The following is a 104220-nucleotide window of genomic DNA, read 5'->3' on the forward strand; positions in this document are numbered from 1 at the left end:
GGTCCTGCCCTCGTCCTGCCCTGCCCTCGCCGATCGCCGTCGCGGGCAGGCGGGGCAGGATGGCGCCGTGACCTACACCGGGGACGTACGCGTCGGCGGGCCCGCCGACGTGCTCGAGCTGCCCTCGCTGACGCTGATCAAGCTGGCGGTCGGGCCGATGGACAACAACGCCTACCTGCTGCGCTGCCGCGCCACCGGCGGGACAGTCCTGGTCGACGCCGCCGCCGAGCCCGAGCGGCTGCTCGCCCTCATCGACGAGCACGCGGCGGGTCGGCTCGACCGTGTCGTCACCACCCATCGGCACCAGGACCACTGGGGAGCGCTGTCCGCGGTCGTCGCGGCGACCGGGGCGCGGACGGCGGCAGGCCGTCCGGACGCGCCCGGCATACCCGTGCCGACCGACGACCTGCTCGAGGACGGGGACACGGTCCGCGTCGGCGAGGAGGGCTCGGGCGCGGCCCGGCTGCGCGTCGTCGCGCTCGTCGGGCACACGCCGGGGTCGGTGGCACTGGTCCTCGAGGAGTCCGAGCCGGAGCCGCACGTCCTCACCGGCGACTCGCTGTTCCCCGGCGGCGTCGGCAGGACCGGCTCCCCCGCGGACTTCATCTCACTGCTCGACGACGTGGAGCGCGAGCTCTTCGGCACGCTGCCCGACGCGGCCGTCGTGCATCCCGGCCACGGCCGCGACACCACGCTCGGGGCCGAGCGCCCGGCTCTCGGCGCCTGGCGCGCGCGCGGCTGGTGAGCGTCCCCGTGGGCAGCGCGGCTGCCTCGCACCGGCTCGGCCCGTACCTCGCGCTGGACGCCGTGGTGGAGGTCGACGTCGCCGACGCCCGGGCCGCCGCGTACCTGCGCCGCGCGCTCAGCGGGCTGCCGCCGGCGCCGGACGGCGCGCGGGCGGTCGCGTACCGCCTGATCAGCGACGACCGGGGGCACGTGCTGGAGCGCAACGGTGAGCCCGTGCTCGTGGAGCCGGACCGGCCGTGGCTGCCGGCCGCCTACCTGCTCTGGCACCTGAACCGCGACGCGGTGGCCGCGACCCTGCCCCGGGCGACGGTGCTGCACGCTGCGGCCGCCTCCTGGGCGGGCGCGACGGTGCTGCTGCCCGCGCCCATGGAGACCGGGAAGTCCACGCTCGTCACCGGGCTGGTACGGGCGGGCTTCGCGTACGTCAGCGACGAGGCCGTCGCCGTCGACCCGGCCACGCTGACGCTGACGAGGTACCCCAAGCCGATCGGCCTCGACCCCGGCTCCTGGCCCGTGCTCCCCGCAGCACGGCCGGCCGACGCGGACGTGCTGCCGGAGCAGTGGCTGGTCGACGCTCCCGGCCTGCCCGGCTCAGGCGGCATCGCCCCGGACCCGGTGCCGCCGGCCCGGCTCGTCGTTCTCGCGTCGTACGCGCCCGGCACGCAGACGCGGCTGGAGCCGATGACGCCTGGCTCGGCGGTGCTGCAGATGGCCCGTAGCTGCTTCGGCTGGCCGGGGACCGCCCGCCGTGACCTGCCCGTCCTGGCCCGGCTGGCCGAGACCGTCCGGGCGGTACGGCTGCACCGCGGGGAGCTGGACGAGGCGGTGGCGGCCGTGCGCGCCGCGCTCGAGGAGGAGGCGGCATGACCGGGTCCCCACGGCTGCGCGCCGGCGTCCTGTGGGTGGACGTGGCCGACGAGCGGGTCGGCTACGACGAGGAGGCCGGTCGGCTGCACCTGCTCAGCCCGGTGGGGGCGGCGGTGGCCGCCCTGCTGGAGCAGGGACGCTCGACCGACGAGGTCGTCGACGAGCTGGTCGTGGCGTCCGGCCGGTCCCACGCCGACGTCGGCGCAGCGGTGTCGCAGGTCCTGCGCTCGCTGGCCGACGAAGGCCTGCTCGCCGACCCCGCCGAGGACCGATAGCTCCCGGCGAGGCCGGGCCGTCCTCAGCCGTGCAGGCCGGCGCCCTCGACCCGTTCGCGCTCCTGCGCGGACAGGTCGACCGCGGGCTCGGTGCGGGACTCGCCGGGCCGACCCGTACCGGCCGCGGCGGAGGAGCCGTCCTTGCCGAGCGATACCGGGCCGCCGAGGCCGTTGAGCCCCGGGGGCAGGGCCGGAAGGGCCGCGACCGCCTGCGGCTGGGCGCGGCCCCACTCGAGCTCGACGTCGCGCAGCAGCGCCTCGAGGTACGCCCGCAGCTGCACCCGGGTCACCTGCCCGAACGCCCGCAGGTAGGCGACCTGCTCCTCGAGCTCCTGTCGCGTGCGGGCGGTGTCCGAGGCGGCGCCGGGCCCGTCCTCGCCCGTCGCGGCCACGCTGGCCCCCGCGGGCAGAGCCGGAGCCCCGTTGGCCTGCTGCTGGGCCGCCGCACTGGCCTCCAGCGCGACCCGCTCGGCGTTGTCGAGGATCGCCTTGGCCCGGGTGCGGGCCTCCTCGACCAGCTCCTCGGCGTGCTGGCGGGCGTCGCTCGTGACACGCCGGCTGTACTGCTCGGCGTCGGCGACGTACTGGTCCGCGGTCTGCTGCGCCGCAGAGAGCACGCGGACGGCCTGCAGGGACGCGGCGTCGCGCCGCTCGCCCCCACCCTCCGCGCCGTCGGAGCTCGACACCTGCTCCTTGAGCCGGATCACCTCGTCCCGCAGCTCGCCCTTCTCGCGGATGAGCCGGGTGAGCTCCACCTGGACGCGCTCGAGGAAGACGTCGACCTCCGTCACGTCGTAACCGCGGCGCCCGAGGCCGGAGCGGCCGAACAGGACGCTGTGCACGTCGGCCGGGCTCAGCCGGCGCGCCCACTCCTGGCTGTCGGCGACAGAGTTCGTCGGGGTCGTCATGACGTCAAGCTCCCTTCGGCACTGGGCCCCGGCCGGCTCGGGGCGAACCTCTCCGCTCGGATGCGGTGCTCCGGCACGCCCGCCTTGACGAGCTCCTTGACGGTCTCGTCCACCATCGACGGCGACCCGCACACGTACACGTCCCGGCTCGCCCACGGCCCGTCGCGGACCACGATGTCGCTGACCAGGCCCTTCTCCCCGGCGAAGCCGTCCTCGTCGGACACGACGGGGACCAGCGTCACCCACGGGTGAGCGCGGGCGAGCTCCTGCAGGCTCTCCAGGTCGTACAGCTCCTCGACCGTGCGGGCGCCGACGTAGAAGTCCACCCGCCGGGCCACGTCGTCCTGCGTGACCTGGTCGAGGATGGCCTTCAGGGCGGAGACGCCGGTCCCGCCCGCGACGAGCAGCAGGTCGCGGTCGGAGCCACCGTCGAGCACCAGGTCGCCCTGCGCCGGGCCCAGGCGCACGGGGTCGCCCACCGAGAGGTGGCGGACCAGCGCCGAGCTGACGGGGCCGCCGTCCTGGGCGCGGACGTGCAGCTCGATGAGGTTGTCCTCGCGGGGGGCGTTGGCCACGGCGTAGTAACGCCAGAGCCGCGGGCGCAGCTCGGTCTCGATCGCGACCGCCTGGCCCGGGGAGAAGTCGAGCCGCTGTCGCGGCTCCAGGCGGATCACCGCGATGTCGAGCGTGCGCCGCTCGTGGGAGACGACGCGCGCGTCCCACCAGGCGGGCTCGTCGGACTCCGCGGCCGCCTCCGTCATCACCGTGGCGATGACGCCGTACGCCTCCGCCCAGTCAGCGGCGAGCTCGGGCGTCCACGCGTCCCCGGCGAAGTGCTCGAGGGTCGCCAGCAGGCTGGCCCCCACGGCCGGGTAGTGCTCCGCCAGCGTCCCGAACTTGCGGTGGTCGCGTCCGAGGTCCTGCAGGAACGGGACAAGAACGTCCACATCGTCCACATTCGTCACGATGTGCCCGAGCGCCGCGAAGAGCCGGTCGCGCTGGGTCATCATCGAGACGGGGAACAGCGAGCGCGTCTCGGGATAGTTCAGGAACAGGTGCGAGTAGAAGAAGAGCGGAACCTCGTCGCCGTTGGCGCCGACGATCTCGAAGCTACGCCGCATTCGCTGGATGTCCACCAGATGCTCCCCTTCCCCACGGCCGTGCGTGCTGTCCGGTACAGGCCCCGACGATGGTCAGGCCTCCGAGCGCGCGGGAGCCGGCTCGGACACGATGTCGTCACGGGTCGCGCCGAGCGCGGCCGCGACCTGGCCCTTGGTCTCCTCGTCCACACCGAGGGCGGTCAGCGTGTCCGCGAGGTGGCCGACCACCCGGTCGAAGTCCTCGGACGTGATGCAGAGCGGCCGGTGGGCCGTGGCCAGCTCCCGCCCGTCGTACGCCTTCGGGCCTCCGGTGACCTGGACCAGGAGCGCAGTCTGGTGCTGGCGCAGGCGCCCCATGTCGACCCCGGCGAAGTAGTGGGCCAGCGCAGGGTCACCCGTGACGCGCACGTAGAAGTCGTCCACCGCCGTACGGATGCCGTGCTCCCGGCCGAGGACCTCGTAGATCGACACGTGCGCGCCCACTCCCAAACGTTCACCGACCGCCGGACGGCCGTCCGGCGGTCCGACTGTAGGGCGTGTCGGGGATGTCCGTAACGCAATCTGCAACTTCGGGGTCTTGCCCCGCAAGCTCTCGTCGCACCAGGGCGGCGAATTGCCGAGGCCCCCGCTTTCCGTAGCCATTCCGCGACAGCGCGTCGCAGACGACGGGCCGCACCGTCACGTCGAGCACTCGCGAGTCCTTCCGGGCGTATGTACCGGTATCGGCCCTTCTGTGAGCTGGCCAGGCTCCCCGCACGGTTGACTTCCGACGAATGTGCGTCCCTGTTTCGGCCGGAGTTGCTAGCGTCCGCACCGCGTCACCAATCCGCACAACACACGTACAGGAGACACCGATGGACGACAGCGCTTCGACGCTGCCGAGGGGGAACGGGGTCGACCGGCGGACGGTGCTCAAGCGCGCAGGTGCGCTGGGCGTCGCCACCGTGTGGGCGGTACCGGTCCTGCAGAGCACGGGCGTGGCCCACGCGGTCGGCAGCCCGCTCCCCGGCGGCGGGCCGACGCCTCCGGGCGGCATCGACCAGCTCCCGCTGCGCGGTGTGCTGGTGGTCAACATCGACGGCGGCACGGACAAGGTCGCGCTCAGCATCTACAACGGCGGCAACACCCTCGACCGCACGATCAACAACGAGGACAGCACCTTCATCACGTCCAAGGTCGGGACGTGGCGCGACGCGACCAGCGCCGAGCGCAACCGCTTCTCGACCTTCGGCGCCACGACCTACGCCGGCTCCGCAGCGCTGTTCGTCACCCTGCCGGCGGGCGTCACCTTCGTCGACGGCATCACCTACACCTTCGACGGCAGCTTCTTCAGCTGCGGCGACGGCGACAAGTACACCGGTGCCTACCGCAGCGGCACCACGGTCTACTTCGTCCGCACCTGCAACGAGCCCAGCAGCGGCGAGTAGTACCCAGCTGCAGCAGCAGGAAGGGGCGGCCCCCACGGGGCCGCCCCTTCGCGCGTTCGCGGGTCAGCCGACGCCGGCCGTCCGCATCCCGCGCAGCTCCTTCTTGAGCTCCTGGACCTCGTCACGAAGCCTGGCAGCGAGCTCGAACTGCAGCTCCGCCGCTGCGGTGCGCATCTGGTCGGTCAGCGTCTGGATGAGCTCGGCCAGGTCGTTGGCCGGCATGCCCGAGGCCAACTGCTTGGCGTGCGCGCCGACGTCCGCCTTCGAGGACAGCCCCGGGACCGGGGACTTGCCGCGCGACTGCTGGCGCCCCGACCCGCCGAGCAGCTCCGCCGTGTCGGCCTCCTCCCGCGCGAGCAGGTCGGTGATGTCGGCGATCCGCTTGCGCAGCGGCTGCGGGTCGATCCCCCGCTCCTTGTTGTACGCGACCTGCTTCTCGCGACGGCGGCTCGTCTCCTCGATCGCCTGCGCCATCGACGGCGTGATCTTGTCCGCGTACATGTGCACCTGACCGGACACGTTGCGGGCGGCGCGCCCGATCGTCTGGATCAGGGAGGTCGCCGAGCGGAGGAAGCCCTCCTTGTCCGCGTCGAGGATCGCCACCAACGACACCTCGGGCAGGTCGAGGCCCTCGCGGAGCAGGTTGATGCCGACGAGCACGTCGTACTCGCCCATCCGCAGCTCGCGCAGCAGCTCGACCCGGCGCAGGGTGTCCACCTCCGAGTGCAGGTAGCGCACCCGGATCCCCAGCTCGAGCAGGTAGTCGGTCAGGTCCTCGGACATCTTCTTGGTCAGCGTGGTGACCAGGACGCGCTCGTCGCGCTCGGTGCGCTGCCGGATCTCGTGGACCAGGTCGTCGATCTGCCCCTTCGTGGGCTTCACGATCACCTCGGGGTCGACCAGGCCGGTCGGGCGGATGACCTGCTCGACGAACTCGCCGCCGGTGCGGGTGAGCTCGTACGCCCCCGGCGTGGCCGACAGGTAGACCGTCTGCCCGATGCGCTCGAGGAACTCCTCCCACTTGAGCGGCCGGTTGTCCATAGCGCTCGGCAGTCGGAAGCCGTGCTCGACCAGCGTCCGCTTGCGCGACATGTCCCCCTCGTACATCGCGCCGATCTGCGGCACCGCGACGTGCGACTCGTCGATGACGAGCAGGAAGTCCTCGGGGAAGAAGTCGAGCAGGGTGTTGGCGGCCGAGCCCGGCTCGCGGCCGTCGATGTGCAGCGAGTAGTTCTCGATGCCGGAGCAGAAGCCGACCTGGCGCATCATCTCGATGTCGTAGGTCGTGCGCATGCGCAGCCGCTGGGCCTCGAGCAGCTTGCCCTGCTTCTCCATCTTGGCCAGCTGGTCGGCGAGCTCGCGCTCGATGCCGGCGATCGCCCGCTCCATGCGCTCCGGGCCGGCCACGTAGTGGGTCGCGGGGAAGATACGCACCTGCTCCTGCTCGGCGATGACCTCGCCGGTCAGGGGGTGGAGCATCATGATGCGCTCGATCTCGTCGCCGAACATCTCGATGCGGACGGCGAGCTCCTCGTAGACCGGGATGATCTCGATGGTGTCGCCGCGCACCCGGAACGTCCCGCGGGTGAAGGCCAGGTCGTTGCGGGTGTACTGCACCTCGACGAAGCGGCGCAGCAGCGAGTCCCGGTCGATCTCCATCCCGACGTGCAGCTCGACCATGCGGTCGACGTACTCCTGCGGGGTGCCCAGGCCGTAGATGCACGAGACGGTCGCCACCACGACCGCGTCCCGGCGGGTGAGCAGCGAGCTCGTCGCCGAGTGGCGCAGCCGCTCGACCTCCTCGTTGACCGAGGAGTCCTTCTCGATGTAGGTGTCCGTCTGCGGGACGTAGGCCTCGGGCTGGTAGTAGTCGTAGTACGAGACGAAGTACTCGACCGCGTTGTTCGGGAGCATCTCGCGCAGCTCGTTGGCCATCTGCGCGGCGAGGGTCTTGTTCGGCTCGAGGACCAGGGTGGGGCGCTGCAGCCGCTCGATGAGCCACGCGGTCGTCGCGCTCTTGCCGGTGCCGGTGGCACCGAGCAGCACGACGTCCTTCTCCCCCGCCCGCACCCGCCGCTCGAGCTCGGCGATGGCGGTGGGCTGGTCACCGCTCGGCTCGAACTCCGAGACGACGCGGAACGGCGTGGCGGCGCTGCGCTGGAGGTCGGTGACGGGTCGCACCCATCGAAGGTACGTCGCACCACCGACAGTCGGCCGGGCGAGCGGCCCGGCGGGCAGCGGCTCAGCCGTGGGCGGACGCCGCCGCCCCGTCCAGGCGCTCCCAGAGCCGGTCGACCTGAGCGCGCAGCGCGTCGGCCGGCCCGCTCCCGTCGAGCACGACGTCGGCCGCTGCCAGCCGCTCGGGCCGCGAGGCCTGCGCCGCCACCCGGGCGCGCGCCTCCTCCGGCGAGAGCCCTCGGCCGTCCACCAGCCGCCGGACGCGCAGGTCGTCCGGCGCGTCGACCACGACGACGAGGTCGAGGCCCGCGGTCAGCCCCTTCTCCACCAGGAGCGGCACGTCGTGCACCACGACGGCGCCGGGAGCGGCGGCGGCGGCCAGCTCGGCCCGGCGCCGCCCGACCTCCGGATGGACGATCGCCTCGAGCCGTGCCCGCGCCTCGGGGTCGGCGAAGACGAGCCGTCCGAGCGCGGCCCGGTCGAGCGCACCCTGCTCGCTGAGCACCCCGCGGCCGAAGGCCTCTACCACGGCAGCCAGCCCCGGCGTACCGGGCGCCACGGCCTCCCGCGCGAGCACGTCGGCGTCGATGACGACGGCGCCGAGCTCGGCCAGGCGGGCGGCGGCCGTCGACTTGCCGGCCGCGATCCCGCCGGTCAGCCCGATCTGCAGCATCCGGACATCCTGCCTGCCGTCCATGCCGGGAACGCCGAACGCCCCCCACCCGGAACGGGCAGGGGGCGTTCGGCCAGCGGTGCGGTCAGGCCCCGCCGGTGAGCTTCTCGCGCAGCGCAGCGAGCGCCTCGTCGCTGGCGAGCGTGCCGCCGGCGTCCGCGACGGGCGCGTCCGAGGAGTAGGTCGACGGCGTCTCGGCCGACGCCTCGACCTCGGCCTGAGCGGCCGACGCGATCTGCTTGCGGTGCGCCTCGAAGCGCGCCTGCGCCTCGGCGTACTGACGCTCCCACTCGGCCTGCTGGGCCTCGTGGCCGGGCAGCCACTCGTTGGTCTCCGGGTCGAAGCCCTCGGGGTAGATGTAGTTGCCCTGCTCGTCGTACGTCGCGGCCATGCCGTAGAGGGTGGGGTCGAACGTGTCGCCCTGCGCCTCGCCGGTCTCGTTGGCCTGCTTGAGCGACAGCGAGATGCGCCGGCGCTCGAGGTCGATGTCGATGACCTTGACGAAGATCTCCGTGCCGACCTGGACGACCTGCTCAGGCAGCTCGATGTGGCGCTCGGCCAGCTCGGAGATGTGGACCAGGCCCTCGATGCCCTCGTCCACGCGGACGAACGCGCCGAACGGCACCAGCTTGGTGACCTTGCCGGGGACGACCTGGCCGATCTGGTGCGTGCGGGCGAACTGCTGCCACGGGTCCTCCTGCGTCGCCTTCAGCGACAGGGAGACCCGCTCGCGGTCCATGTCGACGTCGAGGACCTCGACGGTGACCTCCTGGCCGACCTCGACGACCTCGCTCGGGTGGTCGATGTGCTTCCACGAGAGCTCGGACACGTGGACGAGGCCGTCCACGCCGCCCAGGTCGACGAAGGCGCCGAAGTTGACGATCGAGGAGACGACACCGGAGCGCACCTGGCCCTTCTGCAGCGTCTGCAGGAAGGTGGAGCGGACCTCGGACTGGGTCTGCTCGAGCCACGCGCGGCGGGACAGGACCACGTTGTTGCGGTTCTTGTCCAGCTCGATGATCTTCGCCTCGAGCTCGCGGCCGACGTACGGCTGCAGGTCACGGACGCGGCGCATCTCGACCAGCGAGGCCGGGAGGAAGCCGCGGAGGCCGATGTCGAGGATGAGGCCGCCCTTGACGACCTCGATGACGGTGCCGGTGACGACGCCGTCCTCCTCCTTGATCTTCTCGATCGTGCCCCAGGCCCGCTCGTACTGCGCGCGCTTCTTCGACAGGATCAGCCGACCCTCCTTGTCCTCCTTCTGGAGGACGAGGGCCTCGACGTTGTCGCCGACGCTGACGACCTCGGAGGGGTCGACGTCGTGCTTGATCGAGAGCTCGCGCGAGGGGATGACGCCCTCGGTCTTGTAACCGATGTCGAGCAGGACCTCGTCCCGGTCGACCTTGACGATGACACCGTCGACGATGTCGCCGTCGTTGAAGTACTTGATCGTGGAGTCGATTGCGGCGAGGAAGTCTTCCGCGGACCCGATGTCGTTGATCGCGACCTGGCGCGTGGCAGGGGCCTCGACTGGGGTGGACGTCATGTAGGAGGGGCTCCGTAGCGGGCAATGAGTGTGTCGGCGTGCGCCCGGGACCCGTCGTCGGCTGTGTCGAACTGCACCAGAGGCTGTCCACCAGAGGCACGACGCCGAGCGGGGAGTCCCGCGTCGACACCGCAGTTGCTCACACTGCTGAGCGCGGCCCACTCGGTCCGAGGTCGCGCAGGCCCACGTACGCGTTGTACAGGATAGGGCCCGGCAGCATAGCGGTCAACGCGACGGAAGGGACATCTGTGAGCTCCTCGCCCGGCGACGCCACTTCTCCTCCCCAGAAGGCGGCCCGAAGCGGCACGGGCACCGGCACGAGCACCGGGCTCGACGCCGTCACCCGACGTCCGGCGGGGCCGCTCGAGAGCGCGCGGGCGAACCGGCACTGGTGGGACGCGGCGGCCGACGGCTACCAGGACGAGCACGGCCGGTTCCTCGGTGACGCCGACTTCGTGTGGGGCCCGGAGGGGCTGCGCGAGGCCGACGCCCGGCTGCTCGGTCCCGTGGCGGGTCGCAGCGTGCTCGAGATCGGCTGCGGCGCCGCCCAGTGCGCCCGCTGGCTGATGGGCGAGGGGGCCGAGCGGGTGGTCGCGCTGGACGTGTCGTTCGGCCAGCTGCAGGCCTCCCGGCGCATCGACGCCAGGCTCGGCACCTCCGTGCCGGTCGTCCAGGCCGACGCCCAGCGCCTGCCCTTCGCCACCGGCTCGTTCGACATCGTCTGCTCGGCCTACGGCGGCGTGCCCTTCGTCGCAGACTCCCTGGAGGTGATGCGGGAGGTGGCCCGCGTGCTGCGGCCGGGCGGCCGCTGGGCCTTCTCGGTCACCCACCCGATCCGCTGGGCCTTCCCCGACGACCCCGGCCCCGCGGGGCTCACCGCGCGGGACTCGTACTTCGACCGCCGCCCCTACGTGGAGCAGGACGAGTCGGGCAGGGCGACCTACGTGGAGCACCACCGCACCCTCGGGGACCGGGTGCGGGAGCTGACCGCAGCCGGGCTGCGGCTGCTGGACCTGGTGGAGCCGGAGTGGCCCGCCGGCCACGACCGCAGCTGGGGCGGATGGAGCCCGCTGCGCGGGCGGCTGCTGCCCGGCACCGCCGTCTTCGTGTGCGAGGGGCCGGCGGGCCGGGAGGCGTAGGCGGCCGGCCAGGTTAGGCTTGCCTGACCTGTTGGACAGCACGTCAGGAGCCTCCATGCCGTACGCCCTCCCCCTGGCCCGTCTCCGCCGGCGCGCCGCCGTCGTCCTGAGCGTCGTGGCGGTCGGGCTGGTGTCCGCGTGCGGAGGGTCCGACGACGGGGGCGCGACGGGCTCCGGCGGCGGGGCCGAGGCGCAGCCGTCGGGCTCGGCGGCCGCCGGCGCGTTCCCGGTCTCGATCCCGCACGCCCTCGGCACCACGACGATCGAGGAGCAGCCCGAGCGCGTGGTGACCCTCGGCTGGGGCAGCCAGGACGTGGCGCTCGCGCTCGGGGTGGTCCCCGTGGGCATGCCGAAGTTCACCTACGGCGGCAACGCCCAGGGCATCCTGCCCTGGAACGAGGACAAGCTCGCCGGCCAGGCGCCGACGCTGCTCGACGAGAGCGACGGGGTGCCGTTCGAGGCCGTCGCGGCGCTGCAGCCGGACGTCATCCTCGCGACCTACAGCGGCATCCAGCAGGCCGACTACGACCGGCTCGCGCAGATCGCCCCGACGGTGGCGTATCCCGAGACCCCGTGGCTGACCAGCTGGCAGGAGCAGACGACGCTGGTCGGCGCCGCCCTCGGCAAGTCCACGGAGGCCCAGCAGCTGGTGGCCGAGACCGAGCAGGCCATCGCGAAGGCGGGGACCGACAACCCGGTCCTGGCCGGCAAGAGCTTCACCTACGGCAACGCGGCGGGGCCGGGCGCCATCTCGGCCTACGTCACCGGCGACCCGCGGGTCACCCTGCTGACCGGCATGGGGATGGAGCCGGCTCCCGGCATCGAGACGCTGAAGCCCGGGTCCGGCCAGTTCTACGCGGACGTCAGCATCGAGCAGGCCGACACGCTCGACTCCGACGTGCTCGTCATGTGGTACGGCTCGGAGGACGTCCAGAAGCAGGTCGAGGCGCAGAAGCTGTTCCAGGAGCTCCCCGCCGTGCAGCGCGGCTCGTACGTCGCGCTCACCGACCAGAGCTTCGTGTTCGCCACGTCCGCGGTGAGCGTGCTCAGCATCCCGTGGTCGCTGGACACGTTCGTCCCGCAGCTCGTCGAGGCGGCCGAGAAGGCGTGACGGCCGGGCCGTTCCAGCCGCTCCGGCCGGCGCCCGTCCCCACCGGCAGGACCGCGTCCGTGAGCGGACGCCCCCGGGGTGACGGGCGCCGCCGGCGGTGCGCCAAGGCTGCCCGCCCGCGCTTCCACTCCTCCGGCGCCCGGCCGACGCACGCCGGTGGTGGTGGACGGTCAGCCGAACGAGTGGCGCAGCTCTCAGCTAACCCGGGGCCCGCTGGGTATACCCGGCGCCGTGCTACCCCCACGCTCTCGTCGGATCCTCACGCGCTGGCTGCTGGTGCTGGCCGTCGCGGAGGTCCTCGTCGCCGGTCTGGGCGCCTGGAAGGCCGGCTGGCCGTTCGTCGCCCAGTTCCTCGCCGTCACCGTCGCCCTGACCGTCGCCGCCGCCCTGATGGCCCCCTCCGAGGCGCAGGCCGCGGACGGCTGAGCGCCTCAGGGCAGCTCTACCGTCTCCGCCCGCCAGATCTCGCCGAAGGCCTGCTCGAGGTAGTGCCGCAGCGGCCGCCGCACCCGGTCCAGGAGCTCGGCCGCCAGGAGCGGGGCGTGCGCGGCGAGCTCGCCCGGGCGTACTTGCCGGGGGCGCTCGGCCCCCTCCGGCGTGTCGACCTCGTGGATGCCGAGTGCCCCGGCCACCACCGACACGAGCACGTCCGCGTCCACCGGCGCCCACGCCGCGGCCGCCCGCACGGTGCCGTCGAGCGCGTCGAGCACTTCGTCCGCCGCCAGGCCGTCGGGGTAGGACTCCTCGAGCAGCTGGCGGACGACCGAGCCGAGCACCAGCCCTACGCGCTCGGGCTCCTGCATGGCCAGCCGGGCCACCGCCTCGTCGTACGCGGCGGCGTCACCGGCCCCCGCCGCGCCGACGGCGTCGGTGACGGCGTCGGCGAGCTGGCGGGCCGGAGGCGGCAGCTCACCGAGCCGGATCAGGACCACCCCGCCCCCCGCGGCCGCCGTCGTGCGGTCAGTGCCCCGCGTCCTGCCACGTGCGCCCCACGCCCACGCTGACGTCGAGCGGGACCGACAGGCTGGCCGCGGCGCCCATCTCGCGGCGCAGCAGCGCCTCCAGCTCGTCGCGCTCGCCCGCGGCGACCTCGAGCACCAGCTCGTCGTGCACCTGCAGCAGCATGCGCGACCTGAGCTTCGCCGCCGCCATCGCGGCGTCGACCTTGAGCATGGCGACCTTCACGATGTCGGCGGCCGAGCCCTGGATGGGGGCGTTGAGCGCCATCCGCTCGGCCATCTCCCGGCGCTGGCGGTTGTCGCTGGTGAGGTCCGGCAGGTAGCGGCGGCGCCCCAGGACCGTCTCGGTGTAGCCGGACAGCCGAGCCTTCGCGACGATGTCGCGCAGGTAGTTGCGCACGCCGCCGAACCGCTCGAAGTACTCGTCCATCAGGCCCTGGGCCTCGTCGTAGCCGATGGTGAGCTGCTTGCCCAGGCCGTAGGCGGACAGCCCGTAGGCCAGGCCGTACGACATCGCCTTGATCTTCGCCCGCTGCTCGAGGGAGACCTCGGCCGGCGCGACGCCGAAGACCCGCGAGGCGGTGAAGGCGTGGAGGTCCTCCCCCGACTGGAACGCCTCGATCAGCCCCTCGTCCTCGGACAGGTGAGCCATGATCCGCATCTCGATCTGGCTGTAGTCGGCGGTCATGAGCGACTCGAAGCCCGGGCCGACGACGAAGCCCTCCCGGATGCGGCGCCCCTCCTCCGTGCGGATGGGGATGTTCTGCAGGTTCGGGTCGGTCGAGGAGAGCCGCCCGGTCGCTGCGATCGTCTGGTTGAACGTGGTGTGGATGCGGGCGTCGTCGCGCACCTCCGCGAGCAGCCCGGTGACCGTCTGCTTGAGCCGGGACGCGTCGCGGTGACGGAGCAGGTGGGCCAGGAACGGGTGCTCGGTCTGCACGAACAGCGACTGCAGCGCGTCCGCGTCGGTGGTGTAGCCGGTCTTGGTGCGCTTGGTCTTCGGCATCTTCAGCTCGTCGAACAGCACGACCTGCAGCTGCTTCGGTGAGCCGAGGTTGATCTCCTTGCCGATGACCGCGTACGCCTCGTCCGCCGCCTGCTTCACGTGGTCGGCGAAGTACGCCTCGAGCCCGCCGAGGTGGTCCAGGTCGACCGCGACGCCGTCCCGCTCGAGGCGGGCGAGCAGCGGCACGAGCGGGAGCTCGACCTCCTGCAGGAGCGGCCCCTGTCCCTTCTCCTCGAGCTCGACGTCGAGCGCGTCGGCCAGGTCGACCACCGCCCGAGCACGCAACATCGCGTTCTGCGCCCGCGCGTCCTCGTCCACGCCGTCGAGCGACAGCTGCCCGTCGTCGCCCCCCTCGGCCCGCAGCTCGCGCTGCAGATAGCGGATGACGAGGTCGGACAGGTCGAACGTCCGGGTGTCCGGCCGGGCGAGGTACGCCGAGAGCTGGGTGTCGCTCGTGACCCCCGCCAGCTGCCAGCCGCGCTCGCGCAGCGCGTGCAGCGGGCCCTTCGCGTCGTGCAGCGCCTTGGGCCGGCGGGGGTCGGCGAGCCACTCGGCCAGCGCGTCGTCGTCGTCGGGCAGCAGCTGGGCCGGGTCGACGTACATCGCCGTGCCGTCCCCGGCCGCCAGCGCGAGGCCGTGCACCTCCCCGCTGCCGCTCCGCCACGTGCCGAGCACGTGCACACCGGTCCGGGCGGCCCCGGAGGCGTGCGCCTCGAGCCACGCCCGCAGGGCGCCGGGGGCGAGCACCTGGCCCGCCATCTCGAAGCCCTCCTCGGCGCTCGGCGCCTCCGGCGCGAACGCCTCGTAGAGCCGCTCGCGGAGCACGCGGAACTGCAGGGTGTCGAACACCTGGTGGACCGCGTCGCGGTCGAACGACTGCCAGACGAGGTCGTCCGGCTGGACGTCGATCGGCACGTCGCGGCGCAGCTCGGTGAGCTCGCGGTTGCGGATGACCTGCGCGAGGTGGTCGCGCAGCGCCTGCCCGGCCTTGCCCTTCACCTCGTCGACGCGGTCGATGATGGCGTCGAGCGAGCCGAACTCGACGACCCACTTCGCCGCGGTCTTCTCCCCCACCGACGGGATGTTGGGCAGGTTGTCGCTCGGGTCGCCGCGCAGGGCGGCGAAGTCGGGGTACTGCGCCGGGGAGAGGCCGTAGCGCTCCTGCACGGCGTCCGGCGTCATGCGGGAGATCTCGCTGACGCCGCGCTTGGGGTAGAGCACGGTCACGTTGTCACTGACGAGCTGGAACGAGTCCCGGTCGCCGCTGCTGATGAGGATCTCGTAGCCCTCGGGCTCGGCCCGGTCGACGAGGGTCGCGATGACGTCGTCGGCCTCGAAGCCCTCCGCGGTCACGACGGGGATGCGCAGCGCCTCGAGCACCTCGCGGATCAGCGGGACCTGGGTCCCGAACTCGCTCGGGGACTTGGTGCGGTTCGCCTTGTACTCCGGGAACGCGGTCGTGCGGAACGTCGCGCGCCCCACGTCGAAGGTGCAGGCCACGTGGGTCGGCTGCTCGTCGCGGAGCATGTTGATCAACATCGACGTGAAGCCGTAGACCGCGTTGGTCGGCTGCCCGGTCGAGGTGTTGAAGTTCTCCACCGGCAGCGCGTAGAAGGCTCGGTAGGCCAGCGAGTGCCCGTCGAGCAGGAGCAGCCGCCCGCCCGTCCGCGAAGTGGCGCCCGCCTGCGCATCCCCCCTGGCGGTCCCACCTGCCGGCACCCCTGCCGTCACCGTGCCGCCGTCCGCCACCGTCGTCCCGCTGGTTCCCGCCACGCCCTGAATCGTAGGCGCGACCGGGGACAGCCCGGCCCCGCCTCGTCCGTCACCGCACCGCTCTAGGCTCCCCGGGTGGACTTTCCCGGACCGGCCGACCTGGGCTTCGCGCCGAGCCCGCTGACCGAGCGCATGGGCATCGTCGTGACGGAGGCGACGCCCGCGCGCGTGGCCGGGACGATGCCGGTGGAGGGCAACACCCAGCCGTTCGGGGTCCTGCACGGGGGGGCCTCGGCGGTCCTCGCCGAGACGCTCGCCTCGATCGGGGCCACCCTGCACGCCGGGCCGGGCCGGGCCGGGGCTGGCGTCGAGATCAACGCCAGCCACCACCGGCCGGGCACCGGCGCGACCATCACCGGCGTCGCCACCGCCGTCCACCTGGGCCGCACGCTGGCGACGTACGACGTGGTGCTCACCGACGACGCGTCCCGGCGCATCTGCTCGGCCCGGGTCACCTGCGCCCTGCGCGACCTGCGCTGAGCTCGGGACGCGCGGCCCAGGCGGCCGGCCCGGGCGGCCGGCACGGGCGAGGGCGGGCCCGCCGCAGCAGCCCCGCCCTCGCCGTTCCGCAGGAGCGCGTCACCCCTTGAGCCCGGAGCGCGACACCCCCTCGATCACGAAACGCTGGGCGAAGACGAACAGCGCGAGCACCGGCGCGCTGGCGATGACGGCGCCGGCCATGATCAGGTCGTAGCGGACGTTGTTGGCCGACTGCAGGGTCGACAGGCCCGGTGGCAGCGTCTGCGTCTCCGGGCTGAACAGCACGTAGACCGGCCACAGGAAGTCGTTCCAGTTGGTGAGGAACGCCAGCAGCGCCAGCGTGACCAGCGCGGGGCGCGACAGCGGCAGGATCACCCGGGAGAAGATCTGCCATTTGTTGGCCCCGTCGAGCAGCGCGGCCTCCTCCAGCTCGTTGGGAAGCGAGAGGAAGAACTGGCGCAGGAAGAAGACCCCGAACGCCGAGGCTGCCGTCGGCACGATCACCGCCCACAGGGTGTCGAGCCACTGCAGCTCGCCCACGATGAGGTAGTTCGGGATGATCAGGATGACCGGCGGCACGAACAGCGTGCCGATGATGAGCGCGAACACCACCCGCTTGAACCGGAAGTCCATCCGCGCCAGCGGGTACGCCGCCATCGCCGCGGTCGCGACCACCAGCGCCGCGTTGGCCGCGGCCGCGATCATGCTGTTGGCGAACCAGCGCAGGACCGGTGTCCCCTCCGCGTCCAGGATCGCGCGGTACGCCCCCAGCGTCGGGTCGTCGGGGATCCAGCTGGGCGGGACGGCCGTCGCCTCCTGCCGCGTCTTGAACGACGTGACGAACATGAAGATCAGCGGGCTGATGAAGATCAGCGCGAGGATCGTGAGCACGACGTAGCGCGCGGCAAGCCGCCCGCCGCGCCCGCGCCCGCGCCGCTCCCCGGTGGCCTCGGGAGCCGCGGGCCTCTCGAGCACGGTCGCCATCTCAGGACTTCCTCTCGCGGAACAGCCAGAAGACGGCCAGGCTGAGCAGCATGAGGACGAGAGTCAGCACGTAGCTCATGGCCGCCGCGTCCCCCATCCGGAAGTTGCGCAGCCCGGTCTCGGTGATCGCGTAGATCGCGGTCCGGGTGTCCGTCCCCGGCTGCCCCAGGGTCATCAGGTAGGACTGGCCGAACATGTTGACCGAGGCGATGATGGTCACCATCGTGACGAAGGAGGTGACCGGCCGCAGGCCGGGCAGCGTCACGTTGCGGAAGCGCTGCCAGGCGTTGGCCCCGTCGACCTTCGCGGCCTCGTAGAGCTCGTTCGGGATGTCCTGCAGCCCCGCCAGGTAGATCACGGCGTTGAAGCCGAGCGTCCACCAGACCGTGACGCCGACGAGCGCGACCCAGGCCTCCGGCACGGACGTGAGCCAGGGGATGTCGTCGGGCAGGCCGACGACGCCCAGATAGTGGTTGACGATCCCGATGTTGCGGTCGAGCAGGAACCGCCACAGCACCCCGATCACCGCGACCCCGAGGACGTACGGGGCGAAGTACACGGCGCGGAACAGGTTGCGCCCGCGGAACCTCTGGTTCATCACGACCGCGACGGCGAGCGGGACGACGAGGAGCAGCGGGACGCTGAACACGGTGAAGATCGCCGTGGCCTTCATGCCGTCCCAGAACGGCCCCGCCGTCACCGACTCGGAGTCGAAGAGGTTGGTGTAGTTCCGCAGCCCCACCCAGGGCTTGCCGGGCAGCGTGTAGTCGTAGTCGTGGAGGCTGATCCAGACGCCGTAGACGATCGGCGCGAGGACGAAGGTGCCGAACAGCACCAGGTACGGCAGCAGGAACAGCCAAGGGGTCGCCCAGGACGTCCGCCGCCCCGACCTCGAGCGCCGCGCGGTCGAGGCCTGCAGGCGGTCGGCCGCCGGGGCAGGTGCGGCGACCTCGCGCTCGGTGGGGCGTGTCGGGGTGCTCATGCCGACCTCACCCGAACTTCTTCTTGTTCTCCTCCATCAGCTTGGAGGCTCTGGCCGCCTGCGACGACAGGGCGTCCGCCGGGGACTCCTTGCCCAGGGTCGCGTTGGCGACGGCGATCTCGAGGGTCTGGGCCTGGACGTCACCGAGGCCGGGCACCGGGGGCAGGAACTTGAGCGTGTCGATCTTCGCGGCGATCGGGCCCTGCGGCGAGTCCTGCACCTGGGCGGAGTCACGCACGGACTTGCGCGCGGGGATCATGCCGGCGCCCGCCCACTCGGCCGACTTCCTGCTGATCCAGTCGATGAAGACCTTCGCCGCCTGGAGCTTGTTGTCGTCACCCGTCGTCTGCCGGGTGATGTAGAAGTTGTGCGAGTTGGCCCAGACGTGGTCCGTCTCGCCGATCTTCGGGATCGGCGACAGCGTGTTCTCCACGCCGGCGGTCTTGAGGTCGTTGATCTGCCAGATCCCGTCCCAGGTGATCGGCACCTCGCCGTTCTTGAACGCGACGTACTGCGAGTCCTGGGCCACGTTCTTCGGGCTGTAGCCCTTGTTGATCACGTCGACCATCCACTGCAGCGCAGCCACGCCCTCCTCGGAGTCGAACGTCGCCTTCGTGCCGTCCTCGGCGTACGGCTCTCCGCCGTTCTGCCACAGCAACGACAGGAACATGAGGTGGGCGGGCCAGCGGGTCGGCATCCAGAAGGGGTTCGCCGTGCCGGAGGACTTGAGCTGGTCCAGGGTGGCCATGAACGAGTCGTTGTCGGTCGGCATCTCGGTCACCCCGGCCTTCTGCAGGGGGTCGTTGAGCGAGTACATCGCCAGGGAGTGCACGTCCAGCGGGATGCCGTAGCGGGCGTCCTGGTAGATCCCCGCGTTCCAGACCTCGGTGGTGAAGTCGTCCTCCGTCAGCCCGAGCGAGGCGGCCAGGTCGTCCACCGGGACGATGACCTTGCGGGCCGCGTTGGTGGCCAGCTGGTCCAGGTGCATCGCCCCGACGTCGGGCCCCTTGCCCGCGGTGACGGCAGCAGGCATCCGCTGGTAGTACTCGTTCCACTGGACCGTGTTCTCGGCGATCTTGATGTTCTGGTGCTCGGCGGTGAAGTCCTTGACCAGCTGCTTCATGAAGGGGCCGTCGCCGCCGGTGAAGCCGTTCCAGTACGAGAGCGTGACCTCCGGGCCGTCGTACGTCCCGCTGAACGTCTGCGCCGGCTGCGCACCGCCGCCACCGGCGGCCTCGCTCGCGCTCTTGCCACCGCCGCAGCCGGCGATCATCGCGCCGGCGGCCGCGCCCACCCCCAGTCCGAGGAAGTGGCGGCGCGAGATGGACTGCTCGTTCCGTGCTGCTCTCGACATCGTTGTCGACTCCTAGGGCTCCCGCTGCTTCGCAGCGGCCGAAGTGGTGGGACCGGCCCGAGCCCGCTGGAGCGGGGCCCGGGGAAGGGGACGGTCAGCCTCCAGCCCGGCACGCGGCCGAGCGACCGGCGTGCGCCCGGTGCTCCGGTACGCGCGCGGGCGGGAGGTCGGCCCTGGTCTGGACCGGCGGCCGGAGCCGCGGCGCCGTGCGACGCCGCCGGCTCCGGGAAGTCGGACGCCCCTTCCCGGTTCCGCCGCCGGAATGGAGCTTCAGCTGTGGTGTCGGCAAATTACACCTTTGACAGCTGTTGCAACAGTTGCCACGCAAGTTGTGATACTTCCGTCATGCCCACGCCCTACCGCAACCCGGTGTTCGACGGCTACTTCGCCGACCCCTTCGTGCTGCGCACCGCCGACGGGTACGTCGCGTACGGAACGGGAGCGGTCGTCGACGGGCGGGCGTTCGAGGTGCTGACCTCGCCCGACCTCGTCTCGTGGGCCTCGGCGGGCGGCGCGCTGGAGCTGCTGGCCGACCCGTCCCTCGGCGCGGACTACTGGGCGCCGGAGGTGGCCGAGCACGACGGGCGGTGGTGGATGTACTACTCGGTGGGGCACGGGGACAAGGGCCACCACCTGCGCGTCGCCGTGGCCGACACCCCTACCGGGCCCTTCGTCGACACGGGGGCCAACCTCACGCCCGACGAGCGGTTCGCCATCGACGCCAGTCCCTTCCGCGACGCCGACGGCACCTGGTACCTCTTCTACGCCCGGGACGTCCTCGAGGGCGACCGCGTGGGCACGATGGTCGCGGTCGACGTGCTCGAGGACATGACGAGGCTGCGCGGCGAGCCACGCACCCTGCTCCGGCCCTCCGGCGACTGGCAGATCTTCCTGCGCGAGCGCGAGATGTACGGCCAGGTCTACGACTGGCACACCCTGGAGGGCCCGTTCGTGCGCGCGCACGCCGGCCGCTACTACCTCTTCTACTCCGGGGGGAACTGGGGCGAGGAGAGCTACGGGGTGGCGTACGCCGTCGCCGACAGCCCGCTCGGGCCGTGGGCCGAGCCGGCGGGCGTGCCGCCCTTGCTGCGCACCGTGCCCGGCGCGGTGCTCGGGCCGGGGCACAACTGCGTGGTCCAGGGCCCGGAAGGGCAGGACGTCGTGGTCTACCACGCGTGGGACACCGGGCGTACTGCCCGGCGGATGTGCCTCGACCCGGTCGTGTGGGACGACTCGGGCCCGCGGGTCCTCGGGCCGACGTACGGCCCGACCGTCCTGCCGCGCGAGCGGTGACGCGGCGCCGGCGTCGGGGCTAGTCGGCCAGCCGGGCCACGCGCAGCCGGCTGCGCGACCGCAGCGAGCGCCGCCGGGCCACGACTCCCTCGACCGCCTCGGGCACGCCCGCGTCGGCCGCCAGTCGGCGTCGCACGGTCGCGACCGGCGCCGACCGGCGGACGACCATCGGGGCGAACCCGAGGCGGGCGTAGAACCGGTTGGCGTCGCGGGCCGTGGGCAGCGTGCTGGTCATGACGTGGTCGGCGCCCATGTCCTCGGCGTAGGCCGCCGCCGCCGCCACGAGCGCGTGGCCCACGCCCTTGCGCCGAAAACCGTCACGGACGTGCATGAAGTGCAGATGCACCGAATGCACGTCGAAAAGCGCGGCATAGGGCTGGTGCGTGAGGACCGCCATTCCCGCGACGGCACCGTCCAGGGTCGCCACCACGATGCGCAGCCCCGGGTCGGCGTCCGCCCGGTCGAGCCGGTCCAGCACCCCGCGCTCGGTGGGCACCGGCGCGGCTCGGTCACGCGAGAGCTCGCGCAGCTCCGCCCACATGTCGAGCAGCGCAGGCACATCTTCCCGCGTGGCAGCGCGGACGGAGACCGCTGGACGTGGCACCGCTCCTCCTGTCGGACGGGCGCGCTCGTGAACGCTTCGTGGACAGCAGCCCACGAGCGCTCGTACGGCGTGCGAAGACCGGCCCCCCGTGCACCGTAGGCTTTCCGCTGCGATCAAGCCCGGGCGGAGCCTACGACGAGATCAACGCTTCGGCTAGCCCGGCCCCTGGAATTCCCGGCAAGGAGTGTTCATCCCGTGTTCGTCGGTGCCGGAACGGTTCTGAACGTCGCAACGATCCTGATCGGGACGGCGGTCGGCGCCCGGCTCGGCGAGCGGCTTCCGCAGCGCACCCGCGACGTGGTCACCGACGGGCTCGGCCTCACCACCCTGCTGCTCGGGGGGCTGAACGCCGTCGCGGTGGGCGACGCCGCGCTGTCGGACGAGGTGGGCGACGCGGCCCCGGTCCTGATCGTGCTCGGCTCGCTGCTGCTCGGCGGCGTCGTCGGCTCGCTCGTCAGGGTGGAGGACCGGCTCGAGTCGCTCGGCGGGCGGATCCGCAGGGCGTTGAGCCGGGGGCCCGTCACGCAGCACGGCCAGCCCGCGGACGACCCCATCGCGGCCGCGAGCCGCGACCGGTTCATCGCCGGGTTCGTGACCGCGAGCCTCGTCTACTGCGTCGGGCCGCTGGCGATCCTCGGGCCGCTCTCGGACGGCCTCGGGCTCGGCATCGAGGAGCTCTCGGTGAAGGCCGCGCTGGACGGCTTCGCGTCCCTGGCGTTCGCCGCCTCGCTGGGCTGGGGCGTGGGAGCCGCCGCGCTTCCCGTGGCCCTGGTGCAAGGGACGTTCACGCTCGTGGGCGCGCTGCTCGGGGAGGTCGTCCCCGACGCCCACATCTCGGCGATGACCGCCGTCGGCGGACTGCTGCTGGTCGGCGTCGGCCTGCGGCTGCTGCGGGTGCGGCCCGTGCCGGTCGCGGACCTGCTGCCCGCGCTGCTGGCCGCCCCGCTCCTCGTGGCGCTGGTGTCAGCGCTGCGGTGAGCGGGGCGGCCGAGCCGGGCCGGCGTCAGTGCGAGACGTCGCCGCCGAGGTACGCGGCGCGCACGGACGGGTCGTTCAGCAGCTCGCGGCCGGTGGCGCTGCGCACCACCCGCCCGGTCTCCAGGACGTACGCCCGGTCCGCGAGAGCGAGCGCCTGAGCCGCGTTCTGCTCCACGAGCAGGACGGTGACGCCCTGCTCGTTGATCTCCTGGATGATCTCGAAGATCTGCTGGATGATCTTCGGTGCGAGCCCCATCGAGGGCTCGTCCAGCAGCAGCACCTTCGGCTGGGCCATCAGCGCGCGGCCGATGGCGAGCATCTGCTGCTCGCCGCCGGACAGCGTCCCTCCGGCCTGCTTCTGCCGTTCCTTCAGCCGCGGGAAGAGCGTGAAGACGCGCTCGACGTCCGCGGAGACGTCACCCTTGCGGATGTAGGACCCCATGTGGAGGTTCTCCAGAACCGTGAGCCCGGGGAAGATCCCCCGGCCCTCCGGCGCCTGGCAGAGCCCCAGCGCCACCCGCTCGTGCCCGGGGACGTTGGTGATGTCCTTGCCCGCGAGCCGGACCGCGCCCTTGGCGACCGACCGGAGCCCGGAGATCGTCTTGAGCGTGGTGGTCTTGCCCGCACCGTTGGCACCGATCAGCGCGACGATCTCGCCCTCGTCCACCGCGACCGTCACGCCCTTGAGCGCGGCGATCTTGCCGTAGTAGACCGAGATGTCGTCGATCTCAAGAAGCATCTGCGGGCGCTCCCAGGTAGGCCTCGATGACGCGGGGGTCGTTCTGCACCTCGGCAGGCAGCCCCTCGGCGATCTTCTGGCCGAAGTCGAGGACCGCGACGCGGTCGCTGATGGTCATGACGAGGCTCATGTCGTGCTCGATGAGCAGGACGGAGACCCCCGTGTCGCGGATCCGCCGGATGAGCGCCTGCAGCTCGACCTTCTCGGCGGGGTTCATGCCGGCCGCCGGCTCGTCGAGGAGCAGCAGCTTGGGCTCGGTGGCCAGGGCGCGGGCGATCTCGAGCCGCCGCTGGTCACCGTAGGAGAGGTTCTTCGACGTCTCCTCCGCGACCCGCCGGATCCCGACCAGCTCGAGCAGCTCCAGGGCGCGCGCCTTGCCCGCCCGCTCCTCCTTGCGGTGCAGCGGGAGCCCGAAGATGGCGTTGATCGGGCCGGTCTTGTGCCGGGCGTCGGCGCCGACCATGACGTTCTCGAGCGCCGTCATGTTGGCGAACAGCCGGATGTTCTGGAACGTGCGGGCGATGCCGTGACGGGTCACCTTGTGCGGCCCGCCACCGCTCTTCAGCTGCTTGCCGTCGAACGTGATCGTGCCCTCGGTCGCCTGGTAGACGCCTGTCGTCACGTTGAAGACCGTCGTCTTGCCGGCTCCGTTCGGCCCGATCAGGGCGAAGATCTCGCCCTCGTCGACGTGCAGGTCCAGGTTGTTCACGGCGGTCAGCCCGCCGAACCGCATGGTCAGCCCGGAGAGCTGGAGCAGGGTGCTCACTTCTTGTCCACCTCGACCGTCTGAGTCGCCGCCGCGCCGACCTCGGCCCCGAGCGTGCCCATGCCGCCGGTGCCTTCTTGCAGCTCCGCTTTCCGTCTCGCATTGGGCAGCAGGCCCTGCGGGCGGAACAGCATGATGAGCACGAGAGCCGCACCGAAGAACAGCTGACGGAACTCCTGGAACTCGCGGAACCGCTCCGGCAGCCAGGCGACCAGGAACGCGCCGAGGATCACGCCGGCGATGTTGCCCGAGCCGCCGAGGACCACAGCGGCGAGGATCAGCGCCGAGAGCACGAACGGGAAGTTGTCCGGCAGGATCGCCGTCGTCCGGCTCGCGTAGACGGCCCCTCCGGCCCCGGCGATGCCCGCGCCGATCGCGAACGACGCCAGCTTGAACTTCAGCGTCGGCACGCCCATCAGCTCGGCGGCGTCCTCGTCCTCGCGGATCGCGGCCCAGGCCCGGCCGACCCGGCTGCGCTCGAGCCGCTTGCCGATGATGATGACCAGGACGATGAGCGCGAGCACGAGGTACCAGTAGGGCTTGGTGCTCAGCGCGCCGAACTCCAGGTCACCGATCGCCGGCGGCCGCGGGACGTTGGTGACGCCCCGGGGCCCGCCGAGCCAGTCGGTGTTGTTCGCCGTGACGCGGATGATCTCGCCGAACCCGAGGGTGACGATGGCGAGGTAGTCGCCGCGCAGCCGCAGCGTCGGGGTGCCGAGCAGCAGGCCCGCGATCATCGACAGCAGGATGCCGACCGGCAGCGCCTCCCAGAAGCCCCAGCCGTACTCGGAGCCCAGGATGGCGTTCGTGTAGGCGCCGATCGCGAAGAACGCGACGTAGCCGAGGTCGAGCAGGCCGGCGTAGCCGACGACGACGTTCAGGCCGAGGGCCATGAGGATGTAGAGCCCGATCGGGAAGACCAGGACGGACGCCCAGTCGTTCTGCGGGCTCATGATGTCGGCGACGCCGGGGATCGACGGCAGGGCCGCGGCCAGCGCGACGAGCGCGATGTAGACCGCCCAGCGCACGGGGGTCGGAAGACCGCCGAAGCTCGGGATGGGCGTACGCGGCCGGCCGCCGCCCTTGATCCGCTCCTTGAACAGTGCCGTGCTCATGCCTTCGACCTCCCGAGCGCCTCACCGAGGATGCCGTTCGGACGGAACAGCAGGACCAGCACCAGGATCGAGAACGTGATGACGTCCTTCCACTCGGCGCCCCAGATGCTCGCGCCGTAGTTCTCGACGAGCCCGATCGTCAACCCGCCCAGCAGCGCGCCGCGCAGGTTGCCGATCCCGCCGAGGACGGCGGCGGTGAACGCCTTGATGCCGAGCACGAAGCCGATGATGTAGCGCGTCTGGTCGAAGTAGACGACGTAGAGCGCGCCGGCCAGGCCGGCCATGGCACCACCGATGAGGAACGTCAGGACCACGACGCGGTTGATGTTGACGCCCATGAGGACCGCGCTCTCGCTGTCCTGCGCGGTGGCCCGGATGCCGCGGCCGAGGCGGGTGCGGTTCACGAAGCGGTCGAGGACGATCATCATCGCGATCGCGGCGACGAAGACCAGCAGCTTGTCGTTGCGGACGATGCCGTCGCCGATGCTGAAGAGCTCGGTCTTCTCGAGCACGCGCTCGCTGTTGACGTAGTCGCGCCCGCTGGCGTGCAGCTCGCCGTTGCTCCAGCGCAGCGCGAAGACCTCCTGCAGGAAGAGGCTCGCGCCGATCGCGGAGATCAGCGCCGCGAGCCGGCTGCTGCCGCGGGTCCGCAGGCGGCGGTACGCCACCCGCTCCAGGACGACCGCGCTCGCGCCGGAGGCGGCCATGCCGGCCGCCGCGGTGCAGAACAGGACGAGCACGAGCGTGAGCCCGCTGGCCGGGCCGGTCAGCCCGAAGAGGGAGATCGTGCCGACCGACGCGAAAGTGCCGATCATGAAGATCTCGGAATGTGCGAAGTTGATCAGGCGGAGCACGCCGTAGACGAGCGTGTAGCCCAGCGCCACCAGGGCGTAGATGGACCCGATCGTCAAGCCGTCGATCGTCGACGACCAGAACAGGTCAACGAAATTACTCACGATGCCTTTCCCAGGACTGGGGCCCGCCTACGCAAGGCGATGGGCAGTAGTGGGCACAGACAGGACGCGGGGCCCGGCACGCCGGATGGACGTGCCGGGCCCGCAAAGTGGTGGCACGCGGGCTAGCCGCGTGCCGTCGTCACTGCACCTTGGCGGTGGTGTACTCGCCGAGGGAGATGATCTTGCCGTCCTTGACCTGGTGGATGTAGGTCGTGCCGGTCTCGAGCTCACCGACCTCGTTGAACTTGATCGGCTTCGAGACACCCTGGAAGTCGACCGTGCTCAGCGACTCGTTGATGGCCTCACCGGTGGTGGCGCCGCCCTCGAGGGCCTTGATGATCGCCGTCGCGGCGTCGAACGCCTCGGCCGAGTAGGTGGCCGGGGCCGTGCCGTACTCCGCGGTGTAGTCGTCGATGAACTTCTGGACGGCCTCGTCCTCGGACGCCGTGGCCAGCACGCAGGTGCAGGACAGGATCGAGCCCTCGGCCGCCTCGCCGGCACCGTCGATGAACTTCTGGTCCAGCGTGCCGTCACCGGACACGAAGGTCGCGGTCACGCCGCCGTCGCGCAGCTGCTTCACGAACTTCGCGGCGGAGGAGTAGTAGCCGCCGTAGAAGATCGCCTGCGGGTTGGCGGACTTGATCTGGTTGACCGTGGAGGAGTAGTCGTCGGCCTCGGGGTCGATCGAGTCGCGGGTCGCGACCGTGCCGCCCTGCTCCTCGACGGTCGTGTTGACCACGTCCGCGAGGCCCTTGCCGTACTCGCTCTGGTCGTCGATGACCGCGACCGAGGTCGCCGGCAGCGACTTGACGATGAACTCGCCGGCACCCGGGCCCTGCACGTCGTCGTTGGCCAGCACGCGGTGCCAGAACTTCCACCCGTTGGTGGAGAGAGCGGCGTTGGTGGCCGAGGCGGAGATGTTGGCGATCTTCGCCTCCTCCAGCACCGGGACGGCCGTCTTGGACTCGCCGGAGAAGGCGGGGCCGACGACGGCGACGACGCCGTCCTGGGCCACCTTCGGCGCCAGCGCGGTCGCCTGGTCGGGGGCGCCGGTCGTGTCGTACTGGATGAAGTCGACCTTGGTCGCCGGGTTCGTGGCGTTGTACTGGTCGAACGCGAGCTTGGCGCCGTTGTACTCGTTGATGCCGAGCTGCGCGTCGGGGCCGGTGAGCGCGCCCATGAAGCCGACCTTGACGGTGGCGCCGCCGCCACCGGAGTTGCTGGACTCAGCGGGGCTGGCGCCGCTGTCGCCGTCGTCGTCGCTGCCGCAGGCCGTGACGCCCAGGGCAAGCGCCGCGACAGCAGCGAGGACGGAGGCCCGTCGCCGGACGTTGCGCACTGCGTTCTCCTCTCTGCGGCCGGCGCGATTCGCAGGCCGTCGGGTCGCCGGGAGGGTGGGCAGGCTGCACTCCACCCCGCACCAGCGGCTTGTGATCAGTAGTGATACCAGCCCGGTCCGCGGATTGGGGGTTTACGGCGCGCAATGCAACCGCGCCGTAACGAACGGGCTTGCCGGAGGAACTCGACGCATGCCCGAGGCCACCGTCCACCCGGTGTGAAAGCCCGCGACATCGGGCCTTCACCTCCGACGGGCGGTCACTGCCCCTCCGGCACTCCCCCGGCGTCGATCACGGCGCGGGCAACCTCGCGCATGGGCACCCGACGGTCCATGGCGGTCTTCTGCAGCCAGCGGAACGCCTCGGGCTCGGTGATGGACAGCTGGGCCTGGAGCAGCCCCTTGGCGCGGTCGACGATCTTGCGCGTCTCCAGGCGCTCGGTGAGGTCGGAGACCTCGCTCTCGAGCGCGACGGTCTCGGCGTAGCGGGCGACGGCCATCTCGATGGCGGGCAGCAGGTCGGCGCGGCCGAAGGGCTTGACGACGTACGCCATGGCGCCGGCGTCCCGCGCACGCTCCACGAGCTCGCGCTGGCTGAACGCGGTCAGGACGACGACGGGGGCGAGCCGCTGCTCACCGATGCGGGATGCGGCGCTGATGCCGTCGAGCCGGGGCATCTTGACGTCGAGCACGACGAGGTCCGGGCGCAGGCTCTCGGCGAGCCGGACGGCCTCCTCGCCGTCACCGGCCTCGCCGACGACGTCCCAACCCTCCTCCTCCAGCATCTCTCGGAGGTCGAGACGGATCAGCGCCTCGTCCTCGGCAATGACGACGCGGCGCGGGTCGGGCGGGGCCACGGGGCTCCCTTCGGACGACGGTGCTGTGCAGCGCAAAGGCTAGCGGTGCCCCGGGCGGGCGCCGGACCCGGTCGGCACGGAGTCACGCTCGGGGGGAGCGGCTTCCACCCGTCAGGACGCACGAGGGCAGGGAGCGGCGGCATCGCGTGCGGCGCCGACTAGGCTGCTGCCCGCTGCCCGCCCCGGTAGCCCAATCGGCAGAGGCGATGGTCTCAAACACCATTCAGTGTGGGTTCGAGTCCCACCCGGGGCACCGTCACGTCCTCGCCGGAGGCACGGTCACGTCCCCACGTCCTCGCCGGGGGCACGGTCACGTCCGGCCCGCCCTGGCCGGATCACCCTCGCTCCCGGCTGACCCCTCGCGCTCCGACGCTGATCATGGGCAGGTCAGCGACGGCACGCCGCTAGGCGCGCTGAGTTGCCCATGATCACCGCGGTGGGGGGCGGCGGGCAGTAGGCCGCGGGCAGCTCGCCGTGGCCACTGCAGGCGGCGAGGCAGCGCAGGCCGCGACCCCCGCGAACGCAGACGGGCCGGCGACGTCGGTGACGTCGCCGGCCCGAAGCCTGCCTGGCGCGCTCAGGCGCCCTGCGCGCCCTCCTCGAGCGGGTCGCCGTAGGCCGGGGCGGCCTTCTGCACGGCATCACCGATACGGTGCACCCGGAGGGCGTTGATCGAGCCGGGGATGCCGGGCGGGGCGCCGGCGACGACGACGACCAGGTCGCCCTGCTGGCACATGCCGGTCTCCAGCAGCGTCCGGTCCACCTGCAGCACCATCTGGTCGGTGTGCTGCACCATCGGCGACAGGAACGTCTCCACGCCCCAGGACAGCGCCAGCTGGCGCTGGGTCTCCGGCACCGGCGTGAACGCGAGCAGCGGCACCGAGTGGCGCAGCCGGGAGACCCGGCGGGCCGAGTCGCCGCTGGTGGTGAACGTGACGAGGTACTTGGCCCCGAGCTGCTCGGCGACCTCCGCCGCGGCGCGCGTGATCGCACCGCTCTTGGTGTGGGGGCGGGTGCCGAGCGGGCGGATCTCCGAGAGCGCGTCCCGCTCGACCGTGGCCACGATGCGGGCCATCGTCGAGACCGTCTCGAGCGGGTACTTGCCGACGCTGGTCTCGCCGCTGAGCATGACCGCGTCCGCGCCGTCGAGGACGGCGTTCGCGACGTCGCTCGTCTCGGCGCGGGTGGGGCGCGAGGCCGAGATCATCGACTCGAGCATCTGGGTGGCGACGATCACGGGCTTGGCGGAGCGGCGGGCCAGGTCCACCGCGCGCTTCTGCACGAGCGGCACCTGCTCCAACGGCAGCTCCACGCCGAGGTCGCCGCGGGCGACCATGATGCCGTCGAATGCGTCCACGATGCCCTCGAGCGCATCGACCGCCTGCGGCTTCTCGACCTTGGCGACGACGGGGAGGCGGACGCCCTCCTCGTCCATGATCCGGTGGACGTCGACGATGTCGTTGGCGTCGCGCACGAAGGAGAGCGCGATGAGGTCGGCCCGCAGGTGCAGCGCCCAGCGCAGGTCCTGGATGTCCTTCTCGGACAGCGCCGGCACGCTGACGCCGACGCCGGGCAGGTTGATGCCCTTGTTGTTCGAGACGACGCCACCCTCGACGACCCGGGTGACGACCCGCGGCCCGTCGACCCGGACGACCTCGAGCGCCACGCGGCCGTCGTCGACGAGCAGCGGGTCACCGGGCGCGACGTCGCCGGCGAGGCCCTTGTAGGTCGTCGAGACGATTTCCTGGGTGCCGGGGATGTCCTCGGTGGTGATCGTGAACTCGTCGCCCGCCGTCAGCACGACCGGCCCCTCGGCGAACGTGCCGGTCCTGATCTTCGGCCCCTGGAGGTCGACGAGGACGGCGATCGGCCGGCCCGTCTCCTCCGCGACCTGGCGGACCCAGCGGTAGCGAGCTTCGTGCTCGGCGTAGTCGGCGTGGCTGAGATTGAAGCGGGCCACGTTCATGCCGGCCTCGACGAGCGCCTTGATGCGCTCGTATCCGTCGACGGATGGGCCCAGCGTACAAACGATCTTTGCGCGGCGCATGGTGCCGAGCCTAGTGAAGGGGCCGGGGGCGCTGTCGGGTGCCCCCGGCAATGGGAGACGTGCCCTTCGCCACTCGCTCGTGCACAGGCCCTCGTCCCTGTGCCCCCCGCCGCTTCGGAGCAACCGCGGACGCGTCAGAAGCGGGCCGCGATCTCGCGGCAGAACGCCTCGAGGTCGTCGGGCTTGCGGCTGGAGATGAGCGGCCCGGCACCGGACTCGTCGACGTGCACCTCGGCGTCGACCCAGGTGCCCCCGGCGTTGCGGACGTCGGTCTGCAAGCTGGGCCAGGAGGTCAGCGTGCGCCCGCGCACGGCGCCGCTCTCGATGAGCGTCCACGGCCCGTGGCAGATGACCGCGACCGGCTTGCCGGCGTCCAGGAACGCCTTGGCGAACGCCACCGCGGCGGGGATGGTGCGCAGGTTGTCGGGGTTGGCCACGCCGCCCGGCAGCACGAGCCCGTCGAAGTCGGCCACGTCCGCGGAGTCCAGCGGCACGTCGACGTCGAACGTGTCCGCCTTGTCCAGGTGGTCGAAGGCCTGCACGGTGCCCGCTTCGGGGGCCACCAGGGCGGGCGTGCCACCCGCGTCGCGCACGGCCTTCCACGGCTCGGTGAGCTCGACCTGCTCGATGCCCTCGGTGGCCACGAGAAAAGCGATCTTCTTGCCCTGCAACGCCATGAGCGCGTCCTCCTCGGGAAAACAGCTTTCCGGTACAACCGGCAAGCCTCCCCGGGGAGGACGCGCTCTAGTCGGCGCCCGGCCTGCGGCCGGGTGTGACGAGGCCTACGCTTCGACGGCGATGTCAGGCCAGCAGCGGGCGAGCGGTCGGCGGGATCGGCACCGGGAGCTCGGACTCGCAGCCCTTGAGGTACGCGTCGACCCCGGCGGCGCAGGAACGGCCCTCCGCGATGGCCCACACGATGAGCGACTGGCCGCGGCCGGCGTCGCCGGCCACGAAGACGCCCTCCACGGTGGAGGCGTAGGACGCGTCGCGCACCACGTTGCCGCGAGCGTCCAGCTCGACGCCGAGCTGCTCGACGAGGCCGCCCTTCTCCGGGCCCACGAAGCCCATCGCGAGCAGCACGAGCTGCGCCGGGATCTCCTGCTCGGAGCCCTCGACCGGCTGGAAGCGGCCGTCGACCATCTGCACCTCGACCGTGCGCAGGGCCTTGACGTTGCCCTGCTCGTCGCCGACGAACTCGGTGGTGTTGATGGCGTAGAGCCGCTCGCCGCCCTCCTCGTGGGCGCTGGAGACGCGGTAGACCATCGGGTAGGTCGGCCACGGCTGGCTGCTCGGCCGCTCCTCGGTCGGGCGCGGCATGATCTCGAACTGCTTGATCGAGCGCGCGCCCTGCCGGATGGACGTGCCGAGGCAGTCGGCGCCGGTGTCGCCGCCCCCGATGATGACGACGTCCTTGTCCTCGGCCGTGATCGGCACCTGGTACGTCGCGTCCCGCGCGTAGCGGTTGGCGTGCGGCAGGAACTCCATCGCCTGGTGGATGCCACCGAGCTCGCGCCCGGGGATCGGCAGGTCACGGGCGGCGGTGGCGCCGATCGCGAGCACGACCGCGTCGTAGCGGGCGCGCAGCTGCTGGCCGGTCACCTCGTGCCCGACGTCGACGCCCGGGCGGAACCGGGTGCCCTCGGCCTTCATCTGGGCGATGCGCCGGTCGACCTGGCGCTTCTCCATCTTGAACTCGGGGATGCCGTAGCGCAGCAGGCCGCCGATCTCGTCCGCCCGCTCGTACACCGCGACGGTGTGCCCGGCGCGGGTGAGCTGCTGGGCGGCCGCGAGCCCGGCCGGGCCCGAGCCGACGACCGCGACCGTCTTGCCGGTGAGCCGCTCGGGTGGCTGCGGCTGGACCCAGCCCTCCGCCCAGGCGCGGTCGATGATCGACACCTCGACCTGCTTGATCGTCACCGGGTCGTCGCCGATGCCGAGGACGCACGCCGCCTCACAAGGCGCCGGGCACAGCCGCCCGGTGAACTCCGGGAAGTTGTTCGTGGCGTGCAGGCGCTCGATGGCCTCCTGCCAGTCGTCGCGCCAGGACAGGTCGTTCCACTCGGGGATGAGGTTCCCGAGCGGGCAGCCGTTGTGGCAGAACGGGATGCCGCAGTCCATGCAGCGCCCGGCCTGCGCACGCAGGCCGTCGACGCTCATCTCCTCGTAGACCTCGTGCCAGTCACGGATACGCACCTCGACGGGGCGCCGCTTCGGAAGCTCGCGGCCCGCCTTGAGAAAACCCCTCGGGTCAGCCACGGGAAGCCTCCATCACCACGGTGTCGACGTCGAGGCCCTCGGCGAGGGCCTTGGCGCGCGCCTCGAGGACGCGCTTGTAGTCCCGCGGCATGATCTTGGAGAAGCGCGCCGCGGCCGCGTCCCACTCGGTCAGCAGGCGCAGGGCCACCGCCGAGCCGGTCTCCTCCCGGTGCTTGGTCACGAGCAGCCGGAGCAGCTCGAGGTCCTCGGCGTCGAGCTGCTCGACGTCGACCATCTCGCGGTTCACCCGGTCCGCACGCAGGTCGAGGATGTACGCGACACCGCCCGACATGCCCGCGGCCACGTTGCGGCCGGTCGGGCCCAGGATGACCACGGTGCCACCGGTCATGTACTCGAGCGCGTGGTCGCCCACGCCCTCGACGACCGCGGTGGCGCCGGAGTTGCGGACCGCGAACCGCTCCCCCACCAGGCCGCTGACGAGCACCTCGCCGGAGGTCGCGCCGTAGAGCGAGACGTTGCCGGCGATGGTGTTCTGCTCGGCGGCGAACGGCGCGGACGCGTCCGGGCGGACGATGAGCCGGCCGCCCGACAGCCCCTTGCCGAGGTAGTCGTTGGTGTCACCGTGGAGCCGGATGGTGACCCCGCGCGGCACGAAGGCTCCGAGCGAGTTGCCGCCCGACCCGTTGAGCGTGATCGAGATCGTGTCGTCCGGCAGCCCGGCGCCCCCGTAGCGGCGGGTGACCTCGGCGCCGAGCATGGTGCCGACCGTCCGGTTGACGTTGCGCACCGGCAGCGTGACCTGCACGGGGCGGGCGTCCTCGAGCGCGTCGTGGGCCAGCGCGATGAGCTGGTGGTCCAGGGCCTTCTCCAGCCCGTGGTCCTGGGTCGTGACCTGGCGCCGGGCCGTGCCCTCGGGCAGGTCCGGCACGTGCAGCAGCGGCGTGAGGTCGAGGCCCTGGGCCTTCCAGTGCTGGACGGCGGCCGCCGTGTCGAGGAACTCGGCGTGGCCGATCGCCTCCTCCAGCGAGCGGAAGCCGAGCTTGGCCAGCCACTCGCGGACCTCTTCGGCGATGTACTCGAAGAAGGTCACCACGAAGTCCGCCGAGCCGGAGAAGCGCTCGCGCAGGGCCGGGTTCTGCGTGGCGATGCCGACGGGACAGGTGTCCAGGTGGCAGACGCGCATCATGATGCAGCCCGACACGACGAGCGGCGCGGTCGCGAAGCCGTACTCCTCGGCCCCGAGCAGCGCGGCGACGATGACGTCGCGGCCGGTCTTCAGCTGGCCGTCGGCCTGCACCACGATCCGGTCGCGCAGCCCGTTGAGCAGCAGCGTCTGCTGCGTCTCGGCGAGGCCGAGCTCCCACGGCGTGCCGGCGTGCTTGAGGCTCGTCAGCGGGGACGCGCCCGTGCCGCCGTCGTGGCCGGAGATCAGCACGACGTCCGCGTGGGCCTTGCTCACGCCGGCCGCGACCGTGCCGACCCCGACCTCCGCGACCAGCTTCACGTGAATTCGAGCATTCGAATTGGCGTTCTTGAGGTCGTGGATCAGCTGGGCGAGGTCCTCGATGGAGTAGATGTCGTGGTGCGGCGGCGGCGAGATGAGGCCCACGCCCGGCGTGGAGTGCCGGGTGCGCGCGACCCACGGGTAGACCTTGTGGCCGGGCAGCTGACCGCCCTCGCCGGGCTTCGCGCCCTGCGCCATCTTGATCTGGATGTCGTCCGCGTTCACGAGGTACTCGCTCGTGACGCCGAACCGGCCGCTGGCGACCTGCTTGACGGCGCTGCGCCGCTCCGGGTCGTACAGCCGCTCCGGGTCCTCGCCGCCCTCGCCCGTGTTGGACCGGCCACCCAGCCGGTTCATCGCGATGGCCAGGGTCTCGTGCGCCTCCTGGCTGATGGAGCCGTAGCTCATCGCGCCGGTGTTGAAGCGCTTGACGATCTCGGAGACCGGCTCGACCTCGTCGATCGGGACGGCCGGCCGGACGCCCTCGCGCAGGGAGAACAGGCCGCGCAGCGTCATCAGCCGCTCGGACTGCTCGTCCACCCGGGAGGTGTACTGCTTGAACACGTCGTAGCGGCGCGCCCGGGTCGAGTGCTGCAGCCGGAAGACGGTCTCCGGGTCGAACAGGTGCGGCTCGCCCTCGCGGCGCCACTGGTACTCGCCGCCGACCTCGAGCTTGCGGTGCAGCGGCAGCGCGCCGGACGCCGGGTACGCCGAGCGGTGCCGGCGGGCCACCTCCTCGGAGATGACCTCCAGGCCCACGCCGCCGAGCTTGGACTGCGTGCCGGTGAAGTAGCGGTCGACGAGCTCCTGGGAGAGGCCGAGCGCCTCGAACACCTGCGCGCCGCGGTAGGACGCGACGGTCGAGATGCCCATCTTGCTCATGACCTTGAGGACGCCCTTGCCGAGCGCCTTCACCAGGTTGCGAACGGCCTTCTCCGGCTCGACCCCGGTGACGATGCCCTCCGCGACGAGCTCCTCGACCGACTCCATGGCGAGGTACGGGTTCACCGCAGCCGCGCCGTAGCCGATGAGCAGCGCGACGTGGTGAACCTCGCGGACGTCGCCCGCCTCCACGATGAGCCCGACCTGCAGGCGGGTCTTCTCGCGGATGAGGTGGTGGTGGATCGCCGAGGTGAGCAGCAGCGACGGGATCGGGGCGAGGTTAGCGTCGGAGTCGCGGTCGGACAGCACGATGAAGCGCGCGCCCTGCGCGATCGCGGCGGAGGCCTCCGCGCACAGCTCGTCGAGCCGGGCGGCGAGCGCCTGGCCGTCGCCGTGCGGGTCGTAGAGGCCGCGCAGCACGACGGTGCCCCACCCGGGCAGGTCGCCGTCGTTGTTGATGTGCACGATCTTGGCGAGCTCGTCGTTGTCGATCACCGGGAACGGCAGCACGACCTGGCGGCAGTGCGCCGGCGTCGCGTCGAGCGCGTTGAGCTCCGGGCCGACCGTGGACGACAGCGAGGTGACGAGCTCCTCGCGGATGGCGTCCAGCGGCGGGTTGGTGACCTGCGCGAACAGCTGGGTGAAGTAGTCGAAGAGCAGCCGCGGGCGCTCCGACAGCACCGCGATCGGCGTGTCGGTGCCCATCGAGCCGATCGGCTCGGCACCCGCGCGCGCCATCGGGGCGAGCAGGACGCGCAGCTCCTCCTGCGTGTAGCCGAAGGTGCGCTGGCGGCGGCTCACCGAGGCGGCGGTGTGGCTCACGTGCTCGCGGTCCGGCAGGTCCGCGAGGCTGACCAGGCCGGCGTGCAGCCACTCGTCGTACGGCGCGGCGGCCGCGAGCTCGCCCTTGACCTCGTCGTCCTCGATGATCCGGCCACGCTCGGTGTCGACCAGGAACATGCGGCCCGGCTGGAGCCGGCCCTTGCGGACGACCGTCGCCGGGTCCAGCTCGAGCACGCCGGCCTCGCTGCCGAGCACGACCAGGCCGTCCTCGGTCACCCAGTAGCGCCCCGGGCGCAGGCCGTTGCGGTCGAGCACGGCGCCGACGAGCGTGCCGTCGGTGAAGCAGACCGCGGCCGGCCCGTCCCACGGCTCCATGATCGAGCCGTGGTACTCGTAGAACGCCCGCCGGGCGGCGTCCATCGTGCCGTCGCCCTCCCACGCCTCGGGGATCATCATCAGCACGGCGTGGGGCAGCGAGCGCCCGCCCAGGTGGAGCAGCTCGAGGACCTCGTCGAAGCTGGCCGAGTCGCTGGCCCCGGGGGTGCAGATCGGCGAGAGCCGGGACAGGTCGCCCGGGATCTTGTCCGACTGCAGCAGGCTCTCCCGGGCCGCCATCCAGTTGCGGTTGCCGCGCACCGTGTTGATCTCGCCGTTGTGGGCGATCAAGCGGTACGGGTGCGCCAACGGCCACGACGGGAAGGTGTTCGTGGAGAAGCGGGAGTGGACCAGCGCCAGCTCCGTGGCGTAGCGCTCGTCGGACAGGTCCGGGTAGAACGGCTCGAGCTGGGCCGTCGTGAGCATGCCCTTGTAGACCAGCGTCCGCGCCGACAGCGACGGGAAGTAGACCTCGTGCTCGCGCTCGGAGCGCTTGCGCAGGCAGAAGGCGAGCCGGTCGAGCTCGACGCCCTCGGCGGTCGTGCCCTCGGCGGCCACCACGAAGACCTGCCGGAAGGACGGCATGACCATCCGCGCGGTGTGGCCCAGCAGGTCGGGCGTGACCGGGACATCGCGCCAGCCGAGGACGCGCAGGCCCTCCTCGGCGGCGATGGCCTCGACGGCCGCAGCGGTCGCGTCGGCGGCCTCCGGGTCGGCAGGAAGGAACGCGGTGCCCACGGCGTACGCGCCGGCCGGCGGCAGCTCGAAGGGAACCACCGCGCGCAGGAACGCGTCAGGAACCTGCGTGAGGATTCCCGCGCCGTCACCGCTGTCCGGCTCGGCGCCGGAGGCCCCGCGGTGGTCGAGGTTGCGCAGAGCGGTGATGGCGGCCTGCACGATGTCGTGGCCGGCGGCTCCGCGCAGCGTCGCGACCATGGCGACACCGCATGCGTCGTGCTCGGACTGCCCGTCGTACAGGCCCTGAGGGGCCGGGAACGCGGGCGAGGGGAGGGCGGTCATCCGTCGTCTCCTCTGCTGGAAAAAGGGGGGCGGGACGACGTTGGCCCAGAGGATTTTGCCGGCCGCTCGGGGGTAGCAGCCCGCGTAGAAGCGCAGGTTACATCAGTGTTGCGGGCTGCCTACAGGATTTGGTGCGCCCGCGACACGACGGCGTGACGGCCGGGGGGCCGGGGTCGCCTGCCCTACGGGCAACGGTACGCCCGCCGGTCACTCCCGGCGCGGGGCCTCCGCTGTCGGATCGGTCACCTCGGCCGTCGCGCCGCCCTCGAGCGGGGCTTGCGGGTGGCTCGCGTCGCTCACCCCACCGCCGCCGTGCGCACCGTCGCCCGGGAGGCTGCCGCCCGTGCCCGCCGTGCCTGACATGACCGCCGTGCTCCCGGTGCTCCCGGCGCTCCCCGTGCCCGCCGGGCTGCCCGCCGTCGCCGCGACCACGTCGGGCTCCCCGTCGACGCCCCCCGGCTCGACCTGGTCCTCGCGGCCCGGCCGCAGCCGCGCCGACACCGCGATGTAGGCCACCGCGAGGACGAAGACGACCGCGGCCGTCCACTGGTTGAGCCGCAGGCCGAGGACCTGCTCTGCGGTGTCGACCCGCAGCGCCTCGATCCACGACCGGCCGACGCAGTAGGCGGCGACGTAGAGGGCGAACGCCCGGCCGTGGCCGAGCCGGAACCGGCGGTCGGCCCACACGACCAGAGCCGCCACCCCGAGGTTCCACACCAGCTCGTAGAGGAACGCGGGGTGGTACGTGGCCTGATCGAGGGTCTCGGTCGGCCGGTGCTCCGCGTCGATCTCAAGCGCCCAGGGGACGTCAGTGGCGCGGCCGTACAGCTCCTGGTTGAACCAGTTGCCGAGCCGGCCCACGGCCTGGGCGACGGCCAGGCCGGGCGCGAGCGCGTCCGCGAAGGGCGGCAGCGCGATTCCCCGCTGCCGGCAGCCGATCCAGGCCCCGACGGCACCGAGCGCGATGGCGCCCCAGATCCCGAGGCCCCCCTCCCACACCTTCAGCGCGTCGACCGGGTCACCACCGGAACCGAAGTAGGGCTCAGGAGTCGTGACGACGTGGTAGAGCCGGCCGCCCACGATGCCGAAGGGCACGGCCCAGATCGCGATGTCGCCCACGGTGCCGGCCCGGCCGCCGCGCGCCCGCCACCGGCGGTCGCTGATGACGATCGTCAGCACGATGCCGGCGAGGATGCTCAGCGCATAGGCGCGCAGCGGGAGCGGGCCGAGGTGCCAGACCCCCTCGGACGGGCTGGGGATCGAGGCGAGGACGGCGACGCCGGCGTCGGCGGGAGAAGGGCTCATCAGGCTCGGACCCTACCGGGGCAGGCGGGCGGCCGGGGCTACTGCGCGGTGCCGGCGCGCTCGCCGGCCCCACGGCGTACGCCGGCCGCGAGCTCGCCCGCGAGGGCGTGCACGGCGGCGGCACCGTCGGCGGGCGAGGCGGCGTCCAGCAGCTCGCGGACGAAGGCCGACCCCACGATGACGCCGTCGGCGTAGCCCGCCACCTCGGTGGCCTGCTCGGCGGTGGAGACCCCGAGCCCGACGCACACGGGCAGGCCCGTCGCCACCCGCGTCCGGGCCACGAGGCCGCGCGCCGCGCCGCTCACCGCGCCGCGCACACCGGTGACGCCCATCAGCGAGGCGGCGTAGACGAAGCCACGGCAGACCGACGTCGTGAGCGCGATCCGCTCGTCACTCGAGGACGGGGCGACGAGGAAGACGCTGTCCAGGCCGAGGGGGTCGGCGGCGGCGAGCCAGTCGCCGGACTCCTCGGGCGGCAGGTCGGGCAGGATCACGCCCGCTCCCCCGGCCGCGGCCAGGTCGGCGGCGAACCGCGCCGGGCCGATGTGGTCGATGGGGTTGTAGTAGCTCATGACGAGCGTGGGCGTGCCGGTCGCGGCGACGGCCTCGACGGTCGTCAGCACGTCGCGCGGGGTCGCCCCGCCGCGCAGCGCCACGTCGACCGCGTCCTGGATGGTCGGCCCGTCCAGCATCGGGTCCGAGTAGGGCAGGCCGACCTCGACCACGTCCACGCCGCCGTCGACCATCGCGGTGAGGGCGTCGATGCCACCGGCCAGGGTCGGGAACCCTGCGGGCAGGTAGCCGACGAGCGCGGCGCGGCCCTCGGCCCGGGCCTTGGCCAGGGTGTCGGACAGGGCGGTCACCAGCCCTCCCCGGACGACTCCTGCGGCGGCGCCTCGACGGTGGCCTCGGCCGCCTCGACGATCTCCTCGTCGCTCACCACACCGAACCAGCGGGCCGCCGTGTCGACGTCCTTGTCCCCGCGCCCGGACAGGTTCACCAGCACGACCCCCTCGGGGCCGAGCACCTGCCCGACCCGGAGCGCCCCGGCGAGCGCGTGCGCGGACTCGATGGCCGGCAGGATGCCCTCGGTACGGCAGAGCAGCCGGAACGCCTCCATCGCCTCGCGGTCGGTCACCGGCTCGTACGTCGCCCGCCCGGAGTCGTGCAGCCAGGCGTGCTCCGGGCCGATGCCCGGGTAGTCCAGGCCGGCGCTGATCGAGTGGCTCTCGATCGTCTGGCCCCACTCGTCCTGGAGCAGGTACGAGCGCGAGCCGTGCAGGATGCCGGGCGTGCCTCCGGTGATGGTGGCGGCGTGCCGCCCGGTCTCGACCCCGTCACCGGCCGCCTCGTAGCCGTGCAGCGCGACGTCGGCGTCGTCGAGGAAGGCGGTGAAGATGCCGATCGCGTTGCTGCCGCCGCCGACGCACGCGCAGACCGCGTCGGGCAGCCGCCCGGTGCGCTCGAGCACCTGCGCACGCGCCTCGTCACCGATCACGCGGTGGAAGTCCCGGACCATCGCGGGGAACGGGGCGGGGCCGGCGACCGTGCCGAACAGGTAGTGCGTCGTGTCGACGTTGGCCACCCAGTCGCGGAACGCCTCGTTGATCGCGTCCTTGAGCGTCCGGCTGCCGGTACGGACCGGGACCACCTCGGCGCCGAGCAGCCGCATGCGCGCGACGTTGAGCGCCTGCCGGCGGGTGTCCTCCTCGCCCATGTAGACCACGCACTCCAGGCCCATCAGCGCGGCCGCCGTCGCGGTGGCGACCCCGTGCTGGCCGGCGCCGGTCTCGGCGATCACCCGCTTCTTGCCCATGCGCCTGGTGAGCAGCGCCTGGCCGAGCACGTTGTTGATCTTGTGCGAGCCGGTGTGGTTGAGGTCCTCGCGCTTGAGCAGCACCCGCGCGCCGCCGGCGTGCTCGGCGAACCGCGTCGCCTCCGTGAGCGGGCTGGGCCGGCCGGTGTAGTCGCGCAGCAGCCGCGACAGCTCGCCGGTGAACTCGGGGTCGGCCCGGGCGGCGGCGTAGGCCTCGGTCACCTGGTCGAGGGTCGCCATGAGCGCCTCGGGGACGTAGCGGCCGCCGTAGGGGCCGAAGCGGCCCGCCTCGGCCTGCGCCGCAGGCACGTCCCCGGCAGTGGTCAGGTCGCCGGCCACGGTCACGGCCTCGCCTGGCGCAGCGCGGGGTGCGCGCCCGCGGCCACGAGGTCGGCCACGGCGACCCGCGGGTCCTTGCCGGTCACCAGGGTCTCCCCGACCAGGACGGCGTCCGCGCCGGCCCGGGCGTACTCGATGACGTCGTGCGGCCCGCGGACGCCGGACTCGGCGACCTTGACCACGCCGTCGGGGATGAGCGGGGCCAGCCGGGCGAAGGTGTCGCGGTCGACCTCGAGGGTCTTGAGGCTGCGGGCGTTGATGCCGAGCAGCTTGGCGCCGGCGTCGAGCGCGCGCCGGACCTCCTCCTCGTCGTGCGCCTCGACCAGCGGGGTGAGCCCGATCGACTCTGCCCGCTCCACCAGGGAGACGAGGGCGTTCTGCTCGAGGGCGGCGACGATGAGCAGCGCGATGTCCGCGCCGTGCGCACGCGCCTCCCACAACTGGTAGCTCGAGACGATGAAGTCCTTGCGCAGCAGCGGGGCGTCCACGGCCTGCCGGACGGCGTCCAGGTCGGCGAGGCTGCCGCCGAACTTGCGCTGCTCGGTGAGGACGCTGATGGCGAAGGCGCCGCCGGACTCGTACTCGCGCGCCAGCGCGGCCGGGTCGGGGATCTCGGCCAGCGACGCCCGGCTCGGGCTCGCCCGCTTCACCTCGGCGATCACGCGCACGCCCTCGTCCCGGAAGCCGGGCAGCACGGGCTTGGCGTCGGGCACGCGCGCGCAGCGCGCCTTGAGCTCCTCGAGGCCGACGCGGCTCTGGCGCTCGGCCAGGTCCGCGTTCACACCCGCGAGGATCTCGTCTAGGACAGTCACCTCGGGCGCTCCCTTGACCTGGCGGCGGTTCCGGCGCGATGACCAGCTGCTGTCGCTGATCCACGTCGCCTGGCGTGAGCTTAGACCGAGCCCCTCAGGGTGCCGCGCCCGGCCCCGTCTCAAACCCCCCGTCCGCACCAGAGGCTGCGCGGCATTCGTCCCTGGCTCGCCGAAGTTGCCCCTTGACCGGAAAAAGATTCTCCACGACGGTTCGGGCACCGGCCCGAAGCATTCGGGCCGCCAGCACGACACCGAGGCCTGGAGGCGACCGAGCGCCTCCACCGTCCCCTGGAGGCAGTCTGTGCCGCTCCGCATCGCACGCTTCGCCCTCCGTCTGCGGCAGCGCAGACCGGAGGCCCCCCTGGCCCGTCCCGTCCGGGCCCGGCGCCGGCTGACCGCGACGCTCGCCACCGCCGCGGCGCTCGCGGTCGGCGGCTCGCTCGCCGCCGCGCCCGTCGGCGCGGCCGAGGACCCGGGCGTCCTGCGCGTCCTGCGCGCGGACTGGTTCACCTCCGGTGGCCAGACGTTCCTCTCGTTCGAGGCCAAGGCCGGGGTGCCTGACGGCCAGGCGACGTTGACCGCCACCTGGGCGCCCGGCCCGACGGGCTCGGCGACGCTCGCGCGCTACGAGGACGCCGACGTCTACCTGTACCACCGCACCGCCACGCCGATCGCCGTCGACACCGTGCCCGCCTCGGTCACGATCACGAGCAGCGCCGGCGGCTCGGTCACGGCCCCGGTGGACAAGTGGCTGGGCGACGGGTTCGAGCTCCCGGCCGGCTACAAGACCCGGTTCCTGACCACGACGCCGAGCCCCACCGAGGCCAACGCCCGGCTCGAGGCGCTGCACGCCGAGTTCCCCGGCCTGACCGAGCTCATCACGCTGCCGGAGAAGACCTTCGGGTACCGGCGCCACGCCCAGGCCCAGTTCGGCACCGGGACCGCGGCGACCGCGGCCTCGACGTTCTTCGTGACCTCGAGGAAGTTCGGGCACGAGGGCGGCAACGACATCACCCTGCAACTGCTCGCGCCGACGCCGAACGCGCAGCTGACCGTCTTCCGCAACGGCAACGACATCACGGTCTTCCTCGCGACGGACGCCGAGCGCCAGCCGGTCAGCACCGCCGCGCAGGTCGTCGCGGCCATCAACGCGAGCTCGGCCTCCGAGCTGCTCACCGCCTACACCTTCCGGCGCAACGCCGGGGCCGGCGTCGTCCCGGCGGCGGCGCGGCAGACGCTGACCGACGGGCTGCGCGCGCCGGCGAGCATCTCGCGCGAGCCGTTCACCATGAAGGTGCTGCGGGTCGGGAAGGTGCGTGACGGCTCGAAGGCCGGCGTCTTCCTGTACGCCGGTGAGCACCCCAACGAGATCACCCCGGTGCTGTCGGTGGCCGAGACGGCCGAGCGCCTGCTGCGCAACTACGCGACCGACGAGTGGACCCGCAACGCGATCGACAACCTCGACATCTTCCTGCTGCCGTGGGCGAACCCGGACGGCGGCCACTACTCGATCTTCGACACCGGCGTCCGCAAGAACCTCACGAACTACTGCGCCCCCGAGGACAGCGACCCGGGCCGGCGCAACAGCTTCGGCGTCAACGTCAACCGCAACTACGCCACGGCGACGGTCTTCGAGGGCTGGGACGGCGCCTCGACCGACTGCCTCAACGGCAACTACGCCGGGCCCAAGGCCGAGTCCGAGCCCGAGGTCCGCAACCTGGTGTGGATGGCGGAGACGTTCGACAACATCAAGTTCGCCATGAACACCCACTGCTGCGGCGGCTACTTCATGTGGACGCCCGGCGCCTACATCGAGGACGGCCGCGTCTCCGTCCAGCGTCCGGACGCCGGCATCGAGGCGTACTACTACGAGGCCTCGGAGCACATCCTGTCGGCCGTGCAGACCTACCGCGACACCGCGGTGTGGCCCGGCCGCACCGGCCCGATCATCGACGTGCTCTACTCCGCGGCCGGCAACTCGGCCGACTACTTCTGGATCGAGCACGGCATCCTCGCGTGGGCCTTCGAGACCAACGGCCCGCGCTGGGACGCTGCGAACAGCCGCTGGGTGAACGGGGCCAACACCGTCGACGTGACGGAGACCGCGATGGAGTACGCCAACGGCCAGCTCGGCATCGTCGACGTCGCGCTCTCGTTCCAGCTGGACGCCACGGCCCCCGAGTCGGCACTGCAGGTCACCTCGCGCACCGCGACGAGCACGACCTTCACCGTGTCGACGTCGGAGCCGGCGACGGTCCACTACACGCTCGACGGCAGCCGGCCGACGCTCGCCTCGCCCAAGCTGCAGGCCGCCGGGCTGCGTGAGGGCGCCCAGTCCCTGACCGTCACCACCGGCACGACGGTCAACTGGTTCGCCGTCGACCCGCGCGGAAACGTGGAGAACGGGTACGCGCCCGCCGGCACCGGCGCGGGCTACAACTCCTTCGCCGTCGCGATCGGCACCCCGGTCAGCGACCTCAAGGCCACCGTCGACCTGTACGCCGCGGCGGGCCGCCTCTCTGCGCGCACCGCGGCGGACCTGCAGGGCCGCCTCGACCGCGCCCAGTCGCTCTACACGGCCGGCAGCGAGTCGCGCACGATCGGCTACCTGGAGTCGTTCGTGGCGAAGGTGAGGAACCAGGTCCGGCACGACGACCTGGCCCGCGACACCCTGGTGGCCGCCGCCGAGCGGCTCATCGCCGACCTGCAGGCCGCGGACGCGGCCGAGGGCGCGGCTCTCCCCCGCGCCAGCTGACCGGCAGGCCCCCGCTGCCCGGAGGGCGGCCGCCCCGTGCGGCCGCCCTCCGCCGTCCCCGGGGGCGGGTCCCGTCCGCACGTCGACCGCCGGAGCCATGGAGGGCTGATGGGCCAGACCGTCACCGACCTGCCTGCAGGCCGGCGGCACGTGGACGCCGCCGTCGCGGTCCTCGCCGCCGCCCTGCGCGACGACCCCGGCTGGGCCGCGGCGGTGCCCGACCCGCCCGAGCGTGCCGCGGTGCTCGCCGCGGTGCTGCGCGCCGCCGTCGCGGACGCCGTGCGTCACGGGCGTGTCCTCGTGGCCCGCGGGCCGGGCGGCGACGTGCTCGGGGCAGCCGTCTGGCTGCCTCCGGGGGCGTACCCCATGACGGGCGGGCGCAGCGCCGCCGCGGCGCTCCGGCTGCTCCGCGCGGCCGCGCGCAGGCCCGGGGCCATGCGCGCCGCCGCGAGCTTCGGGGCGGCGGTCGACCGGGCGTTCCCCGACCGACGCGAGGACCCGGTCGCATACCTCCAGGCGCTGGGCGTGTCACCGGCCCACGCCCGTCGAGGGGTCGGCCGCGCCCTGCTCGCCCCGCTGCTCGCCGCGCCCTTCGCGACCTATCTCGAGACCGCCGAACCGGTCAACGTCGGCTACTACGAGCGGGTCGGCTTCTGCGTGCTGCCCGGCAGCCCGGGAGCGATCGGCGGGAGCGGCCCTGCGATGTGGCGGATGCGGCGCCCGGCACCCGGCGCTCCGCCTGCCCGCTGAGTCCCCCGTCCCGCTACGTTCCGCCCATGGCCCGAAACCATGGCGCCGGGCGGGCACCGGCGACGTCAGGACGCCGGTGGCTGCCGCGCGGCCTCGAGGTGGACCTGCGGCCGCGCCACCCGGCACAGGTCGTGAGCATCGCCTTCCTGGTCGGGATCGCCGTCGCGACGCTCCTGCTGCGCCTGCCTGTCGCGTCGGCCGAGGGGTCGACCAGCTGGCTGCAGGCGCTGTTCACCGCGACCTCCGCCGTCTGCGTCACGGGCCTGGCGGTCGTCGACACCGGCGCGCACTGGTCGGGGCTCGGCCAGGCGGTGATCCTCGCCGGCATCCAGGTCGGCGGCATCGGGATCATGACCCTGGCCTCGGTTCTCGCTCTCATCGTCTCGCGGCGGCTGGGGCTGCGCAGCCGGCTCCTGACGCAGACCGAGAACGCCGCCTTCGGGCTGGGGGACGTGCGCAGCGTCGTGCTGGCCGTGCTGCGCACCTCCCTCGTCATCGAGGTCGTGGTCGCGCTGCTGCTCGCCGCGCGCTTCGCCCTCGCGTACGACATGGGGGTCGGGACCGCGTTGTGGCAGGGCGTCTTCCACTCGGTGTCCGCCTTCAACCAGGCCGGGTTCGCGCTCTCCTCGGCCGGCCTGGCGGACTACGTCGCCGACCCCTGGGTCTGCTTCCCCGTCATCGTCGCGATCGTCCTCGGCGGGCTGGGCTTCCCGGTCCTGGTCGAGCTGCTGCGCGAGCGCCGGACGCCGCAGACGTGGAGCCTGCACACCAAGATCACGGTGGCCGGGTCGGCGGTCCTGCTGGTCGGCGGCGCGGCCATGATCACCGCGTTCGAGTGGTCCAACCCCGGCACGCTGGGGCCGCTGTCCTGGCCGCAGAAGCTGCTGGCCGGGCTCTTCCACGGCGTGCAGCCGCGCTCGGCCGGCTTCAACACCGTCGACTACGGCCAGATGCGGGACGAGACCTGGCTGGGCACCGACGCCCTGATGTTCATCGGCGGCGGCAGCGCGTCGACCGCCGGCGGCATCAAGGTGACGACCTTCTTCGTCCTGCTCTTCGCCATCGTCGCCGAGGCCCGCGGGGACGCGCACGTCCAGGCCTTCCGCCGCCGCATCCCGCCCGCGACGCTCCGGCTGGCCGTGTCGGTCGCGCTGCTCGGCGTCGCCTGGGTGTTCCTGGGGACGCTGCTGCTGCTGGCCCTCACCGAGCAGTCCCTCGACCGCGTGCTCTTCGAGTCGGTGTCGGCCTTCGGCACCGCGGGGGCGTCGACCGGCATCACCGCGACGTTGCCCCAGCCCGCGCAGTACGTCCTCGTGGTCCTGATGTTCGTCGGCCGGGTCGGTATCGTGACGGCCGCGTCGGCGCTGGCGCTGCGCGAGCGCAAGCAGCTGTACGCCTATCCCGAGGAGCGCACGCTCATCGGGTGAGAGGCGGCGACGGCGCCGCGGCCAGGAGGGCGGGACCGGTGGGACACAACATCCTCGAAGGCGGCGTCCTCGTCATCGGGCTCGGCCGCTTCGGGCGCGCGCTGGCCGAGTCGCTCACCCGCGCGGGCACCCAGGTCCTGGCTGTCGACCCGCGCCACGAGGTGGTGCAGGAGATGTCCAACCGGCTCACGCACGTGGTGGAGGCCGACTGGACGAGCGAGGAGGCGCTCCGCCAGATCGGGGCGGCCGACTTCGAGGTCGCGGTCGTCGCGATCGGCACCGACATCGAGGCCAGCATCGTGGCCACCTCGGCGCTGGTCGACATCGGCGTGCCGCACATCTGGGCGAAGGCCGTCTCCCCGGCCCACGGGCGCATCCTCAGCAGGGTCGGGGCGCACCACGTCGTGCTGCCCGAGCAGGACGCCGGCGAGCGCGTCGCGCACCTGCTGACCGAGAAGATCCTCGACTTCATCGCGCTGGACGACGGCTTCGCCATCTCCAAGATGCGAGCGCCGCAGGAAGCCTGGGGCCGGTCTCTCGGCGAGGCCCGGCTGCGCTCGAAGTACGGCGTCACGGTCGTCGGGGTGAAGCGCTCCGGCGAGTCGTTCACCTATGCCCAGGCGGACACCGTCGTCGAGCAGGGCGACCTGCTCATCGTCGCCGCGCAGGCCGACGCGCTGGAGCGCTTCGCGGCCGAGACGTCGTGACGGCGGGCCCGGGGCGGGCCGGTCAGTCGGTGGGGTCCTCGCCCCGGTCCAGCGCGGCCCAGGCGTCCTTGGCCGGCGTCCGGCCCGAGCGGTCCGGCGCGTCGTAGCGCGCGCTCATGGCGGCCCAGCGCCCGGCCCGCAGCACCGCGACGGCGCCGGCCAGCGCGACGACCACGCCGGCGGCCGCGGCCACCCAGGGCCAGGCCGAGAAGCTCACCTGGAGGTCACCGCCGGCGGGCAGCTCCCCGGAGGCGGCGTCGGCGGCGGCGCTCCGCGACGTGCCGGCCCTGGCCGCGACGACGGCCAGCCCCAGCCCGGCCAGCGCCACCAGGACGGCGACGCCCCGGCGCAACGGCCCGCGTGCGGCGACGAGCCCGGCCACGCCGGCGAGGGCGACCAGCCCCAGCGCCGGCACCGTCGCCGCGACGTCGCCCGCCGTCAGCTCGGCGGGCGGGGCGGCGACCGGCGAGCCGGCCCCTGCCGAGACCGTCGCCCAGGTGCGCCCGCCCGAGAGCAGCGCCACCGCGCCGCCCAGGGCGACCGCGGCGAGCACCAGCCCACGGGCGCGGGTCGATCGTCCGCCACGCCCGGCGGGGGCAGTCGTCCCTGCCGGCGGCTCGGGCTCGGTCACGCGGAGCCGGCCGGCCCGAGCGGCCCGGCGGCCCGCAAGGTGCCCGCGGTGGCCACGGCCCGGAGGACGGCCGCCGCCTTGTGCCGGCACTCGGCGTCCTCGGCCACCGGGTCCGAGTCCGCCACGATCCCGGCGCCGGCCTGGACGTACGCCCGCCCGTCACGCAGGACCGCCGTGCGGATGGCGATGGCGGTGTCGGCGTCGCCGGCGAAGTCGAGGTAGCCCACGATCCCGCCGTAGGTGCCGCGCCGGGTCGGCTCCAGCTCCTCGATGATCTCCATCGCGCGCGGCTTCGGCGCCCCGGACAGCGTGCCGGCGGGGAAGCAGGCCGCGACGGCGTCGAAGGCGGTGCGGCCGGGGGCGAGGGTGCCGACGACGGTCGACACGATGTGCATGACGTGGGAGTAGCGCTCGATGGACATGAAGTCGACCACCTCGACGCTGCCTGCGGTGCTGACCCGGCCCACGTCGTTGCGGCCGAGGTCGACGAGCATCAGGTGCTCGGCCCGCTCCTTGGGGTCCGCCAGCAGCTCCGTCGCCAGTGCCGCGTCCTCCTCGGGCGTGGCGCCACGTGGTCGGGTGCCCGCGATCGGGTGCAGCATGGCGCGGCCCCCCGTGACCTTGACCAGCGCCTCCGGGCTCGAGCCGACGATGTCGAACCCCTGTGGCATGCGCAGGAGGTACATGTAGGGGCTCGGGTTGGTCAGCCGGAGCACGCGGTAGACGTCGAGCGCGCTCGCCCGCGTCTCCAGCTCGAAGCGCTGGCCCACCACGATCTGGAAGGCCTCGCCGGCCCGGATCGCCTCCTTGGCCGTCTCGACCGACGCGAGGTAGGCGTCCCGGTCGGTGCGCCCGGTGTAGGCCGGCTCGACCGCGGCGTCCAGCGTCGCCACGGTCGCGGGCGCCGGCCGGCTCAGCTCCTCGGTCATGCGCTCGAGCCGGGAGAGCGCGTCGGCGTAGGACTCGTCGACGCGCTCGGGGCTGTCGTCCCAGTTGACGGCGTTGGCGACGAGCAGGACCGTGCCGTCCACGTGGTCGAGGACCGCCAGGTCGGTCGCGAGGAGCAGCCCGAGCTCGGGCAGCTGCAGGTCGTCGGCGGCCAGCGTCGGCAGCCGCTCCAGCCGGCGCACGGCGTCGTAGCCGATGTAGCCGACGAGCCCGCCGGTCAGCGGCGGCAGCCCCGGCAGCCGGGAGGTGTGCAGCGCCTCCAGGGTCGCCCGGACGGCTTCGAGCGGGTCGCCGCCGGTCGGCAGGCCGACCGGCGGCGTCCCCAGCCAGACCGCCTCGCCCGCGGACTCGGTGAGCGTGGCGGCGCTGCGGGCACCGACGATCGAGTAGCGCGACCAGACGCCCCCGTGCTCCGCCGACTCCAGCAGGAACGTGCCCGGCCGCTCCCCCGCGAGCTTGCGGTAGAGCCCGACCGGCGTCTCCCCGTCCGCGAGCAGGCGGCGCGTCACGGGGATCACCCGACGGTCGACGGCGAGCGCGCGGAACTCCTCCAGGCCGGGCGAGGCGGTGCCGGCGACGCGGCCCGCGGGCCCGGCCGTGCGGCTCGCACCCGCGGCGGCGTCGGCGACGGCGGTCACGGGGTCCCCGCCGGGAGCACGGGAAGCACGGGAAGCACGGTCGCGTCGAAGCAGGTCCGGTCGCCCGTGTGGCAGGCGGCGCCCACCTGGTCGACGGACACGAGCAGGGCGTCGCCGTCGCAGTCGAGCCGGACGTCCTTGACGTGCTGGACGTGGCCGGAGGTGTCCCCCTTGACCCAGTACTCCTGCCGGCTCCGGCTCCAGTACGTCGCTCGGCCGGTGGTGAGCGTGCGGTGCAGCGCCTCGTCGTCCATCCAGCCGACCATCAGCACCTCGCGCGTGTCCCACTGCTGGACGACGGCGGCGACGAGGCCGGAGGCGTCGCGCTTGAGCCGGGCGGCGACGGCCGGGTCGAGCGCGCTGGAGCTGACGCGGCCGGGGGCGGGCTGGGGGTCGGTGGAGGGTGTTCCGGGCACCAGCCCATCCTGCCCCACCGGGCGGCCCGCGCCCTTCAGCTGTCCACACCCTGCTCCGCACCGAGGCTCGCGCGGGTGGTCGGCCCTACGCTTGCCGTCGTGGCCCCCGTGCCCCGCCGTCCCCGCGCCCGGAGCCGTCCGGTGCGCACGCACGCGCGCGCCGGCCGGGCACGTGGCCGGCACGTCGTCACCGCCACCGGCCGGGTGCCTGCCGGTCGCCGGCTCACCGCCGCCGCGCTGCTCTGCCTGGCCTGCACGGTCGTCGCGCACCTGCTGCCAGCGACGCGGGCGGGCGCCCCGGTCGCCCCCGCGCTGGCCGAGCCTGCCCGAGACGTCGCCGCGCCCCCGGCACCGCCCGCGCGGGCATCCACGGTCACGCTGACGCTGGCGCGGGAGACGGCGGTGGGCTCCCGGCTCGCGGTCGCCGGCTCGGTGACCCCGCGCCCCGCCACCGGCACGGCTGTCCTGCTCCAGCGACGTGACGGCGGCCGGTGGCGGACGGTGCAGACGCTGCGTACCGGCACCGCCGGGCGGTACCGCTCGACGGTGCGCCACGACGAGGTGGGCGTGTACGCGTACCGGGCCGCCGTCCGGCGCGGCCCGGTGTCCGGCCCGGCCCGGACCACGGCGGTCCGGGTGCACACCTACGTCGTCCGCACCCGTGGGGCCTTCCCCAGTGACGTGCGGGAGTTCGCCGCGACCGCGGCCGCGGCGTACGGCGATCCCCGCGGCTGGCTGCGGGGCTACCAGCGCTTCCGGGCGGTCCGTGCCGGCGGCGACTTCACGCTGGTGCTCGCGGCGGCGTCCACGGTGCCGTCCTACGGGCGCGTCTGCGACGCCCACTACAGCTGCCGGTCGGGGCGCTACGTCGTCATCAACGAAGCGCGCTGGCGGTCCGGCAGCCCGCCGTTCCGGGGACCGCTGGCCCAGTACCGGCGCATGGTGCTCAACCACGAGACCGGGCACTGGCTCGGGCTCGGGCACGTCGGCTGCCCCCGGTCCGGCGCGCTCGCCCCGGTGATGCAGCAGCAGTCGAAGGGGCTGGCGGGCTGCCGGCCGAACGCCTGGCCGCTCGACGGCGAGGTCCGCCGGCTGAGCGGCTGACCCGACCTGTCCGTAGGGTGGCGTGATGGGACAGTTCGCCGCCGCGGAACGGGCCGCACTCTGCGCGACCCTCGAGGCGGTCGGGCCGGACGCCCCGACCCTGGACGAGGGCTGGACGGCGCGCGACCTCGCGGCCCACCTCGTCCTGCGTGAGCGCCGCCTGGACGCGGCGCCCGGGATCCTGCTCAAGCCGCTCGCCGGCTGGACGGCGCGGGTGCAGCGCGGGATCGCCGACCGGCCGTGGCCGGGCCTGGTCGACGCCGTGCGCTCCGGGCCGCCGCGCTGGTCGCCGTACGCGCTCCCCGGCCTGGACGAGCAGGCCAACCTGGTGGAGCTCGTCGTGCACCACGAGGACGTACGCCGCGCCCGGGACGGCTGCGAGCCGCGGGCGCTGCCTCCCGGGCTGGAGGACGCGCTGTGGGCCCGGCTGGCCCGGATGGGGCGGCTGCTCTACCGCTCGTCGCGGGTGCCGGTGCTGCTGCGCCGGGACACCGGGCAGGAGGCGAGGGCGAAGGGCGGAACGGGCTCACCGGTGGTCGTGGAGGGCCCGGCGGTCGAGCTGCTGATGCACGCCTTCGGCCGCGGCCGTGCCGCCCGGGTGCGCCTGGAGGGGGACGCCGACGCGGTGGCGCAGCTCTCCCCCGGCCTGCCGGGGTGAGCAGGCGCGGTCGGAAGGGTCAGCGGGTGCCGTAGCCGGCGGCGGAGAGCGCCTTCTTCACGTCCCCGATGCGCAGCTGCCCGAAGTGGAAGACGCTGGCCGCCAGGACGGCGTCGGCCCCGGCCTCCACCGCAGGGGCGAAGTCGTCCAGCGCGCCCGCCCCGCCGCTCGCGATCACCGGGACGGTCACCGCGGCGCGGACGGCGCGCAGCATCTGCAGGTCGTAGCCCTGCTGCGTTCCGTCGGCGTCGATGGAGTTGAGCAGGACCTCGCCGACGCCGAGCTCGGCCGCCCGCGCAGCCCACTCGACCGCGTCGATGCCCGTCCCGCGACGCCCGCCGTGGGTCGTCACCTCGTAGCCGCTCGGGGTCGGCGGCACGTCGGGCGGGCAGCGCCGCGCGTCGACCGACAGCACGAGCACCTGAGACCCGAAGCGCTGCGCGACCTCCCGCACGAGCTCCGGGCGGGCCACTGCCGCGGTGTTCACCCCGACCTTGTCGGCACCGGCGCGCAGCAGCCGGTCGACGTCCTCGACCGAGCGGACTCCCCCGCCGACGGTGAGCGGGATGAAGACCTGCTCCGCCGTCCGCCGGACCACGTCGTAGGTCGTCTCCCGCCCACCGCTGCTGGCCGTGATGTCGAGGAACACCAGCTCGTCGGCGCCCTCCGCGTCGTAGACCTTCGCCATCTCGACCGGGTCGCCGGCGTCGCGGATCTCGGTGAACCGGACGCCCTTGACGACGCGGCCGGCGTCGACGTCGAGGCAGGGGATGACGCGGACGGCGAGGCTCACGGCCAGCAGCCTAGGCGACCTGTCAGCTCACCCGGGACGTGGTGCGGGCGACCTTGACCGTCGTCCCCTGCCAGGAGGACACGGTGGCCTCGCAGTAGACATAGCTCCCGCGCTCGGCCTGCTGCAGCTGGTAGGTCGCGGCGGTCGAGCTCAGGATCCGCGCGTCGGCCGGCAGCGTGCTCGACGACAGGGTCGAGGAGGCGGCCCAGCGGTAGCTGACCGTCAGCCCCTCCTCGTAGAGCACCGGCGTGCAGGTCAGGGTGACTCCCGCGGTGCCGGCCCCGGCCACGCTGAGGTCGACCCGCGGGGCGGACAGCTGCGGGACGTACGCCCAGTCCGACTGGGTGACCGAGCCCATGGCGTTCGCGCTGGTGGCGCGGCAGGTGAGGTAGCGGCCGGCGGCCGCCTTCAGCACGTCCGCGCTGAGCACGAGCGTCGGCCCGGCGCCGAGCGGCCGCACGTCGGTGACCGCGTCGATGCCGGGCAGGGAGAGCCACTCGTAGGTGGTGACCACTCCCGGCACGGTCGTCGCGGGCACCGCGCAGGTCAGGGTCGTCCCCGGCGCCGGCATCGCCCCTGCCGCCGGAAGGCCGGTGATGTCCGGGTAGGCCGTGGGGCTCGGCGCCGGCGGCACGGGCACCTCCACGGAGGCGGTGGCGGTCCCGGCACGCGAGGTGGCGGTGACCTTGCAGGTGAGCGTCTTGCCCGCGTCCGCGGGAGTCAGCACGTGGTCCGGGCCGGCCTCGAGCTTGACACTGCCGACGTACCATTCAGGAACCACACTGCTGGTGTTCGCGGTCCACGACCCCGCGCCGCACGAGATCGCCTGCCCGAGCCCGACGGTGCCGGAGGCGACGGGGGCGGAGACGTTGTAGGGCAGCGCGCGGTTCTGCGTCCTGGCCAGCTTCGGCAGCGACGCGCGGGTGGCCTTGGTCCAGACCGAGTAGGCACCGACGCTCGTGAAGACGGTCGGGGCCCGGTCGCAGCCGGAGGCCGCGCCGAAGCTGGACACGCCCACGACGTAGAAGGCCTTGCCGACCTTGGTCGCGAGCGGCCCGCCGCTGTCGCCCTGGCATCCGCCGGCGTAACGGCCGCGTCCGATGGAGCGGGCGGCGGCCAGCTGCTTCTGGGGGGAGAAGTAGCGGAAGGTGCGGTCGGCGAGGGCGTTCATCTGGCGCAGCGACGTCGTCCGCAGCTGCCCCGTCAGCTTGCCCTTCTCGTTGTCGCCCCAGCCGTAGATCCGCAGGTCGGCCAAGCGGCCGGCGCGCGCCCGTGCGGCCATGGCCGGCGTGGCGAGCTTGGCGTAGGCCGCCAGCTTCAGGGGCACCAGCGGGCGGAGCATCGCGATGTCGTTGGCGGCCGTCCGGTCGCGGTAGCCGCTGTTGAACCGGATCGCCTCCACCGGGACGAGCGTGCCCTTGCGCAGTGCGTTGGCGCCGATCTCGACGTAGTAGAGGCCCTTCGCGTCCGGCACGCAGTGCGCTGCGGTCACGATCTCGGTCGGCGAGATGGCGGAGGTGCTGCAGAGCGCGTCCGCGGACGTGGCGCCCTTGCGGACGTGCCAGAGCGGCAGGACCCACGGGACGGTGCTGGCGGGCCGCTTCACCACGGTGCCGTGGGTGACCGACCGGGTCACCGAGAGCTCGGGCAGCCGCGGCAGGTCGGGCAGCGACGCCGACGCGGCGCCGGCCGCGGGCCGGGCCGGCGCCTCCGCGGCGGCCGGCCGGGCCGACAGTGCAGACGGTGCGGCCTGCGCCGGCAGGGCGCCTGCGACGGCCACGGGCACGAGGAACAGAGCCGGCAGGGCAAGCCGGGCACGGGACATGAACTACCCCCAGAGTGGATTTCAGAGGGAAGCTTAAGTGGCCCGTGCCCGATCCGGCGGATGCCGCCCACAGCGCCACCCGCGTGGCGGAGTACGCCCCGGTACGTCCCGGTCAGCCCGAGACGGCGAGCGCTTCCTCGAGCGTGAACGCCCCGGCGTAGAGCGCCTTGCCCACGATCGACCCCTCGACCCCGAGCGGCACGAGCGTGCGCAGGGCGCGCAGGTCGTCGAGCGTGCTCACGCCGCCCGACGCGACGACGGGCTTGTCGGTGGCGGCGCACACCGAGCGGAGCAGGTCCAGGTTGGGCCCTTGCAGCGTGCCGTCCTTGTTGACGTCCGTGACGACGTAGCGGGCGCACCCGTCCCGGTCGAGACGCTCGAGGACGTCGAAGAGCTCGCCGCCTTCCTGCGTCCAGCCCCGGGCGGCGAGAGTGGTGCCGCGGACGTCCAGCCCGACGGCGATGAGGTCGCCGAACTCGCCGATGGCGCGGCGTACCCACTCCGGGGACTCCAGCGCCGCGGTGCCGAGGTTCACCCGCGCGCAGCCGGTGGCCAGCGCCGCGCGCAACGACTCGTCGTCCCGGATCCCGCCCGAGAGCTCCACCTTCACGTCCACCGCGCGCACGACCTCGGCGAGCAGCTCGCGGTTGGAGCCGCGGCCGAAGGCGGCGTCGAGGTCGACCAGGTGGATCCACTCCGCGCCGGCCGCCTCCCAGGCCCGGGCGGCGGCGAGCGGCTCGCCGTAGGAGGTCTCACTGCCCGCGGCGCCCTGCACGAGACGGACCGCCTGGCCGTCGGCGACGTCGACGGCGGGCAGCAGCACGAGGCGGTCGGCGCTGGAGTTCGATGCGGGGGTCGTCACGGGGTTCAGTGCCTCCGGTCGAAGAGAAGGGCGGCCAGGACGGGGGCCGCCACGATGGCGAGCAGCAGGGCGCCGGCGCGTACCAGCCAGTCGTCGGTCGACAGCCAGACCGCGCCCTGCGCGAGGACGAGCGCGGCGAGCAGGCCCAGCGACTGCATCCGGCGCCGGCGCGCCAACCGGCCGGTCGGCCGCCCGATGCGGGTACGCCGCGGCAGCCGGGCACGCCAGCGGTCCGCGAGGACGCGACGGCGGCGAGACCGCGCGTCGCGCAGCTCCCGCTCCTGCGCCGCGCGCGCCCGCTCGGCCTCGAGCAGCGCACGTCGACGCGCCCGCTCACCCTTGGCCGCCACGGGGACGCACCTTAACCGGCCGGGCCGCGCCTCGGCACGTCCTCGGCCCGCTGCTGCGGACGTCGGCCCGCCGATGGGTCAGGACAGCGTGCGCAGCCAGTTCTCCAGCAGCGCGGCGCCGGCGTCGCCGGACTTCTCGGGGTGGAACTGCGTGGCGCTGAGCGCGCCGTTCTCGACCGCCGCGAGGAAGGGCCGGCCGTGCTCGGCCCAGGTGAGCAGTGGCGCGGGATAGCGCTCGGACGGGGGCATGTCCATGCCGCGGACGCCGTAGGAGTGGACGAAGTAGAAGCGCTCGTCCTCGAGGCCGGCGAGGAGCGTCGTCCCCTCGGGCGCCTGCACGGTGTTCCAGCCCATGTGCGGCAGGACGGGCGCCTCGAGCCGGTCGACGACGCCCGGCCACTCGCCGCAGCCCTCGGACTCGACGCCGTGCTCGACGCCCTTCTCGAAGAGGATCTGCATGCCCACGCAGATGCCCAGCACGGGCCGTCCACCGGCCAGGCGACGGCCGATGATCTCCCCGCCGCGGACGGCCCGCAGGCCGTCCATGCAGGCGGCGAAGGCGCCCACCCCCGGAACGACGAGCCCGTCGGCCCCCTCGGCCGTGGCCCGGTCCGACGTCAGGGTCACCTCGGCCCCGACGCGCTCGAGCGCCCGCACGGCCGAGCGGAGGTTGCCGGAGCCGTAGTCGAGGACGGCGACGGAGGGCGCCGCCATCAGAGCGTGCCCTTGGTCGACGGCACGCCGACCACCCGCGGGTCGAAGGCCACGGCGTCGCGCAGCGCGCGCCCGAGCGCCTTGAACTGCGCCTCCACGAGGTGGTGCGGGTCGCGCCCCGCGAGCACGCGCACGTGCAGCGCGATGGCCGCGTTGAACGACAGGCTCTCGATGACGTGCCGGGTCAGCGAGCCGACGTAGTCACCGCCGATCACGACGTACGCCTGGCCCTCCGGCTCCCCCGTGTGGACGCAGTAGGGGCGTCCGGCGAGGTCGACGGCGACCTGGACGAGGGTCTCGTCCAGCGGGACGAGGGCGTCGCCGAAGCGGCGGATGCCGGCCTTGTCGCCGAGCGCCTGGCGCAGCGCCTCGCCGAGCGCGATGGCGGTGTCCTCGACGGTGTGGTGCGCGTCGATGTGCGTGTCGCCGGACGTCTTCACCGTCAGGTCCAGCAGCCCGTGCTTGCCCAGCTGGGCGAGCATGTGGTCGTAGAACCCGACGCCGGTCGAGACGTCGACCGTGCCGCTGCCGTCCAGGTCGACCTCGACCAGGACGGAGGACTCCTTCGTGACACGCTCGACCCGGCCGAAGCGCCGGCGCTGGCTCGTCTCGCTCACTGCTTCCCTGCTTCCTCGGCCCGCTGCGCGGCCGCCCGGTCGCCGGCCGCCTGCTGCGGGGCTGCGTCGTCCAGAGCGCGCAGGAACGCGCTCGTCTCCTCCTCCGTGCCCGCCGTCACGCGCAGCCAGCCCGCCAGGCCGACATCGCGGACGAGGACGCCCCGGTCCAACAGCGCCTGCCACACGTCGGCTTGTTCCTCGAAGCGGCCGAAGAGGACGAAGTTCGCGTCACTGTCCACGACCTGGAGGCCGCGCGCCCGTAGCTCGCGGACGATCCGGTCGCGCTGTGCCTTGACGAGGTCGACGGAGGCGAGAGTGTCGTCGGCGTGCCGGAGCGCGGCCCGCGCGGCCTCCTGCGACATCACCGACAGGTGGTAGGGCAGCCGGACGAGGCGCAGCGCGTCCACCACCGCGGGATCGGCGGCCAGGTAGCCCAGCCGCCCGCCGGCGAAGGCGAACGCCTTGGACATCGTGCGGCTCACGATCAGCCGCGGCCGCCCCGGCAGCAGCCGCAGCAGCGACGGCGCGTGGCTGAACTCGGCGTAGGCCTCGTCCACGACCACGACCCCGGCGGTGGCGGCGTAGACCTCCTCCACGACGTCGGCCTCGAGCGCCGTGCCCGTCGGGTTGTTCGGCGAGCAGAGGAAGACGACGTCGGGGTCGTGCTCGGCCACCGCCTCCACGGCGACGGCGGGGTCGATCCGGAACCCGGACTCGGCCTCGCGCGGGGCGACGACGTACGTGGTCGACGTGCCCTGGCTGATGAGGGAGTGCATCGAGTAGGTCGGCTCGAACCCGAGCGCGACGCGCCCCGGCCCGCCGAAGGCCTGCAGGATCTGCTGCAGGACCTCGTTGGACCCGTTGGCCGCCCACACCTGCTCCGCCGACAGCTGCACGCCCCCCGTGCGCGAGAGGTACGCCGCCAGCTTCCCGCGCAGCGCCAGCGCCTCCCGGTCGGGATAGCGGTTGAGCTCGGCGGCCGCAGCGGACACGGACGCGGCCAGGTCAGCGATCAGGGCCGCGCTCGGGGGGTACGGGTTCTCGTTGGTGTTGAGCCGGACCGGGACGTCGAGCTGGGGCGCGCCGTAGGGGGACTTGCCGCGCAGCTCCGGCCGGATCGGCAGCTCCTCCAGCGCGCTCACGCGTCGCCCCCGGTCCGGGCGGGGATGCGCGCGCGCACGGCCGCGACGTGCGCGACGAGGTCCTCGGTGGTGCCGAGCGCGTCGATGTGGTCGGCGACCTGCGCGAGCGCCTCCCGGGTGTAGTCGACGACGTGGATGCCGCGCAGGAAGGTCTGCACCGACAGGCCGGCGTTGAAGCGGGCGGTCCCGCCGGTGGGCAGGACGTGGTTCGAGCCGGCGAGGTAGTCCCCGAGGCTGACCGGGGACCAGGGCCCGACGAAGATCGCGCCCGCGTTGGTGACCCGGGCGGCCCACTGCGCCGCGTCGCGGGTGATGACCTCGAGGTGCTCGGCGGCCCACTCGTCGACGACGACCAGGCCGTGCTCGAGGTCGTCGACCAGGACGTACGCGGACTGGCCGCGCAGCGCCTGCCCGATCCGCTCCTGGTGCTTGGTGAGCGCGAACTGCCGCTCCAGCTCGGCCTCGACGGCGTCGACCAGCTCGACACTGGGGGTCACGAGCAGGCAGCTGGCGTTGGGGTCGTGCTCGGCCTGGGACAGCAGGTCGGCGGCCACGAACGTGGGGTCCGCGGTCTCGTCGGCGAGGATGCCGATCTCGGTCGGCCCGGCCTCGGAGTCGATCCCGATCCGCCCGCGCAGCAGCCGCTTGGCGGCCGCGACGTAGACGTTGCCCGGCCCCGTCACCATGTCGACGGGGCGGCACTCCTCGGTGCCGTACGCGAACATCGCGATCGCCTGGGCGCCGCCGACCGCATAGACCTCGTCGACCCCGAGCAGAGCGCAGGCCGCGAGGACGCTGGGGTGGGGCAGCCCGCCGTGCTCACGCTGCGGGGGCGACGCGACCGCGAGCGAGCCGACGCCGGCGACCTGGGCGGGGACGACGTTCATGATCACCGAGGACGGGTACGCGAGCAGCCCCCCCGGCGCGTAGAGGCCGACCCGGCGGACCGGCACCCAGCGCTCCGTGACCACCCCGCCGGCGGCGACCTCGACACGCTCGTCGGGCCGCAGCTGCGCGCGCGAGACGATGCGGGCACGGCGCGCGGACTCCTCGATCGCGGCCCGGACGGCCGGGTCGAGCGCGCGCACGGCGTCCTCGAGGGCCGACTGCGGGACCCGGCACGTCTCCAGGTCCACCCGGTCGAACCGGCTGGTGGCCTCGAGCACCGCGACCAGCCCGCGCTCGCGCACGTCCTCGACGACCGGGCGCACCGCCTCGACGGCGGTCTCGACGTCGAGCGCCGGACGGGGCAGGACCGCGGCGGCGAGGGCGGCGTCATGGGACCGCCCGCGCAGGTCCACCCGGGCGATGAAGCCCTCGGCGGACGAGGATGCGGGAGTGGCGCGGTCCGGGGCAGACGTCGAGGTCACGGGGCAAGTCTAGGTACCGCGCCGGACGCCCGGCACCGTCCTGACACGGGTGTGGACGGTGCTGTCCGGGCCGGGCACACCGGTGCAATACCGTGAGCGCGTGCCCGAGCGGCTGCCGCTGTTCCCCCTGGGGGCCGTGCTCTTCCCCGGCGCGACGCTCGCGCTCCACGTCTTCGAGGAGCGCTACCGCGCGCTGGTCGAGCACCTGCTCGCCCTTCCGGCCGACGCCCCGCGCGCGTTCGGCGTCGTCGCCATCCGGTCCGGCCGCGAGGTCGGGCAGGCGTTCATCGAGGACGGTGAGCCGCGCGAGCGGCTGCACGACGTGGGCTGTGTGGCCGAGATCCGCGACGTGGAGGCGTACTCGGACGGGCGCTTCGACATCGTCACCAGCGGCACGCGCCGCTTCCGCCTGCGCGGGCTGGAGGAGCCCGGCGCGTCAGGAGGGCCGTGGACGGGCGGGCTCGTCGACTGGGTGCCGGAGCCCGAGGACGGCCCCGAGGCCGGGCAGCGCGCCGTGCCGGTGGCGCGGATGCTCGCCGAGTACGTCGCCGCCCTGCCGCCGGCGGTCGCCCGCGAGCTGCCGCTGCCCGGGCCCGGCCGCGAGCTGGGGCCGACCGCGCTGTCGTACGCCGTCGCGAACGTCCTGGTCGTGCCACAGGGCGAGCGCCAGCGCCTGCTCGCGGCACCGGACGCGGCCTCTCGCCTGGCGGTGGAGGCCGCGCTGCTGCGGCGCGAGACGGCGCTCGTCTCGGCGCTGGGCGCCGTGCCGCTGCATGCCCCGGCCGCCGCGACGCCCAACTGAGGTCCGCCCGGCCGCGCTGGGCCGCGCGGCCTCCGACCCTGCGCGAATATCGCGCGCGGCGTGGCGAGGGCGCTGGGTAGCCTCCCCGCCGTGGCAAAGCGCGCAGCAGGCAGGGCCGGCGCCGGCACCCCCGCGACCGTGGCCCTGGCCGCCGCCGGGGTCGCCTTCGTCCCTCGGCCGTACGAGCACGACCCGGCCGCCAAGTCCTACGGCCTGGAGGCGGCCGAGGCGCTTGGCGTGGCTCCCGACCGGGTCTTCAAGACCCTGCTCGCCGACGTCGACGGCGCCCTCGCCGTCGGGGTGGTGCCGGTCAGCGCCCAGCTCGACCTCAAGGCGCTCGCGGCCGTGCTGGGCGCGAAGAAGGCGAGCATGGCCGACCCGGCCGCAGCGGAGCGCTCGACCGGGTACGTCGTCGGCGGCATCAGCCCCATCGGCCAGCGCAGGCGGCTGCCCACGGTGGTCGACGAGAGCGTGCTGACGCACGAGACGGTCCTCGTGTCCGGCGGGCGGCGCGGGCTGGACATCGAGCTCGCGCCGGCCGACCTGCTCCGGCTCACCGCGGGCCGGGCCGCGCCGATCGCCCGCTGACCGTGGGGGCGCCCGTCGGCCTCCGGCGGCGGTGGGCCGTCGAGCCTCGAGGTCAGGTGCCGGGGCGGCGGCCCAGCCGGCCGTGCCCTCGGCGGTGCCGCGGCGGGCTCTGCGCGGCCCGGGCCGGCTCGTCGACGCCGAAGCCGGCGGTGAGTGCGAAGTACACCACCGTGGCGGCGATCGGCCAGCACAGGAGCATGCCGTGCGCGTGCAGGTCGAGCGCGACCGTGACCCGGCTGCCCACCGGCAGCCCGTCGGCGGCCAGCGCGCTCGGGCCGAGCCGGGCACCGGCCTGCCAGGCGACGACCGACCCGAGCAGCCCGCCCGCGACGAGGCCGAGCAGCGCGTAGGCCCCGGTCCGGCCGAGCCGGACGAAGGCCAGCAGTGCGCAGAGCACCCCCGCCACGAGCGCGACGCAGCCAAACCACGCCTCGGCCCCGAACAGGGCCTGGCTGGGGTCCGGGGCGATGCCGTCGCTGGTGACGGTCCCCTCGACCCGGGGCGCGGCCCATTGCCACGCCGCTCCGGCGAGGGACCCGACCGCGACCGAGCCGGCCGTGACGACGGCCGCGGCGCGCAGCCCGGCGGCCCACCCGAGGCCCCCGTCGAGGCCCCAGTCCCGTCGGCTCATGCTGCTCCCGCGCCGCGAGCGCGGCTGGCCTCGATCACAGCGGACCACCCTACGCACCGGCCGGCCGGCCGCCCGCCATCGCGATCGCCGGGCGGTCCACCCGGACGAGGCGACGGCGGTCAGCCGAGGCAGGCGGGGCCGAGCAGTTGCTTGAGGTCGCCGAAGAGCGCGGGGGTCGGAGTGACCCGGAGGCCGTCGTCGATCCGCAGCACGGTGGTCTTGCCACGGCCCTTGAGCGCGAGGTGCACCTCGGTGATGCCGGGGTGGGCGGCGAGCACCTCGCGCAGCCGCTCGACCACGGGCGGGGTGCAGCGCTGGGTCGGCAGCGAGATGCGGACCGGCCCTCCGGTCGCCCCCTCGGTCAGGTCGGGGACCGTGAGGTCCATCGCGATCAGCTTGGGCACGTCCTCGCGCTTGTCCAGCCGGCCCTTGACCACCACGACCGCGTCCTCGGCCAGCGACATCGCGACCAGCTGGTAGGTCGCGGGGAAGAACAGGCACTCGATGGCGCCCTCGAGGTCCTCGATCGTCGCGATGGCCCAAGGGTTGCCCTGCTTGGTCAGCTTGCGCTGCAGCCCGGAGACGAGGCCGCCGATGGTGACGACCTGGCCGTCGGGGCGGTCTTCGTCGGCCATCAGCGCAGCGATGGTGCAGTCGCTCTGCGCGGCGAGGACGTGCTCCACGCCGAGCAGGGGGTGGTCGCTGACGTAGAGGCCGAGCATCTCCCGCTCGTAGGCCAGCAGGACGGACTTGTCCCACTCGCCCACGCCGAACTGCATCGCCCCGAGCGTGGCTCCCGGGCCGTCACCGTCGTCACCGAGCCCGCCGAAGAGCGAGTCCTGCCCGATCGCCTCGTTGCGCTTGACGTCGACGTGCAGGTCGACGAGCTCCTCGTGCTTGTCCAGGAGAGCCCGCCGGGTCACGCCGAGCGAGTCGAACGCCCCGGCCTTCGTGAGCGACTCGACGACCCGCTTGTTGCAGACGACGAGCGGGACCTTGGCGAAGAAGTCCTCGACGTCGGTGTAGAGCGACTTCTCCACCCGCGTCGAGCAGATGGCGTCGACCACGTTGGCCCCGACGTTGCGGATCGCCGTGAGGCCGAAGCGGATGTCCGAGCCGCGCGGGGTGAAGTTCGCGTCGGACTCGTTGACGTCGGGCGGCAGCACCTTGATGCCCATGCGCCGGCACTCGTTGAGGTAGAGCGCCGACTTGTCCTTGTCGTCGCGCACGCTGGTGAGCAGGGCCGCCATGTACTCGGCCGGGTAGTTGGCCTTGAGGAAAGCGGTCCAGTAGGAGACGAGGCCGTAGGCGGCGGAGTGCGCCTTGTTGAAGGCGTAGTCGGAGAACGGCAGCAGGATGTCCCAGAGCGTCTTGATGGCCTCCTCGGAGTAGCCACGCTCCTTCATGCCGCCCGCGAAGTTGACGTACTCCTTGTCCAGGACCTCGCGCTTCTTCTTGCCCATGGCCCGGCGGAGCAGGTCCGCCTGTCCGAGCGAGTAGCCCGCGAGCTTCTGCGCGATCGCCATGACCTGCTCTTGGTAGACGATCAGGCCGAACGTGCCGCCGAGGATGTCGGCGAGCGGCTCCTCGAGCTCGGGATGGATGGGGATCACGGGCTTGCGCTTGTTCTTGCGGTCGGCGTAGTCGTTGTGCGCGTTCGCGCCCATCGGGCCGGGCCGGTAGAGCGCGCCGACGGCGGAGATGTCCTCGAAGTTGTCCGGGCGCATCGAGCGCAGCAGGGCGCGCATCGGGCCGCCGTCGAACTGGAAGACACCGAGCGTGTCGCCGCGCGAGAGCAGCTCGTAGGTCGCGGGGTCGTCGAGGCTCAGCCCCTCGAGGTCCGGGACCTCCTTGCCGTTGACGGCGATGTTCTTCAGGCAGTCGTCGATGATCGTGAGGTTGCGCAGCCCGAGGAAGTCCATCTTCAGCAGGCCGAGCGTCTCGCAGGTCGGGTAGTCGAACTGCGTGATGATCGCCCCGTCCTGCTCGCGCTTCATGATCGGGATGTGATCGATGAGCGGCTCGCTGGACATGATGACGGCGCAGGCGTGCACGCCCCACTGGCGCTTCAGCCCCTCGAGGCCCATCGCCGTGTCGACGACCTTCTTGACCTCGACGTCGGCCTCGTAGAGCGAGCGGAACTCGCCGGCCTCCGAATAGCGCTTGTGCGAGGGGTCGAAGATCCCCTTGAGCGGGATGTCCTTGCCCATGACCGCGGGCGGCATCGCCTTGGTGATGCGGTCGCCCATGGCGAAGGGGTGGCCGAGCACACGCGCCGAGTCCTTGATGGCCTGCTTGGCCTTGATCGTGCCGTAGGTGACCACCTGCGACACGCGGTCGACGCCGTACTTCTCGGTGACGTACTGGATGACCTCCCCGCGCCGACGCTCGTCGAAGTCGATGTCGACGTCGGGCATCGACACGCGCTCGGGGTTGAGGAACCGCTCGAAGAGCAGCCCGTGCTGGAGCGGGTCGAGGTCGGTGATGCCCATGACGTACGCCGCGAGCGAGCCTGCGGCCGACCCGCGGCCGGGGCCGACGCGGATGCCCTGGGCCTTCGCCCATCCGATGAAGTCGGCGACCACGAGGAAGTAGCCCGGGAAGCCCATCTGCAGGATGACGCCGACCTCGTAGTCGGCCTGCTTGCGCACGTGGTCAGGGACGCCGCCGGGATAGCGCCGCGCCAGGCCCCGCTCGACCTCCTTGACGAACCACGTGTGCTCGGACTCGCCCTCCGGGACCGGGAAGCGCGGCGCGAGGTTGGCCCCCTCGGTGAACTCGACGTCGCACCGCTCGGCCACGAGCAGGGTGTTGTCGCAGGCCTCGGGGAACTCCGACCACAGCGAGCGCATCTCGTGCGCGGGCTTGAGGTAGAAGTCCTGGGCGTCGAACTTGAACCGGTTGGGGTCGGCGAAGGTCGAGCCGGACTGGACGCAGAGCAGGATCTCGTGCGCCGTCGCGTCCTTGGCGTAGGTGTAGTGCAGGTCGTTGGTCGCCAGGAGCGGCAGCTTGAGGTCCTTGGCGAGGCGGAAGAGCTCCTCGTGGGCGCGGCGCTCGATGCCGATGCCGTGGTCCATGAGCTCGCAGTAGAAGTTCTCGCGGCCGAAGATGTCGCGGAACTCCCCCGCCGCCTCGCGGGCCAGGTCGTACTGCCCCAGGCGCAGCCGGGTCTGGATCTCCCCTGACGGGCAGCCGGTCGTCGCGATGAGACCCTTGCCGTACTGCGACAGCAGCTCGCGGTCCATGCGCGGCTTGTAGAAGAACCCCTCGAGGCTGGCCCGCGACGAGAGCCGGAAGAGGTTGTGCATGCCCTCCGTGGTCTCGGCGAGCAACGTCATGTGGGTGTACGCGCCCGAGCCGGAGACGTCGTCCTCGCCGCCGTTGCCCCAGCGCACCCGGGTGCGGTCCCCGCGGTGGGTGTGGCCCGGCGCGAGGTATGCCTCGGTGCCGATGATCGGCTTCACGCCGTTGGCCTTGGCCTTCTTGTAGAAGTCGTAGGCACCGAAGACGTTGCCGTGGTCGGTCATGGCGACCGCCGGCATGCCCATGCGGGAGGCCTCGGCGAAGAGGTCGTCCAGCCGGGCCGCCCCGTCGAGCATGGAGTACTCGGTGTGCACGTGAAGGTGCACGAAGCTCGACTCGTTGCCTCCGTCTGACACTGGCTCGCGCCCCCTGTGCTGCTCTCCCGACCTGCCCGACGAGAGTAGGCGAGACCACCGACAAGACACGCCGAGCGAGCGTTCCTCTCGTCGTGTCGACCCGGGTCAGCCGGTCGGCTGCCGGATCACCAGCGCCGCCTCGACCGGCTCGTCCCCGACCGCGGCATACGTGTGCGGCACGTCGGTCGCGAGGGCGACGAAACCGCCGGCCGGCACCTCGACCTCGGCTCCCGCCGGCCCGACGCGCAGCGTCCCGCGGAACACGACGAGGTGCTCCTGCGTCCCGCGCGGGTGGGCGGGCGACGCCTGCACGGCCCCGGGCCGGACGTCGAGCCGGTAGAGCTCGGTCGTGGTACCCGGGTCCGCGAACGAGCCGAGCAAGGTTCCCGTGACGGCCTCCCCGGCCACGCGCGGCGCGGCCGCGGCCGCGTCCGAGCCGGGCCCGGCCAGCAGCGCGCCCAGCGGCACCTCCAGCTGGGCGGCCACGGCGTACAGGGTCTCCAGCCGGGCGTTGCGGGTGCCTGCCTCGAGCCCGGAGAGGGTGGCCTTGCCGATGCCGGCGGCGGCCGCCAGCTGCGAGAGGCTGACACCGCGCGCGAGCCGGAGCGCCCGGACGCGCGCCCCCACCGCGGCGGGCGCGCCACCCGCACCGCCACCGGCAACGGCAACGGCAACGGCACCAACATCGTCGCCCGTCGGCCGGCCGTCCATGGCTGCCATCATCTACCCTCGTTCCGAAAACGGAACGGAGGGGCGATGGGCGAGACGGTCAGCGAGCGCGGGAGCGGCACCTTCCACGTCGTGCTCGCCGGGCTGATCGCGGCCGTCGTGGGCTTCACCAGCTCGTTCGCGGTGGTGCTCACCGGCCTGCGGGCCGTCGGCGCGAGCGACACCCAGGCCGCGTCCGGGTTGGCCGCCCTGTGCCTGGCCATGGGCCTGTCCGCCCTCCTGCTCAGCACCCGGCTGCGCATGCCGGTCTCTGTCGCCTGGTCGACCCCGGGGGCAGCGCTGCTCGCGTCCACCGGGGCGCCGGCCGGCGGCTTCGCGGCAGCGGTGGGCGCGTTCCTGGTGGCGGGCGTGCTGCTCGTGGCCGCTGGGCTGTGGGGCCCGCTCGGCCGGGCCATCGCCGCCATCCCCGCGCCGCTCGCGAACGCGATGCTGGCAGGCGTCCTGCTCTCGCTCTGCCTCGCTCCTGCCCGCGCGGCGGTCGAGATCCCGCGCCTCGCCCTGCCGGTCGTCGTGGTCTGGCTCCTGCTCACCCGCTGGGCGCCGCGCTGGGCGGTCCCCGGCGCGCTCGCCGTGGCGGCCGTCGGCGTGGGGCTCGACACCCCGGCGGGGCTGGGGGACGCGCTGCGCGGCACGTCGGTGCTCGCCGCCCCGGACCCGGTCGCGCCCGAGCTGGCCCTTCCCGCGGTCATCGGCCTCGCGGTCCCGCTCTTCCTGGTGACCATGGCGTCGCAGAACATCCCCGGCATGGGGGTGCTCGCGTCGTACGGGTACCGCCCCTCGTTGCGCCCGTTGCTCGGCGTAACGGGCGCGGCCACCGTCGCCGCCGCCCCGTTCGGCGGCCACGCCGTCAACCTCGCCGCCCTCACGGCCGCGCTCGCCGCCGGGCCGTCGGCCGGCCCCGACCCGCAGCGGCGCTGGATCGCGGGCGCGACGAGCGGCATCGCGTACGTCGTGCTCGGCCTGCTGGGCGGGCTCGTCACGGCACTGGCGGGGCTCGCGCCCGTGCTGCTGCTGCAGGCCGTCGCCGGGCTGGCGCTGCTCGGGGCGCTCACCTCGGCGCTCAGGGCCGCGCTGGACGACGCGGGCATGCGGGACGCTGCCGTCGTGACCCTGGTCGTGACGGTCTCGGGCGTCTCCGTCGGCGGCGTCGGCTCAGCGTTCTGGGGGCTGGTGGCCGGGTGGGCGGTGCTGGCCCTGACCCGGCTGCCGGCCGCCGTGCACAGCGCTCCTGCGGCGCCCCGCCCACGCTGACCGACGGCTGCTCACCCGTCCGCAACCCGTCCTTCGCCAACTCCCCACCCGGCCGTCGCCGGTGCCGTACATTCCCTGCACCGGCGAGGAACAGCGGCTGATTCAGCGGCCACGAGGAGCGACTCCAGCGAGAGCGCAGCAGCGCCCAGGCCCACCGGTGCTGGCCTCTGTCGTTCCTCGTTCCCGGAGCACCCCATGCGCTCTCGCGCCGTTCCGCGCACCCTCGTCGCCCCGCGGGCCCCTCCGTCCCGCGTCAACGGGCGGCTGCACCGGCCCTCGGCCTGCCGGAGGTGCTCGCCACGGTTCGGGCGACCGCACCGCAGCTGGGGCTGACGGCCGCGGCCCTCGATGCCGCCCGGGTCGTCCAGCTCGTGTCCACCGCGGTGCTCGAGGTGCACGGGCTGGCCCTCAAGGTCTACCCGGCCGGGACCGACACGGCCCGCTTGCGCGCCCAGGCGGACGCCCTGGAGGCGGCCCCGGGACTGTGGGTCAGGCCGGTCAGCGGGCCGCTCGAGACGCCGACGGGTGTGGTCGTGGCCTTCCCCTGGGTGGACGCGGGCGCGCCGGTCGGCTGGCCCGAGGTCGGTGGGCTGCTGCGCGCCTGGCACCAGGCAGAGGTCGTCACGGCGGGGCTCCCGTCCTGGTCGCCGCTGGGCCGGCTGCCCGCCCAGGTCGCCGCGTACGCCGCGCTCCCCGCCGCCGACCCCGGGCTCGCCCGGGCCGCCCTCGCCGCGCGTGAGCGGCTGCTGAGCCAGGTGCCGCAGCTGACGACGACACTGGGCGTCGGAGCCATCCACGGGGACGTCTCCCCCTCCAACGTGCTGCGCCGGGCCGGGCGCCCGGTCCTCATCGACAGCGACTTCGTCGCCGTCGGGCCCAAGGAGTACGACCTCGTGCCGGCCGCGCAGCGCCGCGAGCGCGGTGAGATCGACGAGGCGGAGTACCTCGGCTTCTGCGCGGAGTACGGCCACGACGTGCGGTCCTGGCCGGGCATCGGCCTGGTCGAGGAGATCTGCGGCCTCGGCGCCGTCACGTTCCGGCTTCGGTGCGCCGCAGAGCGCGGGGAGGACGTGGCGTGGCTGGGCGGGGCGCTCGCCCGCTACGTCTGAGCGCCCGTCAGCGCGCGGCCAGCTCCGGGGCGGGAAGCCCCTCCACGTAGGACGCGAAGGTCGCGTTGTTGACGGCACGGGTGCGCACGGCACGCAGGTGCTCCAGGGCGGTCCGGCCGTCCACGCCGAGCAGCCGGCGCACCGCCAGCACGACCACGAGCCCGGACCGGTTCTTGCCGAAGCCGCAGTGCACGAGGACCGGGCGGTCGGCGCGGACCTCGTCCACGACGAGCGACACGAGCTCGTCGAGCTGCTCGGCAGGGGGCACCTCGGCGGCGTCGACGAGCGGGTCCTTGACGTACCGCAGGCCGGCCACGCGCTCGGCGGCATGCACCTGCCCGGCGTCGTTGACGTCGACGACGGTCTCGATGCCCGCCGCGGCGAGCCAGTCCCAGTCGATCGGCATGCCCGCCTGCCAGAGGCCGGGCAGCACCTCGGTCGGGGGCTGCACCTCGAGGGCGGCCGGGGCGGGCACGGGCTGCGCGGTCGACGTCACGAGCGTCGATCTTCCCAGCCGCGGCGCACGCCAAGCCGCCCGTACGTGTCCCGTGCCGCATCCCGTGGCGGGCCGTTCGCGGCGCGTTCAGCCGCTGTTCCTCGCCGCCGCGGCCGGTGCGGGTCAGTCGCCTCCCCCGCCGCCGCCGCCGTCCCCACCGCCCCCGTCACCGGCGCCGCCGGAGTCCCCGAAGCCGTCGCCGTGCGAGGGGACGAACGAGTCCCCGCTCGCCCCCTGTCGGCGGTACGCCCGCCGTACCGCCAGCACGACCTCGGAGGCCTCCGGCCCGAGCTGCCAGCGCAGTGCGTTGAGGTGGTCGGCCAGCCCTCTCCGCCCCACGCGGTCCGGCGGCGGCGGGCAGACCGTGCGCGCCACCCCGGACACGGCCGCCAGCACCGCGAGCGCCGCCACTCCGGGGTCGTGCCACGGCCCCGGGGTCAACCCGGCGCGGAGCCGGCGCTCGGCCTGCCACCGCGGCGCCGGGTCGCGCACGGCGTAGCCGCGACGGGCGAACACCCCGAGGACCTTGTGCTGGTGCGGCGCCAGGGCACCGGCGCCGCACAACGGCGCCGCGACCCGCGGGAGGGCCGTCCCGGCCACGTGCGCGAGCAGGGCGTCGAGCCCGCGACGGTCGCCGGCCACGACGCCGAGCGGGGCTCCGCGCAGGACGTCGTGCACGAGCATGCCGCCCGCCAGCGCGACCGCGACCGGCCCGCGGGTGCGGTAGGCGGCGCGCTCGCCCACCGCCAGCAACAGCAGGTCGCCCGGGAGATCAGCAGGAAGGGCCATCGTCAGCCCGCGCCGCCCTGGGCCGGCACGACCGCGCCCGCCCCGGGGGTGGCGAACTGCGTGCGGTAGAGCTCCTCGTAGCGCCCGCCGGCCGCCAGCAGCTGCTCGTGCGTGCCACGCTCCACGACCCGGCCGGCCTCCACCACGAGGATGAGGTCGGCCGCGCGGACGGTCGAGAGCCTGTGGGCGATCACGATCGCCGTCCGGCCGGCGAGCGCCTCACCGAGGGCGGCCTGCACGGCGGCCTCCGAGGTCGAGTCCAGGTGGGCCGTCGCCTCGTCCAGGATGACGACCCGCGGCCGGGCCAGCAGGAGCCGCGCGATGGTGAGCCGTTGGCGCTCCCCTCCGGAGAACCGGTAGCCGCGCTCTCCCACGACGGTGTCCAGGCCGTCGGGCAGCGCGGAGACCAGGTCGGCCAGCCGGGCACGGCGCAGAACGTCCCAGAGCTCGGCGTCGTGGGCCTCGGGCCGGGCGAGCGCCAGGTTGGCCCGCACCGTGTCGTGGAAGAGGTGCCCGTCCTGCGTCACCATGCCGAGCGTCTGACGGAGAGAGGCGAACGACAAGTCCCGCACGTCGACCCCGGACAGGCGGACCGCTCCCGAGTCGACGTCGTAGAGGCGCGGCAGCAGGCTCGCGATCGTGGACTTGCCCGCGCCGGAGGAGCCGACGAGCGCGACCATCTGGCCCGGCTCGGCACGGAACGACACGTTGTGCAGCACCTCGACCCCGCCGCGGGTGTCGAGCACGGCGACCTCCTCGAGTGACGCGAGCGACACCTTGTCCGCAGCGGGGTAGGCGAAGCAGACGTCGTCGAACTCGACCGAGACGGGGCCCTCGGGGACGCGCAGCGGGTCGGGCCGCTCCCGGATCAGCGGCTGCAGGTCGAGCACCTCGAACACGCGCTCGAAGCTGACGAGCGCGGTCATGACCTCCACCCGGGCGCTCGCGAGCGCGGTCAGCGGGGCGTACAGCCGGGTGAGCAGCAGCGCGAGCGTGACGACCGCGCCGGCGTCGAGATTGCCGCGCAGGGCGTAGAAGCCACCGAGCCCGTAGACCAGCGCCAGCGCCAGTGCCGACACCAGGGTGAGCGCGGTGACGAAGACCGACTGCACCATGGCGGTGCGCACGCCGATGTCGCGCACGCGGGACGCACGGGCCGCGAACTCGGCGGACTCGATGGCCGGCCGGCCGAAGAGCTTCACCAGCGTGGCCCCCGGAGCGGAGAAGCGCTCCGTCATCTGCGTGCCCATGGTCGCGTTGTGGTTGGCCGCCTCGCGCTCGAGCGCGGCCATCCGCGTCCCCATGCGCCGGGCCGGGACGACGAACACCGGCAGCAGCACCAGGGCCAGCAGCGTCACCTGCCACGACAGGCTGAGCATGACGACCAGCGTCAGGAACAGGGCGACCAGGTTGCCCACGACGCCGGAGAGCGTGTCGCTGAAGGCTCGCTGCGCGCCGATGACGTCGTTGTTGAGCCGGCTGACCAGCGCCCCGGTGCGCGTCCGCGTGAAGAAGGCGACCGGCATCTGCTGCACGTGGTCGAAGACCGTCCGCCGCAGGTCGAGGATGAGGTTCTCCCCGATGCTCGCCGACAGCCAGCGGTTGAGGATGCCCAGCGCGGCCTCCGCGACCGCCAGCCCCGCGATGATCAACGCCAGCGTGATCACGCGGGAGGTCTCCTCGCCGTCGACCATCGCGTCGACGACCTGGCCGGCGAGCACCGGAGTCGCCACGGCCAGCACGGCCAGCACGACGCTCAGCAGCAGGAACTGGACGAGCATGCGCCGGTGCGGCCGGGCGAACCGCAAAATGCGGCGCAGGGTCGCGCGCGAGAAGGGACGGCGCTCCTCCTCGGCGTTCATCGCGTGGTACATCGACATCCACGCGGTGACTTCCATGTCCATGCGTTCACGTCCTCGCTGTCGTCGGACGGGCAGTCGGCACGCTAGCGGCGGGCGCCGACAGTCGGCGGCCGTGCAGCCTCCCGGCCCTCGCGAGGTCGGACGTCCCGGCCGTCGCGAACTCGTCGCCGCCGAGCGCGGCCCCGGGCAGGTCGAGCCCCAGCATGCGTACGACCGTGCCGGCCACCCACGCCGCCTCGCGCGCGGGCGCCGTCGCTCCGGCATGGCCCGGCGATTCGCTCATGGCTCGCGAACCTAGGACCTCAACTATGGTCGAGGTCAAGCGACGGTGGGAGGGCAGTGGACGGGCGGGCAGAGCGCGGCGCGACCCTGGGCGTGGGTGACGTGGCCCGGCGTAGCGGGGTCGCGGTGTCGACGCTGCACTTCTACGAGCGCAAGGGGCTGATCTCGAGCACCCGTACGGCCGGCAACCAGCGGCGCTACGAGCGGGACGTGCTGCGCCGGGTGTCGTTCATCCGGCTCGCCCAGCGGGTCGGCATCTCGCTGCAGGAGATCGGGGATGCGCTCACGGCGCTGCCGGACGGGCGCACGCCGACGGTCGCGGACTGGGCCCGGCTGTCACGGCAGTGGCACGACGACCTGCAGGCCCGCATCGACGGGCTCACCCACCTGCGCGACGACCTGCTGCGCTGCATCGGCTGCGGCTGCCTGTCCCTGCGCAGCTGCACGCTCACCAACCCCGGCGACGAGCTCGGCCGGCGCGGGCCCGGCCCGCGTCGGTGGGTCGACGAGGACCGCACCGACGGCACCGGCACCACCCACGGCACCGACGGCACGTCTGCCGGGGGCGCCTGACCCGGGGTCAGCCCCCTGGCACGAGCTCCTTGGCCATGTCCCGGTGCGGGATGCCGGCGTCGTCGTAGACGGGGCCGTACGCCGCGTAGCCCAGCCGCTCGTAGAACCCCATCGCCCGCAGCTGGGCCGAGAGGACGACGCGGCGCAGCCCCATCGAGCGTGACTCGTCCTCCACCGCCTGGACGAGCAGCCGGCCGATCCCGCCGGTCCGCGCGCTCGCCCGGACGGCCAGCCGGCCGAGGTGGGCCTCGCCGGGCGGGTCCTCGTACATCCGGACGGTGCCGACGACCTCGCCGTCGCGGCGGGCAAGGAAGTGCACCGACGTCGCGTCGCGGTCGTCGCCCTCGAGCTCGATGGGCACCTGCTGCTCGTCGACGAAGACCTCGACGCGCACGGCGAAGGCCTGCTCGAACCCCTCCGCCGTCGTGACCCGCTCGACCGACACGGCCGCAGCGCTCACCCTTCCTCCCGCAGGATCTCCAGCGCCCGGGCCAGGTCCGGCGGGGGCGGGGAGGTGAACTCGACCCGCTCGCCCGTCGACGGGTGCTCGAACCCGAGCCGCTGCGCGTGCAGCCACTGGCGCGTCAGGCCCAGCCGCTGTGCGAGCACGGGGTCCGCGCCGTAGGTCAGGTCGCCCACGCAGGGATGGCGCAGTGCGGACATGTGGACGCGGATCTGGTGGGTCCGGCCGGTCTCGAGGTGGACGTCGAGCAGGGTCGCCGCGCGGAACGCCTCCACCGTGTCGTAGTGCGTGACGCTCTCGCGGCCGCCGGCAACGACGGCCCACTTCCACTCGGAGGAGGGGTGCCGGTCGATCGGGGCGTCGATCGTGCCGCGGGAGGGGTCCGGATGCCCCTGGACGAGCGCGGCGTAGACCTTGTCGACCGTGCGCTCCTTGAACGCCAGCTTGAGCAGGGTGTAGGCGCGCTCGGACTTCGCGACGACCATGAGCCCGGTGGTGCCGACGTCGAGCCGGTGGACGACGCCCTGCCGCTCGGCGGCCCCTGAGGTCGAGATGCGGAACCCGGCCGCCGCGAGCCCGCCGATGACCGTGGTGCCGGTCCAGCCGGGGCTTGGGTGGGCGGCGACCCCGACCGGCTTGTCGACCACGATGATGTCGTCGTCATCGTACACGATGCCCATGCCCTCGACGTGCTCGGGCACGACCTCGACCGGCCCCGGCGGCGGCGGCAGCTCGACCTCGAGCTCGGAGCCGCTGACGAGCCGCTGGGACTTGTACGCCGGGGCTCCGTCGACGCGGACCAGCCCCTCCGCGACCAGCTCGGCCGCGCGGGTGCGCGAGAGCCCGAACAGCCGGGCGAGCGCGGCGTCGAGCCGCTCGCCCTCCAGGCCCTCCGGCACCGGCAGCGAGCGGACGTCAGGCATCCCGGCGCTCCGGCACGTCCTCGGCCGCCGACCGCGCGGCCGGCTCCTCGTTGGTGGGCTGCACCGGCGCGGGCTCCGGGGCAGGCTGCCCAGCCTCGGCGTGGGTGCCCGGCCGCGGCGGCGCCCCGGTGGGCTCGACGCCGCGCAGGGACAGCAGCACCAGGAGCGCGGCGGCGCTGCAGATCGCCATGTCCGCGACGTTGAACACCGGCCAGTTGGGCAGCTCGAGGAAGTCGACCACGTGACCGCGGAAGACACCGGGCGCCCGCAGCAGCCGGTCGGTCAGGTTGCCGAGCGCGCCGCCCAGGAGCAGCCCGAGCGCGATGGCCCACGGGACGCTCTGCAGCGTGCGCGCCATGCGGATGATGACCACGGCGACGACGGCGGCGACCAGGGTGAACAGCACCGTGGCCCCACCGGCGATGCCGAAGGCCGCACCGGGGTTGAGGACGAGGCGCAGCTGCAGCAGGTCGCCCGCCACCTGGACGGGCTCGCGCCCCTCGAGCTGGGACTTGGCCAGGGCCTTGGTGACCTGGTCCACGGTGTAGACGCCGAGGGCGACGAGCCCGAGCGCGAGCACGGTGGGACGGGGCCCCCGCCCGCGCGCGGGCGGCGGATTCTGCTCGTTCAGCGGCGTTCCTCGCGTTGCTTGCACGACACGCAGAGCGTGGCGCGGGGGAAGGCCTGCAGCCGGGCCTTCCCGATCGGCTGCCCACAACTCTCGCATGCGCCGTAGGTGCCGTCGTCGATGCGGGTCAGCGCCCGCTCCACCTGCAGCAGCATCCCGCGGGAGTTGTTCGCCAGGGAGAGCTCGTGCTCGCGCTCGAACGTCTTGTTGCCCGCGTCGGCCTGGTCGTCTCCGGCCCCGTCACCGGAGTCGCGCAGCAGGTCGGCGATCTCGCTCTCGGTCTCCGCGACCTCGCGGCGCAGCCGCTCGGCCTCGGCCTGCAGCTCGGCGCAGACCTCCTCCAACTCGGCGGAGGTCCACGGCTCCTCGCCGGGCCGGACTGGCAGCGAGGCGGCCCGGCCGGGCAGCGACGGGGCCTCGTCGCGCGGGGACGCCTGGCCAGGGATGGCCTGCTGAGGGGGTGAGGTGGGCACGGGCGCCTCCGGCTCGGGGGCGACGGCCACGGCGGCCGCCGGCGGAACGGGGTCGGCAGCCTTTGCCGAGGTGCGCTTGACCGGCTTCGCGGAGGGCTTCGCCGGCGTGGCAGCGCCCCCCGTGTCCGCAGGCTCGGCCACGAGCGGAGCGGCCTTGGCCCCCCGCTTGCGCGGCGCAGGGGCCGCGTCCGCCGTGGCGGCGGTCTCGGCGGTATGAGCCGCCCTGGTGGTGCCTCGTGTCGTGGCCATGGGCGGATCCCCCTTCCCCCAGCGCTCGGACAGTCTGCCGAGGATAAGCACCCCCGGTCCTAGCCCACAACGACGAAGTGGCCCGTCAGGTGCCCGTCGACGCGGGCCCGGGCCGACCGGCCGGTCAGCCGTCCGCCGCCCGGCCACCCGCGAGCAGCGCCGAGACCCGCGAAGCGAGCCCGGGGGCGGCGTCCGCGTCGACCTCGACGACCTTGTCCCGGCTGGTCGCGCCACTGACCAGACGCAGCTGGCGTCGGCGTACCCCGAGCGCATCGGCGACCGCCCGCAGCGCCGCCTCGGTCGCCCGCCCGTCCACCGCCCGCGCGGTCACCGCGACGACGAGCGCGTCTCCGCGCGCGCCCCCGACGGCCGTCCGTGAGGCCCCGGGGCGCACCCGCAGCGCGATGCGCACACCCGCCGGCCCTGCCCCCACCGCTTCGCCCTCCGCCCGCCGCCTCGCTGCGACGCTAGGCTAGGAGAGGCGTCCGAGACGGTGACGACGGGACGAGTAGCCCCGCACGCAGCCAGGAGCGACCCGGGGACGGTGGAAGCCCGGGGGCGTGCGCGGGGTGAAGATCACCCCCGAGCCGCCGGAAGAAGCCACGGGAGCGTGACCGGACCGTGGCCTAGACCCGGCCGGCGCCGTGCAGAGAGGGGCATCCCGAGGGGTGCCCAAGGAGGGTGGTACCGCGGGGCCGGCTGAACCGGCGAGCCTCGTCCCTCCGTCGAGAGCGAGACGCCGCAGACGACGGAGGAGCACGCACGCCGTGACCCAGCAGCCGCGCACCTACACCCCGCTCCCGCCGCAGGTGGACCTGCCGGCCGTCGACCGCGAGGTCCTCGAGCTGTGGCGCAGGGAGAAGACCTTCGCCCGCAGCCTGGAGCAGTCCGAGGGCCGTCCGTCCTGGGTGTTCTACGAGGGCCCTCCGACGGCGAACGGCATGCCCGGCACCCACCACGTCGAGGCCCGCGTCTTCAAGGACGTCTTCCCGCGCTTCCGCACGATGAGCGGGTTCAGCGTGCCGCGCAAGGCCGGCTGGGACTGCCACGGCCTGCCGGTCGAGCTGGCGGTCGAGAAGGAGCTCGGCTTCTCCGGCAAGAAGGACATCGAGTCCTACGGCGTCGCCGAGTTCAACGCCAGGTGCCGGGCCAGCGTCGAGCGGCACGTCGACGCGTTCGAGACGATGACCGAGCGGATGGGCTACTGGGTCGACATGTCCCAGGCCTACCGGACCATGGACCCGGAGTACGTCGACTCGGTCTGGTGGGCCCTGCAGCGCATCGCCGAGAAGGGCCTGCTCGTCGAGGACTTCCGGATCGCGCCGTACTGCCCTCGGGACCAGACGACGCTGTCCGACCACGAGCTGGGCCAGCCCGGCGGCTACGAGGACATCGTCGACCCGTCGGTGTTCGTGCGCTTCCCGCTGCTGTCCGGCCCCGAGGCGGGCAGGGCGGCGCTGCTGGTCTGGACGACCACGCCCTGGACGCTGGTCTCCAACACGGCCGTCGCCGTGCACCCTGAGGTCGAGTACGTCGTGGCGACCGACGGCACCGAGCGGCTGGTCGTCGCGCAGCCGCTGGTCGAGCAGGCCCTGGGCGAGGGGTGGACGGTCGAGGCGGCCTACCGCGGGTCCGAGCTCGAGCGCTGGCAGTACCAGCGCCCGCTGGACCTGCTCGCCTGGCCGCAGGGGCCGGAGGGGCCGCTGCCCGGCCACTTCGTCGTGCTCGGCGACTACGTGACCACGGAGAACGGCAGCGGCCTGGTGCACCAGGCGCCGGCCTACGGCGCCGACGACATGGCGGTCTGCCGCCGCTACGGCCTGCCGGTGGTGACCCCGATCGGGCGGGACGGCACGTTCGACGCCGACCTGCCCGTCGTGGGCGGGAAGCTCTTCAAGACGGCCGACCCGGACCTCATCACCGAGCTCGAGCAGCGCGGGCTGCTCTTCAAGCACGTGCCGTACGAGCACGCCTACCCGCACTGCTGGCGCTGCCACAGCGCGCTGATCTACATGGCGACGCCCTCCTGGTACATCCGCACGACGGAGCGCAAGGACGAGCTGATCGCGGAGAACGAGCGCACGCGCTGGTTCCCGGACTCGGTCAAGTGGGGCCGCTACGGCGACTGGCTCAAGAACAACGTCGACTGGGCGCTGTCCCGCAGCCGGTATTGGGGAACGCCGATGCCGGTATGGCGCTGCCCTGAAAAGCACGTGACCGTCGTCGGCTCCCGCAAGGAGCTGGGCGAGCTGGCCGGGCGCGACCTCTCCTCGCTCGACCCGCACCGGCCTTACGTCGACGAGGTCACCCTGCCCTGCCCCCAGTGCGGCGCGCAGGCGCACCGCGTCCCCGAGGTGATCGACGGCTGGTTCGACTCCGGCGCGATGCCGTTCGCGCAGTGGGGCTACCCGCACGTCCCGGGCAGCGTCGAGCAGTTCGAGCGGGCGTACCCGGCGCAGTTCATCGCGGAGGCCCAGGACCAGACGCGGGGCTGGTTCTACACCCTGATGGCGGTCAACACCCTCGTCTTCGACCGCTCGTCCTACGAGAACGTGCTCTGCCTGGGGCTCATCCTCGCCGAGGACGGGCGCAAGATGAGCAAGCACCTGGGCAACGTGCTGGCCCCTGTGCCGCTCATGGACGAGCACGGCGCCGACGCGCTGCGCTGGTTCATGTTCGCCTCGGGCTCGCCATGGTCCGCCCGCCGGGTCGGCCACACCGGCCTGCAGGAGGTCGTGCGCAAGGTCCTGCTCACGTACTGGAACACCGCCTCCTTCCTCGCGCTCTACGGCCGGGCCGCCGGCTACGACCCGGCCGCCACCGCCGCTCCCCCGCTGGCCGAGCGCAGCGTGCTCGACCGCTGGGCGCTGTCGGAGGCGCACCGGGTGGTGCGTGCGGTGACCGAGGCGATGGAGGAGTTCGACGCGCAGCGGATCGGCGCCCTGCTGGCACGCTTCGTCGACGACCTGTCCAACTGGTACGTCCGCCGCTCCCGGCGCCGGTTCTGGGACGGCGACCCGTCCGCGCTCGCGACCCTGCACGAGTGCCTGCAGTCACTGACCCTGCTGCTGGCGCCGATCGTGCCGTTCGTCACCGAGCGGGTGTGGCGCGACCTGTTCGCGGCGACGTCGGACGAGCTGCCGGCGTCCGTGCACCTCGCGGCGTGGCCGACCGTCGACGGCTCGCTCGTCGACGACACGCTGGCCGAGCAGATGTCGCTCGTCCGCCGGGTCGTCGAGCTCGGGCGCTCGGCACGTACCGAGCACAAGGTCCGCACGCGCCAGCCGCTCGCCGAGGTGGCCGTGCTGTCCAAGGACTGGGCAACCCTGCCCGAGGAGCTGCGGGCCATCGCCCGCGAGGAGCTCAACGTGCAGCGCGAGGGCGCCCTGGCCGAGGACGCCGCGCTCGTGACCCGCACGGCGAAGCCCAACTTCCGGGCTCTGGGCAAGCGGTTCGGCAAGCGCACCCCCGTGGTGGCGGCGGCGGTCTCCGCGGCGGAGGTGAGCGAGCTGCTGGCGGGCTCCGCAGTGGTCGTCGACGGTGAGCAGCTGAGCCTCGAGCCCGACGAGTTCACCGTGACCGAGACGCCCAAGGAGGGGTGGGCGGTCGCCAGCGAGCCGGGCCTGACGGTGGCGCTCGACCTCGAGCTCACCCCCGAGCTGATCCGCGCCGGCCTGGCCCGGGAGGCCGTGCGGCTCGTCCAGGACGCGCGCAAGACCAGCGGGTTCGAGGTCAGCGACCGCATCGCGCTGCGCTGGCAGGCCGAGGGCGAGCTCGCCGCCGCGCTGCAGGAGCACGCGGAGACGGTCGCGGCCGAGGTGCTCGCCACGGAGTACGCGGCCGGCGAGCCGGCCGGCGCGGCGGCCGCCGGGCGGTTCAGCGACGAGGCGCTGGGCCTGACCTTCTGGGTCGCCAAGGCCTGAGCGCGCAGCGGGCGGCGCGGAGCCGGTGCCGAGGGGCACCGGTCCGCGCCTGCCGCGCCGTGCACGCAGGGACAGACGTGCGAACGCGAGAACGGCGGGTCCCCCCCTTGGGGAGCCCGCCGTTCCGGACGTGCCTGGGCGCTCAGCCCTTGTCGAGCCCGTAGCCGCTCTCGTCGGCGCGGTGCCCGCCTCCGCTGCCGACCGGGGCGAAGCCCCGTCCCTCGCCGTTGTCGCCGCCGCCGCGGGAGTCGAGCTCCTGCAGCTGGCCGCTGATGAAGGACTTGAGCCGGGCGCGGTAGTCGCGCTCGAACGAGCGCAGGTCGTCGACCTTGCGCTCGAGGACGGAACGCTCGCTCTCCAGAGTGCCGAGCACCTGGCGCTGGCGCTCCTCGGCCTCGCGGATGAGCGCCTCGGCCCGGGTGCGGGCCTCGCTCACGATGCGGTCGGCCTGCGTACGCGCCTCGGCGACGTGCTCGTCGGCGGTGCGCTGGGCGAGGGCGAGGATGCCCGCGGCCTGCTCGGGCGCGGCGACGGGCGCCGGCGGCGCGGGCGGCGCCGGAGCCGGCTCGGGCTGAGCCTGCACCGGGGCGGGCGCGACGGCGTGCTGCCCGGTGGGGACGGCGACCGGGTGCGGGCCGGTCGGCACGGAGATCGCGTGCGGGCCGGTGGGCACGGCCACCGGGTGCGCGCCGGTCGCCGGGGCGCCCTCACCACGGGCGAGCCGGGCCTGGGCCTCGGACAGCGCCCGCTGGCACTGGGAGAGCTTGCCGCGCAGCTCCTCGTTCTCACGGCTCAGTCGCGTCAGCTCCGCCTCGACCTCGTCGAGGAAGTCATCGACCTCGGCCTCGTCGTAGCCACGTCCGAGGCGCGTGCTCGTGAACTGCTTGTTGGCGACGTCCTCGGGACTGAGAGGCATGTGGTGCTCCTCGAACGGGTCGATGGGTGGTCAGGGTGACGATCAGACGATGAAGACAGCCCTGACCACACTAGCCAAGACCTGCACGAACACGATCAGCACGAGGAACGACAGGTCGAGCGACACGTTACCCAGGCGCAGGGGCGGGATCACCTGCCGGAGGGCCCGCAGTGGCGGATCCGTGACCGAGTAGATGGCCTCGGCCAGGACCAGCACCACCCCACGCGGACGCCAGGACCGCGCGAACAGCTGGACGTAATCCAGGACGAGCCGGGCGATCAGAATGAATGTGTAGATCGTCAGGAGGACGTAGACGATCTCGCCGAAGGTGCGCACAGGCCCTAACTCTGGTTGAAGAAGCCGTTCTCGGCCATCCGCGCCCGATCTTCGGCGCTGACCGAGACGTTGGCCGGGGACAGCAGGAACACCTTGTTCGTCACGCGCTCGATCGTCCCACGAAGGCCGAAGATGAGCCCGGCGGCGAAGTCGACGAGCCGCTTGGCGTCCGCGTCGTCCATGTCGGTGAGATTCATGATGACGGGGGTCCCGCCACGGAAGCTCTCGCCGATCTGCTTGGCGTCGTTGTAGGACCGGGGGTGGATCGTGGTGATGCGGTCCAGTGCGGTCGGCTGCGGGGCCGGCGCCTGCGCCACGGGGCGCGGCACGGTGGCCAGGGACCCCTCGGTCGCGTGCGCGAGCCCGCCGCGGCCGACCGGCTCGCGGAGCCGGTGCTCACGGCCGGACAGCTCGGACACGCCGGCGTCCGGGCGGGCCGCCTCGGCGTGCAGCGTGCGCCGCGGGCGAGGGGCCGGCTCGTACGCCTCGGCCCGCTTGGGCTCGAGCTCGTCGTCGTAGTCCGCGCCATGGCCCGGGCCGTAGCCGGAGTCGTAGCCCCGCTCGTCGCCGTCGTAGTCGTCGTAGCGGTCGTAGCGGTCCGCCTCGTCCTCGACGAGGCCGAGGTAGACCGCCATCCTGCGCATCCCGCCGGCCATGTTCGTGCTGCCTCCGGTCACTTCGCACTAGTCGAGCTCCGGCGTCGCCCGGTGGGCGGGCCGGCTGCATCGGTCCTGCTATGGCTGGTCCTGCACTGGCTGTCTTGCGTGCTCGGCCTGGCCAAGCGTGGCGCCGCTTCCCGCGGCGGGGTCTTGCATACCGCGTCGGACGCTACCGGAGCGGAGGCCGCTTCCCGAGGATCGCGCTGCCGACGCGCAGGTGTGTCGCACCGGCCAGCACGGCCGCCTCGAGGTCACCGCTCATCCCCGCGCTGATCACGCTCGCGCCGGGCCGGCCCACCCGCAGCCGCTCGCTCACGGCCGCGAGCCGGTCGAACGCGGCCCGCGCGTCGGCCCCGAGCGGGGCGACCGCCATCACCCCGCGAAGCCGCAGCGAGGCCGAGCCGTCGACCGCCTCGGCAAGGCGCTCGACCTCCTGCGGAGCCGCTCCGCCCCGCGCAGCGACGGCACCCGCCGCAGCGTCCTCGTCGAGGGCCACCTGGAGAAGGCAGTCGAGCACCCGGCCCGCCTGCTCGGCCCCCCGCTGCAGGGCCGGGACGAGCCGCTCCCGGTCCACCGAGTGGACGACGTCGGCCCAGCGGGCGACGGCGCTCGCCTTGTTGGTCTGCAGCTGGCCCACGAAGTGCCAGCACAGCCCCAGCCGCGCGCACTCGGCCGCCTTCGCACCCGCCTCCTGCTCGCGGTTCTCCGCCACGTCCCTGACGCCCAGCTCGCCCAGCAGCTCCACGTCCGAGGCGGGGTAGGTCTTGGTCACGGCGATGACCGTGACCTCGGCCCGGTCGCGGCCCGCCTCCCGGCAGGCCGCGACCACCCGCTCCTCGACCGCCGAGAGGCGCTCGGCGAGCTCGTCGCGACGGCTCACTCCCGTGCCCCGGGGGCTACTTCAAGAAGTCGGGCACGTCGAGGTCGTCGGCCGCGTCGTCGAACACGATCGTGCGCGGCCGGACGGCGGGGCGGGCACCCACCGGCTCGGGGCGCTGGGCGGGCGCCGGGACGGGACGGGACACGGGGGCCGGCTCGGCAGCGCGGGCCGGGCGCGCCGCCTCGGTCGCCGCGCCGTTGGCGCCCAGCCCCGGCGGGAGCGGCACGGACGCCGGTGGGGCCGCGACCGTGCCGGGCGCCCGTCGGGCCTGCTGCTGCTCCTGTTGGCCCTGGCCGCGCCGCCGCGGCTGGCCGCCGTCGAACCCGGCGGCGATGACGGTCACCCGGACCTCGTCGCCGAGCGCGTCGTCGATGACGGCCCCGAAGATGATGTTGGCCTCGCCGTGCGCTGCTTCCGCGACGAGCTGCGCCGCCTCGTTGATCTCGAACAGCCCCAGGTCGGACCCGCCCGCGATCGAGAGGAGCACGCCGTGCGCGCCCTCGACCGAGGCCTCGAGCAGCGGCGACGCGATCGCCTGCTGGGCCGCGACGACCGCACGGTCCTCACCGCGCGCGGAGCCGATGCCCATGAGAGCCGAGCCCGCGCCGGACATGACGCTCTTGACGTCGGCGAAGTCGAGGTTGATCAGACCCGGGGTCGTGATGAGGTCGGTGATCCCGGAGACGCCCTGCAGCAGGACCTGGTCGGCCTGCTTGAAGGCGTCGAGCATGCTGATCTGGCGGTCCGAGATCGACAGCAGCCGGTCGTTCGGGATGACGATCAGCGTGTCGACCTCGTTGCGCAGCTCCTCGATGCCGCTCTCCGCGCTGGTCGCGCGCCGGCGGCCCTCGAAGGTGAACGGGCGGGTGACGACACCGATCGTCAGCGCGCCGAGCGAGCGGGCGATGCGGGCCACGACGGGCGCGCCGCCGGTGCCGGTGCCGCCCCCCTCGCCGGCGGTCACGAAGACCATGTCGGCGCCCTTGAGCACCTCCTCGATCTCCTCCTTGTGGTCCTCGGCGGCCTTGCGGCCAACCTGGGGCTCCGCCCCCGCCCCGAGGCCACGGGTGAGCTCGCGGCCCACGTCGAGCTTGACGTCGGCGTCGCTCATGAGCAGCGCCTGCGCGTCCGTGTTGATGGCGATGAACTCAACGCCCTTGAGGCCGACCTCGATCATCCGGTTGACGGCATTGACGCCGCCGCCGCCGATGCCGACGACCTTGATGACCGCCAGGTAGTTCTGCGGTGCTGCCACGTCGGTTGCCCTTCCTACTGGGCCGTTCGGCCCGGCCGGTACGAGAGGTCGAGGACGGGGAGCGGCTCGGTCGGGCCGAACCGTCAACCCTCACCCTCAAGTGGAGCTTCATAGTTATGTCAACCGCTCCATGGCCAGGGAAGCTAGCCCAGCGGGCGGTGCAATTCGGGGAGGCGCGCGGCGTGTCGGCGCGCGTGTCGTGCACCTAGCCCCGGAACCGGCACGGCGCCCGCCGGTGGCGCCCTGGCCCCGTCGCCCGCGGCCGTGGGAATCTCGCCGACGTGCGACCCTGTTGGTAGTTGCACACTCAACAGAGAGGCCGTGCCATGGAGCTGGGAATCACGACGTTCGCCGAGACGTACCCCGACCCGGCCACCGGCCGGACGGTCAGCCACCAGGAGCGCCTGGCCGAGGTCCTCGAGGAGATCGAGCTCGCCGAGCAGGTCGGCCTGGCGGTGTACGGCGTCGGCGAGCACCACCGGGCCGACTTCGCCGCCTCGGCGCCGGGGATGGTGCTGGCCGCGGCCGCGGCGCGTACCCGCTCGATCCGCCTGTCCAGCGCCGTGACCGTGCTGAGCTCGGCCGACCCCGTGCGGGTCTTCCAGGAGTACGCGACCCTGGACCTGCTCTCGAACGGCCGTGCCGAGCTGATGGCCGGCCGCGGCTCCTTCATCGAGTCGTTCCCGCTGTTCGGCTACAGCCTGTCCGACTACGACGAGCTGTTCGCCGAGAAGCTCGAGCTCCTGCTCGCGCTGCGCGACAACGAGCGCGTCACGTGGTCGGGCCGGTTCCGCCCCGCGCTCGAGGACCAGCCGGTCTACCCGCGCCCCGTCCAGCAGCCGCTGCCGGTCTGGGTGGCGGTGGGCGGCACGCCCGAGTCGGTGATCCGCGCCGGGCTGCTGGGCCTGCCCATGGCGCTCGCGATCATCGGGGGGCAGCCGGCGCGCTTCGCCCCGCTGGCCGACCTGCACCGGCGCGCCGTCGAGCAGGGCGGGCACTCGCCGCAGCCGGTCGCCGTCCACGCCCACGGCTACCTCGCCGCGACGACCGACCAGGCCGAGCGTGACTACTACCCGTCCTACGCCGGTGCGATGAGCCGGCTGGGACGTGAGCGCGGGTGGGGCGCGATGACGCCGGAGCAGTACCGGGCGCTCGCGGCGCCGGACGGCTCGCTGGTGATCGGCAGCCCGGCCCGCGTCGCGGAGAAGATCCTCGCCATGCGCGAGGCGCTGGGGATCGAGCGGTTCATGCTGCACGTCAGCGTCGGGACGCTGCCGCACAAGGACGTGCTCCGGGCGATCGAGCTGCTCGGCACGGAGGTGGCCCCGCTGGTGGCCGCCGGCTGAGGGCCGGGGGCAGAGGCAGCCACCCGGCTTCCGCCGGCCGTGCCGTGCCGCCACACTTGCTGCCGTAGCCCAGTGGAAGCGAGTGCGTCCTGCGAGCTCCGCACACAGCCGAGACGTTGTCGTCCGTCCTGCGGGGCCTCGGCCCCTTCGTCGAGCTGGCCACCGGCCCGGCCGACGACGAGTGGCTGCCCGTCGCCCGCCTGGTCGACGAGCCCGAGTTGCTCGCCGCGCGAGTACGCAGCGGCCGCACTGCCCTGGCGAGCCTGGCCGGCGCGCCGGTCGAGGCCGTCGAGGAGCGCGTCGTCACGTCGGTCGTGATGCTCGGTGTCGCAGCCCGGCTGAGCGCCCCGGCCATCGCCGCCGCGGCGATGTGCGACGCGGTCCTTCCGGTGGGCCGGCTGAGCTGGCGCGACGGGCAGCCCGGGCCGGTGCCCCTGCTGCTGCCGACCTCGGCCCACGTCCCGCCGGGGGACGCCGACGGGCTGCACGCCGCGCTCGTCGAGGACGTGCTGGCCCGGCTCGTCGACACCGCGCGCGCCCTGGCCCCGCTGGCCCCGTCGCTGCTGTGGGGGAACGCCGCGTCGGGGATCGCCGGTGCCGCCGGGGCGCTGGCCCGCGCACGCCCCAGCGTGGCGGGCGCGGCGTACGGGGTCGCCGACGCCCTGCTGGCCCGCCCTCCGCTGCGCGGCGCGGGCGCGTTCGCCCCCGGTCGGCGGTTCCGCCGGGGCACCTGCTGCCTCTACTACCGGCTGCCCGGCGGCGGCACCTGCGGCGACTGCCCGCTTCCGGCCAGGGCCTGACCGCTCCCGCTGCCACGATGCCGGTCATGGCGATCACCGAACGGCGACTGAACCGCGCCACGCTCGCCCGCCAGCTGCTGCTGGACCGGGAGGCCCTCGACGTCGTGTCGGCCGTGCAGCGCGTCGTGGCGCTGCAGGCGCAGGAGCCGGCCTCCCCATACCTCGCACTCTGGAATCGCATTGCCGGCTTCGCTCCCGCGAAGCTGGATCTGGCGTTCCGTGAAGCTCACGTCGTCAAAGCGCCGTTGATGCGCATCACGCTGCACGCGGTCACTGCCGAGGACCGGCCGGCCTTCCATGCGGCCATGCTGCCCACCCTGCGCGCCCCGCGCCTGGGCGACGAGCGGTTCACCTCGAGCGGGGTCACCGTGGAGGAGGCCGACGCGCTCGTCCCGCAGCTGCTGGCGTTCCTCGCGGTGCCCAGGACCGGGCCGGAGGTCGACGCCTGGCTGGCCGAGCAGGTCGGCCGGGACGCGGTGGCCGGGGTCTGGTGGGCGCTGCGGTCGTACGCCCCGCTGCGCCACTCCCCCACCGGCGGCCCATGGTCCTTCGGCCCGCGCAACGCGTACGCCGCGGCCGGGCACGTGCCCGCGCCCGAGGAGCGGGACGCCGGCCTGGCCGTGCTCGTGCGGCGCTACCTGGAGGGGTTCGGCCCGGCGACGCTCGCCGACGTCGCCGGCTTCTGCCTCGTGCAGAAGACCCGTGCGCGGAAGGCGGTCGCCGACCTGGGCGACCGGCTGGTGCGGCTCGAGGGCCCGGGCGGGGTCGAGCTCCTGGACGTCCCGGCAGGGGCCGTGCCGCGCGAGGACGTGCCGGCACCCGCCCGCCTCATGGCCATGTGGGACAGCGTGCTGCTCGCCTACGCCGACCGCAGCCGCGTGGTGCCCCCGGCGTACCGCAAGCTCGTGACGCGCGCCAACGGGGACGTGCTGCCCACGCTGCTCGTCGACGGGCACGTCGCGGGGGTGTGGCGCCCGGTGGAGGGCGGCATCGAGGCGACGGCCTTCCACCAACTGGCCGAGGAGGCCTGGGCGCAGCTGGAGGCGGAGGCGGGCGCCCTCCTCGAGCTGCTGGCCGACCGTGACCCCGCGGTCTACCGCCGGTACGCGCGCTGGTGGGCGTCGCTGCCCGCCGGTGAGGTGCGGGTGCTCCCGGGGTGACGCCGGCCCGCGCGCCTGGCGGGGGAAAGATCGCCGGGATAGCGTGAAGGGTGAACACTGACGGTACGAGCGCTGAACGGCACGCCCCCCGCCTGCGGGTCGGCCCGCTGCTGCGGTGGGTCGACGAGACCCGCGCGACCGTCTGGGTCGAGACCGACCGGCCCGGCCGCGTCCGCGTGCTCGACGCGGAGACCGCGACCTGGTCGGTCCACGGCCACCACTTCGCGATCGTCACCGTCGAGGGGCTGGAGCCCGGCACGGAGGCCGCGTACGACGTCCGGCTCGACGACGCGGTCGTCTGGCCGCTGCCGGACGACCCGCACCCGGCGCCGGTCATCCGCACGCTGGGCGGGACCGGCGAGAAGAGCCTGAGCATCTCCTTCGGCTCGTGCCGGGCCCTCGCGCCGTACGACGAGCGCGGCTTCCACGGGCACGGCGCGGACGCTCTCGTGGCGCTCGCCGAGGGCGTGCTGCACGGGAGGACGCCGCGGCCGGACCTGCTCGTGCTGCTCGGGGACCAGGTCTACGCCGACGAGCCCGATGCCCAGATGGTCGAGCGGCTGCAGCAACGGCCGGGGGTGGACCCCGAGGTGCAGGCGGAGATCAACAGCTTCGACGAGTACACCTGGCTCTACGAGAAGACCTGGAGCCACCCGTCGCTCCGGTGGCTGCTGTCGACCGTGCCCAGCGCGATGATCCTCGACGACCACGACCTGCGCGACGACTGGAACACCTCCGCCGCGTGGCGCGAGCACATGAGCGCGCAGCCGTGGTGGAAGGAGCGCGTGGTCGGTGCGTTCGGGTCGTACTGGGTCTACCAGCACCTCGGCAACCTCTCCCCCGACGAGCTCGAGGCCAGCCCGGTGCTGCGTGAGATCTGCGCGGCGGCGACGGAGGACGAGCGCGACCGCGTCCTGGACGAGATGGCCTGGCGCTCGGACCAGCAGCCCGACGCCCACCGCTGGAGCCACGTCCGCCAGCTCGGCCGGACCCGGCTGGTCATGATCGACTCGCGATGCTCGCGCTCGCTGCGCCCCGGCGCGCGCGGAATGGTCGACGACAACGAGTGGCAGTGGCTCGAGCAGCACCTCACCGGGGACGTCGACCACCTGCTGGTCGGCACCTCGCTGCCCTGGCTGCTCACGCCGTCGGTCCACGAGCTCGAGGGCTGGAACGAGGCGACGGCCGGCGGCGCGTGGGGCACGGCGTTCGGCAAGCTCGCCGAGCGGATCCGCTGGGCCGTCGACCTGGAGCACTGGGCGGCGTTCCGCAAGAGCTTCGACTCGCTGACGGAGGCGCTGGCGGAGGTGGCGTCGGGCAGGCGTGGCGCACCGCCCGCGAGCGTGCTGGTCCTCTCCGGCGACGTGCACCTGTCGTACGCCTCCCGCGCGCACATCGCGGCGGCGAGCGACGACGCGGCACCCGTCTGGCAGCTCGTGATGTCGCCGTTCCGCAACCCGCTCTCCCGGTCCATCCGGGCGGCGAACCGCGTCCTCATGACGCCTCCGGCCCGAGCTGCCGTGACGTGGCTGGCGCGCCGCGCAGGGGTGCCTGCGGCGCGCATCCGCTGGGGCCTGGACCACGGCCCGTGGTTCGACAACGGGGTCTCCACGCTGACCGTCCGTGGCCGCGACGTCCGGCTGCGCACCGACCTCGCCGAGCTGACGGCTGGCCGGCAGCAGGTGCTGCGCACCGTGCTCGACGAGAGCCTGGTCGACGCCCGGCGCTAGCCGTTGCTCAAGGCAGGAGAGCATCGAGCCGACGTTCCGTCCGAGAGATGCCCGGGCCGCCGGGCTGCTGAAAGGACGAGCGACACATGCCCTCCATGAGCTGGGCCCGCGACCGCGGGGTCCGGACCAAGATCCTCGCCTCCCTCGGGCTGCTGGCGGTCGTCGCGACGGTGGTCGCCGCGGCGGGCGTCTCCCAGATCCGCGCCCTGCGCGCGGGCAACGCCGCGATGAACAGCGCGACGATCCAGCCGCTGGTCGCGCTCGGCGACCTGCAGCGCGACCTGCAGAGCTGGCGCGCGCGGGTCACGGAGTACAGCAGCGCGCTGGCCGAGCGGCGCCAGGAGATCCGTGAGGAGAACCTCGAGCTGCAGCAGAAGGTCGAGCAGCGGGCCGCGGACTACCTCCCGACCGCGGCCGACCCAGCCGCCGTCGAGTCCCTGCAGCAGATGCTGACGCAGTACGCGCAGCTGACCGAGCAGGAGCTCTTCGCCGCCGTCGATGCGGGCGAGGCCGGGCAGGCGGTCACGGTCTTCCAGGAGAAGGTGCGGCCGCTGACGTCGGACCTGCTCGACGCGTACAAGACGGAGGCGGACGCGCAGGCGGCCAAGGCCGTCACGGAGGCCGAGTCGGCCGAGGCGAGCGCCGGCAGCGCCATCCGCTGGGTCGTGATCGTCCTCGTGGCCGGCCTGCTGCTCGCCCTCGCCCTGGGCTTCTGGGTCGCCGGCGGCATCGTGCGCAGCCTCGCCCGGGTGCGCGAGGCGCTCTGTGCGATGGCTCGCGGCGACCTCACGGTTGAGGCGAAGGTCGAGGGCCGGGACGAGCTGGGGCAGATGGCCGACGCCCTGGCGCAGGCCCGTGAGGGCGTACGCGGCCTGCTCGTCGCGGTCCGCGACTCCGCCACCGGGATGGAGCGCAGCTCCCGCCACCTGGCCGACGCCGCCGTGCAGGTGGCCGCGAGCGCGGCGGAGTCCTCCGGGCAGGCCGATGTCGTGGCGAACGCCTCGTCCGCCGTCTCCTCCAGCGTGCAGACGCTGGCGTCGGGCAGCGAGCAGATGGGCGCCTCGATCCGGGAGATCAGCGAGAACGCGAACCAGGCTGCACATGTCGCTTCCCAGGCCGTGGGCGTCGCGGACGCGACCAACGCGACCGTCACCGCGCTCGGCGAGTCCAGCCGGCAGATCGGCGAGGTCGTCCGGGTCATCACGTCGATCGCGGAGCAGACCAAGCTGCTCGCCCTGAACGCGACCATCGAGGCTGCCCGGGCCGGAGAAGCGGGCAAGGGCTTCGCCGTCGTCGCCAACGAGGTCAAGGAGCTCGCCTCCGAGACCGGGCGCGCCACCGGCGACATCGCGGCCCGGGTCGAGGCCATCCAGGCCGACACCGGCAGCGTGGTCTCGGCAATCGCGGAGATCGCCGGCGTCATCGGGCAGATCAACGACTTCACGACCACGATCGCGTCGGCGGTCGAGGAGCAGACCGCCACGACGGCGGAGATGTCGCGCAACGCGGTGCAGGTCGCGTCCGGCAGCGAGGAGATCGCCGGGACGATCGCGGGCGTCGCGCAGAGCGCCCACACGACGACGGCGACGGTCGCCGACGTGCAGGACGCGGCGAGCGGGCTCTCGCGGATGTCCGCCGAGCTGCAGGGGCAGCTCTCGCGCTTCACGTACTGACCGCTCCGCTGCCGAAGGCCTCGCACCGACGTGCGGGGCCTTCGGCGTCCCACCGGGCGCATCGCCGCCGCGACCACTGCTGCACCGGCCGTGCCGCCCGCGGGGGGCCGCAAGCCCCGCTCGGGGCTGCCGACCGGGCCCGTCGGCTCAGCGGCGGCGATCGGCGGGCGAGGGGTCGGTGCGAGCGCGCCTGCGTCGAGCGCTGGAAGGGCCGGCTGTTCAGAGGAAGCGCCAGTGGCCGAGCGGCCAGACCACCGCGAACGCCCTGCCGATCACCCTGTCCACGGGCACGAAGCCGCCGCCCGGCTCGCCCATGTGCTGGCGTGAGTCGGCGGAGGCGCTGCGGTGGTCCCCGAGCACCCAGAGCCGGCCCTCGGGGACGGTCACGTCGAAGGCCCGGTCGGAGGGGTTGTCGCCGGGATAGAGGTAGCTCTCCTCCTCGAGCGGCAGGCCGTCGACCGTGATCCGGCCTGCGGCGTCGCAGCAGACGACGCGGTCCCCCGGCAGCCCGATGACCCGCTTGATGAAGTCGCGCTCGTCCGGCGGCGCCAGGCCCACGACGCCGCCGAGGGCGCGAGCCCCCCTGACGAGGGGGTTGGTCGGCTCGTCCAGCTCGACCTCGGGGGTGAACGAGTCGACGCCGTTGAAGACCAGGACGTCCCCGCGCTCGATCTCGCCGAAGCGGTACGAGAGCTTCTCGACCAGGACGCGGTCGCCGATGCGCAGCGTGTTCTCCATGGACCCGGACGGGATGTAGAAGGCCTGGACGAGGAACGCCTTGACCAGCATCGCCAGGACGAGCGCGATGCCGACGAGGAGGGTCATCTCCGCCCAGGCAGGGACGCGACGTCGCCGCGTCACGGGCCGCTGCCCCCCGCCGTCCGGCTCCGTGCGTGCGCGGCTGTCCGGCGCGGCGGTGCTCACTGCGTGCCGCCGAGGGCGAGGCCCGGCACGTGCGCAGCCGCGTCGCCCGGGACGGTGGCCGTGCGCTCGATGGCAGCGGTCGGTGGGGTGGCGGACGCGGAGTTGCTCCAGACCGCGCTCCCTCCGGCGATGACGGCGAGCGCGAGTGCGCCGTACGTGACCCGACGGGCCGCGTCGCGCCGCCGCCGGCGCCGCAGCACGTCGCGGGCGAGGCCCGGGGGCACGGGCTCGGCCTCCCCCGCCGCGGACAGCGCCCGGAGGCGCTCGATCGTGTTCGTGTCGTCCATCGTCAACTCCCGGCGTTCGCAGAGGTGGGGGCGGCCGGGCCGGGCCCCAGGATGTCGCGCAGCCGGGCCAGTCCCCGGCTGGTCTGGCTCTTGACGGTCCCGACCGAGCAGCCGAGCAGGCCTGCGGTCTCCGCCTCGCTCAGTCCCTCGACGTGCCGCAGCACGACGCAGACGCGCTGGCGAGGAGGGAGCGTGGCGAGCGCCGCCGTCAGCTCGTCGCGGGTGGCCGCGGCGTCGGCGTGGTCGGGCACGCGGCCGGGCGGCAGCGACTCGGGCGCGAAGGGCCACGGCAGGCGTCTTCGCCCCCGGTCCTTCGCCAGGTTGACCAGCACCCGTCGCGTGTACGCCTCCGGGTCCTGCACGCGCCGGCCCCAGTGCCCGGTGAGGCGCAGCAGCGCGGTCTGCAGGACGTCCTCGGCCTCGTGGGCGTCGGACACGAGCAGGCGCGCCAGCCGCAGCAGCGCGGGCCCCCGCGCCGCCACGAACGCCTCGAAATCCCGCTCTTCTGCACGCCGCACAACCTCTCCCGCCTGCCGGACTGCCTCTAAGACTCCGGTGGCAGGCCGAAGGTTGAGCGAAGCACCGGGGCGTATCGGGTGCACCTGGGGGCCAGCTCCCGGCGGCGGGGTTGCCGGCTTCTCACCCGTCGCGGAGCCGGCGCAGGAGGCCCTCCAGCTGGGCCACCTCCTCGGCGCTGAGCCGGTCGTGCACGTGCCGTTGCGTGGAGTCCAGGGCCACCCGACCGAGCCTGCGGGCCTCGGCCAGCCCCGCAGGGGTCAGCACCACCAGCAGGGCACGCCTGTCGCTCGGGTGCGGTCGGCGCTCGACCAGCCCGCCGGCCTCCGCCTCGTCCAGCAGCCGGGTCGTCCTCGTGGTGGAGGTGTGCAACGCTCGGGTGATGTCCAGCGCGCGCAGCGCGTGGCCCGGCGTGCGCGCAAGGCGGAACACCAGGTCACTGATCGCAGAGCTGGCGGCCCCGGCGGCGGCCAGGTCGCCGTCGATCCGCCCGCTGAGCGCGAGATAGGCCTCGCGCAGCAGCCCGAACGCCTCCCACCGGGGGTCGGCGAAGAGGTCGTCCGGGCGGCGTGGGCGGCGCGACTCAGCCACGAGGCCTCATGCGGCTGACGCCTCCAGCAACGGCGAGCCCGCGGACTCGAAGAACACGGCGTTGGCGCGCGAGGACGCCTGGCGCAGCGCCTTCAGCGGTGCGTACTCCGGCGAGGCGTACCACTCGCGGGCGGCCCCCAGCGACGGGAACTCGATGAGCACCGGATAGGTGACCACAGCTTCCCCCTCGACGTGCACGGTCGTCCCACCCACGACGAGGTAGCGCCCGCCGTGCGCCCGCACCGTGGCGTGCACGGCGTCGACGTACGCCGTCATGCCTGCCGGGTCGGTCACCTCGACATTGTCGAACAAGCAGTACGCGGTCATCGGAAATCCCCTTCCATCGATCCAGTAGACCCATCTAGGATGGTCCCGTTCGGGACGATCGTCAAGGGAGACCTGACATGGACCATCTGCCACTGGTACCGCCTGCAGCGCTCGAGCGAGCAGCGGACGCCCTCCGGGCGTGGGCGCTGGACGAAGGGCTCAAGGCACGGGTCATGGCGCATCCGGAGCTGTCCCCGCTCGCCGCGCGCGTGGCGCGCCGCTACGTCGCCGGCGACTCGATCGAGGAGGCGCTGGCGGCCGCGAGGAGCGCGGTGCAGCGCGGGCATGCCGCCAGCATCGAGTACACCGGGGAGAGCGTCCGCGACGCGGAGCTCGCGCGCCGCGAGGCGGACGTGTTCGTCGAGCTCGCCACGGCGATCCGCGCGGCCGGGCTGCCGAGCACGGTCTCGTTCGACCTCTCGCACGTCGGGGCCGTCGTCGACGAGGGCCTCACCCTGGACAACGTGCGCCGCATGGCCACGGCCGCCGACGCCGCGGGGGCCACGCTCATGGTGTCCGCCGAGGGCTCGGGCCGCACCGATCTCGTGCTCGGCCTCTACGAACGGCTGTGCGCGGAGCAGCTGGACGTCGGCATCACACTGCAGGCACGGCTGCACCGCACCCCGCGCGACCTCGATCGCGTGCTGCGACATCCCGGCCCCGTCCGGCTGGTGAAGGGCGCCTTCCGGGAGCCGGAGTCCCTCGCCTACCCGCGCGGCAGTGCCGAGCTGACCGCGGCGTACCTCGATCTCGCCGGTCGGCTGCTGGCCGAGGGCCACCGCGTGTCGCTCGCGACGCACGACCCCGAGCTGGTGAGCGCGCTGGTTGCCGAGCACGGCGACCGGCTGCGCGAGGAGGACGTGGAGTTCGAGATGCTGCGCGGGCTCGGGACCGCGTTGCTGGACGGGCTGCGCGCGGAGGGGTACCCCACCCGTGAGTACGTGGTGTTCGGCGGCGAATGGTGGCTCTACGTGCTCAACCGCATCGCCGAGCATCCGGAGCGGGCGCTGCTAGCGCTCGCCGACCTGGCGCCGGGCCTCGAGGGCACGTGACCGTGCAACGGCCCGGCGCCCCCTCGAGCGAGCGGGCGCCGCCCGCGGGCTGCTCGTCCGGGTGCCGCGGGAACGGCGATGGAGGAAGGCATCGCCCTCAGTGCCCCGCCCACCAGCCGGGTAGCCACCGGCACGGACCGGGGGACGACGAGGTCCCGGCACCGGGGACGGTGCCGGGGCCCACGGAACGTCGATCAGGCGTTGGTGGCCTTCTCCGCCGCCTTCTGCGCGTCCTTGGCCGCCTTGGCCTCGGCCTTCTCCGCCGCCTTCATCGCCTTGATCGCGACGCGGGCCTCGGCCTTGGCCTGACGCTCGGCCGCGCGCGCCTGCTGCTTCTCGGCCTTGGACCGGGCGCGCTCGTTCGCCGGCGACGGGTCACCGCAGGCGACGCCGTTCATCTTCACGCCGGCCGGAGCGGTGTGCCCCCCCGCGACGTAGCCCAGCGTCAGCGACTTGCCCGGCTGCACCGTCCGGTTCCAGGACTGGCCGGTGACGGTGAGCGTGGTGCCCTCCTGGGACCAGGTCACGTCCTCGTCGCGCCCGTTCCACAGGTCGGCGGTGTTCTCGACGTCCCACGTCAGCGTCCAGATGACCGGGGCCTTGCCCTGGTTGTAGAACGTGACCGTGCCGCTGTGCGCGTCCGCGTACTGGCCGGTGGCCTTGACCACGACGCCGCAGGACGTCACCTCGGTCGTCGGCGCCGGCTTCTTGGCGGCCGACGCGGTCGCCGGCGCCCCCACCGCAGCTGCGAGAGCGGTGACCGCGACCGCGGCGCCCGCCCATCGGCTGATCTGCATGCTTCCTCCGTCCGCGCTCTGCCCCCGTGGCGGAGCGCGCCTCGGACCCTAGTCCGTTCGGATCATGTCAAGTGCGATCCTTGCCGCATGTTCGCCCAGCCGTGAAGCACCGGCTGGGACATCTGCGGACAGAAGGCGCACAGGTGGCGCCGCCCCGGCACCCGCCGGACACGTCCGGGGGCTGAGGCCGTCATGACGACCCTACGACCCTGATGCTCAGGAACGGGCGGCCATGCAGGAGGCGACGACGACGCGGTTGCGGCCGTCGCGCTTGGCCTCGTAGAGGCCCCGGTCGGCGGCCGCGAGGAGCCGGGTCGCGCCGCTGGCGTGGTCCGGGCTGACGGCCACCCCGGCGCTCACGGTGAGCGCGAGCCGGGCGCCCTCGACGTCCACGCGGGCACGGGCGCACGCGCTGCGCAGGGACTCGGCCCGCTGAAGGGCCTGCTCGACGCCGACGTCGGGCAGCACGAGCACGAACTCCTCTCCCCCCAGCCTCGCCACCGTGTCGCCGGCCCTGGTCTCCCGCCGCAGAGCCTCGGACAGGGTCTGCAGCGCGAGGTCGCCCGCGGCGTGCCCGTACGTGTCGTTGACCCGCTTGAAGTGGTCCACGTCGAGCAGGACCACGGCGACCGGCCGTCCGGCCCCGTGGCCCTCGGCCAGCGCGGCGTCGAGGGCGCTCATCAGGTGGCGCCGGTTGTGCAGCCCGGTGAGGGCGTCGCGTGACGCGTCCTCGGCCAGCTGGTCGCGGAGCTGCTCGATCACCGCGAGCTGCTCGGTGAGGCGTTGGTTCGCCTGCTCCAGGGCCGCCCGCTGCCTCTGGTTCTCCGAGACGTCGCGCGACACGATCAGGTAGCCGAGCACCTCGTCCCGCCGGTCGTGCAGGGTCACGGTCCGGTGCTCGATGAACAACCCTGGTCGTGCTTCCACGAGCTGCGCCCTGGGCCCGTCCTGCACCGTGCGCATGAACCCGGGCCCGATGAGCACGTCGACGCAGCCGCCGACGACCTGTTCGGGCGCCTGCGGGCGCAGGCGGCGGAGCAGCCGCAGCCCGGCCTGGTTGATGTCGACGACCCGGCCGGCCCGGTCCACCACGAGGATGGCGTCGTCCATCGTCTCGACCATGAGATCGCGCGCGATCGGGACCAGGCTGAGCAGCCCCTGGCGGAGCACGGCGTTGGCCGAGACGAGGCCGGTGACCGCGAACAGCAGCGTGGTGTGGTCCACCTGGGTCTCGAACAGCACCGTCGGCACGTTCCCGAGAGCAGGCACGAGCGCGGCGACGAGCAGGCTGGCCAGCTGCCGGCGGAACGCCGGATGCGCCTTCGGCAGCGCCCGCGCCAGCACCGTCAGCGACCCGAGCAGCAGCAGATAGCTGTACGACGCGTGCAGGGCGTACAGCACGCCGAACTGCCGGTGCAGGGTCGGCGGGAGCCCGGAGAGGTAGGCGGCCTCGTAGAACCAGTCGTGCAGCGGGTTCGTGAGCGCGGCGGCCACCGTCAGCAGGGGCTCGAGGCAGAGCAGCACCAGCAGCCTGCGCGACGGCCGCCACCCGGGGTGGGCGACGGCCCGTGACAGGCAGAAGAACCCGACGACGACCCCGCCGACGCCGGCGAAGAGCAGGGACTGGGCCACCCACTGGGCAGGGAACGGCGCACCGGTCCGGCACACGGACTCGGCCGACGCCCACCAGGCGAGGCTGAACATCGTCACGGCCAGCGCGGTCGCAGCGGTCGTCTCACCGCGGTGTCGCCAGGCGAGGACGCCGGTCGACACCGCGATGACCCCGGACAGCACGTCGAGGAAGAACCAGGGCTGGTCCAGCACGCCGATCCCCCCGTCGTCGGAACGCCCTCCTCATCGGCCGCGGCCGACGGCATCTGAGAAGTGCGGCGCGGCCACTGCGTCCGCACCAGGACGCGGCTCCTGTCGGTTCGGAAGCACCAGTGCAGGTCGGTCGCCGCTGACGACGCGGGACGCGCGGCGGACGACGACGCTCGAAGGCAGGCGGCCCCGCGCGGGCTCCCACTTCGTGTCCGGCTTCTTCTCGCTCGTTCGGAGACCAACGATGGCGACAACTCTGTATCGACTGGGCCGGTGGGCCTTTCGCCGGCGGCGGCTCGTCGCCGGCCTCTGGCTCACGGCCGTGGCGCTGGCCGTCGCGGCGGCGGCGGTGGCGCCGTCCGGGCAGGAGGAGGACCTGGCCATGCCCGGGACCGAGTCGCAGCAGGCGTTCGACCTGCTCGACGAGCGGTTCCCCGACGCGGACTCGCAGGGCGCCGACGCCCGCCTCGTGTTCCAGGCCCCGAACGGCCAGCGGGTGACGGACGAGGCGCACCGGGAGTCGGTCGAGGAGGCCCTCCGCTCCCTGGCCGGCGGTGAGCAGGTCGCGGCGGTCTCCGACCCGTACGCCGACGGCACCGTCAGCGAGGACCGGACGACCGCGTACGCCACCGTCACGTACGCCGTGAGCGCCCTGGACCTGACCGGCGCGGCGAGGCGGGCCCTCGAGGACGCGGCGGGCTACGCGCGCGACGGCGGGCTCACCGTCGAGATCGGTGGCTCCGCGCTGGAGGCGGAGGTGTCGCCGGGCGGGACGACCGAGCTCGTCGGCGTGGCTGTCGCGGCAGTGGTGCTCGTCATCACCCTCGGCTCGCTGGTCGCAGCCGGCCTGTCGCTGCTGACCGCCTTCTGCGGGGTGGCCATCGCCTTCGGCCTGGTGTCCGCGCTGGCCGTGCCCCTGGGCCTCACGTCGACGGTGGCGATCCTCGCGCTGATGCTCGGGCTGGCCGTCGGGATCGACTATGCGCTCTTCATCACCTCCCGCTACCGGGACGAGCGCGCCCAGGGCCGCAGCCCGGAGGACGCCGCAGGCCGCGCGGTGGGGACGGCGGGGTCCGCCGTCGTCTTCGCAGGAGCCACCGTCGTCATCGCGCTCGCCGGCCTCGCGGTCGTGGGCATCCCCGAGCTGACCCGGATGGGCCTGGGAGGCGCCGGGGCGGTCGGCCTCGCGGTGCTGGTCGCGCTGACGCTGGTGCCTGCGCTGCTCGGCTCCTTCGGTCGACGGGTCCTGTCCCGCTCGGCCCGCCGGGCCGCCCCGGTCGGCGGGGCGGGCGCACCGCAGCGGCACGGGCTCGGCGCCCGCTGGGCGCGGCTCGTCCTGCGCCGCCCGCGCGCCGTGCTGCTGGTCGCCGGGCTCGGCCTGGCAGCGGTCGCCGCGCCCGCGCTGGGCCTGGAGCTGGGGCTGCCCGGGGACGAGTCCAAGCCGGTGGAGACCACGCAGCGACGGGCCTACGACCTGCTCTCCGCGGGCTTCGGGCCGGGCTCCAACGGGCCGCTCACCGTGGTCGTGGACGCGTCGCGCTCGGCGGACGCGACGGGGGCCTCCGACCGCGTCGTGCAGGCCCTCGAGGAGGTGGAGGGGGTCGTCTCGGTCGACGGCCCGGTCCTCGACGCGGCCGGCGACACCGCCGTGCTGACCGTCGTGCCGGCGACGGCTCCGAGCAGCACCCGGACCAAGGAGCTGGTGCAGGAGATCCGCGACGTCATGCCCGACGTCGAGTCGGCCACCGCCACGGACGTGTACGTCACCGGCAGGACGGCGCTGAACATCGACATCTCCCAGGCGATGTCGGACGCCCTGCTCCCGTACCTCGGCGTCGTCATCGGGCTGGCGGTGCTCCTGCTCATGGGAGTCTTCCGGTCCGTCCTCGTCCCGCTGAAGGCGGCACTCGGCTTCCTGCTCTCGGTCGGCGCGGCGTTCGGGGTCCTGGTCGCGGTCTTCCAGTGGGGCTGGGGCGCCGAGCTCATCGGCATCGAGCAGACCGGCCCGGTCATGTCGTTGATGCCGATCCTCGTCATCGGGATCGTCTTCGGTCTGGCGATGGACTACGAGGTGTTCCTCTTCACCCGCGTGCGGGAGGCGTACGTCCACGGCGCGACACCGGAGGAGGCGATCGTCGCCGGCTTCCGGCACAGCGGACGCGTGGTGGCGGCGGCCGCGGTCATCATGGTCAGCGTCTTCGCCGGGTTCATCGGCGTCCACAGCCCGACCATCCAGACGATGGGCGTGGGCCTGGCCTCCGCGGTGGCCTTCGACGCCTTCGTGGTGCGCATGGCGATCGCGCCCGCGGTGCTGGCGCTGCTCGGCCACCGGGCCTGGTGGCTGCCTCGTATCCTCCAGCGTGTGCTGCCGAACGTGGACATCGAGGGCGACGCGCTGGGCCGCCTCCCGCTCCCTGTGACCGAGCCAGCGGCTCCGCGGGCTCCCGTCGGCTGACGCCGCGGACATGTCGAGCGCCGCCGGCCTCCTCCCGCGACCAGGTGCCTCCCGGTGGCGGGAGGGCGCGGTCGTCGCCACGGCCTTCGCCCTCTGCCTGCTGGGCGGCGTCCTGCGGGTGGACGACACGGTGTCGGCACCGCCGGCCGCGGCCTACGTGGTCGCCGCAGTCTCCGCCGGGGCGCTGCCGTTGCGCCACCGGTCCCCCATCGCCGCGGTGGCCGTCACGACCGGTTGCGGGATGGCCGTCGTCCCGGCCGGCCTGCTGCTCACCCCGCTTCTCGTGGCCCCGGCCGTCGTCGCCGGGTACGCGCTGGCCGTCCAGCTCGACCGGCGCCGGGCGGCCGCCGCCCTGCTCGCGTCGGCGGCCCTCCTCGTGGCCGCCACCGTCCTGGCCGGGGACCTGTCCGGCCAGGACGCGAGCCGGCTGACCATCGTGGCCGCCTTCCCACTGGTGGCGGGGGTGCTCGGGCACGCGACGCAGAACCGGCGGGCCTACCTGGCCGCCGTGGAGGAGCGGGCGCGCCGGGCCGAGCAGGACCGCGACACCGAGGCCCGCCGGCGGGTGGCCGAGGAGCGCGTGCGCATCGCCCGCGAGCTGCACGACGTGGTGGCGCACCAGATCACGCTGGCCAACGCGCAGGCCATGGTGGCCGCCCGCGTCTTCGACAGCCGCCCGGAGCAGAGCCGCCGGGCCCTGGACGACCTGGTCGGGACGACGGCCCGCGCGCTGGACGACCTGCGCGCCACGGTCGGGCTGCTGCGCGAGGCCGACGACACGTCGGCGCCCGCCGAGCCGGCCCCGGGGCTGTGCCGGCTGCCCGCGCTGGTGGAGTCCTTCGGCCGGGCCGGGCTGGAGGTGTCGGTGCACCACGACGGCACGGAACGGCCGCTCCCGCCCGGCACGGACCTCACGGCGTACCGCATCGTCCAGGAGGCCCTGACCAACGTGGCCAGGCACGCCGGGACCGGGAGCGCCCGGGTCCGCCTGACGTGGAGCCGAGACCGCGTGACCATCGCGGTCGCGGACGACGGCAGCGGCTCGCGGGCGCGCGCCACGACCGGTGCGGCCCATCAGGCCGAGCGCCCGGGCGGCTACGGGCTGATCGGGATGCGTGAGCGGGCAACGGCGGTCGGGGGCCGCCTGTCCGCCGGCCGGCGCCCGGAGGGCGGCTTCCTCGTCTCGACCGACCTGCCCCTGCCGCCCGACGGGAAGGCCTCATGACGCTACGGGTGCTGCTCGCCGACGACCAGGCCCTGCTGCGCGGGGCCTTCCGGACGCTGCTGGAGACCTGCGACGACATCACCGTCGTCGGGGAGGCCGCCGACGGCCGCGAGGCGGCCCGCATGACCCGGGCGTTGCGCCCCGACGTGGTCGTCATGGACATCCGGATGCCGGAGGTCGACGGGCTCGCCGCCGCGGCCGAGATCTGCGGCGACCCCGAGCTGGCGGCGACCCGGATCCTCGTGCTGACGACGTACGAGACGGACGAGCACGTGGCGCAGGCGCTGCGCGCGGGGGCCAGCGGCTTCGTCGGCAAGGGCATCGGCGCCGACGACCTGCTCGACGCCGTCCGCACGGTGGCGGGCGGCGACACCCTGCTCTCCCCCGCCGCCACGCGCGCCCTGGTCGCCCGCTTCCTGGCCATGCCCGAGGGCGGGGCGTTGCCCGACAAGGGCCGGCTCGACGTGCTGACCCCGCGCGAGCGGGAGATGGTGGCCCTCGTCGCGACGGGCCTGTCCAACCAGGAGATCGCCGAGCGGATGGCCCTGAGCCCGTTCACCGTCCGCGCTCACGTCCAGCGTGCGATGACCAAGCTGCAGGCCCGCGACCGGGCACAGCTGGTGGTCATCGCCTACCGCACCGGGCTGGTCCGGGCGGAACCCGGCGGGGGCTGACGGCACGTGGCCGGTGGGGCCGCCTGCAGGGACGGGACGCCGCGCCGGGCGGCGCTCAAGTCGTCCGGGTCGTCGGCGCGTCCGGAGCGCTGACGTCGTAGGTCTTCGCGTCCTTCACCGCGGTCATCAGGGCCACCAGCACCTGCGCCTTGCGCTGCGGCCGCTCGACGTCGCCCCAGACGACCGAGTGCCCGCTGCGCAGCTGCAGCGTCACGCTGTCCGGGGTGCGCGCCTCGACCCGTACGACACGCTTCTGCAGCCCCGACGGGAGCCCGCCGACGACCGCCGCAGCGGCCGTGCGCGCGTCCCCCTCGACGGCGGCGAGGACCGGGAGCGCGGTCTTCCCCCTGGCGGCCGTTGCGGGCGCCGGGGCGAACGCGACGCCTTCGGCGTCCACGTAGGTGAGCCCGCTGTCGCGCACGGACGCCACCGCGACCGCCGTCCGCTCGACGATGGACACGACGAGCGTGCGCGGGAAGCGACGCTCCACGGTCACGTCCCGGACGGCGGGGATCGCGCCCACCCGCGCCTGCACGGCCGCCGGGTCCACCCGGGCCAGCGGGAAGCCGGAGGGCACGTCCACGGCTGCGCGGACCTCGGCGGCGGAGACGTGCCCGGCACCGACGACGTCGACCGTCCGCACGCCCAGCACCGAGGTGCCGAGCGCCACCCAGGCGACCACGCCCAGCGCCGCGGCCAGGCCCGCGACGACCGCGAGCGAGCGCCGGGACAGCCGGGCACGCAGCCGCCGACGCTCGGCAGGCCTGCCACCGGCGGAAGCCTCTCCCGCGTGAGGCACCGGTCGCTGCCGTGGCATCCCCGACCGGCCGGACGCACGCCCGGGCGCCCCGGGACGGGTGCCCGCACGCCCGGCGCGGGCCGGCGGCCGGGACGGCCTCACCGCCGCGTGCCCAGCAGCTCGAGGACCTCCGGCCCGACCATCGTCACGTCGCCGGCCCCGAGGGTGAGGACCACGTCCCCGCTGCGTGCCCGCTCGGCCAGCCGCCCGGCGACCGCTGACCACGAGGGCTCGAAGCACACCTGCTCGGGCGGCAGCTGCACGGCGGCGGCCACCGACGCGCCGGTCGCACCGGGCAGGGGGTCCTCCCCCGCCGGGTAGACCTCCATCACGACTACCTCGTCGGCCAGGGCCAGCGCGGCGCCGAACTGGTCGCGGAAGGCCGCTGTGCGCGAGTAGCGGTGCGGCTGGAACGCGACGACCAGCCGGCCCCCCAGCGCCACCCCGCGCGCCGCCCGCAGCGTCGCCTCGACCTCGGTCGGGTGGTGCGCGTAGTCGTCGTAGACCCGGATCCCGGCCACCGTGCCCTTGGCCTCGAACCGGCGGCGGGTGCCGGTGAAGGCGGCCAGCCCCTCGCGCACCTCGGCGGCCGGGAAGCCGAGCCCCAGCGCGGTCGCGAGCGCCGCGGCGGAGTTCAGGGCGTTGTGCCGCCCCGGGACCCGCAGCTTGACCTCGCCGAGCCGCCGCCCGTGGTAGACCGCGGACCAGCGCGAGCCCGGCCCCGCGAGCCGGAGCTCCTCCACCCGGAGGCCCGCGTCCTCGGCCTCGCCGTACGACTGAACCCGGATGCCGGCATCCCGGGCCTGCTGTCCGAGCAGCCGCGCGCCGGGGTCGTCGGCGCAGACGACGAGCAGCCCCCCCGGCAGCACCCGGTGCGCGAACGCCTCGAAGGCCGCCGTGACCGCCTCGCCGGTGCCGTAGTGGTCCAGATGGTCCGGCTCGACGTTGGTGACGATCGCCGCCTCGGGCGAGTAGAGCAGGAACGACCCGTCGCTCTCGTCGGCCTCGGCGACGAACAGGTCCCCGGAGCCGTTGTGCGCGTTCGCGCCGGACTCGTTGAGGCTGCCTCCGATGGCGAACGACGGGTCCGCCCCGCAGTGCTGCAACGCCACCGTCAACATCGAGGTGGTCGTGGTCTTGCCGTGCGTCCCGGCGACGGCGACGGCACGACGCCCGGCCATGACGGCCACCAGCGCGGCGGCCCGCGGCAGGACGAGCAGCTCCCGGGCGCGGGCCTCCACGAGCTCGGGGTTGTCCGGGCGGATGGCGCTGGAGACGACCACCGTGTCGACACCGGCGACGTTGGAGGCGGCGTGCCCGATGTGCACCACGGCCCCGAGCGCGCGCAGGGCGGTGACCGTACGCGACTCCCGGGCGTCGCTGCCGGAGACGGCGATGCCGCGGGCGAGCAGGATGCGCGCGATGCCGGACATGCCGGCGCCGCCGATGCCGACGAAGTGCACGCGGCCCAGCGCGTCTGCCGGCGGCACCGGGTCCGGAGCCGGCACGGCGGTCACGACGCGCCCCCGGCGGCGGACAGCACGAGCGCGGCGAGCCGGTCGTCACCGTCCCTGCGCCCGAACCGCGCGGCCGCCGCGCCCATGGCCGAGAGCCGGGGCGCGTCGGCGATCAGCGGCACGAGCGTCTGCGCGACCCAGTCGGGCGTGCACCGGGCGTCGTCGACGATCAGCCCGCCCCCGGCGCTCACGACGGGCTCGGCGTTCAGCCGCTGCTCGCCGTTGCCGTGCGGCAGCGGGACGTACGCGGCGGGCAGCCCGACCGCGGCGAGCTCGGCACACGTCATGGCCCCGGCGCGGCAGAGCGCGACGTCGGCGGCGGCGTAGGCGAGGTCCATGCGGTCGAGGTACTCCAGTGCGACGTAGGGCGGGGCGGCGGACCGGGCGGCGGAGCGGGCGACGTTGCCCCTGCCCGCGGCGTGCAGGACCTGCACCCCTGCGGCGGCGAGCGCGGCGGCGCCACCCTCGACCGCGAGGTTGAGGGTGCGGGCGCCCTGCGACCCGCCGAAGACGAGCAGCGTGGGCAGCGCCGGGTCCAGGCCGAAGGCCGCGCGCGCCTGCCCCCGGACGGCGGCGCGGTCCAGGGTCGTGATCGCGCGCCGCAGCGGCATGCCGACGTAGGCGGCGTGCGGCAGCGGGGAGTCCGGCCACGCGCTGCCGACGTGCCGGGTCAGCCGGGCGCCCAGCTTGTTCGCGAGGCCGGGCCGCGCGTTCGCCTCGTGCACGACGATCGGCACGCCGAGCCGCCGGGCGGCGAGGTACGCGGGGGCGGCGACGTACCCGCCGAACCCCACCACCACGTCGGCGCGGACGCCGCGCAGCACGTCGGTCGCGGAGCGGACCGCGCCGGCCAGCCGGCCGGGGACGCGCAGCAGGCCCGGCCCGGGCTTGCGGGGCACGGGCACCGGGGGGATCAGCGCCAGGTCGTAGCCGCGCTGCGGGACCAGTCGGTTCTCGAGGCCGCGCTCGGTGCCGAGGGCGGTGACGCCGACGGACGGGTCGGCCCGACGGAGCGCGTCGGCCAGGGCGAGCGCAGGCTCGACGTGCCCGGCGGTGCCTCCGCCGGCGAGGACGACGTGCATCTCAGCGCCCTCCGGCGGTGCGGGGGGACGAGGCGCGCCGTGGCTCCGGTGCCCGGGACGCCGGCGCAGGGCGAGGCGCCGGGCGTCCGGAGGCGCGGGACACCCCGGCGGGACGGGGAGCGCGCGGCGCGCGAGGCACGTGCTCCGGCTCGGGGTCGGCGAGCGGCGCCGACGGCCGACCGGACATGCCCGCGCGGTGCGGGCGGGGCGCGGGCGGTCGCGCCGAGCGGCGGGCGCGGCGTACCTCGTCGCGGGCCAGGGCGAGCAGCAGCCCGATCGCCGCCATGGTCGTGAGCAGCGCCGACCCCCCCGCGGACACGAGCGGCAGCGGGATGCCGATGACCGGCACGACGCCGAGGACCGCGCCGATGTTGACCAGCGTCTGGAAGGCGATCCACGCCGTGACGCCGGCGGCGGCGAGGCGGACGAAGACGTCGTCGGTGCGCATCGCGACCCGCAGCCCGCCGTAGCAGAGCGCGCCGAACAGCGCGAGCACGAGCAGCGTGCCGATCAGCCCGAGCTCCTCGCCGATGATGGCGAAGATGAAGTCGTTCTGCGCCTCGGGCAGCAGGCCCGGCCACTTCTCCCGCGACCCGCCGAGCCCGACCCCGGTCCAGCCGCCCGTGCCGAGGGCGAACTTCCCGTGCAGCGCCTGGAAGTTCGTGCTCATCGGGTCCTCGCTGGGCTGGGTCCAGCTGACGATCCGCTCGACGCGGGTCGGGTGCGTGACCGCGAGCCACACGGCCCCGGCCGAGCCCGCGGCCATGACCATGGCGAAGACGCGGAACGGGGCTCCGGCGAAGAAGAGCAGCGCGAGCAGGATGGCCATGAGCACGAGCGCCGTGCCCAGGTCCTGCCCGAGCAGGACGAAGAGCAGGAAGAGCCCGCCGACGGGGAGCAGCGGCACGAGCAGGTGCTTCCACTGGTCGAGCAGCCGCCACTTGCGGGCGAGCAGGTCGGCGCCCCAGAGCACCAGCGCCAGCTTGGCGGCCTCGCTGGGCTGGA

96 protein-coding genes and 1 tRNA gene are annotated in these 104220 nt (G+C 73.7%); 32 read left to right on the top strand and 65 right to left on the bottom strand.

The window, feature by feature from the left end; all coding sequences use genetic code 11:
* Positions 1 to 67 precede the first annotated feature (67 nt).
* The 3 genes from G9H72_RS09400 to G9H72_RS09410 are packed head-to-tail and all read left to right on the top strand — an operon-like array spanning position 68 to position 1889.
* Complete coding sequence (locus G9H72_RS09400; protein ID WP_166170221.1) at positions 68 to 745, top strand: MBL fold metallo-hydrolase; 678 nt, start codon at positions 68 to 70, stop codon at positions 743 to 745.
* Entirely contained in the window at positions 742 to 1614 is an 873-nt protein-coding gene (locus G9H72_RS09405; RefSeq protein ID WP_166170223.1) for a hypothetical protein, read from the top strand. Before G9H72_RS09400 ends, G9H72_RS09405 begins: the two co-directional genes overlap by 4 nt.
* Positions 1611 to 1889 carry a PqqD family protein gene (locus G9H72_RS09410; RefSeq protein WP_166170225.1) on the top strand — a complete coding sequence of 93 codons (279 nt, stop codon included), beginning with the start codon at positions 1611 to 1613 and terminating at the stop codon, positions 1887 to 1889. The genes G9H72_RS09405 and G9H72_RS09410 overlap by 4 nt, the downstream gene beginning before the upstream one ends.
* Positions 1890 to 1912: 23 nt before the next feature.
* On the opposite strand, the gene G9H72_RS09415 is transcribed toward G9H72_RS09410, so the two are convergent.
* The 3 genes from G9H72_RS09415 to G9H72_RS09425 are packed head-to-tail and all read right to left on the bottom strand — an operon-like array spanning position 1913 to position 4380.
* Positions 1913 to 2797: a DivIVA domain-containing protein gene (locus tag G9H72_RS09415; RefSeq protein WP_166170227.1), complete on the bottom strand. Its 885-nt coding sequence runs from the start codon at positions 2795 to 2797 to the stop codon at positions 1913 to 1915.
* Positions 2794 to 3933 carry a globin domain-containing protein gene (locus tag G9H72_RS09420; RefSeq protein WP_166170229.1) on the bottom strand — a complete coding sequence of 380 codons (1140 nt, stop codon included), beginning with the start codon at positions 3931 to 3933 and terminating at the stop codon, positions 2794 to 2796. Before G9H72_RS09420 ends, G9H72_RS09415 begins: the two co-directional genes overlap by 4 nt.
* A gap of 57 nt (positions 3934 to 3990) precedes the next feature.
* A complete protein-coding gene (locus tag G9H72_RS09425) occupies positions 3991 to 4380 on the bottom strand; it encodes a group I truncated hemoglobin (protein ID WP_331272137.1) in 390 nt (129 codons plus the stop codon).
* A gap of 371 nt (positions 4381 to 4751) precedes the next feature.
* Here G9H72_RS09425 and G9H72_RS09430 point away from each other — a divergent pair, with 371 nt between their 5' ends.
* On the top strand, positions 4752 to 5324 hold the full coding sequence (locus G9H72_RS09430) for a hypothetical protein (RefSeq protein WP_166170232.1): 573 nt from the start codon (positions 4752 to 4754) through the stop codon (positions 5322 to 5324).
* A gap of 63 nt (positions 5325 to 5387) precedes the next feature.
* Here G9H72_RS09430 and uvrB read toward each other — a convergent pair whose 3' ends face one another.
* The 3 genes from uvrB to rpsA form a co-directional block, all read right to left on the bottom strand.
* Entirely contained in the window at positions 5388 to 7505 is a 2118-nt protein-coding gene (uvrB, locus tag G9H72_RS09435) for an excinuclease ABC subunit UvrB (protein WP_166170234.1), read from the bottom strand.
* A 61-nt stretch (positions 7506 to 7566) separates the two neighbouring features.
* Positions 7567 to 8175 (bottom strand): dephospho-CoA kinase, encoded by a 609-nt coding sequence (gene coaE / locus G9H72_RS09440; protein ID WP_166170236.1) that lies wholly within the window; start codon positions 8173 to 8175, stop codon positions 7567 to 7569.
* Positions 8176 to 8260: 85 nt separating this feature from the next.
* Entirely contained in the window at positions 8261 to 9721 is a 1461-nt protein-coding gene (gene rpsA / locus G9H72_RS09445; RefSeq protein ID WP_166170238.1) for a 30S ribosomal protein S1, read from the bottom strand.
* A 248-nt stretch (positions 9722 to 9969) separates the two neighbouring features.
* Here rpsA and G9H72_RS09450 point away from each other — a divergent pair, with 248 nt between their 5' ends.
* The 3 genes from G9H72_RS09450 to G9H72_RS09460 all read left to right on the top strand — a co-directional run bounded on the left by G9H72_RS09450 (position 9970) and on the right by G9H72_RS09460 (position 12397).
* Positions 9970 to 10860, top strand: a complete 891-nt coding sequence (locus G9H72_RS09450) for a class I SAM-dependent methyltransferase (RefSeq protein WP_166170240.1) — start codon at positions 9970 to 9972, stop codon at positions 10858 to 10860.
* Positions 10861 to 10915: 55 nt separating this feature from the next.
* Positions 10916 to 11971, top strand: a complete 1056-nt coding sequence (locus G9H72_RS09455) for an iron-siderophore ABC transporter substrate-binding protein (protein WP_166170242.1) — start codon at positions 10916 to 10918, stop codon at positions 11969 to 11971.
* Positions 11972 to 12202: 231 nt separating this feature from the next.
* Complete coding sequence (locus tag G9H72_RS09460) at positions 12203 to 12397, top strand: hypothetical protein (protein ID WP_166170244.1); 195 nt, start codon at positions 12203 to 12205, stop codon at positions 12395 to 12397.
* A gap of 5 nt (positions 12398 to 12402) precedes the next feature.
* On the opposite strand, the gene G9H72_RS09465 is transcribed toward G9H72_RS09460, so the two are convergent.
* Together G9H72_RS09465 and polA are read right to left on the bottom strand one after the other, a co-directional pair.
* Positions 12403 to 12903 (bottom strand): hypothetical protein, encoded by a 501-nt coding sequence (locus tag G9H72_RS09465; RefSeq protein WP_231126702.1) that lies wholly within the window; start codon positions 12901 to 12903, stop codon positions 12403 to 12405.
* 28 nt (positions 12904 to 12931) lie between these two features.
* Entirely contained in the window at positions 12932 to 15709 is a 2778-nt protein-coding gene (gene polA, locus G9H72_RS09470) for a DNA polymerase I (protein ID WP_331272138.1), read from the bottom strand.
* 132 nt (positions 15710 to 15841) lie between these two features.
* Here polA and G9H72_RS09475 point away from each other — a divergent pair, with 132 nt between their 5' ends.
* Positions 15842 to 16189, top strand: coding sequence for a PaaI family thioesterase (locus tag G9H72_RS09475; RefSeq protein WP_166170577.1), 348 nt, complete (start codon positions 15842 to 15844; stop codon positions 16187 to 16189).
* A gap of 99 nt (positions 16190 to 16288) precedes the next feature.
* Here the strand turns inward: G9H72_RS09475 and G9H72_RS09480 are convergent, their stop codons facing one another.
* Genes G9H72_RS09480 through G9H72_RS09490 form a run of 3 tightly spaced genes read right to left on the bottom strand, consistent with a single transcriptional unit; the run spans position 16289 to position 19509 of the window.
* On the bottom strand, positions 16289 to 17173 hold the full coding sequence (locus tag G9H72_RS09480) for a carbohydrate ABC transporter permease (protein ID WP_166170246.1): 885 nt from the start codon (positions 17171 to 17173) through the stop codon (positions 16289 to 16291).
* A 1-nt stretch (position 17174) separates the two neighbouring features.
* Entirely contained in the window at positions 17175 to 18155 is a 981-nt protein-coding gene (locus G9H72_RS09485) for a carbohydrate ABC transporter permease (protein WP_166170248.1), read from the bottom strand.
* A 7-nt stretch (positions 18156 to 18162) separates the two neighbouring features.
* Positions 18163 to 19509 (bottom strand): ABC transporter substrate-binding protein, encoded by a 1347-nt coding sequence (locus G9H72_RS09490; protein WP_166170250.1) that lies wholly within the window; start codon positions 19507 to 19509, stop codon positions 18163 to 18165.
* Positions 19510 to 19854: 345 nt separating this feature from the next.
* Here G9H72_RS09490 and G9H72_RS09495 point away from each other — a divergent pair, with 345 nt between their 5' ends.
* Complete coding sequence (locus G9H72_RS09495) at positions 19855 to 20802, top strand: glycoside hydrolase family 43 protein (RefSeq protein WP_166170252.1); 948 nt, start codon at positions 19855 to 19857, stop codon at positions 20800 to 20802.
* A gap of 19 nt (positions 20803 to 20821) precedes the next feature.
* Here the strand turns inward: G9H72_RS09495 and G9H72_RS09500 are convergent, their stop codons facing one another.
* A complete protein-coding gene (locus tag G9H72_RS09500; protein ID WP_166170254.1) occupies positions 20822 to 21406 on the bottom strand; it encodes a GNAT family N-acetyltransferase in 585 nt (194 codons plus the stop codon).
* A 195-nt stretch (positions 21407 to 21601) separates the two neighbouring features.
* On the opposite strand from G9H72_RS09500, the gene G9H72_RS09505 reads away from it, so the two are divergent.
* Entirely contained in the window at positions 21602 to 22384 is a 783-nt protein-coding gene (locus G9H72_RS09505) for a DUF554 domain-containing protein (RefSeq protein ID WP_166170256.1), read from the top strand.
* Positions 22385 to 22409: 25 nt separating this feature from the next.
* On the opposite strand, the gene G9H72_RS09510 is transcribed toward G9H72_RS09505, so the two are convergent.
* From G9H72_RS09510 to G9H72_RS09535, 6 genes are all read right to left on the bottom strand, one after another.
* Complete coding sequence (locus G9H72_RS09510; protein WP_166170258.1) at positions 22410 to 23123, bottom strand: ABC transporter ATP-binding protein; 714 nt, start codon at positions 23121 to 23123, stop codon at positions 22410 to 22412.
* On the bottom strand, positions 23113 to 23889 hold the full coding sequence (locus G9H72_RS09515) for an ABC transporter ATP-binding protein (protein WP_166170260.1): 777 nt from the start codon (positions 23887 to 23889) through the stop codon (positions 23113 to 23115). Before G9H72_RS09515 ends, G9H72_RS09510 begins: the two co-directional genes overlap by 11 nt.
* Positions 23886 to 25004, bottom strand: coding sequence for a branched-chain amino acid ABC transporter permease (locus tag G9H72_RS09520; protein ID WP_166170262.1), 1119 nt, complete (start codon positions 25002 to 25004; stop codon positions 23886 to 23888). Before G9H72_RS09520 ends, G9H72_RS09515 begins: the two co-directional genes overlap by 4 nt.
* The gene (locus G9H72_RS09525) at positions 25001 to 25963 is read right to left on the bottom strand and encodes a branched-chain amino acid ABC transporter permease (RefSeq protein ID WP_166170579.1); all 963 of its coding nucleotides are present in this window, start codon (positions 25961 to 25963) and stop codon (positions 25001 to 25003) included. The genes G9H72_RS09520 and G9H72_RS09525 overlap by 4 nt, the downstream gene beginning before the upstream one ends.
* Positions 25964 to 26099: 136 nt before the next feature.
* Positions 26100 to 27299, bottom strand: a complete 1200-nt coding sequence (locus G9H72_RS09530; protein ID WP_166170264.1) for a branched-chain amino acid ABC transporter substrate-binding protein — start codon at positions 27297 to 27299, stop codon at positions 26100 to 26102.
* 257 nt (positions 27300 to 27556) lie between these two features.
* Positions 27557 to 28153, bottom strand: coding sequence for an ANTAR domain-containing response regulator (locus G9H72_RS09535; RefSeq protein ID WP_331272141.1), 597 nt, complete (start codon positions 28151 to 28153; stop codon positions 27557 to 27559).
* Positions 28154 to 28332: 179 nt separating this feature from the next.
* Between G9H72_RS09535 and G9H72_RS09540 the strand changes: the two genes are divergently transcribed.
* Positions 28333 to 28406 (top strand) — tRNA-Leu (locus G9H72_RS09540).
* A 324-nt stretch (positions 28407 to 28730) separates the two neighbouring features.
* Here the strand turns inward: G9H72_RS09540 and pyk are convergent.
* The 8 genes from pyk to trpC all read right to left on the bottom strand — a co-directional run bounded on the left by pyk (position 28731) and on the right by trpC (position 41256).
* A complete protein-coding gene (gene pyk, locus G9H72_RS09545) occupies positions 28731 to 30200 on the bottom strand; it encodes a pyruvate kinase (RefSeq protein WP_166170268.1) in 1470 nt (489 codons plus the stop codon).
* Between the two features lie 134 nt (positions 30201 to 30334).
* A complete protein-coding gene (locus G9H72_RS09550; protein ID WP_166170270.1) occupies positions 30335 to 30877 on the bottom strand; it encodes a type 1 glutamine amidotransferase domain-containing protein in 543 nt (180 codons plus the stop codon).
* A 124-nt stretch (positions 30878 to 31001) separates the two neighbouring features.
* Positions 31002 to 32459: a glutamate synthase subunit beta gene (locus tag G9H72_RS09555; protein ID WP_166170272.1), complete on the bottom strand. Its 1458-nt coding sequence runs from the start codon at positions 32457 to 32459 to the stop codon at positions 31002 to 31004.
* Complete coding sequence (gltB, locus tag G9H72_RS09560; RefSeq protein ID WP_166170274.1) at positions 32452 to 36984, bottom strand: glutamate synthase large subunit; 4533 nt, start codon at positions 36982 to 36984, stop codon at positions 32452 to 32454. Before gltB ends, G9H72_RS09555 begins: the two co-directional genes overlap by 8 nt.
* A 207-nt stretch (positions 36985 to 37191) precedes the next feature.
* A complete protein-coding gene (lgt, locus tag G9H72_RS09565) occupies positions 37192 to 38289 on the bottom strand; it encodes a prolipoprotein diacylglyceryl transferase (protein ID WP_166170276.1) in 1098 nt (365 codons plus the stop codon).
* Positions 38290 to 38327: 38 nt separating this feature from the next.
* Positions 38328 to 39155, bottom strand: a complete 828-nt coding sequence (gene trpA / locus G9H72_RS09570; RefSeq protein ID WP_196791027.1) for a tryptophan synthase subunit alpha — start codon at positions 39153 to 39155, stop codon at positions 38328 to 38330.
* Positions 39149 to 40345 carry a tryptophan synthase subunit beta gene (trpB, locus tag G9H72_RS09575; protein ID WP_166170581.1) on the bottom strand — a complete coding sequence of 399 codons (1197 nt, stop codon included), beginning with the start codon at positions 40343 to 40345 and terminating at the stop codon, positions 39149 to 39151. Before trpB ends, trpA begins: the two co-directional genes overlap by 7 nt.
* A 101-nt stretch (positions 40346 to 40446) precedes the next feature.
* Positions 40447 to 41256, bottom strand: coding sequence for an indole-3-glycerol phosphate synthase TrpC (gene trpC, locus G9H72_RS09580; protein WP_331272142.1), 810 nt, complete (start codon positions 41254 to 41256; stop codon positions 40447 to 40449).
* Positions 41257 to 41557: 301 nt separating this feature from the next.
* Here trpC and G9H72_RS22925 point away from each other — a divergent pair, with 301 nt between their 5' ends.
* The 4 genes from G9H72_RS22925 (at position 41558) to G9H72_RS22930 (ending at position 46895) form a co-directional block, all read left to right on the top strand.
* Positions 41558 to 44011 (top strand): M14 family zinc carboxypeptidase, encoded by a 2454-nt coding sequence (locus tag G9H72_RS22925; protein ID WP_166170283.1) that lies wholly within the window; start codon positions 41558 to 41560, stop codon positions 44009 to 44011.
* Positions 44012 to 44119: 108 nt separating this feature from the next.
* On the top strand, positions 44120 to 44761 hold the full coding sequence (locus G9H72_RS09590) for a GNAT family N-acetyltransferase (RefSeq protein ID WP_166170285.1): 642 nt from the start codon (positions 44120 to 44122) through the stop codon (positions 44759 to 44761).
* Positions 44762 to 44787: 26 nt separating this feature from the next.
* On the top strand, positions 44788 to 46188 hold the full coding sequence (locus G9H72_RS09595; protein WP_166170287.1) for a TrkH family potassium uptake protein: 1401 nt from the start codon (positions 44788 to 44790) through the stop codon (positions 46186 to 46188).
* Positions 46189 to 46226: 38 nt separating this feature from the next.
* Positions 46227 to 46895, top strand: coding sequence for a potassium channel family protein (locus tag G9H72_RS22930; protein ID WP_166170289.1), 669 nt, complete (start codon positions 46227 to 46229; stop codon positions 46893 to 46895).
* A 22-nt stretch (positions 46896 to 46917) separates the two neighbouring features.
* Here G9H72_RS22930 and G9H72_RS09605 read toward each other — a convergent pair whose 3' ends face one another.
* From G9H72_RS09605 to hisI, 3 genes are all read right to left on the bottom strand, one after another.
* Positions 46918 to 47448, bottom strand: a complete 531-nt coding sequence (locus G9H72_RS09605; RefSeq protein WP_166170291.1) for a Trp biosynthesis-associated membrane protein — start codon at positions 47446 to 47448, stop codon at positions 46918 to 46920.
* Positions 47449 to 47522: 74 nt separating this feature from the next.
* A complete protein-coding gene (locus G9H72_RS09610) occupies positions 47523 to 49028 on the bottom strand; it encodes an anthranilate synthase component I (protein ID WP_231126757.1) in 1506 nt (501 codons plus the stop codon).
* 80 nt (positions 49029 to 49108) lie between these two features.
* Positions 49109 to 49528 (bottom strand): phosphoribosyl-AMP cyclohydrolase, encoded by a 420-nt coding sequence (hisI, locus tag G9H72_RS22935; protein WP_166170293.1) that lies wholly within the window; start codon positions 49526 to 49528, stop codon positions 49109 to 49111.
* Between the two features lie 99 nt (positions 49529 to 49627).
* Between hisI and G9H72_RS22940 the strand changes: the two genes are divergently transcribed.
* Together G9H72_RS22940 and G9H72_RS09625 are read left to right on the top strand one after the other, a co-directional pair.
* On the top strand, positions 49628 to 50632 hold the full coding sequence (locus G9H72_RS22940; protein WP_166170295.1) for a DUF3152 domain-containing protein: 1005 nt from the start codon (positions 49628 to 49630) through the stop codon (positions 50630 to 50632).
* Between the two features lie 25 nt (positions 50633 to 50657).
* Positions 50658 to 51290, top strand: coding sequence for a TIGR03085 family metal-binding protein (locus G9H72_RS09625; RefSeq protein ID WP_166170297.1), 633 nt, complete (start codon positions 50658 to 50660; stop codon positions 51288 to 51290).
* Between the two features lie 19 nt (positions 51291 to 51309).
* On the opposite strand, the gene hisF is transcribed toward G9H72_RS09625, so the two are convergent.
* From hisF to hisD, 8 genes are all read right to left on the bottom strand, one after another.
* A complete protein-coding gene (gene hisF, locus G9H72_RS09630; RefSeq protein WP_166170299.1) occupies positions 51310 to 52083 on the bottom strand; it encodes an imidazole glycerol phosphate synthase subunit HisF in 774 nt (257 codons plus the stop codon).
* A gap of 22 nt (positions 52084 to 52105) precedes the next feature.
* The gene (locus G9H72_RS09635; protein ID WP_166170301.1) at positions 52106 to 53908 is read right to left on the bottom strand and encodes a S1 family peptidase; all 1803 of its coding nucleotides are present in this window, start codon (positions 53906 to 53908) and stop codon (positions 52106 to 52108) included.
* Positions 53909 to 54020: 112 nt separating this feature from the next.
* Entirely contained in the window at positions 54021 to 54770 is a 750-nt protein-coding gene (gene priA, locus G9H72_RS09640) for a bifunctional 1-(5-phosphoribosyl)-5-((5-phosphoribosylamino)methylideneamino)imidazole-4-carboxamide isomerase/phosphoribosylanthranilate isomerase PriA (RefSeq protein WP_166170303.1), read from the bottom strand.
* Positions 54771 to 54775: 5 nt separating this feature from the next.
* A complete protein-coding gene (locus G9H72_RS09645) occupies positions 54776 to 55120 on the bottom strand; it encodes a hypothetical protein (RefSeq protein WP_166170305.1) in 345 nt (114 codons plus the stop codon).
* Between the two features lie 78 nt (positions 55121 to 55198).
* The gene (hisH, locus tag G9H72_RS09650) at positions 55199 to 55834 is read right to left on the bottom strand and encodes an imidazole glycerol phosphate synthase subunit HisH (RefSeq protein ID WP_166170307.1); all 636 of its coding nucleotides are present in this window, start codon (positions 55832 to 55834) and stop codon (positions 55199 to 55201) included.
* Positions 55834 to 56451 carry an imidazoleglycerol-phosphate dehydratase HisB gene (hisB, locus tag G9H72_RS09655; protein ID WP_166170309.1) on the bottom strand — a complete coding sequence of 206 codons (618 nt, stop codon included), beginning with the start codon at positions 56449 to 56451 and terminating at the stop codon, positions 55834 to 55836. The genes hisH and hisB overlap by 1 nt, the downstream gene beginning before the upstream one ends.
* Positions 56448 to 57593, bottom strand: a complete 1146-nt coding sequence (locus tag G9H72_RS09660; RefSeq protein WP_166170311.1) for a histidinol-phosphate transaminase — start codon at positions 57591 to 57593, stop codon at positions 56448 to 56450. The genes hisB and G9H72_RS09660 overlap by 4 nt, the downstream gene beginning before the upstream one ends.
* Positions 57590 to 58963, bottom strand: a complete 1374-nt coding sequence (hisD, locus tag G9H72_RS09665; protein ID WP_331272144.1) for a histidinol dehydrogenase — start codon at positions 58961 to 58963, stop codon at positions 57590 to 57592. Before hisD ends, G9H72_RS09660 begins: the two co-directional genes overlap by 4 nt.
* A gap of 100 nt (positions 58964 to 59063) precedes the next feature.
* On the opposite strand from hisD, the gene G9H72_RS09670 reads away from it, so the two are divergent.
* Together G9H72_RS09670 and ybaK are read left to right on the top strand one after the other, a co-directional pair.
* Positions 59064 to 59765: an LON peptidase substrate-binding domain-containing protein gene (locus tag G9H72_RS09670; RefSeq protein WP_166170313.1), complete on the top strand. Its 702-nt coding sequence runs from the start codon at positions 59064 to 59066 to the stop codon at positions 59763 to 59765.
* Between the two features lie 90 nt (positions 59766 to 59855).
* A complete protein-coding gene (ybaK, locus tag G9H72_RS09675) occupies positions 59856 to 60353 on the top strand; it encodes a Cys-tRNA(Pro) deacylase (protein ID WP_166170315.1) in 498 nt (165 codons plus the stop codon).
* 52 nt (positions 60354 to 60405) lie between these two features.
* On the opposite strand, the gene G9H72_RS09680 is transcribed toward ybaK, so the two are convergent.
* The 3 genes from G9H72_RS09680 to G9H72_RS09690 form a co-directional block, all read right to left on the bottom strand.
* A complete protein-coding gene (locus tag G9H72_RS09680; RefSeq protein ID WP_166170317.1) occupies positions 60406 to 60984 on the bottom strand; it encodes a hypothetical protein in 579 nt (192 codons plus the stop codon).
* Between the two features lie 119 nt (positions 60985 to 61103).
* On the bottom strand, positions 61104 to 64613 hold the full coding sequence (gene dnaE / locus G9H72_RS09685) for a DNA polymerase III subunit alpha (protein WP_331272145.1): 3510 nt from the start codon (positions 64611 to 64613) through the stop codon (positions 61104 to 61106).
* Between the two features lie 135 nt (positions 64614 to 64748).
* Positions 64749 to 65366 carry a helix-turn-helix domain-containing protein gene (locus G9H72_RS09690; RefSeq protein WP_231126703.1) on the bottom strand — a complete coding sequence of 206 codons (618 nt, stop codon included), beginning with the start codon at positions 65364 to 65366 and terminating at the stop codon, positions 64749 to 64751.
* Between the two features lie 33 nt (positions 65367 to 65399).
* On the opposite strand from G9H72_RS09690, the gene G9H72_RS09695 reads away from it, so the two are divergent.
* Complete coding sequence (locus tag G9H72_RS09695; protein WP_166170319.1) at positions 65400 to 66623, top strand: benzoate/H(+) symporter BenE family transporter; 1224 nt, start codon at positions 65400 to 65402, stop codon at positions 66621 to 66623.
* A gap of 290 nt (positions 66624 to 66913) precedes the next feature.
* The gene (locus G9H72_RS09700; RefSeq protein WP_166170321.1) at positions 66914 to 67732 is read left to right on the top strand and encodes a phosphotransferase; all 819 of its coding nucleotides are present in this window, start codon (positions 66914 to 66916) and stop codon (positions 67730 to 67732) included.
* 7 nt (positions 67733 to 67739) lie between these two features.
* Here the strand turns inward: G9H72_RS09700 and G9H72_RS09705 are convergent, their stop codons facing one another.
* From G9H72_RS09705 to G9H72_RS09720, 4 genes are all read right to left on the bottom strand, one after another.
* Positions 67740 to 68228, bottom strand: coding sequence for a protein-tyrosine phosphatase family protein (locus G9H72_RS09705; protein WP_166170323.1), 489 nt, complete (start codon positions 68226 to 68228; stop codon positions 67740 to 67742).
* Positions 68229 to 68351: 123 nt separating this feature from the next.
* A complete protein-coding gene (locus tag G9H72_RS09710; protein ID WP_166170591.1) occupies positions 68352 to 69017 on the bottom strand; it encodes a GPP34 family phosphoprotein in 666 nt (221 codons plus the stop codon).
* A gap of 2 nt (positions 69018 to 69019) precedes the next feature.
* Positions 69020 to 70921 (bottom strand): ABC transporter ATP-binding protein, encoded by a 1902-nt coding sequence (locus G9H72_RS09715; protein ID WP_166170325.1) that lies wholly within the window; start codon positions 70919 to 70921, stop codon positions 69020 to 69022.
* A gap of 4 nt (positions 70922 to 70925) precedes the next feature.
* Positions 70926 to 71162 (bottom strand): hypothetical protein, encoded by a 237-nt coding sequence (locus G9H72_RS09720; protein ID WP_166170327.1) that lies wholly within the window; start codon positions 71160 to 71162, stop codon positions 70926 to 70928.
* A gap of 56 nt (positions 71163 to 71218) precedes the next feature.
* On the opposite strand from G9H72_RS09720, the gene soxR reads away from it, so the two are divergent.
* Positions 71219 to 71734 (top strand): redox-sensitive transcriptional activator SoxR, encoded by a 516-nt coding sequence (gene soxR / locus G9H72_RS09725; protein WP_166170329.1) that lies wholly within the window; start codon positions 71219 to 71221, stop codon positions 71732 to 71734.
* Positions 71735 to 71741: 7 nt separating this feature from the next.
* Here soxR and G9H72_RS21495 read toward each other — a convergent pair whose 3' ends face one another.
* The 5 genes from G9H72_RS21495 to G9H72_RS09750 all read right to left on the bottom strand — a co-directional run bounded on the left by G9H72_RS21495 (position 71742) and on the right by G9H72_RS09750 (position 74882).
* Positions 71742 to 72194 (bottom strand): GNAT family N-acetyltransferase, encoded by a 453-nt coding sequence (locus tag G9H72_RS21495; protein ID WP_166170331.1) that lies wholly within the window; start codon positions 72192 to 72194, stop codon positions 71742 to 71744.
* Entirely contained in the window at positions 72191 to 73120 is a 930-nt protein-coding gene (locus G9H72_RS21500) for an RluA family pseudouridine synthase (protein WP_166170333.1), read from the bottom strand. Before G9H72_RS21500 ends, G9H72_RS21495 begins: the two co-directional genes overlap by 4 nt.
* Complete coding sequence (gene lspA, locus G9H72_RS09740; RefSeq protein WP_331272146.1) at positions 73113 to 73700, bottom strand: signal peptidase II; 588 nt, start codon at positions 73698 to 73700, stop codon at positions 73113 to 73115. The genes G9H72_RS21500 and lspA overlap by 8 nt, the downstream gene beginning before the upstream one ends.
* 47 nt (positions 73701 to 73747) lie before the next feature.
* Positions 73748 to 74470: a TraR/DksA family transcriptional regulator gene (locus G9H72_RS09745; RefSeq protein WP_166170337.1), complete on the bottom strand. Its 723-nt coding sequence runs from the start codon at positions 74468 to 74470 to the stop codon at positions 73748 to 73750.
* Positions 74471 to 74594: 124 nt separating this feature from the next.
* The gene (locus tag G9H72_RS09750) at positions 74595 to 74882 is read right to left on the bottom strand and encodes a DUF167 domain-containing protein (RefSeq protein WP_166170593.1); all 288 of its coding nucleotides are present in this window, start codon (positions 74880 to 74882) and stop codon (positions 74595 to 74597) included.
* Between the two features lie 355 nt (positions 74883 to 75237).
* Here G9H72_RS09750 and ileS point away from each other — a divergent pair, with 355 nt between their 5' ends.
* A complete protein-coding gene (ileS, locus tag G9H72_RS09755) occupies positions 75238 to 78393 on the top strand; it encodes an isoleucine--tRNA ligase (RefSeq protein WP_331272148.1) in 3156 nt (1051 codons plus the stop codon).
* Positions 78394 to 78535: 142 nt separating this feature from the next.
* On the opposite strand, the gene G9H72_RS09760 is transcribed toward ileS, so the two are convergent.
* The 5 genes from G9H72_RS09760 to ftsZ form a co-directional block, all read right to left on the bottom strand.
* Entirely contained in the window at positions 78536 to 79309 is a 774-nt protein-coding gene (locus tag G9H72_RS09760) for a DivIVA domain-containing protein (RefSeq protein WP_166170341.1), read from the bottom strand.
* Positions 79310 to 79351: 42 nt separating this feature from the next.
* Positions 79352 to 79645 carry a YggT family protein gene (locus G9H72_RS09765; RefSeq protein WP_166170343.1) on the bottom strand — a complete coding sequence of 98 codons (294 nt, stop codon included), beginning with the start codon at positions 79643 to 79645 and terminating at the stop codon, positions 79352 to 79354.
* A 5-nt stretch (positions 79646 to 79650) separates the two neighbouring features.
* A complete protein-coding gene (locus tag G9H72_RS09770) occupies positions 79651 to 80301 on the bottom strand; it encodes a cell division protein SepF (RefSeq protein ID WP_166170595.1) in 651 nt (216 codons plus the stop codon).
* Between the two features lie 172 nt (positions 80302 to 80473).
* Positions 80474 to 81184, bottom strand: a complete 711-nt coding sequence (locus tag G9H72_RS09775) for a YggS family pyridoxal phosphate-dependent enzyme (RefSeq protein WP_166170345.1) — start codon at positions 81182 to 81184, stop codon at positions 80474 to 80476.
* Positions 81185 to 81200: 16 nt separating this feature from the next.
* Positions 81201 to 82439 (bottom strand): cell division protein FtsZ, encoded by a 1239-nt coding sequence (gene ftsZ / locus G9H72_RS09780; RefSeq protein WP_166170347.1) that lies wholly within the window; start codon positions 82437 to 82439, stop codon positions 81201 to 81203.
* Between the two features lie 326 nt (positions 82440 to 82765).
* Between ftsZ and G9H72_RS09785 the strand changes: the two genes are divergently transcribed.
* From G9H72_RS09785 to G9H72_RS09805, 5 genes are all read left to right on the top strand, one after another.
* Positions 82766 to 83785: an LLM class flavin-dependent oxidoreductase gene (locus G9H72_RS09785; RefSeq protein WP_166170349.1), complete on the top strand. Its 1020-nt coding sequence runs from the start codon at positions 82766 to 82768 to the stop codon at positions 83783 to 83785.
* Positions 83786 to 83901: 116 nt separating this feature from the next.
* On the top strand, positions 83902 to 84585 hold the full coding sequence (locus tag G9H72_RS09790) for a (2Fe-2S)-binding protein (protein WP_166170352.1): 684 nt from the start codon (positions 83902 to 83904) through the stop codon (positions 84583 to 84585).
* Between the two features lie 26 nt (positions 84586 to 84611).
* A complete protein-coding gene (locus G9H72_RS09795) occupies positions 84612 to 85745 on the top strand; it encodes a winged helix DNA-binding domain-containing protein (RefSeq protein ID WP_166170354.1) in 1134 nt (377 codons plus the stop codon).
* Between the two features lie 50 nt (positions 85746 to 85795).
* Positions 85796 to 87475 (top strand): alkaline phosphatase D family protein, encoded by a 1680-nt coding sequence (locus tag G9H72_RS09800; protein WP_166170356.1) that lies wholly within the window; start codon positions 85796 to 85798, stop codon positions 87473 to 87475.
* A gap of 86 nt (positions 87476 to 87561) precedes the next feature.
* Positions 87562 to 89148: a methyl-accepting chemotaxis protein gene (locus G9H72_RS09805; protein ID WP_166170358.1), complete on the top strand. Its 1587-nt coding sequence runs from the start codon at positions 87562 to 87564 to the stop codon at positions 89146 to 89148.
* A gap of 219 nt (positions 89149 to 89367) precedes the next feature.
* Here G9H72_RS09805 and lepB read toward each other — a convergent pair whose 3' ends face one another.
* The 5 genes from lepB to G9H72_RS09830 all read right to left on the bottom strand — a co-directional run bounded on the left by lepB (position 89368) and on the right by G9H72_RS09830 (position 91793).
* Positions 89368 to 89973, bottom strand: a complete 606-nt coding sequence (gene lepB / locus G9H72_RS09810; protein WP_166170360.1) for a signal peptidase I — start codon at positions 89971 to 89973, stop codon at positions 89368 to 89370.
* 95 nt (positions 89974 to 90068) lie between these two features.
* The gene (locus G9H72_RS09815) at positions 90069 to 90359 is read right to left on the bottom strand and encodes a hypothetical protein (RefSeq protein WP_166170363.1); all 291 of its coding nucleotides are present in this window, start codon (positions 90357 to 90359) and stop codon (positions 90069 to 90071) included.
* A 2-nt stretch (positions 90360 to 90361) separates the two neighbouring features.
* Positions 90362 to 90877 (bottom strand): SigE family RNA polymerase sigma factor, encoded by a 516-nt coding sequence (locus G9H72_RS22385; RefSeq protein ID WP_166170365.1) that lies wholly within the window; start codon positions 90875 to 90877, stop codon positions 90362 to 90364.
* Between the two features lie 121 nt (positions 90878 to 90998).
* A complete protein-coding gene (locus tag G9H72_RS22945; protein ID WP_166170367.1) occupies positions 90999 to 91466 on the bottom strand; it encodes a MarR family winged helix-turn-helix transcriptional regulator in 468 nt (155 codons plus the stop codon).
* Between the two features lie 6 nt (positions 91467 to 91472).
* Positions 91473 to 91793: a DUF1330 domain-containing protein gene (locus G9H72_RS09830; protein ID WP_166170370.1), complete on the bottom strand. Its 321-nt coding sequence runs from the start codon at positions 91791 to 91793 to the stop codon at positions 91473 to 91475.
* A 77-nt stretch (positions 91794 to 91870) separates the two neighbouring features.
* Between G9H72_RS09830 and G9H72_RS09835 the strand changes: the two genes are divergently transcribed.
* The gene (locus G9H72_RS09835) at positions 91871 to 92845 is read left to right on the top strand and encodes a proline dehydrogenase family protein (protein ID WP_166170372.1); all 975 of its coding nucleotides are present in this window, start codon (positions 91871 to 91873) and stop codon (positions 92843 to 92845) included.
* A 194-nt stretch (positions 92846 to 93039) separates the two neighbouring features.
* On the opposite strand, the gene G9H72_RS09840 is transcribed toward G9H72_RS09835, so the two are convergent.
* Entirely contained in the window at positions 93040 to 93642 is a 603-nt protein-coding gene (locus G9H72_RS09840) for a cellulose binding domain-containing protein (RefSeq protein WP_166170374.1), read from the bottom strand.
* 216 nt (positions 93643 to 93858) lie between these two features.
* On the bottom strand, positions 93859 to 95466 hold the full coding sequence (locus tag G9H72_RS09845) for a histidine kinase N-terminal 7TM domain-containing diguanylate cyclase (protein WP_166170376.1): 1608 nt from the start codon (positions 95464 to 95466) through the stop codon (positions 93859 to 93861).
* Between the two features lie 241 nt (positions 95467 to 95707).
* Between G9H72_RS09845 and G9H72_RS09850 the strand changes: the two genes are divergently transcribed.
* The 3 genes from G9H72_RS09850 to G9H72_RS09860 are packed head-to-tail and all read left to right on the top strand — an operon-like array spanning position 95708 to position 99817.
* Positions 95708 to 97918 carry an MMPL family transporter gene (locus G9H72_RS09850; RefSeq protein ID WP_166170378.1) on the top strand — a complete coding sequence of 737 codons (2211 nt, stop codon included), beginning with the start codon at positions 95708 to 95710 and terminating at the stop codon, positions 97916 to 97918.
* A gap of 10 nt (positions 97919 to 97928) precedes the next feature.
* Positions 97929 to 99143, top strand: coding sequence for a sensor histidine kinase (locus G9H72_RS09855; RefSeq protein ID WP_166170380.1), 1215 nt, complete (start codon positions 97929 to 97931; stop codon positions 99141 to 99143).
* The gene (locus G9H72_RS09860; RefSeq protein WP_166170382.1) at positions 99140 to 99817 is read left to right on the top strand and encodes a response regulator transcription factor; all 678 of its coding nucleotides are present in this window, start codon (positions 99140 to 99142) and stop codon (positions 99815 to 99817) included. Before G9H72_RS09855 ends, G9H72_RS09860 begins: the two co-directional genes overlap by 4 nt.
* A gap of 55 nt (positions 99818 to 99872) precedes the next feature.
* On the opposite strand, the gene G9H72_RS09865 is transcribed toward G9H72_RS09860, so the two are convergent.
* The 4 genes from G9H72_RS09865 to G9H72_RS09880 all read right to left on the bottom strand — a co-directional run.
* A complete protein-coding gene (locus G9H72_RS09865; protein ID WP_166170384.1) occupies positions 99873 to 100616 on the bottom strand; it encodes a cell division protein FtsQ/DivIB in 744 nt (247 codons plus the stop codon).
* 98 nt (positions 100617 to 100714) lie between these two features.
* The gene (murC, locus tag G9H72_RS09870; RefSeq protein ID WP_331272151.1) at positions 100715 to 102133 is read right to left on the bottom strand and encodes a UDP-N-acetylmuramate--L-alanine ligase; all 1419 of its coding nucleotides are present in this window, start codon (positions 102131 to 102133) and stop codon (positions 100715 to 100717) included.
* Positions 102130 to 103215, bottom strand: coding sequence for an undecaprenyldiphospho-muramoylpentapeptide beta-N-acetylglucosaminyltransferase (gene murG, locus G9H72_RS09875; protein ID WP_166170386.1), 1086 nt, complete (start codon positions 103213 to 103215; stop codon positions 102130 to 102132). The genes murC and murG overlap by 4 nt, the downstream gene beginning before the upstream one ends.
* A 1-nt stretch (position 103216) precedes the next feature.
* The coding region (locus G9H72_RS09880) for an FtsW/RodA/SpoVE family cell cycle protein (RefSeq protein ID WP_166170388.1) at positions 103217 to 104220 on the bottom strand (1004 nt) is incomplete at its 5' end.

The organism is Motilibacter aurantiacus, from assembly GCF_011250645.1.
GTDB classification, from domain to species: Bacteria; Actinomycetota; Actinomycetes; order Motilibacterales; family Motilibacteraceae; genus Motilibacter_A; species Motilibacter_A aurantiacus.

Excerpts from the sequence above, each read along its gene's own strand:
- G9H72_RS09410 (WP_166170225.1), top strand. The coding sequence starts at position 1,611 with ATGACCGGGTCCCCACGGCTGCGCGCCGGCGTCCTGTGGGTGGACGTG.
- G9H72_RS09415 (WP_166170227.1), bottom strand. The coding sequence starts at position 2,797 with ATGACGACCCCGACGAACTCTGTCGCCGACAGCCAGGAGTGGGCGCGC.
- G9H72_RS09430 (WP_166170232.1), top strand. The coding sequence starts at position 4,752 with ATGGACGACAGCGCTTCGACGCTGCCGAGGGGGAACGGGGTCGACCGG.
- coaE (WP_166170236.1), bottom strand. The coding sequence starts at position 8,175 with ATGCTGCAGATCGGGCTGACCGGCGGGATCGCGGCCGGCAAGTCGACG.
- rpsA (WP_166170238.1), bottom strand. The coding sequence starts at position 9,721 with ATGACGTCCACCCCAGTCGAGGCCCCTGCCACGCGCCAGGTCGCGATC.
- G9H72_RS09455 (WP_166170242.1), top strand. The coding sequence starts at position 10,916 with ATGCCGTACGCCCTCCCCCTGGCCCGTCTCCGCCGGCGCGCCGCCGTC.
- G9H72_RS09475 (WP_166170577.1), top strand. The coding sequence starts at position 15,842 with ATGGGCATCGTCGTGACGGAGGCGACGCCCGCGCGCGTGGCCGGGACG.
- G9H72_RS09480 (WP_166170246.1), bottom strand. The coding sequence starts at position 17,173 with ATGGCGACCGTGCTCGAGAGGCCCGCGGCTCCCGAGGCCACCGGGGAG.
- G9H72_RS09485 (WP_166170248.1), bottom strand. The coding sequence starts at position 18,155 with ATGAGCACCCCGACACGCCCCACCGAGCGCGAGGTCGCCGCACCTGCC.
- G9H72_RS09490 (WP_166170250.1), bottom strand. The coding sequence starts at position 19,509 with ATGTCGAGAGCAGCACGGAACGAGCAGTCCATCTCGCGCCGCCACTTC.
- G9H72_RS09495 (WP_166170252.1), top strand. The coding sequence starts at position 19,855 with ATGCCCACGCCCTACCGCAACCCGGTGTTCGACGGCTACTTCGCCGAC.
- G9H72_RS09510 (WP_166170258.1), bottom strand. The coding sequence starts at position 23,123 with ATGCTTCTTGAGATCGACGACATCTCGGTCTACTACGGCAAGATCGCC.
- G9H72_RS09520 (WP_166170262.1), bottom strand. The coding sequence starts at position 25,004 with ATGAGCACGGCACTGTTCAAGGAGCGGATCAAGGGCGGCGGCCGGCCG.
- pyk (WP_166170268.1), bottom strand. The coding sequence starts at position 30,200 with ATGCGCCGCGCAAAGATCGTTTGTACGCTGGGCCCATCCGTCGACGGA.
- G9H72_RS09550 (WP_166170270.1), bottom strand. The coding sequence starts at position 30,877 with ATGGCGTTGCAGGGCAAGAAGATCGCTTTTCTCGTGGCCACCGAGGGC.
- gltB (WP_166170274.1), bottom strand. The coding sequence starts at position 36,984 with ATGACCGCCCTCCCCTCGCCCGCGTTCCCGGCCCCTCAGGGCCTGTAC.
- lgt (WP_166170276.1), bottom strand. The coding sequence starts at position 38,289 with ATGAGCCCTTCTCCCGCCGACGCCGGCGTCGCCGTCCTCGCCTCGATC.
- trpB (WP_166170581.1), bottom strand. The coding sequence starts at position 40,345 with ATGGCGACCCTCGACCAGGTGACCGAGGCCTACGCCGCCGCCCGGGCC.
- G9H72_RS09590 (WP_166170285.1), top strand. The coding sequence starts at position 44,120 with ATGGGCCAGACCGTCACCGACCTGCCTGCAGGCCGGCGGCACGTGGAC.
- G9H72_RS09595 (WP_166170287.1), top strand. The coding sequence starts at position 44,788 with ATGGCCCGAAACCATGGCGCCGGGCGGGCACCGGCGACGTCAGGACGC.
- G9H72_RS09625 (WP_166170297.1), top strand. The coding sequence starts at position 50,658 with ATGGGACAGTTCGCCGCCGCGGAACGGGCCGCACTCTGCGCGACCCTC.
- G9H72_RS09635 (WP_166170301.1), bottom strand. The coding sequence starts at position 53,908 with ATGTCCCGTGCCCGGCTTGCCCTGCCGGCTCTGTTCCTCGTGCCCGTG.
- hisH (WP_166170307.1), bottom strand. The coding sequence starts at position 55,834 with ATGGCGGCGCCCTCCGTCGCCGTCCTCGACTACGGCTCCGGCAACCTC.
- G9H72_RS09680 (WP_166170317.1), bottom strand. The coding sequence starts at position 60,984 with ATGAGCCGACGGGACTGGGGCCTCGACGGGGGCCTCGGGTGGGCCGCC.
- G9H72_RS09690 (WP_231126703.1), bottom strand. The coding sequence starts at position 65,366 with ATGATGGCAGCCATGGACGGCCGGCCGACGGGCGACGATGTTGGTGCC.
- G9H72_RS09695 (WP_166170319.1), top strand. The coding sequence starts at position 65,400 with ATGGGCGAGACGGTCAGCGAGCGCGGGAGCGGCACCTTCCACGTCGTG.
- G9H72_RS09710 (WP_166170591.1), bottom strand. The coding sequence starts at position 69,017 with ATGGCCCTTCCTGCTGATCTCCCGGGCGACCTGCTGTTGCTGGCGGTG.
- G9H72_RS09715 (WP_166170325.1), bottom strand. The coding sequence starts at position 70,921 with ATGGACATGGAAGTCACCGCGTGGATGTCGATGTACCACGCGATGAAC.
- G9H72_RS09720 (WP_166170327.1), bottom strand. The coding sequence starts at position 71,162 with ATGAGCGAATCGCCGGGCCATGCCGGAGCGACGGCGCCCGCGCGCGAG.
- G9H72_RS21500 (WP_166170333.1), bottom strand. The coding sequence starts at position 73,120 with ATGCCTGACGTCCGCTCGCTGCCGGTGCCGGAGGGCCTGGAGGGCGAG.
- G9H72_RS09745 (WP_166170337.1), bottom strand. The coding sequence starts at position 74,470 with ATGGCCACGACACGAGGCACCACCAGGGCGGCTCATACCGCCGAGACC.
- G9H72_RS09760 (WP_166170341.1), bottom strand. The coding sequence starts at position 79,309 with ATGCCTCTCAGTCCCGAGGACGTCGCCAACAAGCAGTTCACGAGCACG.
- G9H72_RS09770 (WP_166170595.1), bottom strand. The coding sequence starts at position 80,301 with ATGGCCGGCGGGATGCGCAGGATGGCGGTCTACCTCGGCCTCGTCGAG.
- G9H72_RS09785 (WP_166170349.1), top strand. The coding sequence starts at position 82,766 with ATGGAGCTGGGAATCACGACGTTCGCCGAGACGTACCCCGACCCGGCC.
- G9H72_RS09795 (WP_166170354.1), top strand. The coding sequence starts at position 84,612 with ATGGCGATCACCGAACGGCGACTGAACCGCGCCACGCTCGCCCGCCAG.
- G9H72_RS09805 (WP_166170358.1), top strand. The coding sequence starts at position 87,562 with ATGCCCTCCATGAGCTGGGCCCGCGACCGCGGGGTCCGGACCAAGATC.
- lepB (WP_166170360.1), bottom strand. The coding sequence starts at position 89,973 with ATGACCCTCCTCGTCGGCATCGCGCTCGTCCTGGCGATGCTGGTCAAG.
- G9H72_RS09815 (WP_166170363.1), bottom strand. The coding sequence starts at position 90,359 with ATGGACGACACGAACACGATCGAGCGCCTCCGGGCGCTGTCCGCGGCG.
- G9H72_RS09830 (WP_166170370.1), bottom strand. The coding sequence starts at position 91,793 with ATGACCGCGTACTGCTTGTTCGACAATGTCGAGGTGACCGACCCGGCA.
- G9H72_RS09835 (WP_166170372.1), top strand. The coding sequence starts at position 91,871 with ATGGACCATCTGCCACTGGTACCGCCTGCAGCGCTCGAGCGAGCAGCG.
- G9H72_RS09840 (WP_166170374.1), bottom strand. The coding sequence starts at position 93,642 with ATGCAGATCAGCCGATGGGCGGGCGCCGCGGTCGCGGTCACCGCTCTC.
- G9H72_RS09850 (WP_166170378.1), top strand. The coding sequence starts at position 95,708 with ATGGCGACAACTCTGTATCGACTGGGCCGGTGGGCCTTTCGCCGGCGG.
- G9H72_RS09855 (WP_166170380.1), top strand. The coding sequence starts at position 97,929 with ATGTCGAGCGCCGCCGGCCTCCTCCCGCGACCAGGTGCCTCCCGGTGG.
- G9H72_RS09860 (WP_166170382.1), top strand. The coding sequence starts at position 99,140 with ATGACGCTACGGGTGCTGCTCGCCGACGACCAGGCCCTGCTGCGCGGG.
- murG (WP_166170386.1), bottom strand. The coding sequence starts at position 103,215 with ATGCACGTCGTCCTCGCCGGCGGAGGCACCGCCGGGCACGTCGAGCCT.